The sequence below is a fragment of the Actinokineospora sp. NBRC 105648 genome, from assembly GCF_030269645.1.
In the GTDB taxonomy this organism is placed as follows: Bacteria; Actinomycetota; Actinomycetes; order Mycobacteriales; family Pseudonocardiaceae; genus Actinokineospora.
Genome location: NZ_BSTR01000007.1, coordinates 23061 through 135516, shown reverse-complemented (window position 1 = coordinate 135516; position 112456 = coordinate 23061). Strand labels below are relative to the sequence as shown.

Annotated in this window: 118 protein-coding genes (1 of these 118 running past the window's edge); 77 read left to right on the top strand and 41 right to left on the bottom strand. The window is 71.6% G+C overall.

Going from position 1 to position 112456, the window contains the following annotated elements:
* Positions 1–516, top strand: partial view of an Ig-like domain repeat protein gene (locus QSK30_RS09440; RefSeq protein WP_285501428.1) — the end only. The gene continues 1050 nt to the left of window position 1, outside the view; 516 of the gene's 1566 nt are visible here — the last part of the coding sequence; the start codon falls outside the window, past its left edge; its stop codon occupies positions 514–516.
* A gap of 38 nt (positions 517–554) precedes the next feature.
* On the opposite strand, the gene QSK30_RS09435 is transcribed toward QSK30_RS09440, so the two are convergent.
* The 5 genes from QSK30_RS09435 to QSK30_RS09415 form a co-directional block, all read right to left on the bottom strand.
* Positions 555–1376, bottom strand: coding sequence for a glycosyltransferase family 2 protein (locus QSK30_RS09435; RefSeq protein WP_285501427.1), 822 nt, complete (start codon positions 1374–1376; stop codon positions 555–557).
* Positions 1373–2839, bottom strand: coding sequence for a lipopolysaccharide biosynthesis protein (locus QSK30_RS09430; RefSeq protein WP_285501425.1), 1467 nt, complete (start codon positions 2837–2839; stop codon positions 1373–1375). Before QSK30_RS09430 ends, QSK30_RS09435 begins: the two co-directional genes overlap by 4 nt.
* The gene (locus QSK30_RS09425; RefSeq protein ID WP_285501423.1) at positions 2836–4263 is read right to left on the bottom strand and encodes an O-antigen ligase family protein; all 1428 of its coding nucleotides are present in this window, start codon (positions 4261–4263) and stop codon (positions 2836–2838) included. Before QSK30_RS09425 ends, QSK30_RS09430 begins: the two co-directional genes overlap by 4 nt.
* Before the next feature lie 4 nt (positions 4264–4267).
* Entirely contained in the window at positions 4268–5515 is a 1248-nt protein-coding gene (locus QSK30_RS09420) for a YveK family protein (protein ID WP_285501421.1), read from the bottom strand.
* Positions 5516–5653: 138 nt separating this feature from the next.
* Positions 5654–7285: a hypothetical protein gene (locus QSK30_RS09415; RefSeq protein WP_285501419.1), complete on the bottom strand. Its 1632-nt coding sequence runs from the start codon at positions 7283–7285 to the stop codon at positions 5654–5656.
* Positions 7286–7552: 267 nt separating this feature from the next.
* On the opposite strand from QSK30_RS09415, the gene QSK30_RS09410 reads away from it, so the two are divergent.
* On the top strand, positions 7553–8740 hold the full coding sequence (locus QSK30_RS09410; protein WP_285501418.1) for a right-handed parallel beta-helix repeat-containing protein: 1188 nt from the start codon (positions 7553–7555) through the stop codon (positions 8738–8740).
* 801 nt (positions 8741–9541) lie between these two features.
* On the opposite strand, the gene QSK30_RS09405 is transcribed toward QSK30_RS09410, so the two are convergent.
* Both QSK30_RS09405 and QSK30_RS09400 read right to left on the bottom strand, forming a co-directional pair.
* Positions 9542–10510, bottom strand: a complete 969-nt coding sequence (locus QSK30_RS09405) for a TolB family protein (protein WP_285501417.1) — start codon at positions 10508–10510, stop codon at positions 9542–9544.
* Entirely contained in the window at positions 10507–11745 is a 1239-nt protein-coding gene (locus QSK30_RS09400; protein WP_285501416.1) for an MFS transporter, read from the bottom strand. Before QSK30_RS09400 ends, QSK30_RS09405 begins: the two co-directional genes overlap by 4 nt.
* Before the next feature lie 215 nt (positions 11746–11960).
* Between QSK30_RS09400 and QSK30_RS09395 the strand changes: the two genes are divergently transcribed.
* Entirely contained in the window at positions 11961–13364 is a 1404-nt protein-coding gene (locus QSK30_RS09395) for a glycosyltransferase family 4 protein (protein WP_285501414.1), read from the top strand.
* A gap of 25 nt (positions 13365–13389) precedes the next feature.
* Complete coding sequence (locus tag QSK30_RS09390) at positions 13390–14706, top strand: UDP-glucose dehydrogenase family protein (RefSeq protein WP_285501411.1); 1317 nt, start codon at positions 13390–13392, stop codon at positions 14704–14706.
* Positions 14707–15180: 474 nt separating this feature from the next.
* Here the strand turns inward: QSK30_RS09390 and QSK30_RS09385 are convergent, their stop codons facing one another.
* Entirely contained in the window at positions 15181–15990 is an 810-nt protein-coding gene (locus tag QSK30_RS09385) for a hypothetical protein (protein ID WP_285501409.1), read from the bottom strand.
* A gap of 64 nt (positions 15991–16054) precedes the next feature.
* Here QSK30_RS09385 and QSK30_RS09380 point away from each other — a divergent pair, with 64 nt between their 5' ends.
* Together QSK30_RS09380 and QSK30_RS09375 are read left to right on the top strand one after the other, a co-directional pair.
* Complete coding sequence (locus QSK30_RS09380; RefSeq protein WP_285501407.1) at positions 16055–16264, top strand: sigma factor-like helix-turn-helix DNA-binding protein; 210 nt, start codon at positions 16055–16057, stop codon at positions 16262–16264.
* Positions 16265–16819 (top strand): Clp protease N-terminal domain-containing protein, encoded by a 555-nt coding sequence (locus tag QSK30_RS09375; protein ID WP_285501405.1) that lies wholly within the window; start codon positions 16265–16267, stop codon positions 16817–16819.
* On the opposite strand, the gene QSK30_RS09370 is transcribed toward QSK30_RS09375, so the two are convergent.
* Complete coding sequence (locus QSK30_RS09370) at positions 16806–17168, bottom strand: VOC family protein (RefSeq protein WP_285501402.1); 363 nt, start codon at positions 17166–17168, stop codon at positions 16806–16808. The two genes, QSK30_RS09375 and QSK30_RS09370, sit on opposite strands and share 14 nt — an antisense overlap.
* Before the next feature lie 112 nt (positions 17169–17280).
* Here QSK30_RS09370 and QSK30_RS09365 point away from each other — a divergent pair, with 112 nt between their 5' ends.
* Entirely contained in the window at positions 17281–17631 is a 351-nt protein-coding gene (locus QSK30_RS09365) for a YciI family protein (RefSeq protein ID WP_285501400.1), read from the top strand.
* Complete coding sequence (locus QSK30_RS09360) at positions 17631–18821, top strand: RNA polymerase sigma factor (RefSeq protein ID WP_285501398.1); 1191 nt, start codon at positions 17631–17633, stop codon at positions 18819–18821. The genes QSK30_RS09365 and QSK30_RS09360 overlap by 1 nt, the downstream gene beginning before the upstream one ends.
* Here QSK30_RS09360 and QSK30_RS09355 read toward each other — a convergent pair.
* The 3 genes from QSK30_RS09355 to yczE are packed head-to-tail and all read right to left on the bottom strand — an operon-like array spanning position 18806 to position 21040.
* A complete protein-coding gene (locus tag QSK30_RS09355; protein ID WP_285501396.1) occupies positions 18806–19318 on the bottom strand; it encodes a hypothetical protein in 513 nt (170 codons plus the stop codon). The genes QSK30_RS09360 and QSK30_RS09355 overlap by 16 nt on opposite strands.
* Positions 19315–20388, bottom strand: a complete 1074-nt coding sequence (locus QSK30_RS09350) for a calcium:cation antiporter (protein WP_285501394.1) — start codon at positions 20386–20388, stop codon at positions 19315–19317. Before QSK30_RS09350 ends, QSK30_RS09355 begins: the two co-directional genes overlap by 4 nt.
* Before the next feature lie 10 nt (positions 20389–20398).
* Positions 20399–21040 carry a membrane protein YczE gene (gene yczE, locus QSK30_RS09345; protein WP_285501392.1) on the bottom strand — a complete coding sequence of 214 codons (642 nt, stop codon included), beginning with the start codon at positions 21038–21040 and terminating at the stop codon, positions 20399–20401.
* A gap of 51 nt (positions 21041–21091) precedes the next feature.
* Here yczE and yczR point away from each other — a divergent pair, with 51 nt between their 5' ends.
* Complete coding sequence (yczR, locus tag QSK30_RS09340; RefSeq protein ID WP_502871816.1) at positions 21092–22543, top strand: MocR-like transcription factor YczR; 1452 nt, start codon at positions 21092–21094, stop codon at positions 22541–22543.
* A gap of 322 nt (positions 22544–22865) precedes the next feature.
* Here the strand turns inward: yczR and QSK30_RS09335 are convergent, their stop codons facing one another.
* Positions 22866–23636, bottom strand: coding sequence for a hypothetical protein (locus QSK30_RS09335; RefSeq protein WP_285501390.1), 771 nt, complete (start codon positions 23634–23636; stop codon positions 22866–22868).
* A gap of 242 nt (positions 23637–23878) precedes the next feature.
* Between QSK30_RS09335 and QSK30_RS09330 the strand changes: the two genes are divergently transcribed.
* Entirely contained in the window at positions 23879–24976 is a 1098-nt protein-coding gene (locus QSK30_RS09330) for a S8 family peptidase (RefSeq protein ID WP_285501388.1), read from the top strand.
* Here the strand turns inward: QSK30_RS09330 and QSK30_RS09325 are convergent.
* The 4 genes from QSK30_RS09325 to QSK30_RS09310 form a co-directional block, all read right to left on the bottom strand.
* On the bottom strand, positions 24890–27220 hold the full coding sequence (locus QSK30_RS09325) for a CHAT domain-containing protein (RefSeq protein WP_285501387.1): 2331 nt from the start codon (positions 27218–27220) through the stop codon (positions 24890–24892). The genes QSK30_RS09330 and QSK30_RS09325 overlap by 87 nt on opposite strands.
* A complete protein-coding gene (locus QSK30_RS09320; RefSeq protein WP_285501385.1) occupies positions 27217–27915 on the bottom strand; it encodes a hypothetical protein in 699 nt (232 codons plus the stop codon). The genes QSK30_RS09325 and QSK30_RS09320 overlap by 4 nt, the downstream gene beginning before the upstream one ends.
* Positions 27916–27988: 73 nt before the next feature.
* A complete protein-coding gene (locus tag QSK30_RS09315) occupies positions 27989–28549 on the bottom strand; it encodes an RNA polymerase sigma factor (RefSeq protein ID WP_285501384.1) in 561 nt (186 codons plus the stop codon).
* Positions 28550–28633: 84 nt separating this feature from the next.
* Entirely contained in the window at positions 28634–29800 is a 1167-nt protein-coding gene (locus QSK30_RS09310) for a pyridoxal phosphate-dependent aminotransferase (protein WP_285501383.1), read from the bottom strand.
* Between the two features lie 86 nt (positions 29801–29886).
* Here QSK30_RS09310 and QSK30_RS09305 point away from each other — a divergent pair, with 86 nt between their 5' ends.
* The gene (locus QSK30_RS09305) at positions 29887–31089 is read left to right on the top strand and encodes a DUF445 domain-containing protein (protein WP_285501612.1); all 1203 of its coding nucleotides are present in this window, start codon (positions 29887–29889) and stop codon (positions 31087–31089) included.
* A 369-nt stretch (positions 31090–31458) separates the two neighbouring features.
* On the opposite strand, the gene QSK30_RS09300 is transcribed toward QSK30_RS09305, so the two are convergent.
* The gene (locus QSK30_RS09300; protein ID WP_285501382.1) at positions 31459–31920 is read right to left on the bottom strand and encodes a CGNR zinc finger domain-containing protein; all 462 of its coding nucleotides are present in this window, start codon (positions 31918–31920) and stop codon (positions 31459–31461) included.
* 83 nt (positions 31921–32003) lie between these two features.
* Between QSK30_RS09300 and QSK30_RS09295 the strand changes: the two genes are divergently transcribed.
* The 4 genes from QSK30_RS09295 (at position 32004) to QSK30_RS09280 (ending at position 35922) form a co-directional block, all read left to right on the top strand.
* A complete protein-coding gene (locus QSK30_RS09295; RefSeq protein ID WP_285501380.1) occupies positions 32004–32366 on the top strand; it encodes a VOC family protein in 363 nt (120 codons plus the stop codon).
* Between the two features lie 63 nt (positions 32367–32429).
* Positions 32430–32954 (top strand): PadR family transcriptional regulator, encoded by a 525-nt coding sequence (locus QSK30_RS09290; RefSeq protein ID WP_285501377.1) that lies wholly within the window; start codon positions 32430–32432, stop codon positions 32952–32954.
* Entirely contained in the window at positions 32951–33631 is a 681-nt protein-coding gene (locus QSK30_RS09285; protein ID WP_285501376.1) for an ABC transporter ATP-binding protein, read from the top strand. Before QSK30_RS09290 ends, QSK30_RS09285 begins: the two co-directional genes overlap by 4 nt.
* Positions 33628–35922 (top strand): ABC transporter permease, encoded by a 2295-nt coding sequence (locus QSK30_RS09280; protein WP_285501374.1) that lies wholly within the window; start codon positions 33628–33630, stop codon positions 35920–35922. The genes QSK30_RS09285 and QSK30_RS09280 overlap by 4 nt, the downstream gene beginning before the upstream one ends.
* Before the next feature lie 177 nt (positions 35923–36099).
* Here QSK30_RS09280 and QSK30_RS09275 read toward each other — a convergent pair whose 3' ends face one another.
* The 4 genes from QSK30_RS09275 to QSK30_RS09260 are packed head-to-tail and all read right to left on the bottom strand — an operon-like array spanning position 36100 to position 39774.
* Positions 36100–36810: a phytanoyl-CoA dioxygenase family protein gene (locus QSK30_RS09275; RefSeq protein ID WP_285501372.1), complete on the bottom strand. Its 711-nt coding sequence runs from the start codon at positions 36808–36810 to the stop codon at positions 36100–36102.
* Positions 36811–36856: 46 nt separating this feature from the next.
* A complete protein-coding gene (locus QSK30_RS09270; protein WP_285501370.1) occupies positions 36857–38719 on the bottom strand; it encodes a helix-turn-helix domain-containing protein in 1863 nt (620 codons plus the stop codon).
* Positions 38720–38762: 43 nt separating this feature from the next.
* The gene (locus tag QSK30_RS09265; protein ID WP_285501610.1) at positions 38763–39368 is read right to left on the bottom strand and encodes a P-loop nucleotide/nucleoside kinase family protein; all 606 of its coding nucleotides are present in this window, start codon (positions 39366–39368) and stop codon (positions 38763–38765) included.
* Between the two features lie 13 nt (positions 39369–39381).
* The gene (locus QSK30_RS09260) at positions 39382–39774 is read right to left on the bottom strand and encodes a TFIIB-type zinc ribbon-containing protein (protein WP_285501366.1); all 393 of its coding nucleotides are present in this window, start codon (positions 39772–39774) and stop codon (positions 39382–39384) included.
* Between the two features lie 123 nt (positions 39775–39897).
* Here QSK30_RS09260 and QSK30_RS09255 point away from each other — a divergent pair, with 123 nt between their 5' ends.
* Positions 39898–40665 (top strand): 3-hydroxybutyrate dehydrogenase, encoded by a 768-nt coding sequence (locus QSK30_RS09255; protein WP_285501364.1) that lies wholly within the window; start codon positions 39898–39900, stop codon positions 40663–40665.
* Positions 40666–40693: 28 nt separating this feature from the next.
* On the top strand, positions 40694–42034 hold the full coding sequence (locus tag QSK30_RS09250) for an MFS transporter (RefSeq protein WP_502871815.1): 1341 nt from the start codon (positions 40694–40696) through the stop codon (positions 42032–42034).
* A 3-nt stretch (positions 42035–42037) separates the two neighbouring features.
* Here QSK30_RS09250 and QSK30_RS09245 read toward each other — a convergent pair whose 3' ends face one another.
* Positions 42038–42541: a DinB family protein gene (locus QSK30_RS09245; protein WP_285501360.1), complete on the bottom strand. Its 504-nt coding sequence runs from the start codon at positions 42539–42541 to the stop codon at positions 42038–42040.
* A gap of 212 nt (positions 42542–42753) precedes the next feature.
* Here QSK30_RS09245 and QSK30_RS09240 point away from each other — a divergent pair, with 212 nt between their 5' ends.
* From QSK30_RS09240 to QSK30_RS09215, 6 genes are all read left to right on the top strand, one after another.
* Complete coding sequence (locus QSK30_RS09240) at positions 42754–43203, top strand: helix-turn-helix domain-containing protein (protein WP_285501357.1); 450 nt, start codon at positions 42754–42756, stop codon at positions 43201–43203.
* Positions 43181–43825, top strand: coding sequence for a hypothetical protein (locus QSK30_RS09235; RefSeq protein ID WP_285501355.1), 645 nt, complete (start codon positions 43181–43183; stop codon positions 43823–43825). Before QSK30_RS09240 ends, QSK30_RS09235 begins: the two co-directional genes overlap by 23 nt.
* An 83-nt stretch (positions 43826–43908) precedes the next feature.
* Positions 43909–44202, top strand: coding sequence for a DUF2516 family protein (locus QSK30_RS09230; RefSeq protein ID WP_285501353.1), 294 nt, complete (start codon positions 43909–43911; stop codon positions 44200–44202).
* A 467-nt stretch (positions 44203–44669) separates the two neighbouring features.
* Complete coding sequence (locus QSK30_RS09225; protein WP_285501351.1) at positions 44670–44933, top strand: hypothetical protein; 264 nt, start codon at positions 44670–44672, stop codon at positions 44931–44933.
* A complete protein-coding gene (locus tag QSK30_RS09220) occupies positions 44930–45469 on the top strand; it encodes a YbaK/EbsC family protein (RefSeq protein WP_285501349.1) in 540 nt (179 codons plus the stop codon). The genes QSK30_RS09225 and QSK30_RS09220 overlap by 4 nt, the downstream gene beginning before the upstream one ends.
* Positions 45470–45581: 112 nt before the next feature.
* Positions 45582–46274, top strand: a complete 693-nt coding sequence (locus QSK30_RS09215) for a response regulator (RefSeq protein WP_285501348.1) — start codon at positions 45582–45584, stop codon at positions 46272–46274.
* Between the two features lie 73 nt (positions 46275–46347).
* On the opposite strand, the gene QSK30_RS09210 is transcribed toward QSK30_RS09215, so the two are convergent.
* Positions 46348–47454: an LOG family protein gene (locus QSK30_RS09210; RefSeq protein WP_285501608.1), complete on the bottom strand. Its 1107-nt coding sequence runs from the start codon at positions 47452–47454 to the stop codon at positions 46348–46350.
* A gap of 49 nt (positions 47455–47503) precedes the next feature.
* On the opposite strand from QSK30_RS09210, the gene QSK30_RS09205 reads away from it, so the two are divergent.
* A complete protein-coding gene (locus QSK30_RS09205) occupies positions 47504–47938 on the top strand; it encodes an SRPBCC family protein (protein WP_285501347.1) in 435 nt (144 codons plus the stop codon).
* A 4-nt stretch (positions 47939–47942) separates the two neighbouring features.
* Positions 47943–48944, top strand: a complete 1002-nt coding sequence (locus QSK30_RS09200; protein WP_285501346.1) for an NADP-dependent oxidoreductase — start codon at positions 47943–47945, stop codon at positions 48942–48944.
* A 37-nt stretch (positions 48945–48981) separates the two neighbouring features.
* On the opposite strand, the gene QSK30_RS09195 is transcribed toward QSK30_RS09200, so the two are convergent.
* The 3 genes from QSK30_RS09195 to QSK30_RS09185 form a co-directional block, all read right to left on the bottom strand.
* Complete coding sequence (locus tag QSK30_RS09195) at positions 48982–49830, bottom strand: GNAT family N-acetyltransferase (RefSeq protein WP_285501344.1); 849 nt, start codon at positions 49828–49830, stop codon at positions 48982–48984.
* Between the two features lie 203 nt (positions 49831–50033).
* On the bottom strand, positions 50034–50906 hold the full coding sequence (gene purU, locus QSK30_RS09190) for a formyltetrahydrofolate deformylase (protein ID WP_285501342.1): 873 nt from the start codon (positions 50904–50906) through the stop codon (positions 50034–50036).
* 1394 nt (positions 50907–52300) lie between these two features.
* Complete coding sequence (locus QSK30_RS09185) at positions 52301–52771, bottom strand: hypothetical protein (RefSeq protein ID WP_285501340.1); 471 nt, start codon at positions 52769–52771, stop codon at positions 52301–52303.
* A gap of 101 nt (positions 52772–52872) precedes the next feature.
* Here QSK30_RS09185 and QSK30_RS09180 point away from each other — a divergent pair, with 101 nt between their 5' ends.
* A complete protein-coding gene (locus QSK30_RS09180; protein ID WP_285501339.1) occupies positions 52873–53472 on the top strand; it encodes an ArsR/SmtB family transcription factor in 600 nt (199 codons plus the stop codon).
* A 1179-nt stretch (positions 53473–54651) separates the two neighbouring features.
* Here the strand turns inward: QSK30_RS09180 and QSK30_RS09175 are convergent.
* The 3 genes from QSK30_RS09175 to QSK30_RS09165 all read right to left on the bottom strand — a co-directional run bounded on the left by QSK30_RS09175 (position 54652) and on the right by QSK30_RS09165 (position 56780).
* Complete coding sequence (locus QSK30_RS09175) at positions 54652–55416, bottom strand: MerR family transcriptional regulator (protein ID WP_285501338.1); 765 nt, start codon at positions 55414–55416, stop codon at positions 54652–54654.
* Between the two features lie 68 nt (positions 55417–55484).
* A complete protein-coding gene (locus tag QSK30_RS09170; RefSeq protein WP_285501336.1) occupies positions 55485–56288 on the bottom strand; it encodes a class I SAM-dependent methyltransferase in 804 nt (267 codons plus the stop codon).
* A 3-nt stretch (positions 56289–56291) separates the two neighbouring features.
* Positions 56292–56780, bottom strand: coding sequence for a DUF2505 domain-containing protein (locus QSK30_RS09165; RefSeq protein WP_285501334.1), 489 nt, complete (start codon positions 56778–56780; stop codon positions 56292–56294).
* 25 nt (positions 56781–56805) lie between these two features.
* Between QSK30_RS09165 and QSK30_RS09160 the strand changes: the two genes are divergently transcribed.
* Positions 56806–57894 carry a UDP-N-acetylmuramate dehydrogenase gene (locus tag QSK30_RS09160; RefSeq protein ID WP_285501330.1) on the top strand — a complete coding sequence of 363 codons (1089 nt, stop codon included), beginning with the start codon at positions 56806–56808 and terminating at the stop codon, positions 57892–57894.
* Here the strand turns inward: QSK30_RS09160 and QSK30_RS09155 are convergent.
* Positions 57887–58621, bottom strand: coding sequence for an SDR family NAD(P)-dependent oxidoreductase (locus QSK30_RS09155; protein WP_285501328.1), 735 nt, complete (start codon positions 58619–58621; stop codon positions 57887–57889). The genes QSK30_RS09160 and QSK30_RS09155 overlap by 8 nt on opposite strands.
* A 173-nt stretch (positions 58622–58794) precedes the next feature.
* Between QSK30_RS09155 and QSK30_RS09150 the strand changes: the two genes are divergently transcribed.
* The 19 genes from QSK30_RS09150 (at position 58795) to QSK30_RS09060 (ending at position 76613) form a co-directional block, all read left to right on the top strand.
* A complete protein-coding gene (locus QSK30_RS09150; RefSeq protein ID WP_502871814.1) occupies positions 58795–59964 on the top strand; it encodes a L,D-transpeptidase in 1170 nt (389 codons plus the stop codon).
* Positions 59937–60782: an alpha/beta fold hydrolase gene (locus QSK30_RS09145; RefSeq protein WP_502871809.1), complete on the top strand. Its 846-nt coding sequence runs from the start codon at positions 59937–59939 to the stop codon at positions 60780–60782. Before QSK30_RS09150 ends, QSK30_RS09145 begins: the two co-directional genes overlap by 28 nt.
* A 6-nt stretch (positions 60783–60788) precedes the next feature.
* On the top strand, positions 60789–62081 hold the full coding sequence (mshA, locus tag QSK30_RS09140) for a D-inositol-3-phosphate glycosyltransferase (protein ID WP_285501326.1): 1293 nt from the start codon (positions 60789–60791) through the stop codon (positions 62079–62081).
* The gene (locus QSK30_RS09135; protein ID WP_285501324.1) at positions 62078–62599 is read left to right on the top strand and encodes a type III secretion system chaperone family protein; all 522 of its coding nucleotides are present in this window, start codon (positions 62078–62080) and stop codon (positions 62597–62599) included. The genes mshA and QSK30_RS09135 overlap by 4 nt, the downstream gene beginning before the upstream one ends.
* Before the next feature lie 81 nt (positions 62600–62680).
* Entirely contained in the window at positions 62681–63601 is a 921-nt protein-coding gene (locus QSK30_RS09130) for a DUF4349 domain-containing protein (RefSeq protein WP_285501322.1), read from the top strand.
* A gap of 493 nt (positions 63602–64094) precedes the next feature.
* A complete protein-coding gene (locus tag QSK30_RS09125) occupies positions 64095–64841 on the top strand; it encodes a phosphoglyceromutase (RefSeq protein ID WP_285501320.1) in 747 nt (248 codons plus the stop codon).
* A gap of 757 nt (positions 64842–65598) precedes the next feature.
* A complete protein-coding gene (locus QSK30_RS09120) occupies positions 65599–66819 on the top strand; it encodes a sensor histidine kinase (protein ID WP_285501319.1) in 1221 nt (406 codons plus the stop codon).
* Complete coding sequence (locus QSK30_RS09115) at positions 66816–67505, top strand: response regulator (protein WP_285501317.1); 690 nt, start codon at positions 66816–66818, stop codon at positions 67503–67505. The genes QSK30_RS09120 and QSK30_RS09115 overlap by 4 nt, the downstream gene beginning before the upstream one ends.
* Positions 67506–67529: 24 nt before the next feature.
* Positions 67530–68483, top strand: a complete 954-nt coding sequence (locus QSK30_RS09110) for a Ppx/GppA phosphatase family protein (protein ID WP_285501315.1) — start codon at positions 67530–67532, stop codon at positions 68481–68483.
* Between the two features lie 87 nt (positions 68484–68570).
* Complete coding sequence (locus tag QSK30_RS09105; RefSeq protein ID WP_285501314.1) at positions 68571–70016, top strand: Rv0497 family membrane protein; 1446 nt, start codon at positions 68571–68573, stop codon at positions 70014–70016.
* Complete coding sequence (locus tag QSK30_RS09100; RefSeq protein WP_285501312.1) at positions 70013–70813, top strand: sugar phosphate isomerase/epimerase family protein; 801 nt, start codon at positions 70013–70015, stop codon at positions 70811–70813. Before QSK30_RS09105 ends, QSK30_RS09100 begins: the two co-directional genes overlap by 4 nt.
* Before the next feature lie 58 nt (positions 70814–70871).
* Entirely contained in the window at positions 70872–71798 is a 927-nt protein-coding gene (locus QSK30_RS09095; protein ID WP_285501310.1) for a proline dehydrogenase family protein, read from the top strand.
* A 61-nt stretch (positions 71799–71859) separates the two neighbouring features.
* The gene (locus tag QSK30_RS09090; protein WP_285501308.1) at positions 71860–72717 is read left to right on the top strand and encodes a thioesterase family protein; all 858 of its coding nucleotides are present in this window, start codon (positions 71860–71862) and stop codon (positions 72715–72717) included.
* A complete protein-coding gene (locus QSK30_RS09085) occupies positions 72714–72944 on the top strand; it encodes a hypothetical protein (RefSeq protein WP_285501306.1) in 231 nt (76 codons plus the stop codon). Before QSK30_RS09090 ends, QSK30_RS09085 begins: the two co-directional genes overlap by 4 nt.
* A gap of 48 nt (positions 72945–72992) precedes the next feature.
* Positions 72993–73823: a pyrroline-5-carboxylate reductase gene (gene proC / locus QSK30_RS09080; RefSeq protein ID WP_285501305.1), complete on the top strand. Its 831-nt coding sequence runs from the start codon at positions 72993–72995 to the stop codon at positions 73821–73823.
* Between the two features lie 120 nt (positions 73824–73943).
* A complete protein-coding gene (locus QSK30_RS09075) occupies positions 73944–74162 on the top strand; it encodes a helix-turn-helix domain-containing protein (RefSeq protein ID WP_285501303.1) in 219 nt (72 codons plus the stop codon).
* Positions 74163–74326: 164 nt separating this feature from the next.
* Entirely contained in the window at positions 74327–74428 is a 102-nt protein-coding gene (locus QSK30_RS09070) for a 30S ribosomal protein bS22 (RefSeq protein ID WP_018684825.1), read from the top strand.
* A 176-nt stretch (positions 74429–74604) separates the two neighbouring features.
* Positions 74605–75633, top strand: coding sequence for an NAD-dependent epimerase/dehydratase family protein (locus QSK30_RS09065; RefSeq protein WP_285501300.1), 1029 nt, complete (start codon positions 74605–74607; stop codon positions 75631–75633).
* A 32-nt stretch (positions 75634–75665) separates the two neighbouring features.
* Positions 75666–76613 carry a lysophospholipid acyltransferase family protein gene (locus QSK30_RS09060; RefSeq protein ID WP_352231559.1) on the top strand — a complete coding sequence of 316 codons (948 nt, stop codon included), beginning with the start codon at positions 75666–75668 and terminating at the stop codon, positions 76611–76613.
* A 762-nt stretch (positions 76614–77375) separates the two neighbouring features.
* Here the strand turns inward: QSK30_RS09060 and QSK30_RS09055 are convergent.
* The 3 genes from QSK30_RS09055 to QSK30_RS09045 all read right to left on the bottom strand — a co-directional run bounded on the left by QSK30_RS09055 (position 77376) and on the right by QSK30_RS09045 (position 80441).
* Complete coding sequence (locus QSK30_RS09055) at positions 77376–78185, bottom strand: HAD family hydrolase (protein ID WP_285501604.1); 810 nt, start codon at positions 78183–78185, stop codon at positions 77376–77378.
* Between the two features lie 174 nt (positions 78186–78359).
* Entirely contained in the window at positions 78360–79667 is a 1308-nt protein-coding gene (locus QSK30_RS09050) for a DUF5667 domain-containing protein (protein WP_285501296.1), read from the bottom strand.
* Positions 79668–79766: 99 nt separating this feature from the next.
* Positions 79767–80441, bottom strand: a complete 675-nt coding sequence (locus tag QSK30_RS09045) for a sigma-70 family RNA polymerase sigma factor (protein ID WP_285501293.1) — start codon at positions 80439–80441, stop codon at positions 79767–79769.
* A 194-nt stretch (positions 80442–80635) separates the two neighbouring features.
* Between QSK30_RS09045 and QSK30_RS09040 the strand changes: the two genes are divergently transcribed.
* From QSK30_RS09040 to QSK30_RS08960, 17 genes are all read left to right on the top strand, one after another.
* Positions 80636–82141, top strand: coding sequence for an AMP-binding protein (locus QSK30_RS09040; RefSeq protein ID WP_285501291.1), 1506 nt, complete (start codon positions 80636–80638; stop codon positions 82139–82141).
* A gap of 14 nt (positions 82142–82155) precedes the next feature.
* The gene (locus tag QSK30_RS09035; protein ID WP_285501602.1) at positions 82156–82380 is read left to right on the top strand and encodes a glutaredoxin family protein; all 225 of its coding nucleotides are present in this window, start codon (positions 82156–82158) and stop codon (positions 82378–82380) included.
* 33 nt (positions 82381–82413) lie between these two features.
* Entirely contained in the window at positions 82414–83979 is a 1566-nt protein-coding gene (locus QSK30_RS09030) for a molybdopterin-dependent oxidoreductase (protein ID WP_285501289.1), read from the top strand.
* Between the two features lie 130 nt (positions 83980–84109).
* Positions 84110–84790, top strand: a complete 681-nt coding sequence (locus QSK30_RS09025; RefSeq protein WP_285501288.1) for a fasciclin domain-containing protein — start codon at positions 84110–84112, stop codon at positions 84788–84790.
* Positions 84791–85045: 255 nt separating this feature from the next.
* Complete coding sequence (locus QSK30_RS09020) at positions 85046–85888, top strand: redox-sensing transcriptional repressor Rex (RefSeq protein WP_502871808.1); 843 nt, start codon at positions 85046–85048, stop codon at positions 85886–85888.
* Complete coding sequence (locus QSK30_RS09015) at positions 85885–87204, top strand: glutamyl-tRNA reductase (protein WP_285501286.1); 1320 nt, start codon at positions 85885–85887, stop codon at positions 87202–87204. The genes QSK30_RS09020 and QSK30_RS09015 overlap by 4 nt, the downstream gene beginning before the upstream one ends.
* Complete coding sequence (gene hemC, locus QSK30_RS09010; RefSeq protein WP_285501285.1) at positions 87204–88160, top strand: hydroxymethylbilane synthase; 957 nt, start codon at positions 87204–87206, stop codon at positions 88158–88160. Before QSK30_RS09015 ends, hemC begins: the two co-directional genes overlap by 1 nt.
* 21 nt (positions 88161–88181) lie before the next feature.
* Positions 88182–89714 carry a bifunctional uroporphyrinogen-III C-methyltransferase/uroporphyrinogen-III synthase gene (locus tag QSK30_RS09005; RefSeq protein ID WP_285501284.1) on the top strand — a complete coding sequence of 511 codons (1533 nt, stop codon included), beginning with the start codon at positions 88182–88184 and terminating at the stop codon, positions 89712–89714.
* 61 nt (positions 89715–89775) lie between these two features.
* A complete protein-coding gene (gene hemB / locus QSK30_RS09000; protein ID WP_285501283.1) occupies positions 89776–90753 on the top strand; it encodes a porphobilinogen synthase in 978 nt (325 codons plus the stop codon).
* A 16-nt stretch (positions 90754–90769) separates the two neighbouring features.
* Positions 90770–91252: a hypothetical protein gene (locus QSK30_RS08995; protein ID WP_285501282.1), complete on the top strand. Its 483-nt coding sequence runs from the start codon at positions 90770–90772 to the stop codon at positions 91250–91252.
* Positions 91249–91704, top strand: a complete 456-nt coding sequence (gene mce1N, locus QSK30_RS08990) for a transport-regulating membrane protein Mce1N (RefSeq protein ID WP_285501281.1) — start codon at positions 91249–91251, stop codon at positions 91702–91704. The genes QSK30_RS08995 and mce1N overlap by 4 nt, the downstream gene beginning before the upstream one ends.
* A 43-nt stretch (positions 91705–91747) precedes the next feature.
* Positions 91748–92296, top strand: a complete 549-nt coding sequence (locus QSK30_RS08985) for a hypothetical protein (protein WP_285501280.1) — start codon at positions 91748–91750, stop codon at positions 92294–92296.
* Positions 92297–92450: 154 nt separating this feature from the next.
* Positions 92451–92858, top strand: a complete 408-nt coding sequence (locus QSK30_RS08980; RefSeq protein WP_285501278.1) for a hypothetical protein — start codon at positions 92451–92453, stop codon at positions 92856–92858.
* Positions 92859–92870: 12 nt separating this feature from the next.
* Positions 92871–93197, top strand: coding sequence for a hypothetical protein (locus tag QSK30_RS08975; RefSeq protein ID WP_285501276.1), 327 nt, complete (start codon positions 92871–92873; stop codon positions 93195–93197).
* A 36-nt stretch (positions 93198–93233) separates the two neighbouring features.
* Positions 93234–94553: a glutamate-1-semialdehyde 2,1-aminomutase gene (gene hemL, locus QSK30_RS08970; RefSeq protein ID WP_285501274.1), complete on the top strand. Its 1320-nt coding sequence runs from the start codon at positions 93234–93236 to the stop codon at positions 94551–94553.
* Complete coding sequence (locus QSK30_RS08965; protein WP_285501272.1) at positions 94550–95179, top strand: histidine phosphatase family protein; 630 nt, start codon at positions 94550–94552, stop codon at positions 95177–95179. The genes hemL and QSK30_RS08965 overlap by 4 nt, the downstream gene beginning before the upstream one ends.
* Entirely contained in the window at positions 95180–95758 is a 579-nt protein-coding gene (locus tag QSK30_RS08960; RefSeq protein ID WP_285501270.1) for a TlpA family protein disulfide reductase, read from the top strand.
* Positions 95759–95959: 201 nt separating this feature from the next.
* On the opposite strand, the gene QSK30_RS08955 is transcribed toward QSK30_RS08960, so the two are convergent.
* Positions 95960–96481 carry an RNA polymerase sigma factor gene (locus QSK30_RS08955; RefSeq protein ID WP_285501269.1) on the bottom strand — a complete coding sequence of 174 codons (522 nt, stop codon included), beginning with the start codon at positions 96479–96481 and terminating at the stop codon, positions 95960–95962.
* A 515-nt stretch (positions 96482–96996) separates the two neighbouring features.
* Here QSK30_RS08955 and QSK30_RS08950 point away from each other — a divergent pair.
* The 6 genes from QSK30_RS08950 (at position 96997) to QSK30_RS08925 (ending at position 103663) form a co-directional block, all read left to right on the top strand.
* Positions 96997–97719 (top strand): GAF domain-containing protein, encoded by a 723-nt coding sequence (locus tag QSK30_RS08950; RefSeq protein ID WP_285501267.1) that lies wholly within the window; start codon positions 96997–96999, stop codon positions 97717–97719.
* Entirely contained in the window at positions 97716–98432 is a 717-nt protein-coding gene (locus QSK30_RS08945) for a GAF and ANTAR domain-containing protein (RefSeq protein WP_285501265.1), read from the top strand. Before QSK30_RS08950 ends, QSK30_RS08945 begins: the two co-directional genes overlap by 4 nt.
* Positions 98433–98533: 101 nt before the next feature.
* On the top strand, positions 98534–99304 hold the full coding sequence (locus QSK30_RS08940) for a cytochrome c biogenesis CcdA family protein (protein WP_285501263.1): 771 nt from the start codon (positions 98534–98536) through the stop codon (positions 99302–99304).
* Positions 99305–99351: 47 nt separating this feature from the next.
* Positions 99352–100845, top strand: a complete 1494-nt coding sequence (gene resB / locus QSK30_RS08935) for a cytochrome c biogenesis protein ResB (protein WP_285501600.1) — start codon at positions 99352–99354, stop codon at positions 100843–100845.
* On the top strand, positions 100845–101804 hold the full coding sequence (gene ccsB, locus QSK30_RS08930) for a c-type cytochrome biogenesis protein CcsB (protein WP_285501261.1): 960 nt from the start codon (positions 100845–100847) through the stop codon (positions 101802–101804). Before resB ends, ccsB begins: the two co-directional genes overlap by 1 nt.
* Positions 101805–102340: 536 nt before the next feature.
* Entirely contained in the window at positions 102341–103663 is a 1323-nt protein-coding gene (locus tag QSK30_RS08925) for an AAA family ATPase (protein ID WP_502871813.1), read from the top strand.
* 60 nt (positions 103664–103723) lie between these two features.
* On the opposite strand, the gene QSK30_RS08920 is transcribed toward QSK30_RS08925, so the two are convergent.
* Together QSK30_RS08920 and QSK30_RS08915 are read right to left on the bottom strand one after the other, a co-directional pair.
* Positions 103724–103915: a hypothetical protein gene (locus QSK30_RS08920; protein ID WP_285501257.1), complete on the bottom strand. Its 192-nt coding sequence runs from the start codon at positions 103913–103915 to the stop codon at positions 103724–103726.
* Between the two features lie 80 nt (positions 103916–103995).
* The gene (locus QSK30_RS08915) at positions 103996–104205 is read right to left on the bottom strand and encodes a BldC family transcriptional regulator (protein ID WP_285501598.1); all 210 of its coding nucleotides are present in this window, start codon (positions 104203–104205) and stop codon (positions 103996–103998) included.
* Positions 104206–104361: 156 nt separating this feature from the next.
* Here QSK30_RS08915 and QSK30_RS08910 point away from each other — a divergent pair, with 156 nt between their 5' ends.
* From QSK30_RS08910 to QSK30_RS08900, 3 genes are read left to right on the top strand one after another with little or no spacing between them, the layout of a single operon-like run.
* The gene (locus QSK30_RS08910; protein ID WP_285501254.1) at positions 104362–104823 is read left to right on the top strand and encodes an Lrp/AsnC family transcriptional regulator; all 462 of its coding nucleotides are present in this window, start codon (positions 104362–104364) and stop codon (positions 104821–104823) included.
* A 9-nt stretch (positions 104824–104832) separates the two neighbouring features.
* Positions 104833–105105 carry a DUF4229 domain-containing protein gene (locus tag QSK30_RS08905; RefSeq protein WP_285501252.1) on the top strand — a complete coding sequence of 91 codons (273 nt, stop codon included), beginning with the start codon at positions 104833–104835 and terminating at the stop codon, positions 105103–105105.
* Entirely contained in the window at positions 105102–105458 is a 357-nt protein-coding gene (locus tag QSK30_RS08900) for a DUF1304 domain-containing protein (protein WP_285501250.1), read from the top strand. Before QSK30_RS08905 ends, QSK30_RS08900 begins: the two co-directional genes overlap by 4 nt.
* Here QSK30_RS08900 and QSK30_RS08895 read toward each other — a convergent pair.
* Together QSK30_RS08895 and QSK30_RS08890 are read right to left on the bottom strand one after the other, a co-directional pair.
* A complete protein-coding gene (locus tag QSK30_RS08895; protein ID WP_285501248.1) occupies positions 105448–105855 on the bottom strand; it encodes a hypothetical protein in 408 nt (135 codons plus the stop codon). The genes QSK30_RS08900 and QSK30_RS08895 overlap by 11 nt on opposite strands.
* The gene (locus QSK30_RS08890) at positions 105852–106049 is read right to left on the bottom strand and encodes a hypothetical protein (protein ID WP_285501246.1); all 198 of its coding nucleotides are present in this window, start codon (positions 106047–106049) and stop codon (positions 105852–105854) included. The genes QSK30_RS08895 and QSK30_RS08890 overlap by 4 nt, the downstream gene beginning before the upstream one ends.
* Before the next feature lie 142 nt (positions 106050–106191).
* Between QSK30_RS08890 and QSK30_RS08885 the strand changes: the two genes are divergently transcribed.
* From QSK30_RS08885 to cds1, 5 genes are all read left to right on the top strand, one after another.
* Complete coding sequence (locus QSK30_RS08885; RefSeq protein ID WP_285501244.1) at positions 106192–107508, top strand: NsdA family TPR-like regulatory protein; 1317 nt, start codon at positions 106192–106194, stop codon at positions 107506–107508.
* Positions 107505–108524 carry an NsdA family TPR-like regulatory protein gene (locus QSK30_RS08880; RefSeq protein ID WP_285501243.1) on the top strand — a complete coding sequence of 340 codons (1020 nt, stop codon included), beginning with the start codon at positions 107505–107507 and terminating at the stop codon, positions 108522–108524. The genes QSK30_RS08885 and QSK30_RS08880 overlap by 4 nt, the downstream gene beginning before the upstream one ends.
* On the top strand, positions 108521–108853 hold the full coding sequence (locus QSK30_RS08875; protein ID WP_285501241.1) for a hypothetical protein: 333 nt from the start codon (positions 108521–108523) through the stop codon (positions 108851–108853). Before QSK30_RS08880 ends, QSK30_RS08875 begins: the two co-directional genes overlap by 4 nt.
* A 165-nt stretch (positions 108854–109018) precedes the next feature.
* Positions 109019–109147 carry a hypothetical protein gene (locus tag QSK30_RS08870; RefSeq protein WP_285501239.1) on the top strand — a complete coding sequence of 43 codons (129 nt, stop codon included), beginning with the start codon at positions 109019–109021 and terminating at the stop codon, positions 109145–109147.
* 252 nt (positions 109148–109399) lie between these two features.
* Positions 109400–110491 carry an L-cysteine desulfhydrase Cds1 gene (gene cds1 / locus QSK30_RS08865; protein WP_285501237.1) on the top strand — a complete coding sequence of 364 codons (1092 nt, stop codon included), beginning with the start codon at positions 109400–109402 and terminating at the stop codon, positions 110489–110491.
* A 35-nt stretch (positions 110492–110526) separates the two neighbouring features.
* Here the strand turns inward: cds1 and QSK30_RS08860 are convergent, their stop codons facing one another.
* Positions 110527–111399 carry a 1,4-dihydroxy-2-naphthoate polyprenyltransferase gene (locus QSK30_RS08860; protein WP_285501235.1) on the bottom strand — a complete coding sequence of 291 codons (873 nt, stop codon included), beginning with the start codon at positions 111397–111399 and terminating at the stop codon, positions 110527–110529.
* Between the two features lie 46 nt (positions 111400–111445).
* Positions 111446–112171 (bottom strand): N-acetyltransferase, encoded by a 726-nt coding sequence (locus QSK30_RS08855; protein ID WP_285501233.1) that lies wholly within the window; start codon positions 112169–112171, stop codon positions 111446–111448.
* Positions 112172–112456: the final 285 nt, after the last annotated feature.

The following is a 112456-nucleotide window of genomic DNA, read 5'->3' as shown; positions in this document are numbered from 1 at the left end:
ATCGTCGCGTCGAGCGGTCCGGCCACAGTGGACATCACCACCACCGTGGTCCCGGGTGCGCTGACCATCAGCGTCGCCGACCAGGACGTCGTGTTGCCACCGCCCGTCCTGGCCCCGGACGGATCCCTGCGCAGCACGGCCGGATCGCTGAACCCGATCACGGTCACCGACACCCGGGCGGGCAACCCCGGCTGGAACGCCTCCGGTCAGGTGACCGACTTCGCCGGCGGCGCGGACCTGATCAACGGCGCCAACCTGGGCTGGGCGCCGCGGATCGTCGAGCAGTCACCGGTCCAGGCGATCACGGCGGGCCCACGGGTCGACCCGGCCGACGCTATCGGCCTGACGGACGTCGCACCCGCGGGACGGGGACTGCGCGACAGCCGCACCATGGCGACCGCGCTCGCCCTGGCGGGCAACGGAACCGCGCGGTTGTCCGCGGACATCGCGCTCAAGGTGCCCACCAGCGCACCGGCGGGCACCTACACGGCGCGGCTGACCCTCACCGTGATCTGAGGGCTCAGGAGAACGGAGGGCTGCGGAGACCCGGGCGGCTACTGGGGCTGCTCCGGCTGCCACGTCGTGTAGTAGCTGGCCTCGTTGACCAGGTACCGCACGGTCGGCTCCGGCACGTGCGCGACCACCCGGGTCTTGGCCATCCGGTAGACGAACTCCCAGTCCTCCTTGGGAAGCGTCGCCTTCACCCGCGGCAGCCTGCTGAACAGCACGTCGTCGGACCGGCGCAGCACGATGGAGTTCGAGTCGACGTAGGGCGAGTCGTCGGCCATCGTCTTGCGGTCGAAGGGTTCGGACAGCACGTCGAGCACCGTCCCGTCCGCGCGGCGGCGTTCGACGGCCGAGTAGACCAGGTCGGCGCCGCGGCCCAGGGCGGTCAGCGCGTGCGCCAGGTGGTCCTCGCGCCAGGTGTTGTCGTCGTCGAGGAAGGCGATGTAGCGCGACCGGGTGAGCCGGATGCCGACGTTGCGCACCAGGCCGAGCACCGCGGAGTTGCGCGCCAGGCTCACCGCGACCAGGCGCGGGTCGTCCGGCAGCGCGGGCAGGCCGCCGCCGTCGTCGACGACGATCACCAGCTGGTCGGTGACCGTCTGCGCCAGCGCCGACTCGACCGCGTCCGGCAGCAGCTTGGGCCGCTTGAACGTCGGCATCACCGTCGTGACAAGGGTTTCCGGCCGGTCGCCGACCGCGGTGCGCAACCGGGCGACCTGCGCGTCCTCGAACGCGCGCAGCTCGGGCAGCCGCTTGCCCAGGGTGATCCGGTTCTTGGCCTCGTGCATCGGCCACAGGCCGAACGCGTCGCGCAGCGCGCGGCGGACGGTCGCGGAGACGCCGCCGCGGTCCTTGAGGGGGGCGGTCATGCCGTCGCTCCGGCACGGCCGGGGAGCATCGCACGCATCGGGTACACCACCGGGAGGTAGACGGCGACGGCCGCGAGACCGCCGATGAGGAGTTTGGCCCACGGGTTGTCGAACACGTTGTGCACCACGAGGGCCGAGGCCACCACGAGCAGCCCGCCGACGACCGGTCGGCGGCAGGCCAGCAGCGCGGGCTTGAGCCGCAGCCCACGGCGCTTGATCACGAGCAGGAACGCGGGCACCACGACCACCGCGGCCACCGCCACCTGCGCGATGGCCGCGCCGCGGATGCCGTCGAGGTGCGTGCCCAGGATCAGCGCGGGCAGCATCGTGCCCAACCAGAGCGCCTGCAGGCCGATCAGCACCCGGTTGCCGTCGAGGGCGACCAGCAGGTCGTAGCCGATGAACAGCAGGATGCGCAGCAAACCCAGGCCCGCCAAGAACTGCAGCGCCACCGCGGCCGGGATCCACTTCTCGCCGTAGACCACGTGCAGCATCGGGGTGGCGTAGCAGGCGAGCAGCGCGCACACCGGGATCGAGGCGGCCATCAGCAGCCCCACCCCGCGCGCGAGCGCCTGCTCCAGCGCCCGCTTGTCGTTGACCAGCCGGGAGAACCCGGCCAGCGACACCCGCCGCGCGGCCTCGGAGAACACCTGCAGCGGCAGGCTGGACTGGTTGAACGCCATCACGTAGAGGCCCAGCGCGGCCTCGTCGGCCAGCGAGCCGATCACGATCTTGTCCACGTTGGTCACCGACAGCACCAGCAGGCTCGCCGCGGCCAGCGGCAGACCGAACCGGATCAGGTCCCTGGCCACCTCCGGGTTCCAGCCGGGCCGCACCTTCACCGGGCACAGCCACAGGTAGCAGCTCACCGAGACCAGGTTGCCCGCGATCTGCCCGGCCGCGAAGCTCATCGGCCCGGCGCCGGAGGAGGCCAGCGAGATGGTCACGCTGGTGACCACCACGAACGCCGCCGCGTCGCAGAGGAACCTGGTGCGCTGCAGGAACTCCCGGTTCAGGATCGCCGCCGGGACCACCGCGATCCCGTCGAAGATCACCGCCAGGCAGAGCACCCGGACCACCGCCACCGCGTCCGGGCTGCCCATCAGGTCGCAGAACGCGGGCGCGCCGAGGAACACCAGCGCGTAGAGGGCGGTGGACGTGCCGACCGCGATGGTCATCGCCGTCGGCGCGAACTCGCGCACGTCGCGCTCCCAGCGCACCAGCGCCAGGCTCACGCCGAGCTCGTTGAACGCCTGCAGCAGCGTCACCGCGACCAGGGCCACGGCGAACACGCCGTAGTCGGACGGGCTGAGCAGCCGGGCCAGGACGATGCCCGAGACCAGCGTGCCCAACCGCAGCACGACGGTGTTGAGCAGGCTCCACAGCGCGCCGCGGCCGACCTTCCCGCCGACGGTGCTGGGACTGCTCGTGCTCTGCGGCGCCTCGGGGGCGTCTGCGGTCACGCGTGCACCTCGGATTTCTCGGGTTTCTCGGAGCTGTCAGACCCGGGGTCGGCGGACGCGCCCGACTCCCGGTGTTGGCGTCGCTGCAACCGCCTCGGCCGTTGCGCCTGCGCGCCGAGAAGTGGCGGAATCCCACCTGGCTGTTCTTGGACGGTGCGCCAGAGCGCGCCCGCGGCCCCGATCAGCAGGAAGGTGTAGCCGGTGGCCACGGCGAAGCCGATCAGGTCGAAGGTCGCCGAGGAGATTCCGGGCACCGCGATGCAGGCCGCGATGGTGATGCCCAGGTCGCGGATCCGCGGGTCCTTGCTGGCCAGCCGGGCCCGCACGGCGCAGTACATCCCGGCGAGGTAGATGAAGATCAGCAGCGTCAGGCCGATGACCCCGTTCTGCACCAGCGTGCCCAGGTACTGGTTGTCCAGCCAGCCGTACTTCTCCGGCAGGTAGGTCCCCATGCCGCGGCCGAGCCACAGGTGGTTCGGGATCTCCTTGCCCGCCCGCTCGACGGCCCGGCGGCGGCTCTCCGCGCTCGGGTCGACGCTGATGCTGGTGAACAGGCTGACCAGGGTGCCGACCAGACCGGGCACCATCACCCGCATCGCGCCCATGAACAGCACGATCGCGTAGATGGCGCGGACCCGGCGCTTGGGCGCCATCGCCGGGACGATGAAGATCGCCGCGATGGCCAGGCCGAGCACCGCCGAGCGCGACAGCGACTGCATGGAGGCCACCGCCAGGATGGCCAGGCACAGCCACCAGCGCTTCTGCTGGCCGCCGTGGTCCATCCCGCGCAGCGCGTAGTGCAGGGCCAGCGGCACGGTCATCGCGCAGACCACGCCGAACTCGATGGGGTGCCCGGAGGTGCCCGCGGGCCTGCGGAAGTTGGACCGCTCGAGCACGTGCGAGAGGGTGCCGTTGGAGCGCAGCCCGGGGAAGTTGAGGTACTGGGTCAGGTCCAGGCCCGCCATGAACTGCAGGATCCCGACGAAGGCCATGAAGGTCGCGCCGACGATCATGATCTTGAGCAGCCGGTCGATCCGGGCCAGCCCGCGCACCCCGTCGCACACCGCGATGCCGACCGCGGTCACCGCGACCACGGTGATCAGCGTCCGGTCGGCGGCGGCGAGCTCGTCACCGGGCAGGTAGCCGTAGGTGGCGTAGCCGTAGGTGGCCAGCTGCGAGCAGGCGAACAGGAACAGCGCGGTGCGCGCGGCGTTGCGGCCCTTGGCCACACCGAGCGTGGTCACCAGCTGCGCGCAGAACCAGAGCACGCCCATCACCAGGCCGATCGCCACGCCCGGGGCGAGCGACATGGGCAGGCCCTTGATCACCAGCGCCGCCGGGATCACGGTCATCGCCAGCGCGTAGACGCCCGCGATGGTGGCTCCGTCGGCGCGCGAGCGCTTGCCGACGTGGTCGGGGAGCACCGGTTCAGCCGCGGGGTTCGGGCGGCGTCTGCGCGGGCTTCACCCGCACCGTCGGCGGCTCGCGGTACTCCTCACCGGGCCAGTTGCCCGAGCGGCGCGCGGGCGGCTTGCCGTTGGCGGGCGGCGCCACCGGGGTGCCCGGGGTCTTGGCCGGTGCCTGACCGGTCTTGCCCAGGTTGCCCTGGACCTGGCCGGCCTTGACGGGGGTGCTCGGCTGGGAGGCCTGCCCCGGCTGCGCGCTCTTCGCGGGAGCGGCGACCGGCGGGACCTTGGTCGTGGCCGGACCGGCCACCGGGGCGGCGTTCTTGGTCGGCGCGCCGGTGGCGGGCTTGGCCGCGCCGTTGACCGGCTTGCCGTTCGCCTGGGCCGGGATCGGCCTGCCGTTGGGCGCGCTCTGGTTGCCCGGTTCGACCTTGGCCGGGCGCAGCACCTGGGTGCGCTCGGAGTTGGTGACCGGCTGGCGGGGCTCCTCGCGCAGCGGCTGCGGGGTGCGGGTGACCTTGGGCAGCGAGCCGGTCGCGGGGCGGGCCTCGGGCTCCGCGCGGCGGGTCGGCTCGACGCGCGGCTCGTCCTCGACCGGTTCGTCCGCGGTGTCCTCGGCCCCGTCGGCGTCGTCGAGGTCCTCGTCGCGCTTGCGGCGGCGGGCCTTGATCGTCTCCAGGCCGTAGACCGCGGCGAGGCTGGCGACCAGACCGAGCACCAGGGCGACCGCGGCACCGCGCAGCTTCCCGCCGCGCAGCGGCTCGGGCTTGGTCGGCGGCACGACGTCGTCGACCCCGATGAACGTGCTCACCGGGGCGTTGAGCGCCTGCTGCCGCTTGGCCAGCTCCGCCTTGACCCGGTCCAGCACCTGGATCGCCAGCTGGCGGGCGCCCTCTTCGGACGCGCTCTCGGTCTTGACCGTGATGAACGGGCCGCCGTCGGAGCCGCCGGTCAGCACGAAGGTGTGATCCGGCTTGTCCGCCCCGAGCGACTTCACCACCTCGGGGGTGTTGATGCTCTGGATCACGATCGAGGCCGAGATGGACAGGCTGGTCTCGAACGCGAGCAGCGGGTTCGTCTGGCCGTTGACCTTGTCGGTCACACTCGTCGGCCCGCTGGACGGCGAGGTCAGCACGATGACGCCACTGGACTCGTAGTGCAGTGGCATTGCGGCGTACACCGCTCCCGCTGCGCCGACCGTGACGGCGAAGACCGGGAGCGCGACGTACCACCGCTTGAGCATTACCAGCAGTGTCTTGAAGAAGTCCATCTGCGCCCCAACACACGACGTGACACCGAGCAACAGGTCCGGCTGCCTACTTGTTGAATCATCGCGATCGAACGAAAAGTCGTTACTCCATGTGATCCCATGCGCGACCTCGCTCGGCCAGATGGTCTAACGAGCCACCTAGGGGTTGAGGTTCGCGCGATATCGCCACACTCGGTAGGACGTACCGTCCCCCACAGGGGTTGTAACCAGTAGGTCCCGGTCACACACCACTATGCCCACCTTCGTACCGCCCCCCTGTTGCGGTTCGGTGAACCGCACACATCCGGGGTTGGCCGGGTCGGGCGCGCCCGGCTCGTTGTCGCCGCGCGCGTAGAGCGCCACGCCGCGCCGGGCCAGGAACTGGTGGACGGTGCCGTCCTTGAGCGCGGTGAGGTACTCGGCCGAGTTGACCAGGCCTTCCAGGTGCACGAGCGGTCGCCGCAGGTGGTAGCCCACGCTGCCGGCGCGGTCGCCCATCGCGATCGGCGCGCCCTGCGGGGTGAGCGCGTCGATCTGGGCGGCCACCGCCGGACCGGCCTCGATGAAGGCCGAGCGCGGCACCGTCCCAGTGGTCGAGCGCACACCGTTGGCCGCGGTCGTGGCGACCACGAGCAGCACCAGGGCCACCGCGGCGGGCCGGCGCAGCGGGACCGAGCCGGCCCACCTGGCCAGCAGCGCGGGCCCGGCGAGCGCGACCGCCAGCGGCGCGGACGAGAAGTACCAGGGCCACAGCTGCCACGAGGAGGTTAACGCGTAGTAACCCACAGTGAGAACACCGCCGGTCAGCACGACCGCGCCGAACCGCGCGGCCAGGCCGAGCCGCCCGGTCGCCCGGACGGCGAGCGCGCCGAGCACCACGACCAGCCCGATCGCGCCCAGCCAGGTGGACTGGCCGAAGAGCACCGGCGAGGTGAAGAACTGGCGGACGACGTCGAGGTTGAGCCCCGACCCGCCGAGCGCCTTCGCCTGCCCGGAGACCGGCAGCGGCGTGTGGAACAGGGCCTGGTTCACCGCCAGGTAGGCGGCGAGCGCGACCGCCGGGAACAGCGCCACCCACAGCGCGAGGCGCAGCCACGGCTTGCCCGAGCGCGCCCAGGTGAGCGCGGCGACCACGCCGAGCACCGCCATCGGGAAGACCGTGTCGAGCCGGGCGAGCACGGCCAGCGCCATCAGGGCGCCCACCGCCCGCGCGCCCGCCGGGCCGAAGTCCGGGGCCGCGAAGCCGTCGGTGCGCACGTAGGTCGCGGCGAGCCAGAGCAGGGCGAAGAGCAGCAGCCCGGTCTCCATGCCCGAGTACCAGAACGACGGGCCCGCCGCGCCGACCACCAGCAGCGGCGCCGCACACAGCGTCACCAGCACCGGACGGCCGGTGAACAGCCCGATCCGGTCGATCTGGCGGGCCGAGGCGATGGCCAGTGCGGATGAGACCAGCGTCACAGCAACCAATGCGACTTTACCGTGGGTGATCGAAAAGACCGGTACCAGTAGCAACAGCCACAGAGGGTGATATCCGTTGGTCGGGTCGAGCCCGTTGAACGTCGAACCGTCGCCCGCGGCGATATGTCCGGCTACGCCGAAGTAGTAGAAGGCGTCGTCGTCGAACAGCCCGGCCGCCGTGGCGTAGGGCGACAGCGCGACCATGGCGATCCGGATCGCGGCGAGTGCGCAGGCCAGCAGGGTGGCCGTGAGCCAGATCGGTCGACGCGCCGCCGCACCCTGGTCGGCTGGTGGCCGTCCGGGGGCGGGGGTGGGGCGCGCGCTCGTGCGCATTCCAGCTCCCGGTTGCCGTAGAGAAGTGCTCGCGACAGGGATCGTCAGCGCCCGGGAATTGTTACGCAGCGTCGTTTCACCCGACCGAGTCGTGGATCACACTCTTCGTAACCGCAATGGCGGGTGCATCGTGACCCCGTTGTGATCTGCCAAAGGATCTGCATAGAGTGCCGTCGGCCTCCCGGGACGTCGTGTCCCGGTACGGCTCGCAGGTTGAATCCCTTGTCCTGCAACGGGGGCGACTTACATGCCAACCGGAAGGATCTCATGTCCGCTCGACCTCAAACGTCTGCGGAGTTAGGCAAGAGCCACGACCGGCACAGACGGGTCCGCAAGATCGCCCTGACCGCCGGAGTGGCACTGGGTGCCCTGGTCCTCGCCGCGGGTTGCAAGCCCGTGGCAGGCAAGCCCGCGCCGCACCCGCCGCACCTGCCCACCACGACCACGATCGTCCCGGCGCCCACCTCGGCGCCGACGGACTCGACCGAGCCGACGACCACGACGACCAGCGCTCCACCGACCACCACGGTGTCGAGCGCCACGCCACCGGTCTCGACCACGGTCAAGCCCCGGCCGACCAGCACGGGAACGGCCCCGGTGCCGCCCCCGAGCGGCTCCCTGCCCGCGAACACCGTTCCGGCCGTCGGCCAGGTCGGCTACCGCGGCGACCGGGCGAAGCTCAAGGTCGTCGACGGCCCCGGCTCCGCGCCCCCCGGCACCACCTGGAACTCCGGCGCGCTGCGCTTCAGCGGCAACGTGACCCTCGACGGCTACTACATCAAGGGTGGCATCGAGTACAACGGCAAGGGCACGCTGACCATCCGGAACTCGGTCATCGAGGGCAACCACAACAGCTGGTCCCCCATCCTGGGCAACAGCGGCCACGTCGACGTCCGCGATTCGACGATCACCTACAAGGACGACCAGTGGCCCGGCGACAAGTGGGGCAACGGCGCCATCCACGGCGACGCCACGGTGACGGTCATCCGCTGCGACATCTCCGGCACCCCGGACGGCATCCAGAACGGTCCGGGCAACAGCCAGATCGAGCAGAGCTACATCCACGACCTGCTCCGCGCCGGGACGTACCCGAACAACACGCACAACGACGGCATCCAGTCCTACGGCGGACCGAACACCGTCATCAAGTACAACCGCATCGACATCAGCGCCGACGGCAAGGCCTACGACGGCACCCACCAGAACGGCGCAGTCTTCATCATGTCGAGCGATGACGGCCCCACCAGCGGCCTCCAGGTAGTGGGCAACTACCTCGCGGGCGGCGGCTACATCCTGCGCATCGGCGCCTCCGCCAAGGGAGCGGTGGTCACCGACAACCGCTTCGGCACCACCGCAGGCGGCTTCGGCGAGGTCTTCGTCGACGCGGGCGCCCAGATCGCTTCGTGGGTGAACAACCTGAGCTCGTCGAACAAGATGATCAACCAGCCCAGGTAGCAACAACCAGGGCAACAGCACAAGGCAACAGCACAAGGCCGCCGTCACTTCCCCCGGTGACGGCGGCCTTGTCGTACCACCACCAACCTCAGTCAAAAGCCAGGACCAGACCAGGCAAGGCCAAGCCGAGCATGCCCAATCCGCCCAACAGCAGCTAACGACCGCCGCCGCTGGCAAGCAAGAGAACCCAGCCCCGCTGGTATGCGACAGGATCCCGCCCCCGCTGGTACCGCAACAAAGATCCCGACCCCGCTGGCACCCAAGCGAGTCCCGTCCCCCAGCAGACCGCAGCGGTGAGGCCGACCCCGCTGGAAAGCAATGCCCGCTACGGATGCTCGATCTAGTGGACTCGCTTCGTGTGGGGGGAGAGCACCGCTAAACTTGCCGTGGGTGGGGATGCCCTTACCTGCCCTTTTCTCTCCACCGCGGTGCTCTAGGGGCCCCACACGAAGCGAGTTCACTAGATCGAGCCCCCATCTTTTCCTCGGGCAGCCCATGTCTACGAGCCACCCGTGAGGTCGACCCCCGGGCGGCACACCTTATGACCTGCCCAAGTAAAGCGGAGGCTCGATTGGCTGGACTGCCTTCGCGCGGGGCCCCTAGGCGACCGCGTGGGGAAAAAGCGTGGGGAGAAGGGCATCCCCACCACAGGTCAAGTTTAGCGGTCGCCTTCCCCCACACGAAGGCAGTCCACCCAATCGAGCACAAACGTAACGGGTCTTGCGTACCAGCGGGCTCGGCATTTAGAGAGGAAAAGATGAAGGGCATTTAGAGAGGAAAGAAAAAAGCAGAATGCTGTGCCTAGGTCACAGGGGAAGGTGACGATGCCCCTGCAACCAACTGCCTAGGCTGTCCGGTTCCGTCCGCCGCTGATTCGAAGATCGTCGGTGCTCCGCCCGTCTGCACCTTCGCGTACGCCAGGTTCTTCGCGTCCAGCCAGGCTGCCTGGTCGTCCACCCCGTCCGACCCCGGCAGTTCGGTCTCCTTACCGGATGCCAGGTCCAGCACGTACAGCTGCCAAGTCCCCAGCCGTCCCCCGCGCTTCTTGTAGGCGACCCGTGTCTGGTCCGGTGAAAGGGATGGGCATTCGGCCGACTGGCGGACCGTCGCCATCGTCTTCGCGGTCAGGTCTCCCTTGACCAACCAGGTCGTGTTCCCAGACCCGAGCGTCGCGTAGAAGGTGTTGTCGTCGGCGGCCACGGTCACGCCCCAGTAGTTCTCGTTTGGCCGCTTGTCCGGCACGCCCTCGATGGAAGTCGCGAAGGTCTCCAGCGACTCCGTCAGAGCGCCCGTTCGCAGGTCCAATACCCCAGTGCGGGTGGAAAATCCGCCCGGCGAAAGGTATGAATCGCCGGTCACGAACACCGTCCAGGACACGATTTTCCCGGAGGCCGAGACCCTGGCCCGCGAAGGCGTTCCCGGCAGGGGGACCGTGCGCAGTTCCTTGCCCGTGGAATCGGACACCGCTGCCTCGTACGCCCCGGGCACGCCCATTCGCAGGCAGACCGTGGTCCCGCCTGCCGTGTACACCCGCAGGCACTTCATCGAGCCTGCCGTGCGGGCGCCGGTAGCGTCTAGTTTGGACACCAGGTTCTGGCCGCTGCCGTTGTCCACGAAGGTCAGTCCGCTCTGCACCGGCGCGCCCGGCTTGGTGGCGTCGGCGTTCTGGTCGCGGACGGTGGCCACCACGTAGACCACGCCCGCCGCGATCACGAGCACCATGGCGACCACGCCGATGACGACCCTGTTGCGCACGAGCCAGGTGTTCACCGCGAGACCTCCGGGCGGATGAGCAGGAACACACCGACCAGGGCGGTGGCCATCGTGGCGATGGCCACCAGCACGGCGGTGCTGAAGGCGAAGCTCTGCAGCAGCAGCCCGAAGCCGATGGACGAGGCGAACCGGGCGAGCGCCTGTCCAGTTTGCACGATCGACAGACCGCCCGCGCGCAGGTGCTCGGGGACCAGGGTGGCGCCGTGTGCCATCAGGACACCGTCGGTGGCCGCGTAGAACAGGCCGTGCAGGGTGACCGTGACGATCACCAGCGCGAGGCCGCTGAACGGGCCGAGCAGCAGCAGGTACACCACGAACAGCACGACGTGCCCGGCGAAGAACATCGGCCAGCGGCCGACGCGGTCGGCGAGCCTGCCCAGCGGGGTGGCCGCCAGCAGGAACGTCAGCGCGGTGCCGACCGGCATCAGCGCCAGCAGGGTCGGCGACACCCCCGACACCCGCTGCAGGACGACGAAGACGAAGACGTCGGAGATCGTGGCCAGGCCGAGCAGGCCCGCGGCGATGGTGGTGCGGCGCATGCCGCGGTTGCGCAGCAGGTCCAGGGTGGCACGCAGCGTCACCACCTTGCCCGGGACGCGTTCGAGCCGGGGCTGGCGGACGAAGAACACCAGCACGATGACGCCGAGCGCGGCGAAGCAGAAGCTGATCATGAAGATCGGGCCGGGCCGGGTGCTCAGCCAGTTCAGCACCGCGTAGGTGGCCAGCGGACCGATCAGCGCGCCGATGGTGTCCATCGTCCGGTGCACGCCGAACGCCTTGCCCAGCTGGTCGACGGGGGTGACCAGCGAGATCAGCGCGTCCCGCGGGGCCGTGCGCAGGCCCTTGCCCGCGCGGTCGACCGCCAGCACCCCGCCGAGGCCCGCCGAGGACGCGCCGACCGACGGGAAGACCAGCTTGGTGACCGCGGAGAGCCCGTACCCGGCGACCGCGACCGCCTTGTGCCGCGACACCTTGTCGGAGATGTGCCCCCCGACCAGCCGCAACACCGCGGTGGCGCCGGTGTAGATCCCGTCGAGCACGCCCAGCTGCAGGTAGCTCATCTGCAGGTTGAAGATCACGTAGACCGGCAGGAACGCGGTCACCATCTCCGAGGAGATGTCTGTGAGCAGGCTCACCGTGCCCAAGAGCACCACGGTGGTCGAAACGCGGCCCGCGCGGGGGCCGTCGACCGGCGGCGCGGTCTTGGTTCGCCTGGTCGATGCGACGTACACCCGAACACCTCCGCAGCTAGCCCGCATGCTGCGGCGCCTCGTCTGACGTATCGGATAACGACCACGGTGTGTAACAAGATGCCGAACTTGACCGAATCTTTGGTGGGTAGTTGCGCAGCCATGTCGGCTTGGTCATACGGCCGGTAACCGAACTGCCCGATCGAGCGAATACACAGCGTCGGCCGACGTCAAGTCTTAGCCAGGAAGAGGTCCCCGTGAGCCGTCAGAGGGCCCCGCATGTCCTGATCATCGTGCAGAACCTCCCCGTCCCGCTGGACCGGCGGGTGTGGTTGGAGTGCAGGGCGCTCAGAGCCGCGGGCTACGAGGTGTCGGTCATCTGCCCGAAGGGCCCCGGTGACCCCGCCTACGCCGTTCTCGACGGTGTCCACCTGTACAAGTACGCCCCGCCCAAGCAGGCCGACGGCCTGCTCGGCTACGCGTGGGAGTTCGTCTACTGCTGGCTGCGCACCGCCGCGCTGAGCCTCAAGGTGCGCCGCCGCGCCCACTTCCACGTCATGCAGGCGTGCAACCCGCCGGACACCTACTGGGCGCTGGCGCTGCCGTGGAAGCTCGACGCGGTCAAGTTCGTCTTCGACCACCACGACCTCAACCCGGAGGTCTTCCGCTCCCGCTTCGGTGAGCCGAAGAAGCTCGCGGGCAAGGTCCAGCTCGCCATCCTCAAGTGGCTCGAGCGCCGCACCTTCCGCACCGCGGACCGGGTGATCTCCACCAACACGTCCTACCAGGACATCGCGATCCGCCGCGGTGGCGTCGAGCGCGAGCACACCACCGTGGTGCGCTCGGGTCCGGACACCTCCGTCATGCGCCCCATCTACGCCGACGAGTCGATCCGCCGCGGCGGCAAGCACCTGGTGGCCTACCTGGGCATCATGGGCCCGCAGGACGGCGTCGACGGGGTCCTGCACGCCGCCGACCGGATCGTCCACCTGCACGGCCGGACCGACTTCCGGTTCGTCCTGCTCGGCTTCGGCGACTGCCTCGACGACCTCAAGCGCCAGGCCACCGACCTGGGCCTGGACGACTACGTCGAGTTCACCGGCCGGGTCGGCCCCGAGCAGATCGCGCGCTACCTGTCCGCGGCCACCATCGGCCTCTCGCCGGACCCGCGCAGCCCGCTCAACGACGTGTCCACCATGAACAAGACCATGGAGTACATGGCCTACGCGCTGCCCGTCGTGGCCTACCGGCTCACCGAGACCGTGGTCTCCGGCGGCGACTGCGCGGTCTACGTCGAGCCCGGCGACAGCGACGGCCTGGCCGACGCGGTCATCGCGCTGGCCGACGACCAGGACAAGCGCGCCGAGCTCGGTGCCGCGGGCAGGCGCCGCGCCGAGCAGGTGCTCGACTGGCGCCCGCAGGCCCAGGCCTACATCAGCGTCTACGACGAACTCCTCGGCTTCCCCTCGGCGGGCCCGTTCCCGGACGGCTGGCCCGCCGCGGAGCGCCGCTCGGGCGAGCGCGAGGAGAAGCTGGTCGACCAGTGGGGCAACCAGCTCGTCGACCTCCGCGACGACCGGGCGTTGCGCGAGTTCGCCGCGACTCGCATCATGGCGCCCGAGGGCGAGTCCGAGCAGATCAGCGGCCCACAGGCGAGCTGAGTCAGTACGCAGGGGAGAGGTACCGATGTTCGTACGACGGATCGCCGTGATCGGCACCGGGTACGTCGGGTTGACCACGGGGGCCTGCCTGGCCTCGCTGGGCCACGACGTGGTGTGCGCCGACGTGGACGCCGACAAGCTGGAGCGGCTCAGGCGCGGTGAGGTCGACATCCTCGAGCCGGGTCTGGCCGACCTGGTGGCCGAGGGCATCGCGGCCGGGCGGCTGAGCTTCGTGCTGGGCGCCTCGGCGGCCATCCGCGCGCTGGCCGAGGGCCCCGAGGTCATGTTCCTGTGCGTGCCGACCCCGATGGGCGTGGGCGGCGTGGCCGACCTGAGCATCGTGGAGTCGGTGATCGAGGAGGTCCGCGACCTGCTGCCCGCCGACTGCGTGGTGGTCAACAAGTCGACGGTGCCGGTGGGCACCGCCGAGCGCACCCAGGAGCTGCTGGTCCGCTCCGACGTCGCGGTGGTCTCCAACCCGGAGTTCCTGCGCGAGGGCAGCGCGGTCTACGACTTCCTCAACCCCGACCGCATCGTCGTCGGCGCGAGCCAGCAGGACGCGGCCGAGCGGGTCGCCGCGCTGTACGCGAAGCTGGGCGCGCCGACCGTGCTGACCGACGCGCCGAGCGCCGAGCTCGTCAAGTACGCGGCCAACTGCTTCCTGGCGATGAAGCTGTCCTACGTCAACGCCGTCGCCGAGCTGTGCGACCGGCTCGGCGCGAACATCAGCGACGTCACCGAGGGCATGGGCTACGACAAGCGCATCGGCCAGGCGTTCCTGCAGCCCGGCCCGGGCTGGGGCGGCTCCTGCCTGCCCAAGGACACCTCGGCGATGCTGCAGCTCGCCGACGCCGCCGACTTCGAGTTCCGGCTGATCCGGGCGACGATCGACACCAACACCCGGCAGCGGCAGCGGATGGTGGAGAAGGTCCGCCTCGCGGTCACCGGCAAGCGCAACGGCTCGCTCTCGCACCGGCGGCTGGCTCTGTTCGGGCTGACCTTCAAGGCGGGCACCGACGACCTGCGCGACTCGCCCGCGCTCGCGGTGGCCGCGCTGCTGCGGCAGGCGGGCGCCGACCTGGTCGGGTACGACCCGGCACTGCGGCCGGACAGCGGCCACCCGGCGCTCTCGTCGATCACGGTGACCGACGACCCGTACCACGCGGTGAAGGACGCCGAGGCCGTGGTCGTGCTGACCGAGTGGCCGGAGTTCCGGGCACTGGACTGGGCACGGCTGGCGGAGGCGGTGCGCAAGCCGATCGTGGTGGACACGCGGAACCTGCTGGACCCGGCGGTGGCTCGACGGGCTGGGTTCGAGTGGATCGGTGTCGGTATGCCGTAGGTTTCTTTCTTTGGGGGCCGCACGCTTCGGCGTGCGGCCCCTTTTTGTTGCCCGGGTTCTGGTGTGCCCGGGTTTTGGTGGGACTTGAGTTCTTCTGGCGTGCTCGATGGGGTGGAGTGGCTTTGTTTGGGGCCCCTAAGAAAAGAGGCGCAGTGGGTAGAGCGGGCGGGAAAGGGATACCCACCGCCTGGGTCAGGCTAGCGCCTCTTTTCTCCCCAAACAAAGCCACTCCACCCCATCGAGCAGTTGGGTGGGGACGGTGCGTTGGGTGGGGCTTGGGTCTGGTGGTCGTGCGGCGCCGCCAGTCCTGGTAGTGGTCGAATGTGGTCGCGGCTGAGGCTGGCGAGGACGCCGTGCCGGGTAGATTTGGGCAGCGTGGATTCGGGCAGCCTGGGGCCTGGGTGTCGGTGTGGAGTGGAGCGGGCTGGGGGACGGTGTGGGGTGGGTGAGTTGGGTGCCCGTGAAAGTAGTGTCTTAGAAGGTGATGAGCACCAGGGCCTGGTCGTCGTGTGCCTTGGGGCGTGGCCAGCGGGTGCCGTCGGGGTCCGACTCTTCTGCGGCGCGCACTGCGTCCAGCACGGCGTCCGGGCCTTCGTTCTTCGCTATTTCCAGGACCTTTTCCCAGGTGAAGAGTTTGTAGTCGTCTATGCCGCAGGAAACGCCGTCGCTGGCCATGAGGATTGATTTCACCGTGTCGATCGGCCAGGACTTCCGGATAGCGTGGTAAGCGGCGCCCGGCACGGCTTCTGCCACCCAGTAGCCGCCTTCCTGGTTGCGCAGTGCCGATGTCTTGCGTGCCGATGCCCGCACCGCGGCCACGTGTGATTCCGAGAAGCCGCCCCCGCCGCGCAGGCGGTCGCGGTAGCTGCCGCGTGGGACTGTTCGGAGGCGGTCGTCGGCGACGAGGTCGGGGTCCGGGGTGAAGGCGACCACCGGGCTGTCGGCCAGGACGAGGGCCTCGACCTGGGACTCGTCCCAGCGGACCACGGCGACGGTGCTGGCGGGGCTCTCGCCGGGGGTGAAGCCGTTTCCGCGCGCGACCGAGCGGATCGCGCCCGCCAGGAGGGCCGCCAGGTCGAGTTCGGGGGCGGCGGTGAGTCTGCCCGCCAGCTGGGTGGCCAGTTCGGTGGCGTAGGCGCCGCCGCTGGGGAGGTCTGGGCGGGTGGACGTGGCGCCGTCGAGCAGGATCACCGCCTCGGGGAGGGCGATCACCACGTCCTCGCTCGGGCGGGGGCGTCCGTCTAGGCCGACCCCGGGCTGTTCGGCCATCGCGATCTCTGGCATGTCCCGATACTGCTCCCGTCAACCCTGGTTGACAAGGGCGCCACCGTCAACCTATGTTGACGGCATGGCGGAAGCAACCCACTTGGCCAGCGCGGCTGGCGACCGTGACCCGCGTGTCGGGCTTCGCGCGGTCGTCGCCCTTCGGAAGCTCCTCGAGCAGTTGGAGGCGGTGCAGGTGCGCAGCGCACGGGTCGACGGATGGTCCTGGCAGGAGATCGCGGCCGAGCTCGGTGTGAGCAAGCAGGCCGTGCACAAGAAGTACGGGAGGCTCTAGATGTTCGAGCAGTTCACCAAAGCCGCGCGCGTCGTGGTGCGTGACGGTGTGCACATCGCCGAGCAGGACGAGGCCGCGCTGATCGAGCCGGAGCACCTCTTGCTCGGGATGCTCAAGCAGGACGGCACGCCCGCTACCGCTGCCCTGGCCCACCACGCGGTGACCACGTCAGCGGCGCGGGACGCGATCGCGGCGACCCGGCGGCGCGGCGGCCTTACCGACGCCGATAGCGCTGCCTTGTCCGAGTTCGGCATTGATGTCGACGCGATCGTGGCCGCTGTCGAGCAGACGCACGGTGAGGGCGCGTTGGCCGGAACGGTCAAGCGCAGGCGCACGGTCGGTCCGCGTTGGCGGGTGGCGTTCTCCTCCGATTCCAAGCGCGTGCTGCAGTACAGCCTGCGTGAGGCCGTCGAGCGGGGCGATCGGTCCATCGGCGACGAGCACGTCCTGCTGGCCATCTTGCGCGTCGGTGGCGTCACGGCCAACGCGCTTGAGTCGCTCGGTGTCACCCACCAGAGCGTGCGCGCCTACCTGGGGTCCGCTAGCCCTCGATGACCGACAGGATGTTGCCCGCCGGGTCCTTGAACCAGGCGATCGGCGGGCCGTACTGGCGCATGATCCCCTTCGCGTCGACCGTCTCGTACCTCTCGAAGGCCACGCCCCGCTCGGTCAGGCCGTCCACGGCGGCCTCGATGTCGGGCACCGGGAAGTTCAGGATGGTGAACTCCGCCGGGACGTGGTTCGGCTTGGGGTAGACCAGCGTGTCGTGGCCGCCCCCGAGGTGCAGGTGCAGCATCCCGTTCGCCTCGGAGACGCGCAGGCCCAGCGTGTCGGCGTAGAACGCCCTGGCCGCCGGGATGTCGTCCACCGAGAAACCGCTGAACGCCTTCGACTCACCCAACATCGGGTACTCCTGTCCTCGGTTACCGTCGATTCCACCGGGGACGTCGAGGCGGGCGGACCCGTCTCGACGTCCCCGGTGTGGGAATCATCGCCGAGTCTGGCCGGAGGTGCCGATGCGCTACGTGGTCCTGATCTACGCCAACCCCGCCTCGCGGGACGTGTGGGCGACGCTGTCGGCGGAGCGGAAACAGGCGGGGCTGGCGGCCTACGCGGAGCTGAACGCCGAGCTGGCGGCCTCCGGGGAGCTGGTGGCGTCCGAGGCGCTGGCCGAGGGCGGCACCCGGCTGCCGGGCCAGTTCGCCACCGACGGTCCGTTCGCCGAGGCGAAGGAGCACCTGGCGGGCTTCTACCTGCTGGAGTGTGCCGACTTCGACCGTGCGGTGGCGATCGCCGGGCGGATCCCGGAGGCGTCGTTGGGCCTGGTGGAGGTGCGATCGGTGCGTGGCCTGCAGGACTTCTTGTAATGCCGGGGGTAAGGGCCGAGGACCTGCTGCGCGAGCTCGCGCCGCAGGTCCTCGGCGCCCTCGTGCGCCGCTACGGCGGCTTCGACCTGTGCGAGGACGCCGTCCAAGAGGCCCTGTTGGCGGCGGCGACGCAGTGGCCGATGGAGGGGATGCCCGCGAACCCGAAAGGGTGGCTGATCACGACTGCCTCGCGCAGGCGCATCGAGCTGTGGCGCAACGAGTCGGCTCGGAAGCGGCGCGAGGAGACCGTGGCCGCGTTGGAGGTCTCGGACCAAGAGGTGTCGGATGTGGACGACACGCTCACCCTGCTGTTCTTGTGCTGTCACCCGTCTCTTACGCAGGTGTCCCAGGTAGCGCTGACCTTGCGGGCGGTAGGTGGGTTGAGCACCGCGGAGATCGCGCGAGCGTTCCTCGTCCCCGAGACCACCATCGGTCAACGGATCAGCCGTGCCAAGCAGAAAATCAAGGACAGCGGTTTCCGCCTACCGCCACCGGAGGAGCGCTCAGAACGGTTGGCGGCCGTGCTGCATGTGCTCTACCTGGTGTTCAACGAGGGCTATACCGCCAGCTCCGGGGCCAGTCTGCACCGCGCAGACCTCACCGCGGAGGCCATCCGCCTTACCCGGCAGCTGCATACGAGCCTCCCCGACGAGGGAGAGGTGGCCGGCCTCTTGGCGCTGATGTTGCTCACCGACGCACGTACCCCCGCCCGCGCGGACGCGCACGGTGCTCTTATCCCGCTTGCCGAGCAAGACCGCGCGCACTGGGATGCCACCGCCATCGCCGAAGGAACCGCCCTAATCACCCATGCGTTGGCGCATACGCCGGTCGGCCCCTATCAGGTGCAAGCCGCGATCGCCGCGGTGCACGACGAGGCGACCCACGCCCAGGACACCGACTGGCCGCAGATCCTCACGCTCTACGACCTGCTCGACGCCATCGCCCCCAGCCCGGTCGTCAGCCTGAACCGCGCGGTCGCCGTGGCCATGGTGCACGGCCCGCGAGCCGGACTGGCCGAACTGTCCACTCTGGACGATCAGCCCCGGGTCGACGCCGTCCGCGCGCACCTGTTCGAGCTGGCGGGCGACCCCGACGCAGCCAGGCAGCACTACCGGGTCGCCGCGCGCCGCACGCTGAGCGTGCCCGAGCGCGACTACCTGGAGGCGCGTGCCGCTCAGCTGGGCGGCTGATACTCCACGTCGTCGAGCTCCGCGCGGAACGAGTACTTGAACTCCTCGTCACCGATGTAGGCCAGCGCGATCTTCCCGGTCCACACGATGTCCCACCGCCCGGCCGCCGTCGGCTGGAACTCGAACTCGTGGTGCGCCACCGCGTCGTGGCCGAGCAGGTAGGTGTGGAAAGCGGGGTCCTCGCGGTTCGGCACGGTGTCCGCGGTCAGCCGCTGCGGCCGGTCGAACTGGAAGTCCCCGGCGGGGAAGCCGATCGCGTTGCCCCAGTTGGTCGAGGAGATCATGCAGGAGTGGTAGTTCGTCCACACGATCGGCGACGCCCAGTCCCCCGTGTCCTCCGTGTCCGGTGGATTCCTGGTCTCGTCGTAGTCCGCGGTCGCCAGCTCCAAGTCGAACCAGAGCCCGCCGTCCGCGCCCTGCCTGCCGCTCCAGGAGAAGTCGTCGACCCGGTGCCCTTCCGGCCAGGGGTTCCCGGGGAACCAGATGTGGCCCTTCACGGGTTGACCGCGAGGAACATGAACGCGCCGAACAAGGTCAAGTGCACGGTTCCTTGTAGCAGGGTCGCCCGCCCGGAGACCAGGGTGAGGGTGCTGACCACCACCGTCAGGACCAGCATCACCAGTTCCTTGGGCCCCAGGCCCAGGGTCAGCGGCCCGGTCAGCCACAGCGAGGCGATCGCGATGGCCGGGATGGTCAGGCCGATGCTCGCCAGCGCCGAGCCCAGCGCCAGGTTCAGGCTGACCTGCAGGCGGTCGCGCAGCGCCGCGCGCACCGCGGCCACCGTCTCCGGCAGCAGGACCAGCAGCGCGATCAGCACCCCGACGAACGACAGCGGCGCGCCGATCGACTCGACCGCGGACTCCAGCGTGGGCGAGACGGTCTTGGCCAGCCCGACCACCGCGACCAGGCAGACCAGCAGCAGACCCAGGCTGATCAGGGTGGTCCGGTTGCTCGGCGCGTCGGCGTGGTCGTCGACCCCGTTGTCGGACTTGGGCAGGAAGTAGTCGCGGTGCCGCACGGTCTGCACGAACACGAACACCCCGTAGAGCACCAGCGACGCCACCCCGGCGAAGGCCAGCTGCGAACCGGAGAACGTCGGGCCGGGGGTGCTCGTGGTGAAGGTCGGCAGCACCAGGCTCAGCGTCACCAGCGCGGTGATCACCGCAAGCGCGCCGCCCGAGGCGTGCGCGCGGAAGTCCTGCACCTTGTGCCGCAGCGAGCCGACCAGCAGCGAGAGCCCGACGATCCCGTTGGTGGTGATCATGATCGCGGCGAACACCGTGTCCCTGGCCAGCGAGGCCGCCTTCTCCCCGCCGGAGGCCATCAGCGTGACGATCAGCGCGACCTCGATCACGGTCACCGCGATCGCCAGGATGAGCGTGCCGAACGGCTCGCCGACCCGGTGCGCCACGACCTCGGCGTGGTGCACCGCGGCGGTGACCGCCCCGGCCAGGCCGAGGCAGACCAGCACCAGCAGCACCGTGCCGAGCGACTGTCCATAGGAGACGGCCAACACCACCAGGGCGACGGGCGGGACGGCCAGGCTCCAGCGGGGCAGTGTCGTCATGGCACCGACCCTAGTGTCCGATTTCGGCCTCGGCCCGAGGACGCCAGGACACCAGCGGCAGGAACGCCTGCGCCAGCGGGCCGATCGCCAGCGCGTAGAGCGCGGTGCCCAGGCCCACCGTCCCGCCCAGCAGCCAGCCCGCGGCGAGCACCACGACCTCGATCGCGGTGCGCACCCAGCGGATCGCGAACCCCGTGCGGCCGGCGATCCCGGTCATCAGCCCGTCGCGCGGGCCGGGGCCCAGCCGGGCGCCGATGTAGGCCGCGGTCGCCAGGCCGTTGAGCACCACGCCCGCCACCAGGAACAGCCCGCGCGTGACCAGGTTGTCCGGGGTGGGCAGGGCCGCGAGGGTGAGGTCGATCGACGCGGACACGATCAGCACGTTGGCGACCGTGCCGAAGCCGGGGCGCTGCTTGATCGGGATCCAGCACAGCAGCACGAGCAGGCTGGTCAGCGCGGTGACCGTGCCGAAGCTGAGCCCGCTCAGCTTGTGCAGCGCCTCGTGCAGCACGTCCCAGGGGGAGAGCCCGAGGGCGGCCTCGATCTGCAGGCCGGTGCTGAAGCCGTAGAGCGCGAGACCCAGGAACAGCTGCGGCAGCCTGCGCCCGGGACTGACCCGCAGCGGCACGGGCGTGAGGTTGGTGGGGGCCATAGGTCCATCTTGCGCGATGATTGGCTGCGATTCGATGGCCAATCAGTGATAATTGGCCACATGATTCCCCCGGGTGGCCGTGTCTCCAGTACTCGATTGGTCCGCATGCTGGGCGAGTGGCGCGAGCACGGCAGCCGACAGGGCTCGGCGGGCCTGGCCGCGGGCATCCGGCTGCTGGTGCTCGACGGCCAGCTCCCACCCGGCACCACGCTGCCCGCCGAGCGCGAGCTCGCCGCCGCCCTCGGGGTGAGCCGCACCCTGGTCGCCACCGCCTGGGACCTGCTGCGCGCCGACGGCATGGTCGTCAGCCGGCGCGGCTCCGGCTCGCGCACCGCGCTGCCCACCGCGGTCGCCCGGCCCGCCGCCCCGATCGGCGACCAGCCGCTCGACCTGGCCCGGGCCGCCCCCGCCGCGCCCGCCGGGTTCGCCGCGGCGATCGACGCCGTGCGCGGGTCCTTCGCCGCCGAGCTGTCCGGCCACGGCTACCACGAGCTGGGCATCGACCCGCTGCGCGAGCGGCTGGCCGAACGGTTCGCGGCCCGCGGCCTGCCCACCACCCCCGAGCAGATCCTGGTCACCAACGGCGCCCACCACGGCCTCGCCCTGGTGCTGCGGGCCATGGCCGGGCCCGGCGACCGCGTGCTCGTCGAGCAGCCGACCTACCCGAACGCCCTGGAGGCGCTGCGTGCCGCCCACGTCGTCCCGGTCCCGGTCCCGATGCCCGAGGCGGATTGGGACCTCGACGGCATCGAGGCCGCCCTGCGCCAGGCCGCGCCCCGGCTGGCCTACCTGATCGTGGACTTCCACAACCCGACCGGCCGCAGGCTCGACGCCCCGGGCCGCGAACGGCTCGCCGCGATCCTGCGCCGGGCCCGCACCCCGGTCGTGGTCGACGAGACGCTGGTCGAGCTCGACCTCGACGGCGACCCGCTGGACGGCCCGCCGCCGATGGCGACCTTCGCCCCCAACCTGGTGATCACCGTCGGGTCGGCGAGCAAGTCGCACTGGGGTGGGCTGCGGCTGGGGTGGGTGCGCGCGCCGGAGGAGGTGATCGGCAGGCTCGCCGCCGCCCGGCACGCCTTCGACCTCGGCTCCCCGGTGTTCGAGCAACTGCTGCTGGCCCAGCTCTACACCGACCCCGAGCCGATGCTGCGGGCCCGCCGGGCAGAGGTGGCGGTGCTGCGCGGGGTGCTTGCCGACGCGGTGCGCGCGCACTGCCCGCAGTGGCGGTTCGAGCTGCCCGCGGGCGGTCTGAGCCTGTGGTGCGAGCTGCCCGGACCGGTCGGCACCCGGATCGCGGTCGCGGCGCAGAACGTGGGGGTGCGGGTGGCGCCAGGTGCCCGGTTCGGGGTGCACGGCGGGCTGGAGCGGTGGCTGCGGCTGCCCTACACGCTGCCCGCGCCCCAACTGGTGGATGCCGTGCGCAGGCTGGCACGGGTCGGCTCGCTCGTCACCGGATCGCCTGGAACGATCGGTTCCGACGGTCTAATCCCGGTCGCGTAGCTGGCTTTGCCGGGGCCGAGGCGGTAGAAAGCCAGTGCGCTGGATGGCGTAGTTGTTTGGACCTTTCGCCATCCAGCGCACCTCGACCTCGGCGCCCACCCAGGCCAGTCGGCACAGCCCCTCGTTGTGCCGATCGGGCGGGTCGCCGGAGGGAGGGCCCCGGCGCCGCGGGGGCATCGCGGCGCCGGGGCCAGGTCCCGATCTGACCGGGCGCGGTCGGCAGATCGGGTCATCGGAAGTGGCTTTCGGGAGCGAGACCGCACCGGGTGAACGTCGAGCACGGACCGGTTGTGGATAGACCGGTCCCGCGATCTCGAGCCGGTCAGTCGGGGGTGTGGGTGAGCAACCCGGTCAGCTCGCCGGGCGGCTGGAGCGCGTCCGCCGCCGCACCGCCGGTGGCGGTGGGGGGTACGAGCTGGTGGCGTGCCGAGAGCACGCCGATCTGGGCGCGGGCCTGGCCGCCGCCGTCGTGCGAGGGGGACGCGGTGGGACTCGGCGCCGCCGGGCAGGCGGGCGACGAGGGCGCCGCGGGGGGCGTGGGCAGGCTGTCGCGCTGAGCACGCGGACCGTTGGACTGCTGCACGGGCAGCGCCGCGCGGTGCTCTTGCACTACCTGCGGGGGCTTGCGCACCACCGGGCTGGTGGCCCGGGGGGCCTTCGGGGACGGCTTGTGCGCCCGCGCGGGCGTCGCGGCGGGCTTGCGGACCGGCGCTGCCGGGGCGGCCCGCTCGACGGGCGGGCTCGCGACGGCGGCGGGCACGGGCGGTACCGGGACCGGCGGTGGTTCGACCACCGGCGCGGGTGGCTTGGGGACCGCGTTCTGCACGACACCCACCACGTCGTCGGCGATGCCGGTGACGGTGTCCACCACGTTGGTGACCACCGGCGCGCTCGCGACGGCGTCGAGGTCGGAGAGCGTGTTGGTCACGAAGCCGAGCAGGCTGCCGTCCTCGGGCGGCGGCCGGTGGTCGACGCCGGTCTCGGCCGAGGCGGCGCCCGCGAGCAGCGCGCCCAGCACCCAGGCGGCCATCAGCAGACCCCCGGTGACCACGAGCCGGAGCAGCAGGCGCGACGCGTTCGCTGACCGTGTCACGTGCTCACCGCCATCCCGGTTACCTAGTCGAGCCGCCACCGACCGGTGTGACCAGGTCACTATCCAGCACCGGGTCACCCCCATGCACCCTAACCGCGTGTGTTCCACCCGGAAAGACGGCGCACGGCACCGCGTGAGTGCGGCCGAGGCGGGCGTGATCACCGACAGTGGAAATCACTGGACCGGGTGATACAGCGACTTCTTCCGAGCGAGTGCGCGATCGGGGCAGCACGGTGTCCGTTGTGCACACAGACCGCAGCCGGAACCCGTTGTCGCGCCTCGCCGAACGCAGGCCCGACCTCTTGCTGCACGACCCGGGTGGCCCCGCGGAGTGCCTCGTCCGCCGCGGTCAGCTGATCGTCCCGCGCGACCGCCTCCCGGACGCGGTGCGCGCGCTGGACCGCTGGATCGAGGCGGTGGACCCGTCCGAGCACGCTCGGCTGCGCCTGCGCCCCGGCCTCGACTGCGTCCGCGTCGCCGCGGACCTGGCCGACCGGGTCCCGGTCGCGGCCAACCACGTGCACTCCGTGCTGGTCGGCGCGCCGATCCTGCACGGCACCGGCGCGCGGCCGGTGCCCGCGCCGCTGCCGCCGGAACCCGCGCGGGTGGACTGGGCGCCGCCGGTCACGGTTCTCCTGCTGGACACCGGGGTGGACCCGCACCCGTGGTTCGTGGGGCGGCCGTGGTTCGGCGACTGGGGCCTGGAGGCGCTCGACGCCGACGGCGACGGGGTCGAGGACCGCCAAGCGGGGCACGGCACCTTCGTCGCGGGTGTCCTCCTGCGACACGCGCCCGGGGTGCGGATCCGTCAGCACCCCGTGTTGTCCTCGCAGGGTCTTACCGACGACCGCACAGTGGCCACGACGTTGCGCCGCGCGCGCCATTTGGCCCACGCGCGCGGGGAGACCGTGGACATCCTCTTGCTCACGGCGGGTTGCCACACATCAGACGACCGTTGCCCGCCGGTGCTGGCCCGCGAGCTGTCCCACTGGCCCACCGTCGTCGCGGCGGCGGGGAATTCCGGCTCCGCGCGGCCGTTCTGGCCCGCTGCCCTGCCGACGGTCACCGCCGTCGGCGCCGCGGCCGCCGACGGGAGCCCGGCGCCGTTCTCCAACCACGGCCCGTGGGTCGACCGCCTCGCGCCCGGGGTCGACATCGTCAGCGCGCACGTCCACCTGGTCGCGGGCACCCGGACCTACGGCGCGGCGCGGTGGAGCGGCACGTCGTTCGCGGCCCCGTTCGTGGCCGCCGAGCTAGCCGCCGAACGCCACGAAGCCCAGGTCGCCGTGCCGGACCTGGGCCCTGGCCAGGGCGTCGGGAGCGTCCACACCGGCCACTAGGTGCTCGTGCAGCGCCTCGACCAGACCCAGGCTGCGCGCGTCGGGCACCGGCACCGTGCCCGCGACGACCGCCCGGGCGCCGCGGTCGAGCAGGACCCGAGGCAGCCCGACCGCCGACTCGCACCCGGACAGCACCACCACCCGCGGTGGCCGGTCGAGCCGGTCGAGGTCGTGGCCGAACAGGCTCCGGTCCGCCAGGTGCACCGCGGCGAACAACGGCGCCTCCGCCCGCCGGACGCAGTGCGCCGCGATGTGCACGGTGTCCTGGCCCTCCATCGCGCGCAGCACCCCGTCGGCGGTGGCCGCGGCCCCGGTGAGCAGCGTGCCCCCGTGCCTGCGGTGCAGCGCGGCGACCTCGGCCTCCGCGTGCTCCAGGCCCGGCCCGGCCACCCACAGCCGCGACGTCGTGGCGGCTCGGACCTGGCGCGCCCGCAGCCAATGCGCCGCCGAGGGGGCCACCGCCACCGCCCGCCCGTGGTTGCCGGGCAGCGCCGCCCACGGGACCCGCAGCAGGCTGTCGGTGGGGAGCACAACCAGCGGCCGGACCGCGCTGCCGATCCGCCGCAGCAGCAAGGAGTCCAGCACCTCCGCCGCCTGCGCCACCGCGGCTTGGCCGTGATCGCTCACCGCGCCCAGCGCCGCACTGCGCCACAGCGCGCCCGCCGCGCCCTCGACGAGGTCCGCCTCGCCGAGGTCGTGCAGCCGGAAGTGGCCCTCGACGACCGTCACGGCGTGCATCCGTCCACAGTGGAGGAAGAGGTTGAGCACCATCGTGCCCGCCGCCTGCGCCTCGTCGGCGACCGCGGACACCTCCAGCGCACCGGCCCGGCCGACGACCACGTCGACGTCGTCCGGCCCGGCGCCGGAGGCGATCCGCATGCCGTGGAACTCCTTGAACCGCAGGCCAGGGGCGTGCTGGGTCGGTACGCCGGTGTCGAACACCGGCCGGTCCGGCCCGTCGGTGGGCCGCACCTCGGGCTCCCTCTTGGGCGCCGGGCCGTTCTCGTCCCGGTGGGTCTGCCCGTCCGCGTCGAGGTCCTGGCCTGCGAACCGCCAGGTGTTCGCCGAGCGGTCCCAGGTGGCGCGCGGCCGGACCTGGGCCGAGCGCTCCCGCTCCACCCACTCGAAGACGAGCCGGGGGCAACCTGACCGCATCGCCGCCGCCAGGCCCGCGGCGGCCAACTCGGCGGACCCGCCATCCGCGCCGAGTCCGGCCCGGCAGGCCGCGAGCACCTCGTCGGGCGTCTTTGCCAACCGTGCTTGCGCGAGCCACCCCAGGGCTCTTAGCTCCGGGGTGTCGGAAAACCGTTCTGGAGCAACCAGTTCCGGTAGTCCTGCCGCCAGACGCAGCTCGACTGCGACGCTCCGTTGGCCTGCTTGTTCGCACTCATCGGCCAAGGTGGGGTCGACCGGCGTCTCCGGGTCGGCGAGTGCCGCGAGGCTCTGCGCCTCCGGGAGTCGAGCGGCGGGCAGGAGTTCGGTCGCCTGACGGGCCGCGGTTCGGGCGGTGGGCAGGTCACCCGCGCGCAGCGCGTGCCAGCCGTGGGCCAGGGTCGCCTCGCCGAACGCCGGACCCCGACCGGTGGCGCCGAGGAGCTTGCCCGCCCGGGCCAGTTCGGTGCCGGCCTCGCTGACCAGACCGGCGGCGAGCAGGGCCGCCGCGCGGTCGAGCAGCACCTCGGGCCTGCGCGCCACATCGATCCCGGCCGCCGCGTAGTGCGCCAGCGCCGTCGGGATGTCCCCGGCCTGGGCCGCGACGAACCCCCGGTTGTGCGTGCAGGTGGCCGCCCGCTCGACCATCCCCAGTCCACTGTAGATAGTGGAGGCGGTGCGCAGCGCGCGGTCGGCGAACGCGAACCGCCGCAGGCACGCCGCGCTGACCCCCAGCCCGACCAGGGCGTTCGCTCGCCACAGCGGGTCATCGGCCAACGCGTCGGCCGCGGCAGTCAGCACCGGGTAGGCCTCCGCGTGCGCGCTGTCGCCGCACAGGACCAGCCCGGCCAGGCAGTCCGCCCGCGCCACCAGCGCCGCGGGGAGCGCTGGCCGGGCGAGGGTGATCAGCCCGGCGCACTCGTCGCGTTCCCCGAGCACGTGGCACACCCAGGCCAACACCAACCGCGACTCGGCCTGCTTGCCCGCAGACGTCGCCGCTCGCACCGCGGCCGCGGCGGCGGCCCGGGCCCGCAACGGCAACCCGCGCTCCTGCAGCTCGACGGCCGCCGCGTGCCACTTCGCCCAGCTCACCGCAACCACGCCGAGACCAGCGGCGGACCGCAGAACCGGTGCAGCACAAGCCGAACCCGCCCCGGCTCGAGCGGCCCGGAGAAACACCCGAGCGAGTCCACCGGCAGCAGCGCGGCGCCAACCCGGGAGTGCACCTCCACCCGAGCGGTGCCGACGGCGAGGCCGGTCACCCGATCGCCGAGCTCGACCAGGATGCCGTCCTCACCGCGGAACAACTGGCGGGGCCCACGCATCAAGGGGCAGGGCTCCAACACCAACTCCAGCGGAGTGCTCTCCACACCGAGCAACGCCCCCGCGAACACAGCCGCCTCAACCACGCGCCGCGGGACCGGGTCGATCCGATCGAGCAGGCCCGCCAACTCACCCAAGAGCTCGCCGTCAGTCACACCGCCACCCCCTCGGAAAGCACCCGGCGGTGCTGGGTTGGTTGTGTTGGAGAGGTGCCCAACGAGCACAGGACGCGCGACCAGCTCCCGAGGGACCCGTTCACTGAGGCTCGGCAGGCGCCACGCGCCGCCGAGCCTGCCGCCGAGCCTGCCGCCGAGCCTGCCGCCGAGCCTGCCGCCGAGCCTGCCGCCGAGCCTGCCGCCGAGCCTGCCGCCGAGCCTGCCGCCGAGCCTGCCGCCGAGCCTGCCGCCGAGCCTGCGTTCGGCCGGTGGGGCGAAGTCCGGTGCTGGGTGGCGAGTTCGGACCACTGGCTTCCCGCCACCTTGGTGGTGGGTGGTTCGGACTTTCCTCGATGCTGGGTGCGTCCCAGTGCGTCCGGGCTCATCCGGCGGCCTCGTCGGGCATGCCGAGCACGGCGAGTTGCTTGCGCAGGGCGTGTAGGCAGCGGCCGCGGGCGGTGCCCACGCTGCTCGTTCCGAGGCCGATCGCGCGACCGAGTTGGGCGTAGCTCAGTTCGGGGGCGTAGGCCATCAGGCCCAGCAACCTGCGGCAGCGTTCGTTGAGCGTGTTGTACGCCCGCCACAGGAGGTCGTCGCGGAAGCCGCGCAGGGCGATGGCCTCCGGCCACTCGTCGGCCCACGGTGCGTCGACCCAGCCGGGCTCGACCGGCACCTCCCGCCGGTTGAGGACCCGTAGGCACTCGCGGCGGGCGGTGGTGGTGAGCCAGGCCGCCAACCGCTGCGGGGAATGCAGCGTGGCCGCGTGCTCGGCCAGTGCCACCCAGGTGTTCTGGCTGACGTCGGCGGCGTCGGCCTCGCTCAGCCGGTGCGCCCGCGCGACTCGCCACACCACTCCCGCGTACCGCTCGACCAGCGCCCGCCAAGCCCGTTGGTCGCCGTCGACGGCCCGCGCCAGCAGGTCCGTCGTGGGTTCGTCCACCATGCCGTCCTCCCTCCGAGATCCCCTTCCGGCGGTTCGGACGGGGGTCGTCGCAGGTAGGCTCCGCAGGCCCCTCGAAGGAGTGAACTATCCGAGTCGGTGCAGGCGCGCGATGGCCTCGTCGAGCACCTCGTCGCGCTTGCAGAAGGCGAATCGCACGATGTGGGCCCAGCGCCCCGGGTTGTCGGTGAACACCTGCACCGGCACCGCGGCCACGCCGATCCGCTCGGGCAGCGCCCGGCAGAACTCCAGGCCGTCGGTGTAGCCGAGCGGGCGGACGTCGGCGCACACGAAGTACGTGCCCTCCGCCGCGCGCACCCCGAAGCCCGCCTCGGCCAGGCCCTTGGACAGCCGGGTTCGCTTGTCCGCCAACGAGTCCCGCAGGTCGTCGACCCAGGCGGACTCCGCGCGCAGCGCGTAGGCGACCGCGGGCTGGAACGGCGCGCCCCCGACGAAGGTCAGGAACTGCTTCGCCGCGCGCACCGCGGCCACCAGCTCGGCGGGCCCGCACACCCAGCCGATCTTCCAGCCGGTGCAGTTGAAGCTCTTGCCCGCGCTGGAGATCGTCAGGGTCCGCTCGGCCATCCCCGGCAGCGAGCCCAGCGGGATGTGCGCGCGACCGTCGAAGAGCAGGTCCTCGTAGACCTCGTCGGTGATCGCGATCAGGTCGTGCTCGACGCAGACGGCGGCGATCGCCTCCAGTTCGGCCCGGGTGAGCACGCTGCCGGTCGGGTTGTGCGGGGTGTTGACCAGGATCGCCCGGGTCCGCGGGGTGACCGCGGCCCGCAGCGCGTCCACGTCCAGGCCGAACCGGCCGGACGGGTCCTCGGTCAGCGAGACGACGGTCCGGGTGGCCCCCGCCATGGCGACCGCGGCGGCGTAGGAGTCGTAGTAGGGCTCGAACAGGATCACCTCGTCGCCCGCCTCCACCAGCGCCACCAGCGAGGCGGCGATGGCCTCCGTGGCGCCCACCGTGACCAGGATCTCGGTGTCGGGGTCGAAGGCCGTCCCGTACCGCGCACGCCGCTCGGCGATCGCCGCCCGCAGCTCCGGGCGGCCGGGGCCGGGCGGGTACTGGTTGACGCCCGCGGCGATGGCGTCCTGGGCGGCGGTGAGCATCCCGGCCGGGCCGTCGGTGTCCGGGAATCCCTGGCCGAGGTTGACCGCGCCGGTGCGCACGGCGAGCGCGGTCATCTCCGCGAAGATCGTCGAGGTGAACGGGCGCAGGCGCGGCACGAGGCTGGTTCGGGGCACGGGACAGCATCCTCACGGAGAATGGACCCGTGGAGCAACTGACAGCCGTCCCCGGCGATGAGCAGAAGCGGGTAGCGCTGCGGAGGATGAAGCTGGTCGCGCTGGCCTTCCTGGGCGTGGCGACCGTCATCTTCCTGGCCGCCACCCTGTGGCCGGACCCGCCCGCGTGGGTCGGCTACGTCAAGGCGGCGGCCGAGGCGGGCATGGTGGGCGCGCTGGCCGACTGGTTCGCCGTGACCGCGCTGTTCCGCCGCCCGCTCGGCCTGCCGATCCCGCACACCGCGATCATCCCGACCAAGAAGGACGTGCTGGGCGAGAGCCTGGGGGAGTTCGTCGGCTCCAACTTCCTGTCCGAGTCGGTGGTGCGCGAGCGGCTGCGCCGGGTCGGAGTGGCGGCCCGGCTGGGCGGTTGGCTCGCCGAGCCGGACAACGCCGAGCGGGTCACCTCCGAGCTGGCCACGGTCGTGCGCGGGGCGGTCACGGTGCTGCGCGACGAGGACGTGCAGGCGGTGATGGAGCAGGCCGTGGTCTCGCGGATCGTGGCCGTGCCGTGGGGCCCGCCGCTGGGCAAGCTGCTGGAGCGGGTCTTCGCCGACGGTTCGCACCACAAGCTGGTGGACCTGATGTGCGACCGCGCGTACGAGTGGGTCAAGGGCAACTACGACCAGGTCATGGGCGTGGTCTCGAACCGGGCGCCGTCCTGGTCGCCGAAGTTCTTCGACTCCCTGGTCGCCGACAAGGTCTACGGCGAGGTCCTCTCGTTCGCCTGGGCGGTCAAGACCGACGTGAACCACCCGATGCGCCTCGCCCTGGACAAGTTCCTCGGCGAGTTCGCCGGTGACCTGCAGCGCGACCCGAAGGTGATGGAGCGCGCCGAGCAGGTCAAGCAGCAGGTCCTCGAGCACTCCGAGGTGCAGAACCTGATCGGCTCGGCTTGGTCGACGGCGAAGAAGATGCTCTTGGACGCCGCCGAGGACCCCTCGAGCGAACTGCGCACCCGCGTCCGCGCGGGCCTGATGACCCTCGGCGCGCGCCTGGTCTCCGACGAGTCCCTGCGCGCCAAGGCCGACAGCTGGGTGGAGGGCGCCGCCGCCTACGTCGTCCTCAACTACCGCGACGAGATCACCACCCTGATCACCGACACGGTCCAGCGCTGGGACGCCGAGGAGACCTCGCGGAAGATCGAACTCCAGGTGGGCCGCGACCTCCAGTTCATCCGGATCAACGGCACGGTGGTCGGTGCCCTGGCAGGCCTGGTGATCTACACGGTGGCCCAGCTGATCACCTGACCCCACCGGCACGGAGCCAGGCCGGTGGGGCAGGCGCGAACCCGATGCCCCTTCGGGGACCGACTGGGCTGGGTCGAGCGGTGTTCGTGCTGTCTGCAGGATCAGGTGGGGTCGGTGCCGACCATGGTGATGGTCGCCTGCGGTGATGGTGGCCCGCACGGCCGGTGGCTGAGGGCGGCCGTGCGGTGCTTGGCTGGGGGCGCGGTGGCCTCGTTCTGCTGAGGCGCGGTTTTGGGTGAGTAGGCGCGGCGGCAGCCACTGGGCGCGGTGAGCACTGGGTCGAGGGCTTTGGAGACTTGAACGCGCCACTGCTCCCAGCGCGGTCCAGGGCTCGGTGGGCGTGGGCGACTGACACTCCCTCGCGGGGTGTCAGCTCAGTTTGGAGCGTTCGCGCCAGGCTCGGGCCTTCTCCCGGTTACCGCACACGCGCATGGAGCACCAGGTTCGGGAGCGGTTGCGGGAGCGGTCGAAGAAGGCCCACTCGCAGTCGTCGGCGGGGCAGATCTTCATCCGGGACCACTCGCCCAGCACCGCGAGGCGGGTGGCGGCCGCCAGCACGGCGCCGGTCACCTCGGCGGCGACCAGTTCCGGGGTCTCGCCCAGTTCCACGGTGACGGATACCGGCGGTGGCTTGGGTGCCTCGGTCCCGCCGACGGACGCGCGGAGGCCGTCGCGGACCGGGCGGGCGCGGGTCGGGTCGTCGGCCAGGTCGCGCTCGGCCAGCCAGGCGTGCCAGCGCACCGGGTCGTCCAGGACGTCCGTGTGCTGTTCGACGTCGACCGTGTTGAGGAAGTCGAGGACCAGCTCCACGTCGTGGGCCGTACTGCTCACGACACCACTGTAGGCCGGATACCGGTTGTGGGTCCCCGACGTAACTCGCATACTGATTTCGCTAGTTACTACTAGGAGGCCCCATGTCGGTTCCCACGTTGTCCGCTGTCGTCCTCGACTGCCCGGACGCGCGTGCCCTGTCGAACTTCTACGCGAGCCTGCTCGGGTGGGCGCCCGCTCCGGAGCCCGCCGAGGGCGTCACCTGGTACTCGATCAAGGGCGGCAGCGGGCGCATCGACTTCCAGCAGATCTACGGCTACCGGTCGCCCACCTGGCCCGAGGGTGGTCACCCGCAGCAACTCCACTTGGACCTGGCCGTCGATGACCTCGCCGCCGCCCACGAGCGGGCGGTCGCCCTGGGCGCGACGCCGCTCGACCGGTCCGACGAGTCGTTCTGGGTCTACGCCGACCCGGCCGGGCACCCGTTCTGCCTCTGCGCGTGCTGATCGAGTTCGACCAGCTCACCCTCCTATTCTCTGTGTGTATACACGTGTAGTACAGTGCCGCTCATGTCAATCGGACACGCCCTGCTGGGGTTACTGGAGACCGGGCCCCGGCACGGGTACGACCTCAAGCGCGTCTACGACGAGCGCTTCGGTCAGGACCGGCCGCTGGCCTACGGGCAGGTCTACTCAACGCTGTCTCGGCTCCTGCGCAACGGACTGGTGGTGGAGAGTGGCATCGAGGCTGGGGGCGGCCCGGAACGCAAGCGCTACGCGATCACGGACGCGGGTGTCACGGATGTCGGGGCGTGGCTGGTGACCCCGGAGAACCCGCAGATCTACCTGAACAGCGCGCTCTACACCAAGGTGGTGCTCGCGCTGATGTCCGGGCGCGACGCGGAGGTGGTGCTCGACACGCAGCGCGCGGCGCACCTGAAGGCGATGCGGGAGCTGACCGCGCGCAAGCGCGACGGTGACCTCGCCGACCAGCTGATCTGCGACCACGCGCTGTTCCACCTCGAGGCCGACCTGCGCTGGCTGGAGTTGACGGCGGCGCGGCTGAACGAGCTGCGTGAGCAGGTGGCCGGATGAGCGAGGTCCTGCTGAGCGGCACCAACCTGGGCAAGGCGTTCGGCAGCACGCCCGCCCTCGACAGCGCGGACCTGTCGGTGCGCCGCGGTGAGATCGTGGCCGTCATGGGCCCGTCCGGCTCCGGCAAGTCGACGCTGCTGCACTGCCTGGCGGGCATCGTCACGCCGGACACCGGGGTGGTCCTGTTCGAGGGCCGGGAACTGTCGTCGATGTCGGACAAGGCGCGCAGCGCACTGCGCCGGGGCGAGTTCGGGTTCGTCTTCCAGTTCGGCCAGCTCGTCCCGGAACTGTCCTGTGTGGAGAACGTCGCGCTGCCGCTGCGCCTGGGTGGTGCCAAGCGCAAGGCGGCCGAGGCCACGGCCCGGGAGTGGCTGGCGCGCCTGCAGGTCGAGGACATCGCGGCCAAGCGGCCGAGTGAGGTCTCCGGCGGCCAGGGGCAGCGCGTGGCGGTCGCCCGGGCCCTGGTCACCGGCCCGAAGGTGATCTTCGCCGACGAGCCGACCGGCGCGCTGGACTCGCTCAGCGGCGAGCAGGTGATGCGCCTGCTGGTCGGCACCGCGAAGGAGACCGGCGCGGCGGTCGTGCTGGTCACCCACGAGGCCCGGGTGGCCGCGTACTCCGACCGCGAGGTCGTGGTCCGCGACGGTCGTACCCGGCACGTGGAGCTGGTCCCGTGAGGGCCTGGCTCAACGACCTGGCCATCGGGGTCCGGCTGGCCGTCGGGGGCGGCCGGACCCCGATGGCCAGGTTCCTGCTGAGCACGCTCGGGATCGCCATCGCGGTCGCGGTGCTGCTGCTGGCTTCCTCGGTGAGCACGGTGGTGCACGCCCGCGACAGCCGCGCGGCGGCCGGGATGGCCGACAGCAGGCAGATCGAGGGGGTGGCGCCGACCACCTACATGCCCGCCTCGACGCAGTGGCACGAGATCGAGGTCCTGGAGCTGTTCGTCGCCGGTACCGGGCCGAACTCCCCGGTGCCCCGGGGCATCCCCCGGCTGCCCGCCGCGGACGAGATCTACGTGTCCCCCGCGCTCGCCGCCACCCTCGCCGACCCCGACAACGGACTGCTGCGCGAGCGGTTCCCGCAGCGGATCGCGGGCGTCATCGACGCCGACACCATCGTCGACCCGCGCCAGCACCTGCTCTACGGCGGGATCGGCGCGCTGCAGCCGGAATCCCCGATGCTGGTGTACGCCTTCGGCAACGCGCCGGTGTTCGAGCACGACATGGATCCCGGACTGCTCCTGCTGTTGCTGCTCGGCACCGTGGCGCTGCTGGTGCCGGTGTTCATCTTCCTGGCCGCCAGCACCCGGATCGCCGGGGCCGAGCGCGACCGCAGGCTGTCCGCGCTGCGGCTCGTCGGCGCCGACGGCAGGCAGGTGCGCCGCATCGCCGCCGCTGAGACGCTGGTCAGCGCCTGCGCCGGGCTGGTGCTCGGGTGGGCGCTGTTCCTCGGTGGCCGGGAGCTGGCGACCGGGGTGACCCTGATGGGGATCAGTGTTCCCCCGCAGGACATCAGGCCGATCTGGTGGCTGGCCGTGCTGGTCGTGCTGGCCATCCCGGCGCTGGCCCTCTCGACCGCGCAGTTCGCCTTGCGCGGCACCATCATCGAGCCGCTGGGCGTCGTCCGGCGGGCCAAGCCGGTGCGCAGGCGGATCAGCTGGCGGCTGGCGGTCGTGGCCCTCGGGGTCGTGCTGCTGCTGTGGCGCGGCGGGGTGGGGGCCGGCTACCAGCTGTGGGCCTACGCTATCGCCGCGGGCGCCACCCTGCTGCTGCTCGGCGTGCCGATCCTGCTGCCGTGGGTGGTCGAGCGGGCGGTCGGTCGGCTGCGCGGCGGCCCCACGTCCTGGCAGCTGGCCATCCGCAGGCTGCAGCTCGACAGCGGCACCTCGGCCCGGGTCGTCGGCGGGGTCGCGGTCGTGCTGGCGGGTGCGATCGCCCTGCAGTCCCTGCTCCTCTCGGAGGCGACCCACTACCAGGTCCCCACCCAGATCGAGACCCTCGACCGGTCGCTGATGTCGGTCTACGTCGAGCAGGGCGGCACCCCACGTGCCAGGGAGGCACTGGCGCCGGTCCCCGGTGTGACCGTCGCGTCCGACCCGCGTCGGCTGACCACCTGGTCCGCCGACGGCGTCGAGCTGGGCATGCTCGTGGTGGCCGACTGCGACTACCTGGTCTTGGCGTTCGACCTGCGCGACTGCGCGGACGGGCAGGTGTTCCGCGACCGCGATGCCCGGGTGCAGGAGTTCCCCGCCGCGGGCAGCCGGGTGCGGGTGGACACCGGCGCGGACCACACCTTCGCCCAGGCGAGCGAGTTCGCGGTGCCCACCACGGCCCGCCCGTTGCCCGCGACCCAGTTCGACTACCAGGTCCGGCCCGGCGACCTGATCGTGACGGCGGGCGCGCTGCCCGGGGGCCGGGCGCTGCCCGCCGCCCCGGACAACCTGAAGGTGCGCTTCGACCCGGCCGACCGGGACGCCCCCGAACGCGTCCGCAACGCGCTGCAACCGTTGCGGTGGCTGACCTCGACCTGGACCTCGACCCACTCCGCGCCGCTCACCAGGAACCAGGACTCGTACCTGACCATCCGCCGCGGGCTGCTGATCGGCTCGGTCTTCACCCTGCTGCTGGCCGGGGTGAGCCTGCTGGTGCTGGCGCTGGAGCACATCCGCGAGCGCAGGCGCCCGCTGGCGGTCCTGGCGGCGGGCGGTGTGCCCGGGGGCGTGCTGGCGCGGTCGCTGCTCTGGCAGATCGCCGTGCCGATCGGTTTGGGCGCGGTGGTCGCCGTGGTGACCGGCGTCGGACTGGCGAGCCTGGTCATCGGCGAGACGCTGGGCCCCATGGTCGTCGACTGGTCGGGCGTGGTCGTGATGACCGGCGCGGCCGCCGGGCTCGGGGTGCTGGTCTCGGTGCTGACCCTGCCGTTCCTGCGCAGCGCGACCCGGCTCAACTCCCTGCGCACGGAGTGAGCCGCCGGTGCCGGGGACCGTTTGGGGGTCGGCCCCCGGCACCGAAAATCCACTGTGGACACACTGCAGGACCCAGCACAGGACCAGTGCCACGACCATCGTTCCCTCCCCGGCTCTTCGGACCGGCACACGATGGCAGTGCTGCGCAAGAGGCGTCGGAAGTTGTCCACAGGCCGCCTACATCAGCAGGTAGGCAGCACTTCCCAGGCGTTCGACCGTGGTGTCCGACGGCTGGGTGTCCAGCAGCGTGGTCCCCGCGTTGCGCCGGTGGAACGCGGTCAGGACCGCGTGCCGGGTGGTCGTCGAGCGGTTCGCTGTGCCGGAGTGCCACAGGTGCGAGTTGAACAGCCAGGCCGTGCCCGCCGACCCCAGCAGCAGCACCTGGTCGGGGTGGTCCTCCTGACCGCGCGGCGGGACGAACCCGTAGTCCAGGTGTGAGCCGGGCACGACCCGGGTCGCGCCGTTGTCGGTGGTGAAGTCCACCAGCGCGACGATCGCGTTGCACACCTGCCAACGACCCGGTCCGGCCCGGTCGACGGTGTCCATGTGCAGCGCTTGGCCGCCGTGGTCCGGCTTGCCCGCGCGGTAGTGCATCTCGCTGATCCGGAACTCGGGCCCGAGCAGGTGGCGCACCGCGGCCAGCAGGTTGGGCCGCAGCCACAGCGGGTCGAACACCTTCCCCGCCTCCAGCAGCCCCTTCAGGTGCAGCGTGCCGCCCTGCCTGCCGCTCGAGGGCAGCAGTTCGGCGACCTCGTCCAGGGCGGCCGACACCTGGTCGCCGGTGAGGAACCCGTCGAACCGGCAGTAGCCCAGCTCGTCGAGTTCGCTGAGCTGCTGGGGCGCGAGCAGGTCCGCGCGGACGCCCAGCTCGTCGAGGACCTCGTGCACGTCTCCACATGTAGACCAGCGCGGGCCGCCGCGCCACCGAATTCGCTCAACTGGCGAGACTGGCCAGCCGGAAGAGCCGCAGCGCCAGCTGGATCTCCAGGGCCCGCTCCGGGTCCTGCCAGTCCGCGCCCAGCAGTGAGCCGATCCGCTCCAGCCGCTGCACCACCGTGTTCACGTGCACGTGCAGGACTTCTTTGGCGCGGGTCAGGTTCGCCCCGCTGGTGAAGTAGGCCTCCAGGGTGCGCAGCAGCTCCGTCCCGCGCCGGTCGTCGTACTCCAGCACCGGGCCGATCGTGGTGTGCACGTAGCCCTCCAGGTCGCCGTCGCCGAGCAGCAGCCCGACGAAGCCGAGGTCCGCGGTGGCCGCGCCCTGCCCGGCGCGGCCCAGCGCGAGCAGCGACCGGGTGCACCGCGCCGCCTCGGCGTGCGCGCTCACCAGACCGTCCACTCCGGACACCGGCCCGGCCGCGCCGACCGTCACCGGGGAGTCCACAGTGGATGAAAGGGTCGCCGCGAGCCGGGCCGCCAGCGCGCCCGGCTCCTGCGTCCGGGCGAGCAAGACCACCTGGTCGGCGTGCACGCCGACGAGTGCCGCATAGCGGGCGGCCGCCATCGCCAGCCGTCGTCGGGGTACCTCGGTCGTGGCCACCAGAACCGCGTGCGGCTCGGTCAGGTCGACGCCCAGCCGGTGTCCGCGTGCGATCAACGCGCCCGGGTTGCGGTCGGGCGCGGTGAGCAGGTCGCTCAGCAACTCCCCGCGTACCTCGTCCTCGGCTTGCGCTACCGATCGACGCAGCATGAGAAGAAGCGCGGTAACCACGCCTGCCCGCTCGAACAATCGCCGGTCTGCGTCTACCAGATCACTCTTACCGGTCAACAGGAGCGAACCTAAGAGCTCTTGTCCTGCCTGCACCGCACACACCCATGCGTCTGGTGTGGACACTGCGCGCCCGGACGCCCGCGACGCGACCACCGCGTCCTCCGGAGGGTCCAGCAGTGCACCGCCCACCCGGGCCAGCTCCGTGCCGGACGCGTCGTGCACGGCGATCCCGCCGCCGAGCGTCTCGGCGACGGCGGCGGCCACCTCGGGCAGGTCACCGCCGCGCAGCACCAGGTCCATGAGCAGGTCATGGGTGTCCTCGGCCCGGCGCATGGCCGCGTTGTGCGCGCTGATGGTCGTGTTGGCGGTGTTCAGCTCGGCCAGCGCGAGCCGGGTCTCGTCGAGCAGCCGGGCGTTGTCGATGGCGATCGCGGCGTGGTCGGCCAGCGAGGACAGCAGCGCCACCTCGTCGGGTGAGAAGTCGCGCGCCGCGCGGTCCGCGGCGAACAACACGCCGATCACCTTGCCGCCCAACGCCAGTGGTACGCCCAGGATCGCGGTCAGGCCCTCTTCGTGCACCGAGGAATCGATGGGCGTGGTGTGCCGGAACCGTGTGTCGGCGAAGTAGTCCCTGGTGGCGTACGGCCGCGCCGTTTGCGCCACCAGACCGCCCAAGCCCTCGCCCATGCCGAGGGTGACCTGCTGGAACAGCGCTGACGCCGACCCCTCGGTGACCCGCATGTACGTCTTGCCCGCGTGCTCGTCGTTGAGGGTCAGGTAGGAGACGTCGACGCCGAGCAGCATCCGGGCGCGGCGGACGATGGAGCGCAGGACCGCGTCGGTGTCGCGCAGCCGGGCCAGGTCGCCCGCGGTGTCGAACAGCGCCACCAGCTCGGCCTCGCGGCGGCGGTGCGCGGCCACGGTGGCCCGGATCCGCAACGCGTCCTCAGTGGCACCGGCGAGCGCCGCCAACCCCGCCGGATCGAGTCCCGCGGCCCGCGCGGATGCCGTGACCTGCGCCAACCGGTCAGCGCCTGCCCCGCGCGCGAGTAGACCAAGCAGCTCGCGCACGGCGTCTTGGGCCTTCACGGGGCCATGGTCGCACCAATTCCGCGCGCTCGCGCCAGTGGGCCTACAACCGGGCGAGCACCCACTCGGCCACGGCGCGGGTGGTCTCCTCGACCGGTGCGGAGGTGGTGTCGAGCAGGGTCATCGGCGGGTTGGTGGCCGTGGTCCGCACCCAGGTGTTGAAGGCCAGCATGTCGGCGATGCGCTGCTCGTCGTCCCACCCGCGCCAGGCGGGTCGGGCACGCAGGCGGGCGGCGAGCACGTCGTCCTCGGCCACCAGCGCCAGGTAGTGGATCTCGGCGAAGAGGGCGCGTTCAGGCCGGTGCTCGAACTGGGGCGGCGCCACCGTTCCGCACAGGACCGTGGGGCGGCCGTTCTGGTTGACCATCGCGGCCATCCGCAACCAGGTCTGGCGGAACGCGCCGAAGTCGTCCTCGGGGTCGCGCAGGGCGCCGATCCACAGCACGTCCTGCTCCAAGACCACGGCGCGGTCGCCCAAGTGCGCGGTCAAACCGCGGCAGACCGTGGACTTCCCGGTGCCGCTGGGGCCGGTCAGGGCGAACATCGGGAGCCGGTGGAAGGGCTCCCGATGTCCGCACGCGTCGCAGACCAGGACCGCGCCGTCTACCCGAGGTGCGTCTGCCCAATCTCCGCAGGCGACGCAGATCATCGGGTTCAACGGATCAGTCGAAGAGGTCTTCGAGGAAGCTCTTGCGCTTCTTCTTGTGCCCGTAGTGACCGCCGTGACCACCGTGGTGGCCGTACCCGGGGGGCGAGTCGCGGTATCCGGGTGGGGAGTCGCGGTACCCGTGCTGTGGCTGCGCGTAACCCTGGGGCGGGTACTGCGCTGGCGGCGGGTACGCGGCGGGGGCCGGGTACGCGGCAGGCGGTGGCACGGGCGCGCCCTGGTACGGCGGCGGCGGGGCCGCTGCCGCGTAGTGGCGCTGCTCGGCGGAGGCGATCTGCTCGAGCTCACCACGGTCGAGGAAGATCCCCCGACACCCTTCGCACTGGTCGATGTGCACGCCGAGGCGGTCGACGGTGCGCATGACGTTCTGGCACTTCGGACAAATCACTCCATCAGCCTACGCAGATCTTCGTGCGCATGCCGGCATGGTTGCATCTGACACTCCAAGCGGCCGAGGTGTAGGCGTCGAGCACATGGTCGGCGCGGGCTGCGGTACCTAGCGTCAACCAGCATGACGAGTGGTCCGGATCACAACAGCGGCCTCGCCGGGCGCACCGCCCTGGTGACCGGCGGCGCGAGCGGCATCGGCCGGGCGTGCGTGCTGGCCTTGGCCGGGGCTGGGGCCAAGGTGCACGTCGTCGACCGGGCGGGCCCCGCCGCCGAGGCGGTGGCCGAGGAGGTCGGCGGGTGGGCGCACGTGCTCGACCTGGCCGACCCGGCCGCCGTCCACAGCCTGCCCGGCAAGGTCGACGTCCTGGTCAACAACGCGGGCCTGCAGCACGTCGCGCCGCTGCACGAGTTCCCGCCGGAGCGGTTCGAACTGATCCAGCGGGTGATGGTCACCGCGCCGTTCCTGCTCATCCGCCACTGCCTGCCGCACATGTACGCCCGGCAGTGGGGGCGGATCGTCAACATCTCCAGCGTGCACGGCCTGCGGGCCAGCGCGTTCAAAGCGGCCTACGTGGCGGCCAAGCACGCGCTGGAGGGCCTGTCCAAGGTCGCCGCGATCGAGGGCGCCCCGCACGGGGTGACCAGCAACTGCGTCAGCCCGGGGTACGTGCGCACCCCGCTGGTGCAGGCGCAGATCGCCGAGCAGTCCCGCGCGCACGGCGTCGACGCGGACGAGGTCGTCGAACGGGTGCTGCTCGACCGGGCGCCGATCAAGCGGCTCATCGACCCGGCCGACGTCGCCGACCTCGTGCTGTGGCTGTGCGGCGGGCGCGCGGCCCACGTGACCGGCACGTCCATGCCCATCGACGGCGGCTGGACAGCGAACTGACCCCTGCTAGCGGAATGCGGTGACTGCCTTGTCAGCGATCGAACCAGCCAGGCCGAAGTCGTTCGCGCGCATCGTCGGCGCGAGCCTGATCGGCACGACCATCGAGTGGTACGACTTCTTCCTCTACACCTCCGCCGCCGCGCTGGTGTTCAACAAGCTCTTCTTCCCCAACGCCGATCCGCTCACCGGCACCCTGTTGGCCTTCTTGACCTACGCGATCGGGTTCCTCGCCCGCCCCGTCGGCGGACTGGTGTTCGGCCACTTCGGCGACAAGATCGGCCGCAAGCGCTTGCTGGTGCTGAGTCTCGTGCTCATGGGCGGCTCGACGTTCGCGATGGGCCTGCTCCCCACCTACGCCGTGCTCGGCGTGGGCGCCCCGATCCTGCTCACCGTGCTCCGGCTGGTCCAGGGGTTCGCCCTCGGTGGCGAATGGGGTGGGGCCGTTCTCATCGTCTCCGAGCACGGCGCGCCGGAACGCAGGGGGTTCTGGGCGTCGTGGCCGCAGTGCGGCGCGCCTGGCGGGAACCTCTTGGCCACCGGTGTGCTCGCCCTGCTCGCCGCCGTCCAGTCCGACGCGGCGTTCCTGTCCTGGGGCTGGCGGGTGCCGTTCCTGCTCTCCGGGGTACTGGTCGTCGTCGGGCTGTGGATCAGGCTGACGGTCACCGAGTCGCCGGTGTTCCTGGCCGCGCAGGCGAAGGCGCACGAGCGCGACGAGCCGCACGTACCGGTGGTCGAGGTCTTCCGGAGCGGTTGGCGCGAGGTGCTGGTGACGATCGGCGCGCGGATGGCGGAGAACGTGTCCTACTACGTGATCACCGCGTTCATCCTCGTCTACATCACGACCGGTCTCGGCATGGCCAAGACCGTCGGCCTCAACGCGGTGCTGATCGGCTCGGCCGTCCACTTCGTGAGCATCCCCCTGTGGGGAGCGCTTTCCGACCGCGTCGGGCGCAGGCCGGTCTACCTGTTCGGCGCGGTGTCCATGGCGTTGTGGGCGTTCGCGTTCTTCGCGCTGCTGGACACCCGGTCGCCGGGCGTGATCATCCTGGCGACCACCGTGGGGCTGGTGCTGCACGGCGCGATGTACGGCCCGCAGGCGGCGTTCTTCTCCGAGCAGTTCCCGACGCGCGTGCGTTACACAGGACTATCCGTCGGAGGTCAACTCTCCTCGATCGCCGCGGGTGCGGTAGCGCCTCTTATCGCGACAGCCCTCTTCCAGCGCTACCACAGCACTATCCCGGTCTCCCTCTATTTGGCGGCCATGTGCGCGATCACAGCCATCGCGGTGCTCGCCGCCAGGGAGACCCGCGGACGATCTCTTACGGACAACGAGCCATCCGCGCAGGTACCGGTGCCGTCCGCGGGGTGATGTCTACGGCCCGACGGTCCCGTCGATCGCTTCTCGCAGGAGGTCGGCGTGACCGTTGTGCCGGGCGTACTCGTGGATCAGGTGAAGCATGATCACCCGCAGCGACAGGGTCGTGTCCGACCTGGCGTTGTACCCGACCACCTCCAGCGACTCGGCCGCCGCCTCGATCCGCCGGGCGTGCTCGACCTCTTCCTGCCACGCCGCGAAGGCCGACTCGCGCGAGGCGCCAGAGGTATCGAACGCCGCCTGGTAGTCGCCGGAGTCCGACCACACCAACGGGATGTCCTCGCGGTTGATCACCCGGCGGAACCAGGTCCGCTCCACCTCGGCCATGTGCCGCACCAGGCCGAGCAGCGACAGCGTGGACGGCGGCGACGAGCGGCGGCGCAACTCGTCGTCGTCGAGGGCTTCACACTTCAGGGCCAAAGTCGCCCGGTGGAAGTCGAGGAAGGCACGCAGCGTCTCGCGTTCGTCACCCTGCAGGGGCGGAGAGATCCGTTCGACCATGGGTTCAGTTCTACTCGGCGACCGGGTACCTCGCCTCGAAGGCCAGTCGGGCGTCGGCGCCCGCGGCGATCCGGTCGAGCTCGTCGTCCAGCGCCATGAACTGGATCACGGACCGGCTCGGCTGTGACTCACCCCACCGGACCTGCGCAAGCACTGTGCTTGCAACTGCTAGCACTCGGGCGTAGCGTCGGCGGTGGCACCAGGAGGAACGGATGGACGAGCACGGCGAGGGCCGCGCGATCGACAAGGTCGCCGACCTCGGGCGCGACATCGGCGAGTACATCAAGCAGCAGCGCAACACCGCGAAGATCTCGTTGCGGCAGCTGGCCCGGCTCGCGGGTGTGTCCAACCCCTACCTCAGCCAGATCGAACGCGGCCTGCGCAAGCCGAGCGCGGAGATCCTGCAGCAGATCGCCAAGGGGCTGCGGATCTCGGCGGAGGCGCTCTACGTGCAGGCGGGGATCCTCGACCTCCCGGCCGGGGGTCCGGTCACCGACGCAGTGCGCGCCGACCACGACCTGACCGAGCGGCAGAAGCAGGTGCTGTTGGACATCTACGAGTCCTTCCGCCGCGAGAACTCAGCCACCAGACCCGCAGCGGCGCCGTCCACTGTGGAAGCCGAACCGAGGAGTGAACACGATGACGCTGCCGACCAACGATGACGTCCGCAAGGCAGGTGGGCAGGCCGCGGCCGTGGTGAACACCGCCATCGAGCAGGCCCGCACCCCGCTGCTCGCCGCGCTCGGCGCGGGCGACCTGGCCGCCAAGGCCGTGCTCGACGCGGTCACCAAGGCCAAGACGCGCGCCGAGGCGACCCGGGGCGAGCTGCCGACCGACATCTCCAGCCTGCGCGAGAAGCTCGACCCCGCCGAGCTGCGCAAGCTCGTCGACGAGTACACCGCCGCGGCGGTCAAGCTCTACCAGAAGCTCGCCGAGCAGGGTGAGGACGCGCTGGGCAAGCTGCGCGCCCAGCCGCAGGTCAAGAAGCTCGAAGAGGCCATCGAGGCCGCACAGGAGCGCGTCGGCGACGTGGCGGGCGACGCCCGCACGCTGGCCGAGGACGTCCTTTCCAGGGTGAGCCGCAAGACCCGTTCGGTGGGCGAGAAGACCGCGCACACCGCCGAGGACGTCGCGGCCGAGGTCGCGGAGGTCGTCCTGGACGCGGGCGACGAGGTCGCGCACGAGGCCCGCAGTGCCTCCCGCCGGGTGGCCGCGAAGACCACGCCGGCCCGCAAGCCCGCCGTGCGCACCACGACGAACTCGCGCAAGCCGACCGACAACTGACGACCGACACCCACCAAGGTCCCGGAGCAGCCGCTGCGGGGCCTTGGTGGTGTCCGGGCCCGGGTCGCACGTACGCTGGTGGCGTGCCTGCGACAGCGACGTGGATCCTGAGTGTCATCGATTGGGCAGCCGTGCCCGTCGGCGTCTTCGCGCTCATCCACGCCCTGCTCCAGCGCCCCGACGCCTACTCGGCGGCCGACCGGCTCACCAAGCCCGCCTGGGTCGGCATCACCGCGGGCGCCACCGCCGTGCTGCTGCTGTTCAGCTTCGCCGGTACCGGGTGGATCTTCTGGATGGCCGGTCTGGTGGCCGCACTGGTCTACATCGTCGACGTCCGGCCGAAGTTGATCGAGGTGCAGCGCGGCCAGCGGTGGTGACCTCCCGGGCCTACGGCTCGGGTGACCCGCGCACGGTTGTCGTACCCGGGTTGGGCGCCACGGCCGGTGAGGCTCGCATACCGGCGTCCGGTCTTCCGGGCACGCGGGTAGTGCTGACGCTTCCCTCTCACGCGGACGAGCCGGATGCCCCGCCGGACTACTGGACTTACCCCGCTATCGCTGCGGACCTCGCCCCCGCGCTAGCCGGAGCTCGGCAGGCCATCGGCGTGTCCCTTGGTGCCGGGGCGTTGTGCACGCTCTTGGCGAACGCACCGGACACACTCGACCGGGTCGTGCTGATACTTCCTGCTGCAATCTCGCGGCCTCGTCCAGCCGAATCCGCTAAGCGTGTGCTGGAGATGGCTACCGCGGCAGAGACTGGCGACCGAGCCCTCTTACGCGCGCTTGTCGCCCAAGACACCCCTTCGGGCCTCGACACCTATGTGGATGAGCGCACCAGCGCGTTGATGAGGCTCGGTTCCGCCTTGCGCGCCGTCGCCGAACAGGTGCCGGTGCCTGATCTCGCCGCGCTCGCCGAAGTCAGCGCGGACGTCTTGGTGGTGGCCGCGACCGGCGATCGCCTGCACCCACCGGAGCCCGCAGAAGAGGCCGCCGCGGCATTCCCCCGCGCGAAGCTCGTGCGTTTCGACTCACCTGCCCCGTTGGTCACCCACCGGCGCGAGGTGCGGGCCCTGCTCGCCGAGTTCCTGGCGCTACCCTCGAAGCCGTGACCTGGACCATCGCCGGAAGCCTGACCGTTCTGCCCGCCGCCGACCACCCGGAGCTGCTGGCCGAGCCCGTGGTCAAGGCGCTCGCCGCGCTCGACGTGAGCCGGGTCGGCGTTGCCGAGATCGACCCGGAGCTGGCCGACACGGCCGAGTTCTGCGCGCACTACGGTTCGCCGCTGAGCGCGTCGGCCAACTGCGTCGTGGTGCTGGGCAAGCGCGGGGGCGACGAGCGGCTGGCCGCGTGCCTGGTGCTGGCGACCACCCGCGCGGACGTCAACGGGGTCCTGCGCAGGCGGCTGGACGTCCGCAAGGCGTCGTTCGCGCCGATGGAGCGCGCGGTGGAGCAGAGCGGCATGGCCTACGGCGGCATCACCCCGATCGGCCTGCCCGCCGACTGGCCGCTCTACATCGACGCCGCCGTGGCCGCCGCGCCGGAGCTGGTGATCGGCAGCGGGATCCGCGGCAGCAAGCTGCTGGTGCCCGGCGACCTGCTCGCCGCGCTCCCCGGCGCCGAGGTGGTCGACGGGCTCGCCCGATAGCCCGAACGAGCGGCGTTGCACCCGACTATCGTCGGGTTGAGGCCACAATCCCTGTCGCGGGCCGGGTTCCTGTGCTTGCATACGCGCGGTAACCGGGCGAAAGGGGAGAGCGGTGACGACGCAGGTCGAGGCAAGCGGGACGGCGCTCGAGCGGGCGACGATCCGGGTCGGCATCGTCGACGACGAGCCGATGGCGCGCTCGTTCGTGGCCAAGATCCTCGCCGGGGCGGCCGACCTCGCGGTCGTGGCCGAGGGTGCCGACGGCGCCGAGGCGCTGGAGCTGGTGCGCACCCAGGACCTCGACGTGCTGCTGCTGGACCTGCGGATGCCGCGGATGGACGGCCTGGACACGCTGCGCGAGCTGCGCCGCTACCCGCGGGTCCCGGCGGTCGTCGTGCTCACCACGTTCCACGCCGACCAAGCCGTGGCCACCGCGCTGCGCCTGGGCGCCAAGGGGTTCCTGCTCAAGCACGTCGACCCCGCCGAGCTCGTGCGCGCGGTGCGCGTGGCGGCCACCGGGGGCGCGGTGCTCGACCCGACCCTGACCAACGACCTGATGGGCCACCTGGCCACCCACCACCTCGACCGGATCGGTGCCGCCGCCGAGGTGGCCCGGCTCTCCGCCCGGCTGCGCGACGTCCTGCGCCTGGTGGGCATGGGCCGCAGCAACGGCGAGATCGCCGACGAGCTGCGGCTGTCGGACTCCACCGTCCGCGGCTACGTCTCGGAGATCCTCGCCGCGACCGGCTGCTCGAACCGAGTCACCGCGGCCGTCCTGGCCCAGCGCGCGGGCCTGCTCGACTAGGCGCTGCCCTCGCAAGTCGGCGCCTGGCCGTAGCGGGTGCAAACCCTTGCCCGCTACGGCTTGCCCCGCCTGGCTACTGCTGCTGGGCGGCGTAGGACTCCAGGAAGGCGACGGCCTCGGCCGCGTCGTCGGTCACCGTGATCCACCGCTCCGCCTCGCGACCCCTGGCGAGCTTGCGGACCAGTTCGACCGCGGGTACCTCCTCCAGCCAGAACTGGCTGCCCAGGAAGACCATCGGCGCGGGTGGCCCCACGGAGCCGTAGTGGTTTTGCGTGTAGTCCTGCATAACCTCTTGCACGGTCCCGGCGCTCCCGGGCGTGTAGACGACACCGCCCGTGGCGACGGTGAGAAGGCCGTCTTCGCGTACCGAGTTGGCGAAGTACTTGGCGTGCAGCTCGCAGAACGGGTTCGGCGGCTCGTGACCGTAGAACCAGGTAGGAATACCGATCGTCCGTGCTTTACCGCCGCTCGGTAGGTCTACCGACAGCCCTGCGGCCAGCCATCGACCAATCTCGGTGGGATCCGCGCCGAAACCTGGCACTACGGCCAAACGCGCCAGTACGTCGTCCACAGTGGACATGTCGCCTAGGCGGACGCCGAGCGGCACTGCCTCCATGGCGCCTGGGCCGCCACCTGTCAGCACAGTGAAGCCTGCCTTGCCGAGCAGTACGCCCAGCTCTACCGCGTTGCGGTAGCCCGCGGTGCCGCGCGCGAGCGCGTGACCACCCATCACGGCGATCGGTGCACCGACAAGAGCCTCGTTCAACGCCTCGGTGATCCCGTGGTCATGCAACCGCTCGGCCAAGGCGTGCAACGGGTCGGGCAGCCGTCCTTGGTCCTTGGTGTGCCGGTAAATCCGCGCGTCCGGTGTGTCCGCGTAGGACTCTGGGCGCGAGGGGTCGAACCCGGCGAAGAGTTCTGCGCACGTATAGAGGTGCGAGCGGTAGACCTCGTACGGCAGCCCGGGGACGATCGGGAACAAGAGCGCCCCGGCCGCCTGCGCCCGCCGTTGGGTCTCCGGGCGCAACGTGCAACCCAGGAGCACCGCGCCGTCGAGCGCGGTGCGCAAGAGCTGGTCGTCGGCCGGGTCTGTCAGGTCCAGCCGGGTCAGCGTTACCTTCCGCAGGTCGCGTCCCTCGGCACGGTGACGGCGCAGGCCGTCCACATCGACGATTTCCATCCGCACGCCGGTAGCCTACGGATGCCCGGTCGCCGACGTACGGAGAATGATGAACCAGGTGCAGGCACTCGCTGAGCGGACCATCGCCGCCCCCGTCGACCGGGTCCGCGCCGCCGTCGCCGACTACCAGGGGGTGCGCTCCCGGATCCTGACCCCGCACTTCAGCGAGTACGAGGTCCGCGCGGGCGGCACCGGCGCGGGCACCGAGGTGCACTGGAAGCTCCAGGCGACCAGCAAGCGCGTCCGCGACTGCCTGGTAGCGGTAACCGCTCCCCAGCCGGGCACCCTGGTCGAGGCCGACCGCAACTCCACTCTTATCACCACCTGGACCGTTGACGGTTCTGGTGACACCTCGACCGTGCGCATCGCCACCACCTGGGAAGGCGCCAACGGCATCGGGGGCTTCTTCGAGCGCCTCTTCGCACCTGCCGGTCTTAAGCGCATCCATGACGAGCTCTTGGCCAACCTGGCGAAGGAGGTCTAAGAGGATGCAGGGGTTGGAGATCCACCTCGCTGCCCGCCCGGTTGGCAAGCCTCAGCCGGGGGACTTCGACATCGTGTCCGTCGCGGTAGCCGAGCCCGGTCCTGGACAGGTTCTCGTGCGCAACCACGTGATGAGCGTCGACCCGTACATGCGCGGGCGGATGAACGACGCCAAGTCTTACGCGCCACCGTACGAGATCGGCGAACCGCTGCACGGGGGCGCCGTCGGCGAGGTGGTTTCCACCACAGTGGACTCTCTGCGCCCCGGTGACTTCGTGCTGCACGAGCTCGGCTGGCGGGAGTACGCGATCGTCGACGCGAGCCAGGCGGTTCCGGTGGACCCCTCCCTGGCTCCGCTGTCCGCGTACCTCGGCGTGCTGGGTATGCCAGGTCTTACCGCTTACGTCGGTCTCTTGGACATCGGGTCGTTCCGACCCAACGACACCGTCTTCGTCTCAGCTGCGGCGGGTGCGGTCGGCAGCGTGGTGGGGCAGGTCGCGCGGCTGCGCGGCGCTAAGAGGGTCATCGGTAGCGCCGGTAGTGACGACAAGGTGCGTTACCTGCTCGATGAACTGCGCTTCGACGCCGCATTCAACTACCGGACCGCCCCAGTGGTGGAGCAACTGGCCGCCGCGGCGCCGGACGGCATCGACCTGTACTTCGACAACGTCGGTGGTCACCACCTGGAAGCCGCGATCGAGTCGCTGACGCTGCACGGGCGGGTCACGGTCTGCGGGATGATCTCCCAGTACAACGCCGCCGAACCCCCTGCCGCGCCCCGCAACCTGATGAAGGTGGTCGGCAAGCGGCTCACCATCCGCGGGATGCTGGTGCGCGACCACTACGACCGCCGCGCGGAGTTCTTGCGGGAGGTCGGCGCGTGGGTGCGGTCCGGGGAGCTGCGGTACGCCGAGACCGTCGTCGAGGGCTTGCGGAACGCGCCTACGGCGTTCACCGACATGTTGGGCGGGGCCAACACCGGCAAGATGCTGGTGTCGCTGGTCTAGTGGCGTTGGAACGAGTCTCTGACCCTCAGGAAGGCGCTTAGCCGAGCGCCTGCATGAACGGGGCGTGAACGCGACGACGGTCGCCCGGTAGCGGGCGACCGTCGACACTCATCAGGTTGACGTGGAAACTCGGGGCCAGCCCGTGCTCGGCGGCCCAGTCGACCAGGCCGGTGTTCGCGCGGTCGAGATCGATCCGGACCGGGCCGCCGGAGTCGGCGGCCAGGTCGGTGATCAGGGCGCGGGCTTCGGCCACGTCGTCGGCGACGACCGGTCCGATGATCGTGGTGGGCAGGGACTCGCCCGCGCGCCACGCCGCGGCGTAGCCGGTGATCCGGCCGCCGCGCTCCAGCACGCGCACGTGGTCGGCGAAGTCGAAGAGTCCGGAGAGGACGTTGGACCGGTCCGCGCCGAACGCCGGGCGGTCGAGGTCGAGGATGGCGGGCAGGTCCGCGGGCGTCGCCCGGCGGGTTCGGTCGGTGGCCGGGGCTCGCAGCGTCCCGGTGAACGCCGTGACGTCGGCGAGGACGCGGAAGTCCAACTTCTCGTAGAGGCGCCTGCCCGCGGGCGTCGCGTGCAGGTGGACGGTCGCCGAGCCGGACTCGGCGACCGCGTGCCGCATGATCCGCTCGCCCAGCCCGCGCCCGGCGAACCGGGCGGCCACCAGCACCATGCTGATGGCCGCCAGGTCGCCCGAGGTGGTGCGGATCGCGGAGGCGGCCAGGCCGTCCGGCCCGTCGATGCCGTAGCCCTGGCCAACCCGGAGCAGGTACTCCCACTTGCGGTCTTCGTAGGGCCACTCCCGGTCCTGCGCCAGCGCCAGGCAGGCATCGAGGTCGGTAGTGGACAGCGGTCTCACGGTCGCGGTGCGGACATCCCCAGTGCTCACACGAGGAATGTTCCTCCCCGCATGCGTTGTGCGGCAACCGAATTAGCGGCCCCGTAGCGCATAAACCAATCCCCGTCAAACGGCTATCCCCATGCTATCGGGGCAATGACAGCCACCGAACCCAACCGTACGGTGGACACAGATCCCGAGAGGAAACCCAGATGCCCCAATACTTCCCCGGCCCGGGCGGGCACATGTCCGTCTCAGAGCACCACGGTCTTGTTCCCGTGCACCAGAACCCGGCTCTCCAGGTGTGCGCGCAGCGCGCGCGCCAACACCACCTTCTCGATGTCGCGGCCCTTGCGCACCATGTCCGCGACCGAGTCGCCGTGGTCCACCCGGATCACGCCCTGCTCCACGATCGGCCCCTGGTCCAGCTCGGCGGTCACGTAGTGGCAGGTCGCGCCGATCAGCTTCACCCCGCGCTTGTGGGCCTGGTGGTAGGGGCGCGCCCCGATGAAGGAGGGCAGGAAGCTGTGGTGGATGTTGAGCGCCCGACCCGACCACTCCGCGCACAGCTCGGGCGGCACCACCTGCATGAACCGGGCCAGCACGATCGCGTCCGGGGACGCGGCGTTCACCAGCTGCCGCAACTGGGCGAACGCGGCCGCCTTCCCCTCCGGGTCGGCGGCCGGGAAGGGGACGTGGTGGAAGGGGATCCCGTGCGCCCGGGTGATGTTCGCCAGGTCCGCGTGGTTGCCCACCACGGCTCGGACGTCCACGTCGAGCTCGCTGCTCTGCACCCGGCCGAGCAGGTCGTAGAGGCAGTGGCCCTCCTTCGACACCAGGATCACCACCCGTGGCCGCACCCCGGTGTCGGTCACGCTCCAGTCCGACATCGGGCTGAGCGCCCTCGCCACGTCGCCGAAACGCGCCCGAAGCTCCTCGACCCCGAACGGAAGTGAGTCCGCCCGAACCTCCTGCCTGGTGAAGAACCAGTTCGTCTCCGGATCGGTGTGGTAGGCCGCCTCGACGATCCACCCGCCCGACTCCGCCACGAACGACGAAATCCTCGCCACGATGCCGGTCCGGTCCGGACACCCCAGCCTGATCACATACCGACGCTCATTCGCCACCCACCAATCCTCGCAGCTCCTGTCCACCCGACCCACCGCCAACACCCGTGTCCACACCCGACTCGCAGCCCCTGGCACCGCCCGCCGGACGGCCAAGATCAACGTCTCACCAGGAGGAACACCGATGACCCCTAGCTGAACAACCACGGCGGTGCGCCGTCGGCGTTCGACGCGTCCTCGGGCCGGGATGGCGTTATCGCGCCGAGCCAGCAAAGCGCTATCGGCTGGCAACATCTTCGGGGCGGGGCGGGGCGGGGCGGGGCGGGGCGGGGCGGGGCGGGGCGGGGCGGGGCGGGGCGAGGCGAGGCGAGGCGAGGCGAGGCGAGGCGAGGCGAGGCGAGGCGAGGCGAGGCGAGGCGAGGCGAGGCGAGGCGAGGCGAGGTCAGGTCGGGCGGGGGACGTGCTGGCCGGGGCCGGGCAAGGCAAGGTGAGGTCACAGGTCAGGTCGGACGGGCCGGACGGGCTGGTGGGGTCACGCTGGGCGAGGCGGGCGGGCCAAGGGGGCCAGACGGGCCGGGCTAGGCGCGATCAAGCGGGGCGGGTCAGAGGCGGCGGGGCTAGGGCGGGTGGGGCCAGGCCGGGCGAGGCGGGGCGCCAGACCGGCCGGGGCTAGGCGTGGCCGAGCGGGCGGGCGAGGTCAGGTCGGGCGAGGTCAGGTCGGGCTAGACGGGGCTGGGTCGTGCGAGACCGGGCCGGGTGAGGCGGGCGGTGAGGTCGGGCCGGGCGGGCAATGTCGGGCTGGGTTAGGCGCTACCGGGCGGGGCGGGCGAGGTCGGGCCGGCCAGACGGTCCGGGGGCACGAGACGAGGTCGGGCGAGGCGGGTGGTGAGGATCAGGCTGGGCGGGCAATGTCGGGCCGGGCTAGGTGTGACCGGACGGCCGGGTGGCCGAGGTCAGGTCGAGTTAGACGGGGCTGGGTCGTACGACACCAGGTCGGGCGAGGCAGCGGGTGGTGAGGTCAGGTCCGACGAGGCGAAGCGGGCGGGTGAGGTCAGGTCGGCTAGACGGGTTCCGGCGCGCGCGAGACTGGGCCGGGCGAGGTGGCGATGAGGTCAGGCGAGGCGGGGGCGGGCTACGCGAGGCGAGGCGAGGCGGGCTCACGCCGGGTGAGGTCAGGCCAGGTGAGGTCAGCCGGGTGAAGCGGGCGGGCCATGTGGGTCAGGCGGGCCCGGGCTCGATGGGGCCAGGGGCGGCGAGGTGGGTGACGTTGGGTCAGGCGGGGCTAGGCGACGGGGACGGCCGGGCGAGCTTGGGGGACGGCCAGGCGAGCTTGGGCTGGGCCAGGTCAAAGGTGGGGGGCCGGGGCGAGGTCTGGTGTCGTCGGCAGGTGAGTCGCGGCAGCGTTGTGGCTTGGTCGCTGGGGGTTGCCCTGGTGGTGTGTTCTAGACGTGCGATCAGGTTGCGGCTGGCTGCTGCGCGTCGTAGGGGGTCATGTACTGCTCGCCGTTGTTCGGTGCTTGTACCTCTTGGCCTGCAAGGCTTCTGGTGGGTGCGGGCTGGAAGGGTGGGGTCGGTTCGGCCAGGGCTTGGAGCGCGGCGAGTACGCACACCGCGGTCAGTGGTAGTTCCAGGGCCACGGCCAAGGCGAGTGAGGTGGCGAACCCGCTGGCCGCCGTGGTGACGTCGAACCAGGCGTCGGCGAATAGCAGGGTTGCGGTGGCGATTGTGGCGAATGCCGCTCGTGGGCCGCCCCGGCGCAGGAGGTGGGCCGAGACGAGCAGGCCCGTGGCCTCCAGGGTGTCGAAGCCGACCCAGGCCAGCCGCCACTCGGGCGCGTCCGAGGCGGTGAACCAGAGCACCACGATCCACGGCACCAGGGCGCACCCGGCGACCAGCAACACGCGGCTGAGGTGGGCGTTTCGCATCCGGACCCCCAAGTCCTAGGCAGCCACCACCAACGTCAGCCGCTCGCAGAGAGGTTCTGCAAACTTTCTTTGCAGTCGTTCTCTGCGATAGGCTCGCGGTCATGGTCGAGCGGCCCGAGAAGCGCGTGCTCACCGGTGCGGACCTCAAGGCCTTCTACAAGGCCCTGTCCAACCCGGTACGCCGCGCGATCCTGTCCTACCTGGGCGAACACGGTCAGGCGAACTCGACCAGCGTCGCCAAGGCGCTCGGCGAGAGCACCGGGACCACCAGTTACCACCTGCGCAAGCTCGCCGACCTCGACCTCATCGCCGAGGTCGAGGAGCGCTCCACCGGGCGGGAGCGCTGGTGGAAGTCCGTGATGACCGACCTCCACACCCCACCCGGTCTCCCGATGACCCCGGACGAACGTGAGGCCGCCACCAAGCTCGGCGCCCTCAAGATGAGCCACGACGTCAACCTCGTCGTCAGCGCCTACTCCGGCTACGACGCCGCCGACGGCTGGAACCAGATCATGCGGGCGGGCCTGCACCTGACCCGCCCGCAAATCGACGCCTTCATCGACGAGTACCAAACCCTGGTCTGGAAGTACGCCACCGAGCCCGGCACGCGCGATCCCGCCGCCCGCCGGATGGCTGTCCGCCTCATCGTCGTGCCTGACAACGGGCCGGGACTGGTGCCGGTGGACGAGTCCGAGGACTGAACGGTCATCGCTCGGCGCCTGCCATCCGGCGCCGCCGCGCGCGAGATCAAGCGCTTGTGCACGCGACCGCTCGGCTGCACGTGACCGCTCGGCGCTTGCCCGCCGGCGCCTCGCAAGGGTGCGCCCTTGGCGGTTTCTCGGGGGTCCTGCTTCCCAACCCACAAGTGTGACAACGGACTGGTCGGGCGTGTCAAGGCGGGAAAGATGCCTTGACACGCCCGACCAGTCCGTGTTTTGGGCTGCGTATGGGATGCAGGGGCGGGAGTAGTCGGCAAGGGGAGTTTGTGGCGCGCGGCTGCGGATTGGGCTGGTGGCAGCGCTCGGGGTGTGGCTGCCAGGGGCGACGTGGTAAGGGAGTGGCCTGAGGTGGTGCCGGAGTGGGCTGGTTGGCGGCCGAGGCGGGGCTGGCCGGCGACGATCTCGGGGGCCAGGCCAGTGAAGATCTCAGGAGGCGGTTGAGCCAGCGAGGATCTCAAGGAGCGGCCGGGTTGGCGAGGTTCGCAGGTGGCGGCCAGGCTGGCGGGGATCCTAGGTGGGTTGCCAGGCTGGCGGGAGATCTCAGGGGCGGTTAGGCCAGCGGGTTTCTCAGGGCGGCCGGGCTGGCGAGGTTTCGCAGGTGGCGGCCAAGCCGGCGGGAATCTCAAGGGGCGGTTGAGCCAGCGAGCATCTCGGGGGCGGCCAGGCTGGCGAGGTTCCCAGGTGCCGGCCAGGCTGGCGGGATCCCAGGTTGGCGGCCAAGCTGGCGGAAATCTGAAGGGGCGGTTAGGCCAGCGGTTATCTCGGAGGGCGGCTAGACCGGCGAGGCTTCCAGGTGTCGGCCAGGCTGGCGAGCATCCCAGGGGGCGTCAGGCTGGTGGGGATCTCCAGGGGGTTGGGCTGGCGAGGATCTCAGGGGGCGGTTGGGCCAGCGAGATCTTCGGGGTGCCGGGCCGCTGAGGTCTTGGTGGTGGCTGGGTCGCCGGGGGCCTGGTGGTGGCCAACAAAGGTCCACGCCGCGTTGGTTGGGCGTGGGTGCCAGGGCTGCACTGCGGATGGCGCTGTTCCGGTGGTCTGCTTGGTTGGTCGACAGTCATGTGCGAGAGCGCGACGTGGTCAGGATTGTCGAGATTGTTGTCCGGTGTGGACAATCGCGAGTCGTTTGGCTGGACAGGGTTGGGGATCTGCAGCTCCCCAACCCCACTAGTTCAGTCGCGTCTGGGCGTACTCGGCCATCGCCATGCGGAAGTAGTCCGCCAGGCGGGGGTCTGTCTTGTCGAAGTTCGCCCGGAAGCGTGGGTCGTCGGCGTAGAGGTCGCCCAGGCCCGTGTAGGACTCGCGGTTGGGTGTCCAGTGTCCACCCTTGATCCAGTGGTAGTGCCGGTCCACCGTCTCCTGCACCGCCGGGTCGGTCGGTGCTCGGCCAGCGTCGAGGTGGCCCACCAGTGCGTCCAGGATGTTCACCCACTCCTGGCCGTGTTCGGCCCACCAGTCCGCGCCCTTGGCCGTGATCTCGGCGTTGGCCGCGTCCACCTGTTCGGCGCCCCAGCGTTCGCGGGCCTCCTCCCGCAGCTTCTCCTGCTGCCCGGCGTCGAACCCGTCGAACCAGTGCTCGGCTGACTTCTTGGTCATCTCCTTGCCTGCCTCCACATCCGTGATCGTTCGGGAGACTGTGCGCGCCAACCGGTCGAAGCGGTCGCGTTCGGCGAGCAGCCAGCGGTGGTGCAGGCGCAGCACCGCCGCCTGGTCGCGGCCCTCGCGGACGATCTCGGCGATGGTGTCCAAGCCGAGGCCCAGCGAGCGCAGCACCAGGATCTGCTGCAACCGCAGCAGTTGTTCCTGCTCGTAGAACCGGTAGCCGTTGTCGCCCACCCACGCGGGTGGCAGCAGGCCGATCTCGTCGTAGTGCCGCAGCGTCCGCGACGTCACCTTCGACATCCGGGCCACCTGCGCGATCGACCAGGCCATCGGTCCGTCTCCCTCACGGCCGGTCCGTCCGGCCTGGGACCACCGTAGAAGTTGACGTAACGGCAGAGTCAAGCCACGGCTGACCACGGCAGGGTGACCTCGCCCAGGCGCCACCGGCGGCGGTCGTCGAGGACCGGCCAGCCCTCCGCCGAGAGCAGCCTGATCGTCTCCACCCACCGCGCCCGGGGGCCGAAGGGGGCGTACGGGGCGGCGGTCGCCCAGCAGGCGTCCAGGGCGCGCAGGAGGTCCCAGACCCGCTCGCCTGCCACGTTCCGGTGAATCAGGACCTTCGGCAGTCGCTCCGCGAGGTCTGACGGCCGGTCGATCCCGGCGGGCAGACACGCCAGGGTGAAGGTGAGCGGGCCGTCCGCCGTGAGGGTCACCCACGTGCACCGGCGGCCGATCTCGTCACACGTGCCCTCGACGAGCAGGCCGCCCGGCGCCAGTCGCGCCCGCATCGTCTCCCACGACGACCACGCCTCGGCCTCGGTGTACTGGCGCAGCACGTTGAACGCCCGCAGCAGCACCGGCCGCGCCCCCGCGAGCTCGAACCCGCCGCGGCGGAAGTCCACGAACGGGGGGTCCGCCGACGGTCGGGCCGCCGCCACCCGCTCCGGGTCGATCTCCAGGCCCAGCACCCGCACGCCCGGGCACACCGCCCGCAGCCTGCGGGCCATCTCCACGGTGGTCACCGGGTTCGCGCCGTACCCGAGGTCGACCACCAGCGGCTCGCCGTCGAGCACCGCGCGCACCAGCGGCGACCCGACCAGCCACCGGTCGACCCGGCGCAGCCGGTTGGGGTTGGTGGTGCCGCGGGTGGGCGCGCCCAGCGCCCGGGCCCGGCCCGCGGCGAGCCGGGGAACGCGTGCCACGGGTCAGACCCGGGTGGCGGCGAACTCGGCCTCACTGGCCAGCAGCCTGCGCACCTGCTCGGCGATGACCGACTCGATCTTGCCGCCGATCAGCGGCACCCGGACCTTCACCTCGGCGTCGGTGCGCAGCGCGCTCCCGCCCGCCGCGTCGGCCAGCCGGTAGGTGCCCTTGATCTCACCCGGCACCCCGGCCACGGACGCGGCCGTCGTGCCCGCGAAGGCGTCGCCGTCCGGCCGCCAGGTCTCGGTCCGCTCGACCACCAGGTCGCCCTTGACCAGGCTGCGCACGATCGAGGGCAGGCGGGCCGCGTCGATGCCCTGGCGCAGCCGGTACTCCACCGCGCCGCCGGTCTCGGTGTAGGAGACCAGGGCCGCGTCCTTCCCGCCGAGCACCCGCAGCCGCTCCTCCAGGAACGCCCGGTCGACCAGTCGGGCGTGCACGGTGGCGGCGGGCGCGGTGAACTCCGCGCGGTGCTCGATACGGCTGGCCATGCGCAGGAGGTTACCGTTGGTGCCCGTGACCAGCCTCCCCCTCGGTGCCGACGTCCGCACCGGCGTCCCGCTCAGCGGCTACACGACCCTGCGCCTGGGCGGACCGGCCGCCAGATTCGTCTCCGCCGCCACCGCGGCCGAGGTGGTCGACGCGGTGCGCGCGGCCGACCTGGCGGGCACCCCGCTGCTCGTCGTCGGCGGCGGCTCCAACCTGGTGGTCGGCGACCTCGGCTTCGACGGCACCGTGGTGCACGTGGCCAACCACGGCAGCAAGATCGACTGCACCGAGGCGGGCCGGGTCCAGCTCACCGTCGAGGCGGGTGAGGACTGGGACACCGTCGTCGCGGGCACCGTGGAGGCCGGTCTGGGCGGGCTGGAGTGCCTGTCCGGCATCCCCGGCCTGGTCGGCGCGACGCCGGTGCAGAACGTCGGCGCCTACGGGGTCGAGGTGGCCCAGGTGCTCCTCTCGGTCGACCTGTTCGACCGGGCGACCGGCGAGGTCCGCACCCTGCGCGCCGACGAGCTGGGCATGGACTACCGCACCAGCATCCTCAAGGGCACCGACCGCGCCGTCGTGCTGCGCGCCCGGTTCGAGCTGGCCGACGACGGCCTGTCCGCGCCGATCCGCTACACCGAGCTGGCCCGGGCGCTGGGCGTGCGCCAGGAGGAGCGCGTCCCGGTGGCCGCCGCCCGCGAGGCCGTGCTGGCGCTGCGCCGGGGCAAGGGCATGGTGCTCGACCCGGCCGACCACGACACCTGGAGCGCGGGCTCGTTCTTCACCAACCCGATCGTCCCGGACGCCGCCATCGACGACGTGCTGGCCCGGATCGTGGCCACCGTCGGCCCGGACGTCCCGGTCCCGCGCTACCCGGCGGGCCCGGGGACCTCGAAGCTGTCCGCGGCCTGGCTGATCGAGCGGGCGGGCTTCGCCAAGGGCTACACCCGGGGCCGGGCCGCGCTGTCCAGCAAGCACACCCTGGCGCTCACCAACCGCGGCGAGGCCACCACCGCGGACCTGCTCGGGCTGGCCCTGCAGGTCCGCGACGGCGTGCGGGCGGCCTTCGGCGTCGACCTGCACCCCGAGCCGGTGCTGGTCAACTGCGCGCTCAGCTGACCCGGTGCGCCCGGGTCGCCGAGGCCTGGGCGCGCGGCTTGAGCACGATCTGGTCCAGGTTCACGTGCGCGGGCCGGGTGACCGCGAAGGCGATCACCTCGGCGACGTCGTCGGCGGTGAGCGGGTCGATGCCGTCGTAGACCTTCGCGGCCTTCTCGGCGTCGCCGTCGAAGCGGGTCACCGAGAAGTCGGTCTCGACCATGCCCGGGAGGACCTCGGTGAACCGCACCGGCTCGCCCAGCAGCTCCCCGCGCAGGGTGCGGTGCAGCGCCGACTGCGCGTGCTTGGCCGCGGTGTAGCCGGATCCGCCGTCGTAGACCTCCTGCGCGGCGATCGAGGTGACGGTCACCACGTGCCCGTTCCCGGACGCGATGAGCTTGGGCAGCAGGGCCTTGGTGACCCGCAGCGTGCCCAGCACGTTGGCCTCGAACATCCAGCGGAAGCGCTCCTCGTCGGCCTCGACCACCCGGTCGAGGCCCTTGGCGCCCCCGGCGTTGTTGACGAGCACGTGGCACCCTGGGACCTGGTCGGTGAACGCCTCGACCGACGCGGGGTCGGTCACGTCCAGCTCGATCGCGACGCCGCCGACCGCCCGCGCGACCTCGGCCAGCCGGTCGAGCCGCCGGGCGCCGAGCACGACGTCGAACCCGGCCGCCGCGAGGTGGTGGGCGGTCGCCGCCCCGATGCCCGCGCTGGCTCCGGTCACTACTGCAATGGGGTTGTTCACGGCCCTGATCCTCTCCTGCGGGTATCCCCGTGGGGCGCGAAGGGGTTATGAGCACAGTCACACCTGAGGTGGCTACACCCCACCGCCGCTCAGGCGTCCTCATCGGTGGGGACAGCACTACACATTGGAGGTCCACGGTGAGACGAACGGCTTCGACGACCCGGACGCGCGGCCTGATCGGGCTCCTCTTCCTGGTTCTCGCGCTGCTCGCCGCCTGCACCTCCGAGCAACCGGGCACCGCGGGCGGGCAGGGCGCGCCGGGCGGGTCCGGCGGGGGCACCCAGGCCGAGGAGCCCGCGAAGGCCAAGCTGGTCGCCAGCCCGGCCGTGGACGCCGTCGACGTGCCGCCCGGTGAGCCGGTCAAGATCACCGTCACCGAGGGCGCCATCGACTCGGTCGAGCTGCTCTCCCCGGAGGGCAAGGCGGTCCCCGGCAAGGTCGCGGCCGACAAGCTCAGCTGGACCTCCGCCGAGGTGCTCGGCTACGCGAAGAAGTACTCCTACGCCGCCGCGGCCACCGGCTCCGACGGCAAGAAGGTGGAGCTCAAGGGCGCGTTCACCACCCTCAAGCCCGCCAAGACCCCGCGCGCGACGATCAACCCGGCCGACAACGCCACGGTGGGCGTCGGGATGCCGATCAGCGTCAAGTTCCCCGAGGGCAAGGTCACCGACAAGGCCGCGGTCGAGAAGGCGCTCAAGGTCGACACCTCCAGCCCGGTCGAGGGCTCGTGGGCGTGGCTCAACGACCAGCAGGTCGACTGGCGGCCGCAGGAGTACTGGCCCGCGGGCACCAAGGTCACCGTCACCGCGAAGCTCTACGGCCTGGCCTACGGCGGTGGCGCCTACGGCAAGGCCGACCTGAGCACGAAGTTCACCATCGGGCGCAACCAGGTGGTCAAGGTCAACACCCCGGACCACAAGATGAACGTCTACCGCGACGGCGCCGTGGTCGCGACCTACCCCTCGAGCAACGGCAAGGACGCCGACCCGGACCTGAACACGCCCAACGGCACGTTGATCGTCATGCAGAAGGACCCGGTCGGCGACTTCTCGAACCCGAAGTACGGCTACACCAACGTGATGAAGAAGTGGGCCGTGCGGATCTCCAACCACGGCGAGTTCATCCACGAGAACAACGACAACCGGGCCAACATCGGCAAGGCCAACACCTCGCACGGCTGCGTCAACCTGCTCGAGGCCGACGCCAAGGCGTACTTCGACAGCGCGCTGATCGGCGACCCGGTGGAGATCACCGGCTCGAAGGCGTCCATGCCGACCACCTCGGACGTCTACGACTGGCTGATCCCGTGGGGCCAGTGGCAGAAGATGTCGGCGCTGCGTTGATCCACGCGGTCACCGGTGCCCGGGGCGCGCGCCTGGCACTGCGCACCGCGGGCGACCCGGAGCGGCCGCCGATCGTCCTGGTGCACGGCTGGGCGCAGTCCCGCCGGTGCTGGGAGCGGCAGCTCGGCGACGCCGACGTGGCCCGTGACCACCACCTGATCGCCCTCGACCTGCGCGGTCACGGCGAGTCCGACGTCCCGCCGGACGGCTACGACGACCCGGCCGTCTGGGCTGAGGACCTCGCCGCCGTGCTCGACTTCGCCGGGGCACCCGCCGTGGTCGTCGGCTGGTCCTACGGCGGTCTGGTCGTCACCGACTACGTCCGCGAGCGCGGCTGCGCCAGCCTGGCGGGCATCGTCCTGGTGGGCGCGCTCACCGAGATCGGTCGAGGTCACCCGGGCGGCACGATCGGTGCGGCGATGCGCGCGGCAATCCCCGGTGTGCTCTCCGCCGACCCGGCTGTGGCGGTGCCCGCTGTCACCTCGCTCACACTCGCGATGACCGCCGAGCCCGCCGACGGTGCCCAGGTCCAGGCCTGGATCGGGGCCACCCTGCGGGTGCCCCCGGCGGTCCGCGGCGCCCTGTTCAGGCGAGACGTCGGCAGCGCCGAGGTGCTCGCGGGTATTACCGTGCCCACCCTGGTCGCGCACGGGACCGACGACGCGGTGGTCGCCCCGGCCGCCGCCGACTACGCCCTCGGGAAGATTCCGGGTGCGGCGGCGCGTTGGTTCCAGGGCGGGGGGCACGCGCCCTTCGCCGAGCGCGCCGACGGGTTCAACCGGGCCCTGCGCGAGTTCGCGGTGGGTCGGAAGGGGTGAACCGGGGTGGGTCCCAGGCAGCTGCGCAGTCCGCGCAGGGTCGCGGTGCTGTCGGTCCACACGTCCCCGCTGGAGCAACCCGGCACCGGTGACGCGGGCGGCATGAACGTCTACATCACCGAGACCACCACCCGGATGGCCCGGCGCGGCATCGCCGTCGAGGTGTTCACCCGGGCCACCTCCTCGGACCTGCCCCCGGTCGCCGAGCTGGCCCCCGGCGTGCTGGTCCGGCACGTGTCCGCGGGCCCGTTCGAGGGGCTGCAGCGCGCCGAGCTGCCCGGTCAGCTGTGCGCGTTCACCGCGGGCGTGCTGCGCGCCGAGGCCCGCCACGAGCCCGGCTACTACGACCTGGTGCACTCGCACTACTGGCTCTCCGGGCAGGTCGGCTGGCTGGCCCGCGAGCGCTGGGGGGTGCCGCTGGTGCACACCGCGCACACCCTGGCCAAGGTCAAGAACGCCGCGCTGGCCGCGGGTGACACCCCGGAGCCGCGGGTGCGGGTGATCGGCGAGCAGCAGGTGGTCGACGAGGCCGACCAGCTCATCGCCAACACCGCCGTCGAGGCCGCGCAGCTCGTCGACCTCTACGACGCCGCGCCGGAGAAGGTGCGGACCATCGCCCCCGGTGTCGACCTCGACCGCTTCCGCCCCGGCGACCGGCGCGCCGCCCGGGCCGGGCTGGGGCTGCCGCCGGACGCGCTGGTGATCGCCTTCGTCGGCCGGATCCAGCCGCTCAAGGCCCCCGACGTGCTGCTGCGCGCCGCGGCCGAGCTGCTGGCCCGGGGCACCGTCGCCCGGTCGCGGCTGGTCGTGCTGGTCGCGGGCGGACCTTCGGGCACGGGTCTGGACCAGCCCGCCGCGCTCCAGGACCTCGCCGCCGCGCTGGGCATCAGCGACGTGGTCCGGTTCATCCCGCCGCAGGCGGGCGCCGCGCTGGCGGCGGTCTACCGCGCGGCGGACATCGTGGCCGTGCCCAGCCACAACGAGAGCTTCGGCCTGGTCGCCCTGGAGGCCCAGGCCTGCGGTACCCCGGTCGTTGCGGCCGCTGTCGGCGGGCTGCCGGTGGCGGTGGCCGACCGCAGCTCCGGCCTGCTGGTCGACGGGCACGCGACCGCCGACTGGGCGGACGCGCTCGGCAGGCTCGCCGCCGCCCCAGGGCTGCGCGCCGAGCTGGGCGCGGGCGCACTGCGGCACGCGCACGAGTTCTCCTGGGACCGGACCACCGACGCGCTCGTCGCGGGTTACGTCGAGGCCGGGCACGCACTGCGGTACTCGCTGCTGCGTGCTGAGGTTGCGGTGTGACGGATTCACTCGACCAGGTCATCTCCGCCGCGCTCGACGAGCGCGAGGTCCCCTACGAGCACCCGCAGCCGGGCCACTTCACCCTGACGCTGCCGGGGACCAAGAAGCAGCAGACCAACTGCAGGCTGGTCGTGGGCAACCACGCCCTGCTGGTCGAGGCGTTCGTCTGCCGAGCCCCGGACGAGGCGCACGAGGCGGTCTACCGCTTCCTGCTGCGCCGCAACGCCCGCCTCTACGGCGTGCACTACACCGTCGACCGGTTGGGCGACATCTACCTGACCGGCCGGATGAGCCACGCGGCGGTGACCGCCGACGAGCTCGACCGCGTCCTCGGCCAGGTCCTGGAGACCGCCGACGGCGACTTCAACACGCTGCTGGAGATCGGCTTCGCCACCGCGATCCGGCGGGAGTGGGACTGGCGCACCTCGCGCGGGGAGTCGCTGGCCAACCTCAAGGCGTTCGAGCACCTCCTCCTGCCGACGAGTCCGGGTGGTGGCACAGCCGAGGCCGACTCGTAACCGGCATCTGGCAACGCCCCTTCGCACTGACCACGTCTGGGAGACAGACGCTTGGGACTGTGTCGGACTCGGAGGGGACCAATGACCGCGAGACGAGCCCGCTTAGCCGGGTTGCTGATAGCCATGACGGCCGTGGGGATGGCCGGGTGCTCGTCGCAGGACAGCAGCTCGTCGGGAGGCGCGCCCGCGCGCGCGGTGGCGCCAGCACTGCCCGGTGACGCCGCCGCCGAGAGCGACAACAGCGCTACCAGCGGCTCGGGGGCGAAGGCGGCCGCACCAACGGCCAGCGGCGCTGACCAGCCCAAGACCGACCCGGTAAGCCAGCCTGGAGTTGACCGCAAGCTGGTCCGCACGGCGACGGTAGAGCTATCGGCGGACTCGGTGTTCGAGGCTGTCGGCAAGGCCAAGAACGCCGTGGTGGTCGTCGGCGGCTACACCGGGCAGGAACAGGTCTCCGAGCGGTACGCGACGCTGACCCTGTTCGTGCCCTCCGACCGGCTCGACTCCGTGCTCACCCAGGTGGGCGGTGCGGGCAAGGTCCGGTCGCAGTCGCAGACCGCGCAGGACGTCACCGAGCAGGTCGTCGACGTGGACAGCCGGATCCAGACCCAGCGGGCCAGCCTCAACCGGGTCCGGCTGCTGCTCGACCGGGCGACCGGGATCTCCGAGATCGTCCAGCTGGAGTCCGAGGTGACCCGCCGCGAGGCCGACCTGGAGTCGCTTCTCAAGCGGCAGCAGGCGCTCGCGGGAAGTGTGGCGATGTCGACGGTGACTGTGCGGATCAGCCAGGACGGAGCGCCCGCGCCGGTGCGGGAGGAGGACGACGACTCGTTCCTCGGCGCACTGGCAGTGGGGTGGAACGCGTTCCTGGACGCGGGTGGGTTCGTCCTGCGTGTGGTCGGGACGGTGCTGCCGTTCGCGGTGGTCCTCGCGGTGCCCGCTTACCTGTGGTGGCGGTCTAGGCGGCGCGCGCGGCCCAAGCCTGCGGAGATCCCGGCTTAAGAGTCGCGGGGCGGTTCGAGCGAGGGGGGAGTCGTAGATCCCGAACCGCCCCGCGCCAGCCCGCTGCGTCCCGTGGCGGGGGGAGCCCGGGACAGCGCGGGCCCGGCGGCTCGGCAGGGGAGTCGAGCCGCGCGGGACGCCGCCCGGACCAGGGAGTGCGTGGGAGCTGGTCCAGTGCGGCTTAGGTCAACTTGTCAGATGCCGGACAACTGCACAAGGCCGACTGTTACACCATTCGTGGATGTTGCTGCCAGTGAGTAACTATTCGGTTACGGAATTGTGTGATCTAACAACTATCGGTGCGAAGACGCGCAGATGGCGGCGGCAAGTTAGCCCGAACGGGCTATCGAGTGTGGTGTGCATGACACCTGCTGCGCCGGGCGGTCCAGCCACTGCCGCCCTTTAGTCCAGAACAACTGTTTGGCGGTCGTGTCAAGCCCGCCCGGTGTGCGGCTCCGCCGGGGGTCGGCGGCCCGTCTGGCAGGCTTCCGCCATGGCCATCGCAACCCTGGTGCTGCTCCGCCACGGCGAGAGCGTGTGGAACGCACAGAACCTGTTCACCGGCTGGGTTGACGTCCAGCTATCCGACAAGGGCGTCACCGAGGCGACCCGGGGCGGCGAACTGCTGCGCGCCGCGAACGTCCTCCCCGACGTCGTGCACACCTCCCTGCAGCGGCGCGCGATCACCACGGCGAACCTGGCCCTCGACGCCGCCGACCGGCACTGGATCCCGGTCAAGCGCGACTGGCGGCTCAACGAGCGGCACTACGGGGCGCTGCAGGGCAAGGACAAGAAGCAGACCCTCGCGGAGTTCGGCGAGCAGCAGTTCATGCTCTGGCGCCGCTCCTACGACGTCCCGCCGCCCCCGATCGAGAAGGGCAGCGAGTTCAGCCAGGACGCCGACCCCCGCTACGCCCACCTCGGCGACCGCGCACCGCTGTCCGAGTGCCTCAAGGACGTCTTCGCCCGGCTGATCCCGTACTGGGAGGACGAGATCGTCCCCGACCTCCGCGCGGGCAAGACGGTGCTGGTCGCCGCACACGGCAACTCGCTGCGCGCCCTGGTCAAGCACCTCGACGGCATCTCCGACGAGGCCATCGCCGGCCTGAACATCCCCACCGGCATCCCGCTGCGCTACGACCTGGACGACACCCTCAAACCCACCACCCCCGGCGGCGAATACCTCGACCCCGAGGCCGCCGCCGCCGCGATCAACAAGGTCGCCAATCAGGGCCGCTAGCAGCCACGACCACGAGCCGCACCTCCCCGCCCGCGCTGGCCACCGCCACGCAGGCGGGGAGGGCCCTGGTCATCCACTTCGACCAACCCGACTAACCCAACCGGTTGGCGCGACACCCCGGCTGCACCGACACCCCCGCCGCACGACAGCACGGGTGAACGCACCCCGCCGCTTTTGCCTCCGCGAGCCGAGTGCCCCTTCTGCCTCGCCCGCCCGAGCTTGCTCAAGCCCCACGCCAAGCCCCATCGCGGACGCCCAAAAACTCCAGCAACCCTTGTCTCCCAACACAACCGCACCTCACAACCCACCTGCTGGATTGGGTGGAGTGGCTTTGTCTGGGGGGAGGGGCGATCGTAAACTTGCTGTGGTCGTGGGATGCCCTTCCCCACCCGCTTTTCCCACGACGATCGCCCCTAGGGGCCCCGGGCAAAGCCACTCCACCCAATCCAGCACCCCGCCCGAGCAAACCCCGAGGCGCACCCCACCCCCAGGCAAGCCGCACGCAAGCAAGCCCCGAGGCGCGTCCACCAAGAGCCCGACACGACCAAGACCCATACGCCCGGGTGTGATCCCCCGAACAGGGAATGGACGGCAGCAACGCCCGCAGCACCCCCGAAAGCTACTGATCAGTAGGACACGATCGAGTGAACGAGGCTTGGCCGGTCGGGGAACAAGCAGGCGCAACGGTGTCGGCACGGTCACCAATGCGCCGTCCGGGCTGGTCAAAGGGCCGGTCCGACTGCTTACGATCCATGGCGTGGCCGCCCCGGTCTATTTCGCGCTGTCGCTCGGCATCCTGCTGATCGGCCTGTTCGTCGGTTTCCTGATCGGCCGCTCCCGGCCGCGGAACACCGGCCGCACGCCGACCGGCCCCACCGTCGCCGACCTGGTCCAACGGATCATCCACTCCACCCACACCGGCGTGGTGGTGCTCAACCACTTCGGTGACGTGGTGATCCACAACCCGCGCGCCGAGGAGCTCGGCCTGGTGCGCAACAACCGGGTCGACGACCGCGCCCGCAAGGCCGCCGAGGTGGTGGTCGAGACCAACGAGCCGATCGAGATCGATCTCTCGCCGTTGGAGTCGCGCGGCGGCCGCACGCCGGAGGCGGTGCTCGGCGAGGTCCGGCCGCTCGGCGACGGGTTCACCGCCGTCGACGCCGACGACCAGTCCGAGGCGGTCCGGCTGGAGGCCACCCGGCGCGACTTCGTGGCCAACGTCAGCCACGAGCTCAAGACCCCGGTCGGCGCGATGGCCCTGCTGGCCGAGGCCGTCCTCGACGCCGCGGACGACCCGGTCGAGGTGCGCCGGTTCACCGCCAAGATCCTGCGCGAGGGCAACCGGCTCGGGCTGCTGGTCACCGAGCTGATCGCGCTGTCGCGGCTGCAGGGCGCCGAGCGGCTGCCGGAGATGAACACCGTCGACGTCGACGCCGTGGTGCGCGAGGCCATGGGCCGCGCCCAGCTGGTCATGGAGTCCACCGGCATCGAGGTCACCACCGACGAGGACAGCGGCCTGCTGGTCGAGGGCGACCGCACGCTGCTGGTGACGGCCCTGTCGAACCTGCTGGAGAACGCGCTGGCCTACTCGCCACCGGGCAGTCCGGTGTCGGTGAGCCGCACCCGCGCGGGCGGGTTCATCGAGATCGCGGTGACCGACCGCGGCATCGGCATCGCCGAGGAGGAGCAGCAGCGGGTGTTCGAGCGGTTCTACCGCGTCGACAAGGCCCGCTCGCGCGCCACCGGCGGCACCGGCCTCGGGCTGGCGATCGTCAAGCACGTCGCGGCCAACCACGGCGGCGAGGTGCGGCTGTGGAGCAAGCCCGGTCTCGGGTCGACCTTCACCCTGCGCATACCCGCGCACATCGACACCCCGGCGGAGACCACCAACGGCGTGGAGCTCATCAAGGTGGGCGGCCGGGGGAGCGCACCGTCGAAAGCCGACGGCGCGGTTACCGATCACGGAGGAATGGCATGACGAGAGTGCTGATCGTCGAGGACGAGGAGTCCTTCGCCGACCCGCTTGCCTTCCTGCTGCGCAAGGAGGGCTTCACCGCCGCGGTGGCCGCGACCGGCCAGCAGGCGCTGGAGGAGTTCGACCGCAACGGCGCCGACATCGTGCTGCTGGACCTGATGCTGCCCGGGATGAGCGGCACCGACGTCTGCAAGGCGCTGCGCCAGCGCTCGGCCGTGCCGGTGATCATGGTGACCGCCCGGGACAGCGAGATCGACAAGGTGGTCGGGCTCGAGCTCGGCGCCGACGACTACGTCACCAAGCCGTACTCCGCGCGCGAGCTGATCGCCCGGGTCCGCGCGGTGCTGCGCCGCGGCGGCGAGGCCGGTGGCGACGGCGAGCTGCTGCCCCAGGTGCTCGCGGCCGGACCGGTCCGAATGGACGTCGAGCGGCACGTGGTCACTGTGGACGGCACCGACATCCCGTTGCCGCTCAAGGAGTTCGACCTGCTGGAGTACCTGCTGCGCAACGTCGGCCGGGTGCTCACCCGCGGCCAGCTCATCGACCGGGTGTGGGGCGCGGACTACGTCGGGGACACCAAGACCCTGGACGTGCACGTCAAGCGGCTGCGGTCCAAGATCGAGCCCGACCCGGCCTCGCCGCGGCACCTGGTCACGGTGCGCGGCCTGGGTTACAAGTTCGAGTCCTGATCACCCGACCTGTACGGTTCTGCCGTGCGCCTAGGTGTGCTTGACGTCGGCTCCAACACCGTCCACCTGCTCGTGGTGGACGCTCGTCGGGGTGCCCACCCGACGCCCGCCCGGTCGGAGAAGACCGTGCTGCGGCTGGCCGAGCGGATCACCGCCTCCGGCCAGCTGTCCCGGGTGGGCGCCGACGAGCTGGTCCGGACGGTGGCCGCGGCCAAGGAGTCCTCGGTCCGGTTGGGCTGCGAGGACCTGATGGCCTTCGCCACCTCGGCGGTGCGCGAGGCGGGCAACTCCGCCGCGGTGCTGCGCCGGGTGGCCAAGGAGACCGGGGTCGAGCTCAAGGTCCTCTCCGGGGAGGACGAGGCCCGCTACACCTTCCTCGCCGCCCGCCGCTGGTACGGCTGGTCGGCGGGCAACCTGCTGGTCCTCGACATCGGCGGCGGCTCGCTGGAGATCGCCGCCGGGATCGACGAGGACCCCGACTTCGCCTGGTCGCTGCCGCTGGGCGCGGGCAGGCTCACCCGGACCCGGTTCACCAGCGACCCGCCGACCCGCGAGCAGGTGGGGCGCACCGCGGAGTGGCTGGCCGACCAGCTCGCCCCGGTCGCCCGGCGCGCGGCCAAGTTCGGCGTGCCCGACCGCGCGGTGGCCACCTCCAAGACCTTCCGCACCCTGGCCCGGCTCACCGGTGCCGCGCCGTCCTCGGCCGGGCCCCGGGTGCGCCGGGTGCTCACCGAGACCGGGCTGAGCCAGCTGATCGCCTTCGTCACCCGGATGTCGGCCGCGGACCTGGCCCAGCTGGAGGGCGTGAGCCCCAGCCGGGCGCACCAACTGGTGGCCGGGGCGCTGGTGGCGCAGGCCACTATGCGAGCGTTGTCACTGCCCGAGGTGGAGATCGGGCCGTGGGCGCTGCGCGAGGGCGTCATCCTCCGACGGCTGGACCAGACGAATGGTGAGGACCACACTGTCCTCTCGGACTGACATGATCGGGGTGGCCGCGCCAGCGCGGTCACCCGCGGAGCGTGCCGGCACTGGACGGATCGGCCAGCACGGGGCACGGTGGAGTGGATGAGTCAAGAAGGCGGTTCGGAACAGCGCACTGTCGCCGAGTTGCTGGCCAAGTACGGCGGCAGCTCGGGTGAGAGCGCCCCCAGGCGTCGTCGGCGCAAGCCAGACGACGCCTCGGAGACCGCTCCGCAGGCGATCATCGAGCGGGTCATGTCCGACAGCGGCAAGCTGCTGCCGATCCGCGAGGACCAGGGCCCGCACGAGCGCACCTCGCACCGGCAGGGCCGCCCGCAGCCGTCCCAGCAGCTGCCCGTCCCCCCGCAGGCCCAGCCGCGGCCGCCGGTCGAGCTGCCCCCCACCGAGCGCCGGGGCCCGGTCAACGGCCGGGTCGAGCAGCCGCCCACCGAGCAGCACCGCCCGGTCGTCCCGCCCCGCCCGGGGCAGCGGCCGCCGCGGGTCGACCCGGTCCAGCCGCCGACCGAGCAGCACCGCCCGGTCGCGCCGCCGCCGCACGCCCCGCAGCGGGTCATGCCGCCGGTCGACCAGCGCCCGCCCGCCGCCCGGCTCGACCAGGCCGAACCGCACACCGAGCAGCTGCCCCGGGTGCCCGCCGAACCCGGCGGGCCGCCGCGCCCGCTCGGTGAGCCCGGCCCGGCCGTCGACCGGACGCGCCCACCCGAACCCGACCGACCCGTCGGCCCGCCGCCGGGGCGGCTGCCGCCGGTGCCCGTCGACGACCGCGGTCCGGACCCGGCCGAGCCCCCCGCCGGGCTGGCCAAGGCGCCCAACCGCGCCCCGCTGCTGCCCCGCCGGGCGCCCGGCACAGCTCGCGGGCCCCAGCCGTCCCAGCAGCAACCCGCCCAGCAGCAACAGCCCTCGCAGCAGTTGCCCGCCCCGCCGCCGGACGCGCCCGGCCCCGGCAGGCCCGGGTTCGGGCCGCAGCGCGGCAGGCCGGAGTTCGCAGGTGACTCGGCCGAGACCGCGGTCGACGCGAGCGGCCCGCCGCCGGAGTTCCACGAGGAGTTCGAGGGCTTCGACGACAAGGCTGCGGGCCGGTTCACCGACTACGAGGCGCACGACGAGTTCCCCGCCGGGCGGCCGCCGCGCGGCCGGGCCGCGGGCGCCGACCTCGATGACGAGTTCGACGACTTCGACGACCGGGACGAGCGCACCGACCTCGACGACCGGGACGACGAGGACGACCGGGAGCGGGCCGAGGAGGCCGAGCCCGCGGCCGAGGGCTCGCCCGGGCGCGAGTGGCTGATCATGGCCGGGCAGCTGGCCCTGGGCGTGGTCGGCGGCGCGGCCGTCTGGCTGGGCTTCAACTGGCTCTGGCGGGTGCTGCCCGCCGCCGCCCTGATCGGCGCGCTGGTCGTGATCGTCGGACTGGTGCTGATCGTGCGCAAGGTCCGCAAGGCCGAGGACCTGCAGACCACCGTGCTGGCCGTGCTGGTCGGCCTGCTCGCGACGGTCTCCCCGGCCGCCCTGCTGCTGCTGGGGCGTTGACCCGGGTCCCGATCGGCCTGTCCACGGCGTCGGTGTGGCCGCGGACGGCCTCGGCGGCCTTCGAGCTGGCGGGCGAGCTGGGCTACGACGGCGTCGAGGTGATGGTCTGGGCCGACCCGCTCAGCCAGGACGTGCCCGCGCTGGCCCGCCGCGCCCGGCGCACCGGGGTCCCGGTCATGGCGGTGCACGCGCCGTGCTTGTTGATCACCCAGCGGATCTGGTCGCCGGACCCCGAGGTGCGGTTGCGCCGAGCGGTGGAGGCCGCGCAGGACCTGGGCGCGCCGACCGTCGTGGTGCACCCGCCGTTCCGCTGGCAGCGCCGCTACGCCGACGGGTTCGCCGACCTGGTCACCGGGCTGGAGGACACCAGCGGGGTCGCCGTCGCGGTGGAGAACATGTTCCCGGTGCGGCGCGAGCTGGGTGTGCGGTCGGTGGAGATGACCGCGTTCCGGCCCTCGATCGACCCGACCGACGTCGGGCACCGCAACTACACCATCGACCTGTCGCACACCTCGGCCGCGCGGATGGACGCGATGGCGCTGGCCGGCCGGATGGGCGACAACCTGCGGCACGTCCACCTGGCCGACGGCACCGGCCTGCGCAAGGACGAGCACCTGGTGCCCGGCCGCGGCGACCAGCCGTGCGCGCGGCTGTGCGAGTGGCTGGTCGAGCGGGGCTTCACCGGCCAGGTGGTGGTCGAGATCAGCACCCGGCGGGCCCGCGACCCGGCCGACCGGGTGCGCGACCTGGCCGAGGCGCTGCTGTTCGCCCGCCTGCACCTAGGCGAAACGGCCTAAACGTAGGACGACCGGACGGATGGTTGCGCGCGGGCGATCGGGCCGTACAGTTCCGCTCGTGAACCCGTTGCGCTCGTTGATCCTGGCTGCCGCCCGAAACGGCACCATCCGCCGTCTGGTGGCGACCGCTCCCGTCAGCCGGGACGTGGTCCGCCGCTTCGTGGCGGGCGAGACCACCGCCGAGGCGGTCGCCGTCACCCGGCGGCTCGTCCAGTCCGGTCTCACCGTCACCCTCGACTACCTCGGTGAGGACACCACCGACGCGTCCCTGGCCGAGCACACCGTGCAGGCCTACCTGGACCTGCTGGGCCAGTTGCACGCCGAGGGCCTGTCCGACCGGGCTGAGGTCAGTGTCAAGCTCTCGGCCGTCGGACAGCTCCTGGACGAGGACCTGGCGCTGGAGAACGCCTCGCGCATCTGCCGGGCGGCCGAGGCGGCGGGCACGACGGTCACCCTCGACATGGAGGACCACACCACCACCGACTCGACCCTGCGCATCCTGGCCCAGCTGCGGACCAGTTGGCCGTGGGTCGGCGCGGTGATCCAGTCCTACCTGCACCGCACCCTCGACGACGCCACCGCGCTGGCGACCGAGGGGTCGCGGGTGCGGCTGTGCAAGGGCGCCTACAAGGAGCCCGAGAGCGTCGCCTTCCAGGAGATGGAAGAGGTCGACAAGAGCTACGTGCGCTGCATGAACGCGCTGCTGGCGGGCGAGGGCTACCCGAAGTTCGCCACCCACGACCCGCGCCTGGTGCGGATCATCGGCGAGCGCGCGGAGGCGCACGGCCGCAAGCCCGGGACCTTCGAGCACCAGATGCTCTTCGGCATCCGACCCGAGGAGCAGCTCCGGTTGGCCCAGCTCGGCCACACCGTGCGGGTGTACGTCCCCTACGGCGGCGAGTGGTACGGGTACCTCATGCGCAGGATGGCCGAGCGCCCGGCCAACACGGTCTTCTTCCTGCGCGCGCTGGTGTCCAAGAGCTGAGTCGCGCTTGATCCGTGGCACAGCGCAAAATCGCGAGCGCGGGCGTGGCAGGCTATCGCCCATGAGTAGTGCTGCTGGGCACGGCGACGTCCGGGCGGGCGGTCCGGCCCCCGCAGGCGGGGCGTTCGCCGCGGCCGTTCGGGTGCGACCGCTGGGAGACGGCACATTCACCGCCGATCTCCCGGCGCCCTGGACGGTCGGTGGGCGCCCGCACGGGGGTTTCCTGATGGCCTTGCTGGCCAAGGCCGCGGTCGCGACGCATAGCGGCGCGGGCGCACCGCTGGTCGACCCGCTGTCGGTGAGCGCGCAGTTCCTGCGCCCGCCGGGGGTCGGCCCGGTGCTGCTGCGCACCGACGTGCGCAAATCGGGCAGGCGCACCACGGTGGTGGCCGTGCACCTGGAGCAGAGCGGGCACAGCTGCGTCGAGGGCGTGGTCACCACCGGTCGGCTGCCTCGGGAGCGGGCGGCCTGGGCCGACCTGCCCAACCAGCCCGCCGAGCCGCCCGGCAACGCCATCGACCTGGCCGCGGTCCCGTCGGCCTCGGCGTTCAAGCTCAGCGAGGTCTGCGACGTGCGCCTGGACCCCAACGGCGCCGGGTTCCTGCACGGCCACATCGGCGACCCGCTGCGGCTGCGGCTGTGGGCGCGGCCGCGCGGTGAGCACGCCGACCCGCTGTTCGCGCTGGTGGCGGGCGACATCTCGATGCCGGTGACGTTCAACCTGGGCAGGCTGGGCTGGTCGCCCACGGTGCAGCTGACCGCGCACCTGCGGTCCCGCCCGGCGCCGGGCTGGCTGCGCATCCAGGTGGAGTCCAAGGCGGTGCACGGGATGTGGTTCGACTCCGACGCCACCGTCGTCGACGCCACCGGCAGGCTGGTCTGCCAGGCCCGCCAGCTGGCCCTCTCGGCGATCGGATGACCGAACCCCCCGACTGGCTGGTGCCCGCGCCGGGGCCGCCGCCGGACCGGCGCCGGGCCCGCCGCCTGCTGGTGCTGACCGGTGCCGCCCTGCTGGTCGCCGCCGGTGCGACCTGGGCGGTCGCGCTGGCGGGCGACGACCCCGGGGTGGTCGTCTGCTCGACCGCGCCGGACCTCGACCCGGCGTACGAGACGCTGATCCGGCTGGTCTCGGGTTCGGACTGCTAGCGCCGGTTGTCGGCGACTGTCCGGCGCAGGGTCGTTAGCCTGATCGGCATGACTGAGGCGAACCCCCGGCCCGTGATCGCCGTGCTCGGCGCGGGCAAGATCGGCGAGGCGCTGCTGTCCGGGCTGCTGCACGGCGGCAGGCAGGCCGAGCAGCTGCTGTTCACTGAGCGCTCGGCCGAGCGCGCCGCGCAGCTGACCGCCACCTACGGCATCCGCGGCGTCGACGTGCCGACCGCGGCCAAGAGCGCCGACGTGCTGGTCGTGGCCGTCAAGCCGCAGGACATCGAGCCGCTGCTGGACGACCTGGCCCCCGCTGTGACCGCGGACACCCTCGTCGTCTCGCTGTGCGCGGGGCTGCCCACGGCGCTGTTCGAGCGGCGGCTGCCGCCCGGGGTGCCGGTCGTCCGGGTCATGCCGAACACCCCGATGCTGGTCGGCGAGGCGATGAGCGCGATCTCCCCCGGCGCGCACGCCGGGGCCGAGCACCTGGCCGTGGTCGAGGAGATCCTCTCCGTGGTCGGCAAGGTCGTGCGGGTGCCCGAGTCGCAGCAGGACGCGGTGACCGCGCTCTCGGGTTCCGGTCCGGCGTACTTCTTCTTCCTGGTCGAGGCCATGATCGACGCGGGCATCCTGCTCGGCCTGCCGCGCGCGGTGGCCGAGAAGCTGATCGTGCAGTCGGCGGTGGGCGCCGCGGCGATGCTGGTCGAGACCGGCGAGCACCCGGTGACCCTGCGCGAGGCCGTGACCTCGCCCGCGGGCACCACGATCATGGCCATCCGGGAGCTGGAGCGGCACGGCGTGCGGGCCGCGCTGCTGGCCGCCATCGAGGCCGCCCGCGACCGCTCCCGCGAGCTCGGCGCGGCGCACGACGCAGATTGAGCCGAAAGTGACGTCGCACCAGTCACACGTGTCCCGCTACTCTCGATCGGTACACGTGCGTGTCGAAACCGTCGGTGGGGAAGCCGGCGGCGCGACGCGTGGTTAAGGACGCGGTGGATCATGCCTGCGAGCAAGCGCGACCAAGATCCCCACGGACTACCGCAGGTGCAATTCCTGACGGTGGCCGAGGTGGCGACCCTGATGCGGGTCTCGAAGATGACGGTTTACCGGCTCGTGCACAGCGGCGAACTGCCCGCCGTGCGGGTCGGCAAGTCCTTCCGCGTGCCGGAGAAGGCCGTGCACGACTACCTGCAGAACGCCTACTTCGACGCGGGCTGAGCCGCCCGGCGACGAAGGGGTGAACACGAGCGGGTACTCTGGTCAGCCGTTGTGCCTGGTGTCCTGGCGTGCGTCCGTGACGTCGCCACACCGGAGCGCCGGACATCGGAACGACCACGGCGGTAACGCGCGAGCGGGACCGCTCTAGATCACGAAGGACACACATGGGCTCGGTCATCAAGAAGCGTCGCAAGCGCATGTCGAAGAAGAAGCACCGCAAGCTGCTGCGCAAGACTCGCGTCCAGCGTCGCAAGCTCAAGAAGTAGCTGCTCCCGGCAAGCGCGGCGCCCGCCCGGTCCTTCCGGAGCGGGCGCTGCCGCGTGTTGGGGCGGTCGCGAACAACCCGTGTGACCTGCGTTAAGAGTGTGTTGCCCGGGCCGGTGGCCCGCTGCGCCGCGCGTAGAGTCGGTGGCTCCAGCGCCCACTGCCCCCAGGGGAGCCCATGACGCCCAAAGTCGTCCTGGTCACCGGGGTCGGCGGCTACCTCGGCGGTCACCTGGCCGCCCGGCTGGCGGCCAACCCCGAGATCCACCGCGTGCTCGGCGTGGACACCACCGCCCCGAACCGCGACGTGGCGCGCACCCTGGGGCGCGCCGAGTTCGTCCGCGCCGACATCCGCAACCCGCTGATCGCGAAGGTGATCACCTCGGCCGAGGTCGACACCGTCGTGCACGCCTCGCTCGCGGCCCACCCGCCCGGGCCGTCCCGGCGCAGCGCGGTCAAGGAGATGAACGTCATCGGCGCCATGCAGCTGCTGGCGGCCTGCCAGCGGGCACCGTCGGTGCGCAGGCTGGTGGTCAAGTCGACCGCCGCGGTCTACGGTGCGGGTGCCCGTTCCCCCGCGGTGTTCACCGAGGACGACGCCCCCCGCGACATCTCCTCGAGCGGCTACGCCAAGGACGCCGTCGAGGTCGAGGGCTACGTGCGCGGCTTCGCCCGCAGGCGCCCGGACATCGACGTCACGGTGATCCGGCTGACCAACCTGATCGGCCCCCGGGTGGACACGGTGCTCACCCGGTACTTCTCGCTGCCGGTGGTGCCCACGGTGCTGGGCTACGACGCCCGCATCCAGCTGCTGCACTCCGAGGACGCCCTGGCCGTGCTGGAGCGGGCGGCGACGCACCCGGTGCCCGGCGTCTTCAACGCGGGCGGCGACGGCGTGCTGATGCTGTCCCAGGCCATCCGCCGCGCGGGCAGGCTCCAGCTGCCGGTCCCCCGCTCGGCGATGCCCTCAGCGGGCCGCCTGCTGCGCGGCGCACGACTGGTCGACTTCTCCCCGGACCACGTGCGCTACCTCAACCACGGCCGCGTCCTGGACACGACCAGGCTGCGCGCGGTCTTCGGCTTCACCCCGCGCTGGACCACCCGGCAGGCCTTCGACGACTTCGTGCACGGCAGCGGCCTGCGCCCGATCGTCGACCCGGCCCTGCTCGCCGGACTGGAACGCGGGCTCACGGGGACCCGTACCTGATGGAGGCGGCGAGAGGTATGCAGGAAGCACGCGTGATCCCCCTCCAGCGGGCCGACCACCACCGGCGCCCACAGCCGGTGGAGGGCCCACCGGTGCAGCCGACCCCGTTGCGCCCCGCCCCGGCCCGCACGGAGCCCGTGGGCCTGCGCAAGGGCGCAGTCGACCTCCTCGCCTTCGCCCGGCGCAGGCTCAGCGGCGACTACACCGTCGACGAGTTCGGCTTCGACCAGGAGCTCACGGACACCCTGCTGCTGCCACCACTGCGCGCGCTGTACCAGAAGTGGTTCCGAGTCGAGGTCAGCGGAATCGAGAACCTCCCCGCCGAGGGCGGCGCACTGATCGTGTCCAACCACTCCGGCACCCTGCCCATCGACGCCCTGATGACCGCCGTGGCCGTGCACGACAACCACCCGCAGCAGCGCTACCTGCGGATGCTCGGCGCGGACCTGGTCTTCCAGGTACCGATGCTGGGAGCGCTGGCCCGCAAGTCCGGCCAAACCCTGGCCTGCAACCCCGACGCCGAACAACTACTGCGCTCCGGCGAACTGGTCGGCGTGTGGCCAGAGGGCTTCAAGGGCGTCGGAAAACCATTCACAGACCGCTACAAACTCCAACGCTTCGGCCGTGGCGGATTTGTGTCAGCGGCACTGCGTACGGGAGTCCCCATCATCCCGTGCTCGATCGTGGGCGCGGAAGAGATCTACCCGAAGATCGGGGATGTGAAGGCACTGGCCAGGCTCTTCGGCCTCCCATACTTCCCGATCACCCCGTTCTTCCCACTACTGGGCCCACTCGGCGCAATCCCGCTCCCGTCGAAGTGGCACATCCGCTTCGGCGAACCAGTCAAGACAGACGGCTACGCGGAAGACGCGCAGGACGACCCGATGCTGGTCTTCACACTGACCGACCAGGTCCGCGAGACAATCCAGCAGACCCTGTACCGAATGCTGGACCAGCGCGGAAACCCCTTCTTCGGATAACATCCACATTGGACAAATGAGCCCGCTGGTGGTACCCGACAGGATCCCGCCACCCCTTCTCTCCTTCCGCTGGTACCGCAGCGGAGAGGACGACCTCGCTGGCATCCAAGTGAATCCCGCCCCTCGGCAAGCCGCAGCGGACAGGCCAGCCCCGTTGGCGCCCAAGTGGTTCCCCGCCCCCCGGCAAACCGCAGCGGTGAGGCCAACCCCGCTGGAACACAAGGCCCGCTACGGATGCTCGATCTAGTGGACTCGCTTCGTGTGGGGGGAGAGCACCGCTAAACTCGCCGGTGGTGGGGAATGCCCTTCACCCGCCCTTTTTTCACCACCGCGGTGCTCTAGGGGCCCCGCACGAAGTGAGTTCACTAGATCGAGCCCCCATCTTTTCCTCGGGCAGCCCCAGCGATGGGCCGCCGAAGACAGTCGACCGTAGGTCGGCGTGCGGCACACGGTCCGAGTTGCCCAAGTAAGAGCGGGGCTCGATTGGTTGGACTGCCTTCGCGTGGGGCCCCTAGGCGACCGCGTGGGGAAAAAGCGTGGGGAGAAGGGCATCCCCACCACCGAGGCAAGTTTAGCGGTCGCCTCCCCCCACACGAAGGCAGTCCAACCAATCGAGCACAAACGTAACGGGTGTTGCGTACCAGCGGGCTCGGCATTTAGAGATTTAGGGATAGGGATTAAGGGAGGGAATTGAGGGTCGTTGCGGCTGAAGAACTGAAGGATTGGATTGGGTGGCGGGTCTGATCAGGCCGGTGGGCCTGGTTAGATCGCGCGTTTGCGGTAGGCCAATCCTGCCGCTACCGCTCCAGCCAGTGCCCCTGCACCGAGCACCGACGGCACGCCGATCTTCGCCGCGCGCCTGCCGGTGCGGAAGTCGCGGATTTCCCAGCCTCGTTTGCGGGCCAGTTCCCTCAGGGTGCTGTCCGGGTTGACCGCGACCGCCGTGCCTGCCACGGACAGCATCGGTACGTCGTTGGACGAGTCCGAGTATGCCGTGCAGCGGCGCAGGTCCAGGCCTTCCCGGGCCGCCAGTGAGCGGACGGCGTGGGCTTTGGCTGGGCCGTGCAGCATTTCGCCGACCAGTTTGCCGGTGAAGACGCCGTCGTTGCTCTCGGCGACTGTGCCCAGGGCGCCGGTGAGGCCGAGTCGGCGGGCGATGATGGTGGCCAGTTCGACCGGGGTGGCGGTGACGAGCCAGACCCGTTGGCCCGCGTCGAGGTGCATCTGGGCCAGGGCTCGGGTGCCGGGCCAGATCTTGTCGGCCATCAGCTCGTCGAAGATCTCCTCGCCGAGGGAGGTCAGTTCGGCGACCGTGTGGCCGGCCACAAAGGACAGCGCTTGTTCGCGGCTGCTGCGGATGCCGTCGGCGGTCTCCCGGCCGCCGACGCGGAACATCACCTGCTGCAGGGCGAACTTGACCAGGTCGGAGTTGGAGAAGAACTTGCGCGCGGCCAGGCCGCGGGCGAAGTGGAAGATGGACGCGCCCATCATGATCGTGTTGTCGACGTCGAAGAAGGCGGCGGCGGTGAGGTCGACCGGTGCCGGTGCGTGGCTGGGACTCGACGGTCCCATCGCGACAGCCGCCTCCGCGCTCGCCTCGCCCGCGAGCGCGGCAAGGCGTTCGAGTTCGGGGTTCTGGTTCTTCGCCCCACGCCGCAACGACACCGCACGCCTCCCCGGTGGTTCTGGCCTACCGGCCCGTACAAGGCACAGCGTAGCGATCCGGCAACCGCTTTCGCGCGGACCTCAACCGATCACGATCCCGGGTAGCCCCGGCAGCAGCGGGGGCAGCGCGATCGTGGGCAGTGGCAACGGAACCGGCACCTGGACCGGCGGCGGCGCGGTGGTGGTGCTGCCGGGCGGCCGGGTGGTCGTCGGCCCGCCGATGATCGGCGGGATCGGCACGACCGGGGGGCGCGTGCTCGTCGTCGGCGATGCCGTGGGCGCCGTGGTGGTGGCCTGGCCCGGCGGGTTGGCGCCGGTCGTCTGCGGCGGCGCGACGGTGCCCGCGGGGGTACCCGGGCTACCGGTGGCGGGGGCGTTGCCCGCCTGGGAGTCGGGCGCGGGCAGGACCTGCGGGGCGCCCGGGCGGATCTGGCAGGTGGCCGTGGCGGGCAGCACGCCGATCTCGTCGGAGTCGCCGGAGACGACCTGGTAGCACGGGAACCGGCTGATCAGCCCGGCCGACCGGGACTCGATCTTGTCCAGCAGCGCCAGCGACGCGGCCAGCCTGCTCTCCGCCGGGGCCGGGAACCGGGGCCGCAGCGCGGCCAGCCGGGCGCCCTGCTGGTCGGCCCAGGTGCGCAGGGTGGGCAGTTGGCGGCCGTCACCGGCGATGGCGACGGCGGTGAGCGCGCGGGTGCCCGCGGTGGCGTCGTTGTCGAAGTCGCTGAGCGCGGAGACGTAGCCGTCGGTGGGGGCGTCGGCCGGGTCGGCCGAGCGCAGCGCCAGGGTCTCGATCTCGGTGATCCGCGCGGTGGCGAACTCCAGGTGCTTGAACGCCTTCTCCTCGTCGCCGAAGGTGAGTCCGAGGGAGGCGGCCTCACCGGTGCGCTTGACGCCGTAGAGGGCGTCGCCGGGCAGCGCGTCGCGGGCCAGCAGCAGGCTCATGCCGGTCAGCGAGAACACGAGCGCGAGCACCGCGACCGCGGCCACGGCGAACCGGGCCCGGGCCCCGGAGCCCGCCCCGGGTCTGTTCGCCGGTCGGTCGGGTCTCCCGCGGACCGGTGCCGGGCGCGTCGCACTGCTGGTCCCGGGGTCGGGTCTGCCGCGCGGCGCGCGCCCGGCCCGGGGAGGACGGGCCGGGGGCGGCGGCGCGGCCTCGACCGGGTCGGCGGCCAGACTCGCCATGACTTTGGCCCGCATCCGGTCCCGCGAGCCCGCGTCCGGCGCGGAGAGCGGGCCGAGACCGGCGAGCAGCTCGACGATGGCGCGGTCGTCGTCGCTGAACTCAGGGCCCAGGTCGTCGACGAGCCCGGGATGCGACCGGCCCGCGTGCGGGCTGTCCGCACGCTCACCTCGGGGGCCAGAGGGCCCCGCTCCGCTGTCCACCATCCCGCTCCGACTCCTGTGGGTCTCGCTGTGGGTGAAACGAGTCGTCCGTCTCGGGGTTACGGCCCGGTCGCGGGCAGCACACCGATTGACCCCATCGGGTCAACGCAGCTCGGTCGGCAAGAGCTGCCCCAGTCTGCGCACGGCCCGGTGTTGCAGTGCCTTCACCGCGCCCTCGTTCCGGTTCATGATCTCCGCCGTCTCGGCGACGGACAAGCCTTGCAGGAAGCGCAGCACGATGCACTCGCGCTGGTCGTCGCCGAGCTGGTCGACGCAGGCCAGCAGCGCCTCCCGGGTGACCTTGGTCATCACCTGCTGCTCCGGCCCGGCCTCGAGCCGCTCGGAGTCGCGGATCTCCGGGGTGCTGACCTCGAGCCGGAACCGGCTGGACTTGACGTGGTCGAGCACCAGGTTGCGGGCGATGGTGACGAACCACGCGCCGACGTCGCGGCCCTGGTAGGTGACCGAGGTGATCCGCCGCAGTGCGCGCAGGAAGGTCTCGCTGGTGACGTCCTCGGCGAGCTCGCGGTCGCCGACCCGGAAGAGCACGTAGCGGAAGACCACGTCCACGTAGCGGTCGTAGAGGGCGCCGAAGGCGACCGTGTCGCCCTCCTGGGCGAGGTGCACCAGCTCCCAGGACTCGCTGTGCGCGGCGTCGAGCGGCTCGGCTCCGGGCGGTCCACCCTCAGGCGCGCGCCCGCCATCGGCCCGATCGGTGGCCGGTCGGGCTTCGGGCACGGCGGCGGCGGCCGTGTCGGATCGCGTCTGGCGGGTCATCGGGCAGCCGCACACTCCCTCGTTCCCAACGGTCGCGCCTGACGTTGGGCATTCGTTGGCAGCTTACGTGTAGTTACTTATCAGTAGGTAACAAGTCCTGGTCCAAGCATGAGACGGAGTAGGTAGTTAACCGTGACGCGGGTGACCCGTGCCACACTGCGCTTCCCAGTGCCCCCGAGCGGAAGGTCCACCCGATGGTCGAGTCGCCCCCCGGCAACGTCGCCGACCTGGTGGTCCGAGCGAGCGAGAAGGTACCCGCCCACCGCGGGCTGGTCGATGCCCCGGGTGCCTGTTCACTCTCCTGGCAGCAGGTCGACGCGGTGATCGACCGCTATGCGAACGCCCTGGTCCGGGCAGGTGTCGAGGCGGGGGACCGGGTCGCGCTGCGGATGACCAACACCGTGGCGGCGTGCGTTGCGCTGTTCGCCGTAGTGAAGGTGGGTGCGGTCGCCGTACCGGTTGGACTGGACGCCGCACCGCGCGAGGTCGAGCGTGTCCTCGACCACAGCGGCGCGCGGTTCGCGCTCGGCGTACCGGGGGTCGCCGAGTTGCCTTCTCCCGAACTCTCCGGCGAAGCGGGCGAACGGTTTCCGTCCGTCGGCGGCGGCGAGGACATCGCGTTGCTCAGCTACACCTCCGGCACCGGCGGTACCCCGCGCGGGGTGATGCTCTCCCACCGCGCGCTGCTGACCAATGTGGAGCAGTGCGCCGGGCTGCGGCCCGCCCCGGTGGGCGCGACCGACCGGGTGCTGCTCGCCGTCCCGCTCGCGCACGCCTACGGGCTCTCCGGTCTCTGGCAGGTCGCCGCCGCCGGGGCCACCGGGGTGCTGCTGGAGCGCTTCGGGGTCGACCGGGCGCTCGACGCCTGCCGCGACCACCGGGTGACCACGCTGATCGGCGTGCCCGCGATGTACCAGGCGCTGGCCACCGCGGGCGCGGACCGGCTCGGCGAGGCGCTGGCCACCGTCGGCCTGCTCACCTCCGGCGCCGCCCCGCTCGACCCGCGTGTGCTGGCGCTGTTCCGCCGGGAGACCGGGCTGTCGATCTTCGAGGGGTACGGGCTCACCGAGACCGGCCCGGTGCTCACCTCGACCCTGGTGGGCGGTGTGGCCAAGGCGGGCTCGGTCGGGCGGCCGATCCCGGGCGTCGAGATCCGGCTGGTCGACAGCGACGGCAGGCCGCTGGTGACGGCGAGCGACCCCGAGGAGATGCTCGCCGACGACTTCCTCGACGACGGCTCGGAGACCGGCCTGGTGGCCGCCCGGGGCGGCAACCTGTTCAGCGGCTACTGGCCCGACGGCGCGCACGGCCCGGACGCCGAGGGCTGGTTCCGCACCGGCGACGTCGGCTACCTCGACGCCGACGGCGACCTGCGGCTGGTCGACCGGGCGGGCGACCTGGTCATCGTCAACGGGTTCAACGTCTACCCGCACGAGGTGGAGCAGGTCGTCGGGGAGCTGCCCGAGGTCGCCGAGGTGGCCGCGGTCGGTGTCCCGGACGACCGGGCGGGCGAGCGGGTCGCGGTCGTGGTGGTGCTGCGCCCGGACGCCGAGCTGACCGAGGAGCGGTTGCTCGCGCACTGCGCCGAGCACCTGGCCCGGTTCAAGGTGCCCGCCGTGGTGCGGTTCACCGACTCGCTGCCGCACTCGGTCACCGGCAAGCTCCGGCGGGTGGCGCTGCGCGGTAGTTTCACCGCGTGACCCGGGTGACCGTGATGAGCAGGCAGGGCTGCCACGCGTGCGAGGTGGCCGAGGCCGATGTCGCGCGGATCTGCGCCGAGCTCGGGGTCGGGTGGGGCACCGAGGACGTGGACACCGATCCGGAGCTGCGCGCGGAGTACGGCGACCGGGTGCCGGTGATCCTGGTCGACGGTGCTGAGCACGGTTACTGGAAGGTCGAGGAGCCGCGGCTGCGCGCCGCGCTGGGCCAACCGGGCTGATGTTGGTCCGATCCGCCGCCGCCCTGGCTCCGAATGGGTGGTGTGGACACCCTCGAACGCACTGAACAGCGGGCCGCGCGGCTGCCTAAGCGGGTCGCGGCGCTGATCGGCGTGCTCGCGGTGGCCGCGGCGCTGGCCGCCGGGCACCTGGTGGCGGGTTTCATCGGACCGAACGCCTCGCCGTTCCTGGCTGTCGGCAACTCGGCGATCGACCTGACCCCGCCCGCGCTGAAGAACTTCGCCGTCGAGACCTTCGGCACCTACGACAAGCTGGTGCTGCTCAGCGGGATGGCGCTGACCATCCTGCTGTTCGCGGTCGTGGCGGGTCTGCTCTCCCGCCGCCGCCCGCTGCCCGGCATGGTGCTGGCCGGGGTGCTGGGCGTGCTCGGCGTCATCGCGGTGCTCAACCGGCCCGACCTGGGCCAGCTCGCCGTGCTCGCGCCGATCGCCAGCCTGGGTGCCGGGGTCGGGAGTTTCTGCTACCTGCACGGGTTGGCCATGGCCCGACTGTCTACTTCGGACGGTGACGGCACGTCCCGGCGCAAGTTCCTGGTGACCTCCGCGGGCGTCGCCGTCGGCGCTGGGGTCTTCGGCGGCCTCGGGCAGTTCCTCGCGGGACGGGTCGACGTCGAGGGTTCGCGGGCCGCGGTCGGCGTGCTCAAGCCCGCCGTCCCCGCGCCCGCCATCCCGACCGGTGCGGAGTTCTCCTCGCTGGGTACCACGAAGTTCATCACCAGCAACCGCGAGTTCTACCGGATCGACACCGCGCTGACCGTGCCACGGGTGCGGGCCGAGGACTGGCACCTCAAGATCCACGGCATGGTGGACAACGAGTTGTCCCTCGACTTCGGCGACATCCGGGGCCGCAAGCTGGTCGAGAAGACGATCACCATGACCTGTGTGTCCAATGAGGTCGGTGGTCCCTACATCGGCACCTCGAACTTCATCGGCGTGCCGATCCGCGAGCTGCTGATGGAGGCGGGCGTGCGCCCCGGCGCCGACCAGTTGTTCTCCACCAGCGTCGACGGCTGGAACACCGGCACCCCGCTCGACGCCCTGATGGACGAGAAGCGCGGTGCGCTGCTGGCCATCGGGATGAACGGCGAGGCACTGCCGGTCGAGCACGGTTTCCCGGCCCGGATGGTGGTCCCCGGTCTGTACGGCTACGTCTCGGCCACCAAGTGGGTGGTCGACATGGAGGTCACCCGCTTCGGCGCCAAGTCCTTCTACTGGCTCGACCGCGGCTGGGCCGAGCGCGCGCCGATCAAGACCCAGTCGCGCATCGACGTGCCGCAGGGGTTCGCGACCGTCCCGGCGGGCAAGGTCACCGTCGCCGGTATCGCCTGGGCGCAGAACACCGGGATCGACAAGGTCGAGGTCCGCATCGATGGCGGGCCGTGGCGCGCGGCCGAGTTGGCCGTCGAGGTCAACAACCAGACCTGGCGCCAGTGGAAGGTGGACTTCGACCTGCCCGCGGGTAGCCACCAGGCGCAGGTGCGCGCCACCGACCGGAGTGGGAGAACCCAAGGGGAGGAACGGGTTCCGCCCATCCCCGACGGCGCCACCGGGTGGCACTCGTCACTGTTCACCGTGAAGTAGTTTCAAAACCGCTTGGGAGGCAGGGACTTTCGCTTCGAAAGTCCCTGTTTTTATTCCCGGCCAACCAATCCACCGGCCAACCGGTCGCGAAGTACCCATGACTGTCCAAGTTCGGAACGGAGTGATCCTGGTGAGCAAGATCAAGCTGGCCGCAGGTGCCGCCCTCGCCGTCACGGCGCTGACCCTGACCGCGTGCAGCAGCAACGACACCGGTAGCGCGTCGGGCAGCTCGGCCGCCCCGGCCGCCACCACGACGACCACCGCCTCGATGGCGGCGCCGACCACCTCGGCCGCCTCGGGTGGCGACGGCGTCACCACCGCCGCCGACACCTTCGGCCCCAACTGCAAGGACCTGCCCGCGGCCGACGCCCCGGGTGGCCTGACCGCCATGGGCCCGCAGCCGGTCGCCACCGCGGCGAGCACCAACCCGCTGCTGACCAAGCTCGTCGCCGCCGTCGGTGCCGTCAACGGCCTGGGCGACACCCTCAACACCGCTCCCGCGATCACCGTCTTCGCCCCGGCCGACCCGGCCTTCGCGAAGCTGGGCGACGCCAAGTTCGCCGAGCTCGCGGGCCAGCCCGCCGTGCTCGGCCCGATCCTGCAGTTCCACGTCCTGGGCAAGCGCTACGACGCCAAGGGCCTGCAGGCCGCGGGCACCGTCCAGTCGCTGAACGCGGCGGGCGGCGACATCAAGATCGAGGGCACCGGCGACAACATGACGATCAACGGCGCCAAGATCCTCTGCGGCAACATCCCGACCAAGAACGCCACCGTGTTCGTGATCGACACCGTGCTGACCCCGAAGGCCTGATCTTCGCCGGTACGGTCCCCGCTCGCTCCGCCAGCCCCGCACCCCCGCCAGGGGTGACGGGGCCGGCGGCGTCCGCGGGGTCGCGCGGCGGCCGTGGCCGAGCCCGTGCGGGTCGGCCGGACGACCCGGGGCGACCACGTGGCGCGGGACACGGTGTGGGCTAGATCAAGCCCCTGGCCACCGACTTTGTGCACGCGTTCACAAGCGGTACCGTAGGTCTCGACCCGGAGACGATTTCTGTCGAGGAGCAGTAGCGTGGCGGCACAGCGAGGCCAGCGGAACGGGGTCGGCGTCACCCCGCCCGCCCCCACCGCCGCGGAGATCACCACCCCGATCCCCCGGGTGGCCGAGGTTCCCGCCGCGCGTGAGCGGGCGCGAGCCATCCCAGAGGCAGCCGTGGCACGGCTGGCCGTCTACCTGCGCGTCCTCTCCGGTATCCAGGAGCAGGGCGTGGGCACCGTCTCCAGCGAGGAGCTCGCCGTCGCCGCCGGGGTCAACTCGGCGAAGCTGCGCAAGGACCTGTCCTACATCGGCTCCTACGGCACCCGCGGCGTCGGCTACGAGGTCGTGGTGCTGATCGAGGAGATCGAGCGCATCCTCGGGCTGACCCGAAAGCACAGCGTCGCGGTCGTCGGGATCGGTAACCTGGGACACGCCCTGGCCAACTACGGGGGGTTCCCAGGACGAGGTTTTCCCGTGACCTGCTTGTTCGACGTCGACCCGGACCTGCTCGGCGTGCCCGTCGGCGGTCTGCCGGTGGAGCACATCGACGACATCCCGCGCATCTGCGCCGAGCGCGAGGTGTCGATCGGGGTCATCGCGACGCCGCCGCCCGCCGCGCAGATCGTCTGCGACCGTTTGGTCGAGGCCGGGGTTGCGTGCATCCTGAACTTCGCCCCCGTCGTGCTGCAGGTCCCCGACCACGTCGAGGTCCGCAAGGTCGACCTCGCGGTCGAGCTGCAGGTCCTGTCCTTCCACGTGGCGCGGCGGGCGGACAGCGCGCTCGAGGCCACCCGGTTGGCCGCGGCGCACCAGCACGTCAACGGGGTCAGCAGCACGGTCAGCGGGAACGGGGTCAACGGGATGGTGGTGTCGTGAGCGTCCTCGCCGTCGGGATGTCGCACCGCACCGCCGACATGCGGGTGCTGGAGCGGGTCACGGTCGCCGCCGTCGACGTGCCCAAGGTGCTCGCCGAGCTGCTGGCCTGCCCGAACGTGTCCGAGGCCGTGCTGGTCTCCACGTGCAACCGGGTCGAGGTCTACGCCGTGGTCGAGGCGTTCCACGCCGGCCTGGCCGACATCGCGGGCGTGCTGTCGCGGCACTCCGGTGAGGACGTCGCCGGGCTCTACGACCACCTCTACGTGCACTACGCCGCCGCCGCGGCGCAGCACCTGTTCACCGTCGCCGCGGGCCTGGACTCGATGGTCGTGGGCGAGTCGCAGATCCTCGGCCAGGTGCGGTTGGCCTACGGTGCCGCCCGCGAGGCGGGCACCGTCGGGCGCACGCTGCACGAGCTGGTCCAGCAGGCGCTGCGGATCGGCAAGCGGGTGCACACCGACACCGGTCTGGACCAGGTCGGCGGCTCGGTCGTCGCCGAGGCGCTGGCCGACGCCGACGCCGCGCTCGGTGGCCTCGCGGGCCGCTCGGCGCTGATCGTCGGCGCCGGATCGATGGGCGGGCTGTCCGCCGCCGCGCTGCGCCGGGCCGGGATCGGCCGCGTGGTGGTCGCCAACCGCACCGAGGGCAACGGCGCCAGGCTGGCCGCCGCGCTGCGCGAGCAGGGGGTGGCCGCGCTGTCCACCGGGCTCGACGGGCTGCGCGCGCGGATCGCCGAGGCCGACGTCGTGGTGTCCTGCACCGGCGCCGTCGGGGCGGTGATCGCCGAGGACGCGATCGCCCCGCGCCCCGCCGACCGGCCGCTCGTGCTTTGCGACCTGGGCCTGCCGCGCGATGTGGCCGACGGGGTCGCCGCGGTCGCGGGCGTGCGCGTGGTCGACTTGGAGAGCCTGCAGCGCAGGCTCGCCGAGGCGCCCAGCGGGCTCGACACCCGCCGCGCCGGTGAGATCGTCGCCGAGGAGGTGCGCGCCTACCTGGCCGCGCAGCGCTCGGCCGAGGTGACCCCGACCGTGACGGCGCTGCGCAAGCGCGCCGCCGAGGTCGTCGACGCCGAACTGCTGCGCCTGGACGCGCGGCTGCCCGAGCTGGACGCGCCGGTGCGCGACGAGCTCGCCCGCACCGTGCGCCGCGTGGTCGACAAGCTCTTGCACACCCCGACGGTCCGGGTGAAGGAACTCGCCTCCGGACCGCAGGGCACCGGGTACGCCGAGGCGCTGCGCGAGCTGTTCCAGCTCGACCCGCAGCTGCCCACGGCCGTGTCGGTGCCCGCGGAGTCTCCTGTGGACGGTGGTAGCTGATGGACCGCACGATTCGGATCGGCACCCGGGGCAGCGCGCTCGCCCTGGCGCAGACCGGCACGATCGCCGACGCGCTGGAGAAGGCGGGGGCCACCGTCGAGATCGTCACGGTGTCCACCCCGGGCGACCGCTCGTCCGCGCCGATCGCCGAGATCGGCGTCGGGGTGTTCACCTCGGCGCTGCGCGACGCGCTCGCCGACGGCGAGGTCGACGTGGCCGTGCACTCCTACAAGGACCTGCCCACCGCGCCCGACCCGCGCCTGTCGCTGGCCGCGGTCCCGCCGCGCGCGGACCCGCGCGACGCGCTGATCGCCCGCGACGGGCTCACCCTGGGCGAGCTGCCCCCGGGCGCGCGGATCGGCACCGGGTCGCCCCGGCGGGCCGCGCAGCTGCGCGCGCTGGGCTTCGGGCACGAGATCGTGCCGATCCGGGGCAACGTGGACACCCGGATCGCCATGGTCACCTCGGGCGCGCTGGACGCCGTCGTCCTCGCCCGCGCGGGCCTGGCCCGACTCGGCCGCACGGCCGAGATCACCGAGACCCTCGACCCGATCCAGATGCTGCCCGCGCCCGCGCAGGGGGCCCTGGCGGTCGAGTGCCGCGTCGACGACGTCGACGTCGAGCACCTTCTCCAGTCCACTGTGGACGATGAAGCCACCCGCGTCGCGGTGGCCGCCGAGCGGGCCATGCTGGCCGCGCTCGAGGCGGGCTGCAGCGCGCCGGTTGGCGCTCTGGCCGATGTAGTCGAGGACCTCGACCGCGACGACAAGGTGGTCTACCGCCTGTCGTTGCGCGGGGTCGCCGCCGCCTACGACGTCGCCGACCCCGCCGGGGCCGTCGACATCGTGCGCGCATCGGCCACCGGTGACCTGACCGCAGGAGAGCAGCTCGGTCGCGCGCTGGCCGCCGAGCTGCTGGAACTCGGGGCCGGGGTGCTCTCCGGTCCCGAGGCGTAAGTTGATGGGAAGTGGCCTGACATGACCACCCGTGCACGAAAGTCCCCCGGACGCGTCGCCTTCGTGGGCTCCGGCCCAGGCGACGCGGGACTGCTCACCGTCCGCGCGAAAGAGCTGCTCGAACGCGCGGAGCTCGTGGTGACCGACCCCGATGTGCCCCCCGGCGTACTGGCGTTCGCCCGCCCGGGCGCCGAGGTCCGCCCCGCGGTCGGCCAGCCCGCCGACGTCGCCAAGGACCTGGCCGCCGAGGCCAAGTCCGGCCGCGTCGTGGTGCGGCTGGTCGCGGGCGACCCGCTCACGCACTCCGCCGTCGTCGCCGAGGCCCAGGCCGTGGCGCGCACCAGTGCGGTGTTCGACGTGATCCCCGGCGTCTCGGCGGCCACCGCGGTCCCGGCGTACGCGGGGATCGCGCTGGGCTCCACGCACACCGAGGTCGACGTCCGCGGCGACATCGACTGGGCGGGCCTGGCCGCGGTGCCCGGCCCGATCGTGCTGCACGCCAGCGCGAGCCACCTGGCCGAGGCGGCGTCCTCGCTGGTCGAGCACGGCTTGGCCGCGCAGACCCCGGTGGCGGTCACCGCCGACGGCACCAACACCAGCCAGCGCACCATCGACACCACGCTGGCCGCGCTCGCGGCCGACGCGGGCGAGATGTCCGGGCACCTGGTGGTCACCGTCGGCCAGGCGGTGTCGCAGCGCTCGAAGCTGTCCTGGTGGGAGTCGCGCGCGCTCTACGGGTGGCGCGTGCTGGTGCCGCGCACCAAGGACCAGGCCGGGGAGATGAGCGAGCGCCTGCACCTGCACGGCGCCATCCCGAGCGAGGTGCCGACCATCTCGGTCGAGCCGCCGCGCAGCCCGGCGCAGATGGAGCGCTCGGTCAAGGGCCTGGTCGACGGCCGCTACCAGTGGGTCATCTTCACCTCGACCAACGCCGTGCGCGCGGTGTGGGAGAAGTTCGCCGAGTTCGGCCTCGACGCCCGCGCGTTCTCCGGTGTGAAGATCGCCTGCGTCGGCGAGGCGACCGCGGCGAAGGTGCGCTCGTTCGGCATCAACCCCGAGCTTGTGCCCTCCGGTGAGCAGTCCAGTGAGGGCCTGCTAGCGGACTTCCCGCCCTACGACGACATCCTCGACCCGGTCGAGCGGGTGCTGCTGCCGCGCGCGGACATCGCCACCGAGACCCTCGCCGCCGGTCTGCGCGACCGCGGCTGGGAGATCGACGACGTGACCGCGTACCGCACGGTGCGCGCCGCGCCGCCGCCCGCCGACACCCGCGAGATGATCAAGACCGGCGGTTTCGACGCGGTGTGCTTCACCTCCTCGTCGACCGTGCGGAACCTGGTCGGGATCGCGGGCAAGCCGCACGCGCGGACCCTGGTGGCCTGCATCGGCCCGAAGACGGCCGAGACCGCGCGCGAGTTCGGCCTGCGGGTCGACGTCCAGCCCGAGCACGCCACCGTGCCCGCCCTGGTCGACGCGCTCGCCGAGCACGCCGCACGACTACGCGCGGAGGGCGCGCTACCGCCCCCGCGCAAGACCAAGCGCGCAAGGCGCTAGAACTGCCCGCGGGCGGTGTGCACTCGCACGCCGCCCGCGCTCGTTTTGTGGAGAGGCACTGATGTTCCCGAACCACCGCCCGCGCAGGCTGCGCCGCACCCCCGCGTTGCGGCGCCTGGTCACCGAGACCACGTTGCGCCCGCACCAGTTGGTGCTGCCCATGTTCGTCAAGGAGGGCGCGGCCGAGCCGACGCCGATCTTGAGCATGCCGGGCGTCGTCCAGCACACCCGCGACACGCTGCGCAAGGCCGCCGTCGAGGCGGTCGCGGCCGGGGTCGGCGGGATCATGCTCTACGGGGTGCCCGAGGTCCGCGACGCGGTCGGCTCCGGCGGCGTCGACCCCGACGGCATCCTCAACGTGGCGCTGCGCGACCTGCGCGCCGAGCTCGGCGACGACACCGTGCTGATGTCGGACCTGTGCCTCGACGAGTTCACCGACCACGGCCACTGCGGCGTGCTCGACGCGCACGGCGACGTCGACAACGACGCCACGCTGGCCGTCTACGCCGACATGGCGCTGGCCCAGGCCGACGCCGGGGCCCACCTGCTCGGCCCCAGCGGGATGATGGACGGCCAGGTCGGCGTCGTCCGCGAGGCGCTCGACACCGCGGGCCACACCGACACCGGGCTGCTGGCGTACTCGGCGAAGTTCGCCTCGGCGTTCTACGGCCCGTTCCGGGAGGCGGTGGAGTCCCAGCTCACCGGCGACCGGATGACCTACCAGCAGGACCCGGGCAACGTCCGGGAGGCGCTGCGGGAGGTCACCCTCGACCTCACCGAGGGCGCCGACCTGGTGATGGTCAAGCCCGCGCTGGCCTACCTCGACGTGATCCGCGCGGTGCGCGAGATCTCCGACGTGCCGGTCGCGGCGTACCAGGTGTCCGGTGAGTACGCGATGGTCGAGGCGGCCGCCGCCAACGGCTGGCTCGACCGCAGGCGCACCGTGCTGGAGGCGCTCACCTCGATCCGCCGCGCGGGCGCCGACGTGGTGCTGACCTACTGGGCCGCCGAGGCCGCGGCCTGGTTGCGGGAGTCTTGACCGGTATGTTCGCCGGGTGACCGTCCCAGAAGAACCCCCGGTGATGCCGACGGCCGACGAGGCCGATGCCCGGACGGACGCCCCGCGCGTGGTGCGCGCCGCGTTCTGGATCTGGGTGCTCGCCGGGGTGCTCGGTGTCGTCGGCGCGGTGCTGTTCTTCGCCCTGCGCGAGGAGTGGGCGCGCAGGCAGGTCGAGCTCTACCCGCAGCTGCGCTCGGTCGACGTCGAGCAGACCGCCACCGGCCTGTCGTGGTGGCTGCTGGTCGGTTCGATCATGTTCTTCGGCTTCTTCCTGCTGCTGGCCCACCAGGCCCGGCGCGGGGTGCGCAAGGCACGCACGCTGCTGCTGGTGCTGGGCGTGTTCGCGACGCTGTTCGAGTACGCCGCCGGTCGGGTGACCGTCTACGGACTGGCCAGCGCGCTGTCCACGATCGTGGCGGTCGGCATGCTCTACAGCGGGTCGGCGCGGCGGTTCTACCGGCACGACGGCGAGCGGTGACCACCGGGGCCGAGGAGGGCCCGGTGCTCTACGCCGAGCCCGGCTCGTCCTGGTGGCCGGTGCTGTGGGGGCCGGTCTTCTGCGCGGTCGGCGCGGGCTTGGAGGCGCTCACCGGGCCGGTCCACGGCCTAGCCTGGATCTTGGTCGCGGTGGTGCTGGCCGGGATGACCGCCGCCTGGGTGAACGCCCGGCGGAAGGTCTGCGCGGTCTCGGTGACCCCGGTGTACCTGCACCAAGGGCAGGACCGGCTCGCCGTGGCCAAGATCGCCCGTGCCGCCGACGTGGACGCCCCGGTCTCGGCCAAGCCGCTGGGCGGCGGGTGGACGGTGCCCAGGAAGACCACCGAGGTCCCGCTCGAGCTCGACGACGGGACGGTCGTGCTGGCCTGGGCGCGCCACCCGGATGGCCTAATCGAGGTGCTCCAGGGTCTCGTTGCGGAGAAACCCAGGTGAACCGGCGTGCGATCGTTCTCAGGAACCAATAACTTCTCTACCCATGACGACCAGCGGACCCGGTCCCCAGTCCAACGAGCCCTACGAGCGCATGCCCGCCGCGCCCCAGGTGAACCACCCGCCCGCGCCCGCCCGGCCGAAGTCGGTCGACCTGGCGTTCAACCTCTGGCTCGCCTCCGCCATCCTCGGCGTGGTCGGCTTCGTGCTGGTCCTGGTGCTGGGCAAGGACGCCATGCGCGAGGCGGCCCGCAAGAGCCTGCAGCAGTCCAACACCGCGTTCACCCCGTCGCAGCTCGACACCGCGGTCAACGCCAGCCTGATCTTCGCCGGGGTCATCGCGGTGCTGTCCTTCGGCCTGTTCCTGCTGTTCGCGTTCAAGATGCGCGCGGGCCGCAACTGGGCCCGGCTGACGCTGGCGATCCTGGGGCTGCTCTACGTGCTGCTCAACGTCCTCGGCGTGGTGGGTGGCGACCAGGCCGTGCTCGACACCGTCGTGGGCATCGTCCAGATCCTGCTGGTGGTCGGCGCGATCTACTACATGTTCACCAAGGAAGCCAAGGCGTACTTCGAGGCGCCCCGCGCGCAGTACTGATCCATCCGGGGGACGCACTCCCACGCCCGCGACGGCCACCCGCCGTCGCGGGCGTTTTCGTTGCGCCAGAGGTGGTTCACACCCGGGCGGGACGCCGCGCGGCGCGTGGCGATCGCCTCGTAACGCCGGGGCGGGCTGGGACTACATATCCCCCGTGACCGTGCCGCCGCTGCCCGAACCGACCAGTCCCAGCCGCAGGCCCGTCGCGGTCACCGGCGCCGTCTGCGGGGCGGTGGGCGGTGCCGGGCTCTCGGGTCTGCTGCTGGTCTTCGCCGACCGCTCACTGGGCTACCTCGGCCTCGGTGCGGGCCTGTCGGCGCTGGTGGCGCTCGTGCTCGCGCTGCCGCTGCGCGCGGGCCGCAACTGGGCCCGGCTGGCGCTGATGGCCACCGCGCTGCTCGGCGCGCTGTGCGCGCCCGCCGCCGCCAACGCGCACACCGGGGCCATGGCGCCCTACCTGGGCGGGGTGCTGATCGTCCTCTGGATCGCGGTGGTGACCCTGTTGCTGCGGCTGGACTCGCGCGAGTACTTCGCCGCCGCGCTGCCCACCGGCGAGGCATGAGAGGCTGACCGGGTGACAGCGGCGGAGACGACCGGGCCCGAGGCCCCGCACCTGGGCTGGCCCGCGCCCGCGGGCGCGGTCAACCAGCCGCGCCGGGCCCTGCTGGCCGCCGGTGAGGTCGTGGTCGCCGCGCTGCTGGTGTGGCTCGCGGTGTGGCTCTACGGCCGCGGCATCCAGCCGCTGAGCCGGGTCGAGGCCCGCCCCGACCTGGACTTCGAGCACTACGCGGGCAACTGGGTCGGCGGCGCGGTGGCCGCCGCGACGGTGGCCGGTCTGCTCCTGCTCGACGCCCTGCGCCAGCTGGTGCTGGCCGTGCGGACGGGCTCGCGCAAGGCGTGAGCGCGGCCACTGCCCGGCGTTTGGGACACTGGGGTGGTGACAGCTGAGGTTCAGGCACACGTGCGTGGTTCGGCCGCCCTGTTCGACCGCGCGAAGGCGGTCACGCCCGGCGGGGTCAACTCCCCGGTGCGGGCCTTCTCCGCCGTCGGCGGGACGCCGCGGTTCATGGTCAGCGGGCTGGGCGCCTACCTGTGGGACGCCGACGACAACCGCTACGTCGACCTGGTGTCGTCGTGGGGGCCGATGATCCTGGGCCACGCGCACCCGGCCGTGGTCGAGGCGGTCCGGGCGGCGGCGGTCAACGGGCTCTCGTTCGGCACGCCGACCGCCGGTGAGATCGACCTGGCCGAGGAGATCATCCGCCGGGTCGCCCCGGTCCAGCAGGTGCGGCTGGTCAACTCCGGCACCGAGGCCACGATGAGCGCGATCCGGTTGGCCCGCGGGTTCACCGGCCGCAGCCGGATCGTGAAGTTCGCGGGTTGCTACCACGGCCACGTCGACGCGCTGCTGGCCGAGGCGGGCTCCGGGGTGGCCACGCTGGGCCTGCCGACCACGCCGGGGGTCACCGGCGCGCAGGCCGAGGACACCCTGGTGCTGCCCTACAACGACCTCGACGCGGTGCGCGCCACCTTCGCCGAGCACGGCCCGACCATCGCCGCGGTGATCACCGAGGCGGCGGCGGGCAACATGGGCGCGGTGGCCCCGGTCGAGGGGTTCAACGCGGGCCTGCGGGAGATCACCCGCGCGCACGGCGCGCTGCTGGTCATGGACGAGGTGATGACCGGCTTCCGGGTCTCGGCGGCCGGTTGGTACGGCCTCGAGGGGGTCGAGGGCGACCTGTACACCTTCGGCAAGGTCATGTCCGGCGGTCTGCCCGCGGCCGCGTTCGGCGGCCGCGCGGACGTGATGGCCCACCTCGCGCCGTCCGGCCCGGTCTACCAGGCGGGCACGCTCTCCGGTAACCCGGTGGCCGTCGCGGCGGGCCTGGCCACGCTGCGCGCCGCCGACGAGGACGTCTACCGCGCACTCGACGTCAACGCCGAGCGGCTCGGCGCGCTGATCACCGGCGCGCTCACCGAAGCCGGTGTGCCGCACCGGGTCCAGTTCGCGGGCAACCTGGTCAGCGTGTTCTTCACCGAGGACCCGGTCATCGATTACGCCGGGGCCAAGGCCGCGCAGACCTGGCGCTTCCCGCCGTTCTTCCACGCGCTGCTCGACCACGGCATCTACCCGCCGCCCAGTGCCTTCGAGGCGTGGTTCGTCAGCGCCGCCCTGGACGACTCGGCGTTCGAGCAGATCGCCGCCGCCCTGCCGCACGCCGCCCGCGCGGCCGCCGCCGCGGAGGAGAAGGCGTGACCCGCACGACGGTCCACCTGCTGCGCCACGGCGAGGTGCACAATCCCGACGGCATCCTCTACGGCCGCCTGCCCAACTTCCGCCTGTCGGACACCGGCAAGCGCCAGGCCCTGACGGTGGCGGAGTACCTGAGCGAGCGCGACATCACCCACGTGGTGGCCTCCCCGCTGCAACGGGCCCAGGAGACGGCCACGCCGATCGCCGCCTCGCACCGCCTGGAACTGGCCACCGATGACCGGCTGATCGAGTCGGCCAACGTCTTCGAGGGCCAGCGGGTCTCGGTCGGCGACGGCGCGCTGCGCTCCCCGCGCAACTGGCCGCACCTGCGCGACCCGTTCACCCCGTCGTGGGGCGAGGCGTACCTGAAGATCGCCCACCGGATGCTCGGCGCCGTGCACCGCGCCCGCGCCGCGGCCGCGGGCCACGAGGCGGTGTGCGTCTCGCACCAGCTCCCGGTGTGGACGGTGCGGCGCTACCTGGAGGGCAAGCGCCTGTGGCACAACCCCTCCCAGCGCGAGTGCTCGCTGGCGTCGCTGACCACGCTGGTGTTCGACGACGAGCAGCTCGTCGGGATCGGCTACAGCGAGCCCGCCGGGTCCAGCGACCCGAAGAACACGGGGGCGTAGGTGCGCCGCGCGGTGCTCGGCCTGCTCACCCTGGGGCTGCTCGTCTCGGGCTGCTCGGCGGAGAAGGACGCGGTGGCCAGTGGCACCGAGTTCGTCTTCGTCTCCCCGGGCGGCCAGACGACCATCACCTACGACGGTCCCGACCGCAAGGCGCTGCCGGAGATCTCGGGCAGCGACCTGATGGACGAGGGCAAGCGCATCGCGCTGAGCGACTACCGCGGCAAGGTCGTGGTGCTCAACGTCTGGGGCCAGTGGTGCGGGCCGTGCCGTACCGAGGCACCGGAGCTGCAGAAGGTCCAGGACGCCTACGGCGACCGGGGGGTGCAGGTGCTCGGCATCGACTTCCGGGACAACCAGCGCGACGTACCGCAGGACTTCATGCGCGACCGGAAGCTGACCTACCCGTCCATCTACGACCCGCCGGGCAAGACGCTGCTGGCGCTCAAGGGGTACCCGCGCTCGGTCGTGCCCGCCACCTTCGTGGTCGACCGCCAGGGCCGGGTGGCGGCGGCGTACATGCGCGACCTGCTGGCCCCGGACCTCACGGCCATCCTGGACAAGCTGACCGCCGAGCGGTGACCGCGCCCGGGCCCGGCCGGAATCGGGTCCCGTACCTCCGTTGTTGATTTCGGGGGGTTTCGGCTGTCACCGGAATTTTTACCGTTCTGGGGGCTCGGCAATGTCGGAAATGGTCGCGGGTGAGCGGTCTGCGCTTCCGCCCACCCGCGGCCAAAAATGGTGGGATGATTCCCGGGAACCGCCCCACTGCCTTTCCCAGGGTCAACCGGGCGAGTGCCCGGCCCGGGCGTATGCGCGGTCCCGGGTTCGCCTGCGTATCCCGCGGACCGCCCGGTCGATGTCGGTGACGGTCCGCCCGGACAGCGTGGCGATGTCCGTGCGGCGGTAGCCCAGGCTCATCATGTGCAGCATCCAGATGTCCGGCTCGCTCAGCGCGCCGATGTGGTTCAGCACCCAGCCCGCGTGCACCTGCTCGAGCACGGTGTCGGCGTGGTCGCCCGCGTCGCCCGGGTGCAGCACGGTCTTGCGGCGCAGCTTGTCCTGGAGGGCCTCGAAAGTGGCCACCATCCGGCACCGCCGCCACAGCACGGTGTCCAGCAGCGCGTCGAACCCGTCCGGGTAGAGCCGCGGCATGCCCATCACCGCGACGAAGACGTCGTGCACGATGTCGTCGGCCTGGTCGGAGAGGCCGTAGCGGGCGACCGTGCCGCGCAGCCGCGTCCGGCGCTGCAGGCATCTGGTCCAGGCCTGGGTGCTGGTCAGCAACCCCGCGTTCTCGCTCATTTCCGCACCTGTGGACTCCGCCGGGGCGGTGCGGGGACGCCGGGGGCGAAAGGAGACTGTCGGGCGCTCGCGTCGCCGTCGCCGGTGTCCCCGCACCGATCGGGGTATTCCCTGCAGATACCCCGGACACCGACCTCGTGTCGGTGATCATCATCGCCCGGCGGGCGGCGGTGGCACAAAGGTTGTTCTCGCCAGGTGTTGGTTGCCTGGTCTTTTCGGATGAATTGCCGCGGGCGCCGAATTCTCGGTGCGCGATACGCGGCAAAGGCGTGTGGCGCAAGAGGCCATGCGCACACAGCCGGTGTGATGTGGGCCATTTGTCGCTCCCGGAGCCGTACGGACTAGGCACCGGGGTCTCGAGCGCGCTTCCACTATTCCCACAGGTGGGTCCCTGGTTCCACTGAAGACACTCGAACGATGGAACGGGTGAACACCCCTGCACCGCTGGTAGGGCTACCATGACCGACACCGGCGCCCAAAGGCCGCGTCGACCAGTGCCAGGGAAGCGGCTAGGCGTGACATACGACGGCAGGGCACGCCACCGCGCGGAGCTCATGGCCTGGATCGCCGCCGCCGCGGCGGAGACCGGGGCGGAGCTGTCCCCGGACCTGCTGTGCGAGTTCGCCCGGCGCAGGCTGGCCGTCGACGGGGTGCTGCTGGTGGTCACCATCGACGCCGGCGCGGTGGCCACGCACGCGACCGGGCCGCCGGGACTGCTGCTCGCCGAGTTGGAGCTGACCTCCGGGGAGGGCCCGTTGACCACGGCCATCCAGACCAGCCTGCCGGTGCTGGTGCCCGACCTGGCCGCGCAGTCGGCGGTCAGCCGGTGGCCGCTGCTGGCCCACCCGCCCGACGTGCTCGGGATCGCGGCGGTGTTCGCGTTCCCGATGGCGCTCGGCGCGGTCCACCTGGGCGCGTTCGGCGCCTACTGCTCGGCTCCCCGGCCGCTGTCCGAACGGGCGCTGACCGAGGCCGCGGTCTTCGCCCGGATCGCCATGGAGCTGGTCACCGCGGACACCGCGCCGCTGACCAGCCCGCAGATCCACCAGGCCACCGGCATGATCGCCGTGCAGCTGGGCACCGACGTGTCCGCGGCCTTCGCCCGGCTGCGCGCGCGGGCCTTCGTCGAGGGCCGCGGCCTCGCCGAGCTGGCGAGCGAGGTGGTGGCGCGCCGGGTCCGGTTCACCCCGGACGACGACAATCGAGCACGACCTGGGCAAGGAGGCGCGTCCCTGTGAGGGAGCAACGTTTGGTGGAGACCTTCGTCGAGTTGGCCGACACCCTGGTCGACGACTTCGACGTGATCGAGTTCCTGCACGTCCTGGTCGACCGCAGCGTCGAGCTGCTCGGCATCGACGGGGCGGGCATCCTGCTCGCCACCGCCGACGGCGACCTGCACATGGTGGCCAGCTCGAACGAGGCGGTCCGCGACCTGGAGCTGTTCCAGCTGCGCGACGGGGACGGCCCGTGCCTGACCGCCTACCGGACCGGCGAGCCGGTGTTCCGACCCGACCTGTCCGACGGCCCCCCGTCGGAGGCGCGGTTCGCCCGGGCCGCCGCGACCGCCGGGTACCGCGCGGTGCACGCGCTGCCGATGCGGCTGCGGTCGGAGACCATCGGCGCGCTCAACCTGTTCCGGGCGCGGCCGGGCAAACTCGACGAGCTGTCCGCGCGCACCGCCAAGGCGCTGGTGGGGGTGGCCACCATCGGCCTGCTGCAGGCCCGCTCGATCCGCAGCCACGAGGTCGTCACCGAGCAGCTGCAGCACGCGCTGACCAGCCGGGTGGTGATCGAGCAGGCCAAGGGGGTGCTCGCCGAGCGGATGGGGGTGGACATGACCAGCGCGTTCAACATGCTGCGCGGGTCCGCCCGCAGCCAGAACCGCAGGCTCAGCGACCTGGCCCAGACCATCGTCGCCGACCCGACCTGGACCCCGGGCACGGGTCGCTGAGTCCGCTGTGCGGGGTGCCGGGCCGAGCCGGGGTGTGACCTGCGACCCGGCAAGCCACCACCCACCACGGGCTCTCAGCCGCCGGTCCTTACCCTGTTCGGGTGGATCCGACGGAGCTGGCGACATCCGGTCCGCTGCTGCTGGCGGCGGGGGTGTCGCTGCTGGCGGGGATGATCTCCTTCGCGTCGCCGTGCGTCGTCCCGCTGGTCCCCGGTTACCTGGCTTACCTGGCCGCCCTGGTCGGCGCCGAGGCGCCCGCGGTCGACGCCGCGGAGGACCGCAAACGGGGCCGCCACCGGGTGCTGGGCGCCGTCGCGCTGTTCGTCCTCGGGTTCACCGCGGTGTTCGCCGCCGCCGTCGGCAGCCTGGTGTGGCTGGCCGACAGCCTGCTGCTCAACGAGGACCTGTTCCAGCGCATCGGCGGTGTGGTCACCATCGCCATGGCCCTGGTGTTCATCGGCCTGGTTCCCGGTCTGCAGAAGGACATCCGCATCCACAAGACCCCGCGCATCGGCCTCGCCGGGGCACCGGTTCTCGGTGCGATCTTCGCCCTGGGCTGGACGCCGTGCCTGGGCCCGACGCTGTCCGGGGTGCTGCTGCTGGCCTCGTCCACCGGCGGCAACGCCGCCCGCGGCTACCTGCTGGTGGTCGTCTACTGCCTGGGCCTCGGGGTGCCGTTCCTGCTGATCGCGCTGGGCGCCCGCTGGGCGGTGCGGGCCACCACCTGGCTGCGCACGCACGGGCGCGGCATCCAGCTCTTCGGCGGCGCGCTGCTGCTGGTCGTCGGGATCCTGCTGGTCACCGGCCTGTGGGGCGACCTGGTGTCCTGGCTGCGCAACTCGGTGGCCAACGACCTGAAGATGCCGCTGTGAACCGGGCGCTCGCCTTCGCCCGCAACACCTGGCGCGGGCTGACGTCCATGCGCACCGCGCTGATCCTGCTGTTCCTGCTCGCGCTCGCGGCGATGCCCGGCGCGCTGCTGCCGCAGCGGTCGCTGAACCTGCCCAGGGTCAACGACTACATCGCCGCGCACGGCTGGTGGGGCAGGCTGCTCGACCGGTTCGAGTTCTTCGACGTCTACGCCAGTGTCTGGTTCTCCGCGATCTACCTGCTGCTGTTCATCTCGCTGGTCGGCTGCCTGCTGCCGCGCACCTTCGACTACGCCAAGGCCGCGCGGGCCAAGCCCGTGCTCACCCCGCGCAACTTGAGTCGCCTGCCGCACCACGGGACAGCCACCACCGACGACACCCCCGAGCAGGTGTTGGCCGCGGCCAAGACCCGGCTCAAGGGGTGGCGGCTGGTCGAGCGCGCGGAGGACGACGGCGGTCGCAGCGTCAGCGCCGAGCGCGGTTACCTGCGCGAGGCGGGCAACCTGGTGTTCCACTTCGCGATGCTCGGCCTGATCGTGGCGCTGGCGATCGGCAAGATGCTCAACTACGAGGGCCAGGTCATCGTGCTGGCCGACGGCTCGCAGTTCTGCAACTCCGGCACCGCGGGCTACGACTCGTTCCGCCCCGGGCTGCGCGTCGACGGCACCGACCTGGACCCGTTCTGCGTGCGGGTCAACAGCTTCGAGGCCAAGTACCTGCCCAACGGCCAGGCCGACCAGTTCACCGCCAAGATCGACTACCAGGCGGGCGCCGACCTGGACGCCGACACCTGGCGGCCCTACGAGCTGCGCGTCAACGACCCGCTGCGGGTCGTCGGCGACCGCGTATACCTGCTCGGCCAGGGCTACGCGCCGACGTTCACGGTGACCTTCCCGGACGGGCAGTCGCGCACCCAGACCATCCAGTGGCGCACGGTGGACCCGCTGACCCTGCTGTCCGAGGGCGCCACCAAGTTCGACCCGCCGGGGGTGACCGACCCCGCGGAGCGGCGCAAGCGCCAGATCGCGGTCACCGGGCTGTTCGCGCCCACCGCGCAGATCACCGACCGGCTGCTCACCTCGGTCTACCCGGACCTGCGCGACCCGGCCGTCGCGGTCGACGTCATGCGCGGCGACCTGGGCACCGAGTCCGGCCGCAGCCAGTCGATCTTCGAGATCGACCGGTCGCTGGTGGACGACGGCAGGCTCACCCGGGTCGCCAGGGAGAACCTCAAGCCCGGCGGCGTGATCACCCTCGACGACGGCACCAGGGTCAGCTTCGACGGCGTGCGGCGCTGGGTCTCGCTGCAGGTCTCGCACGACCCCACCCAGCTGTGGGTGCTGGTCTGCGCGCTCACGATGATCTTGGGGCTGGGCGTGTCGCTGACCGTCAAGCGGCGCAGGCTGTGGGTCCGCGCGACCCCGGACGGTGAGGGCCGTACGGTGGTGCGCGTCGGCGGCCTCGCTCGCACCGACCAGGCGGGTTACGGCGAGGAGTTCAACCGGATCGCAGCGCAGCTGCTCAGTCCCAGGAGGGTTCCCTGATGCCGGTCAACGACACGCTGGCCAACTACAGCGACTGGCTCTACCGCGCCGCCGCCCTGGTCTACCTGTTCGCGATGATCTTCTACACCGTCGAGCAGGCGTTCACCCGCAAGGCGAAGAGGTCCGAGCAGGCCCGCGAGCTCGTCGGCGCCGGTGCGCCGGTCGAATCCGCCGGGCCCGCGATCGGGCGGATCGAGGAGCAGCCGGGCCGCGACCGGCCGGAGCGGTTCGGCCGGATGGCCGTGGCGCTGACCGTGCTGGGCGCGCTGCTGCACCTGTCCTCGATCGTGCTGCGCGGGGTGGCCACCGGCCGCGCGCCCTGGGGCAACATGTACGAGTACGGCGCGGCGGCCATGTTCGTCGCGGTCGTCACCTGGCTGGTGCTGATGCGCAAGTTCGAGGTGCGCAGGCTCGGCGCGTTCGTGCTCACCCCGGTCGTCATCCTGATGTTCCTCGGCGGCACCGCGCTCTACACCGCCGCCGCCCCGGTGCAGCCCGCGCTCCAGTCGTACTGGCTGGTCGTCCACGTCTCGGCGGCCATCCTGTCCAGCGGCCTGTTCCTGGTCCCCGGCGTGGTCAGCCTGCTGTACCTGGTCAAGGTCCGGCACGACCGCGACCCGGCCAAGTTCGCCCGGCTCGGCCCGCGGCTGCCCGAGGCCGACGCCCTCGACCGGCTCGCCTACCGCACCACGATCTTCGCCTTCCCGATCTACACCTTCGGCATCATCTGCGGCGCCATCTGGGCCGAGGCCGCCTGGGGCCGGTTCTGGGGCTGGGACCCGAAGGAGACCGTGGCCTTCGTCGCCTGGGTCGTCTACGCCGGGTACCTGCACTCCCGGGCCACCGCGGGCTGGCGCGGCAGCCGGGCCGCGGTGATCAACTCGGTGGCCTTCGGGATGGTCGTGTTCAACCTCTTCTTCATCAACCTCGTGATCGCCGGGCTGCACTCCTACGCCTAGGCCGCGCACCAGCCGCGACCTGCGCTTGCTTGTGCACACCGCATCAACCCCCTTTCGGTGGGTGACGCGGTGAGCGACTAACGTCGCAACCGGCACGGATTGGGCAATCCCGCTCGAGGTTCGCAGGAGGGGTCGCAGGGGTGACTGGACGCCACGAAGAGTCCGAGGTGGCCTGGCGGCCGCCGAACGTCAGCGACACCACCCGCACCGAGCACGGGGCGGACGCCCAGGACTTCGGGCCCGCCCCGGAGCTCGCGGAGTCCCACCTGGCTGATTCCCATCTGGCTGATTCCCACTTGGCCGATTCCCACTTGGCCGAAGAGGCCACCACCGACACCACCGCCCACCCGGGCGCCGAGCAGTCGGTTCCCGCCGTGCAGACCGATCTCTACTCGCCGCTGCCGGTCCAGGAGGTCTCGGCGCCGGTCGACCCGGACCTGACCGGGGTGCTGCCCGCCTCGGTCGGCCTCGGCCAGCCCGCGCCCGGCCAGTCCGGTCCGCACCAGGTGAACCCGGCGCAGTCCGGCCCGCACTCCATCAACCTGGGCGCTGTCAACCCGGCCGCTGTCAACCCGGCGCAGTCGGGCCCGCACCCGGTGAACCCGACCCAGGCGGGTCCGCACCAGTCCGGGGCGGGCGCGCGCCAGGGCACTCCGCTCCAGCAGGGCAATCCCGGTGGCTCCGGTCCGCACCCGGTCAACCCCGCGCAGTCCGGCCCGCACCAGGTCGGCTCGGTCCCGCAGCAGGGTGGGCCGTACCGGGGCCCGCAGCAGGCCCAGCCGCTGAACCCGCACCAGCCCAATCCCGGGATCTACGGCGCGAACCCGTCGCAGACCGGGCCGCAGCAGGTGCACCCGTACGGCCCGGGTCCCGCACAGGGCCAGTACCAGCAGCGCCAGCCCTACCAGCCGCCGCAGCAGCGCGCGGGTGGCGACGAGCTGTCCTCGGCGCGGTTGCTCAAGCAGGCCAAGCGCACCCCGCAGTCGGGCTGGCGCAAGGCGGTCTACGTGGCCAGCGGCCACCTGATCAACGTCGGCGAGAGCCCGGCGGAGATCCGCAGGCGCGAGCTGATCGCCCGGGTGAACCAGCCGCTACGCGGCTGCTACAAGATCGCGATGCTGAGCCTCAAGGGCGGTGTGGGCAAGACCACGACCACCACCACGCTCGGCTCCACCTTCTCCTCGCTGCGCGGCGACCGGGTGATCGCGGTCGACGCGAACCCCGACCGCGGCACGCTGAGCCAGAAGATCCCGCTGGAGACCACCGCGACGGTGCGGCACCTGCTGCGCGACGCCACCAGGATCCGCCGCTACAGCGACATCCGCGCCTACACCTCGCAGGGCCCGAGCAGGCTCGAGGTGCTCGCCAGCGAGCAGGACCCGGCGGTGTCGGAGGCGTTCAGCGAGGACGACTACCGGCGCACCGTGTCGCTGCTGGAGCACTTCTACAACATCGTGCTCACCGACTGCGGCACCGGTCTGATGCACTCGGCGATGAAGGGCGTGCTCGACGTCGCCGACTCGCTGGTGATCGTCTCCTCCGGCTCGGTCGACGGCGCCCGCAGCGCCTCGGCGACGCTGGACTGGCTCGACGCGCACGGCTACCGCAACCTGGTGGCCCGGTCGGTCGCGGTGATCAACTCGGTGCGGCCCAAGTCCGGCTCGGTCGACCTGGACAAGCTGGCCCAGCACTTCGGGGCGCGCTGCCGGGCGGTGTGCCGGATCCCGTTCGACCCGCACCTGGAGGAGGGCGCGGAGATCGAGCTCGAGCGGCTGGCACCGGAGACCCGGTTGGCCCTGCTGGAGATGGCCGCCACGGTGGCCGACGACTTCCCCAACGAGCTCAACCGGGCTCACTGAACCCTGGCGCCCACCCGCGAGGCGGGCGCGCGCCGTGCGCGCCCAGACTCGCGGTGGTGCCTAGGCGGACGGCGGTTTCTCGTCGTCCCCGCGCTTGCGGTGCTCGTCGAGCCCGCGCAGGAACTCCGGGTCGTCGTCGGGCGCGATCGAGGTCGAGCGGCGTGGGGCGACCCCCGCCGTCTGCACCCCGAACGCCCGCCACAGCAGCACGGCGACGGTGATCGCACCGACCGCGGCGAGCAGGTACAACATCGTGTGGCCACCTCCGAACCGGCTGAGGCTTTCGAGGTTAGCCCGTTTGTCGGTTTTGTGGGCGTACGGTTCGCGGTCGCTCAGACGTGCTCGGCGGTAGCCTCGGTGGTGAGCTCGGCCAGCAGGGTCTTCACCTCGGACTCGCGGAAGCGCCGGTGCCCACCCGGGGTTCGGATCGAGCCGATCCGGCCCGCGGTGGCCCAGCGGGTCACGGTCTTGGGGTCGACGCGGAACAGGGCCGCCACCTCGCCCGGGGTCAGCAGCCGCTCTCCGACGTGCGCGACGGTCATCGCCGCCTCCTTGGCTCGGTCGATCAACGGGTAAACCAGGAGCATCGTGGCACTTCGACCATCGGGTACTCGAACGGTTGGGTGCTAGTAAAGAGGTAGTAAGGGACAAATCGGCCTGTTCGGACATCGGACGCGCACGCCGTACGCTTGCGCCCCGTGGACACAGTCGATCGCCGCATCATCGCGGCGCTGCGCACCAACGGGCGCGTCACCTACGCCGACCTGGGCCGACAGGTCGGGCTCTCGGCCTCCGCCGTGCACGAGCGGGTCGGCAAGCTGGAGTCGTCCGGGGTGATCACCGGCTACCACGCCCAGGTCGACCCGACCGCGGTCGGCCTCGGCGTGACGGCGCTGGTCGGCATCCACCCCACCGACACCGCCGACGACGAGGAGGTCGCCGACGCGCTGGCGGGCCTGCACGAGGTCGAGTCGTGCTACCGGGTGGCGGGCGACGAGGCGTTCATCGTCAAGATCAGGGTCGCCACGGTGGACGAGCTGGAGCGCTCCCTGGGCAGGCTGCGGCGCATCAAGGGCGTCGCCAGGACCCGCTCGACGGTGGTGCTGTCCACTCGGTTCGAGGGCAGGCCCAACACCGTCGACGACCCCGACGAGGGGTAATCTCGCGGCGTGGACACCGCCGACGCGACCCTGGGGCGCGACCTCGCGCTCTACACGGCGCTGCGCGTCCTGCTGGTGGGCGCGGTCGCGGGTGTGCTGGTGCTCTTCGACCTCCCGCTCCTGGTGGCGCTGGCCATCGGGCTGGTGGTCGGTTTCCCGTTGGGCCTGCTGCTGTTCCGCGGTTTGAACACCCGCGTCACGGCGGGCTTGGCGGCCCGCCACGCCGGTCGCAACGCGGAACGGGACCGGCTGCGCGCCGAGCTCAGGGGCGACCAGGAGTGACCGTGCTCGGGCAGGTCCTGGTGGGCGTCGTGGCCCTGATCCACTTGTACATCCTGGTCCTGGAGATGTTCCTGTGGAACACACCCCGGGGTCGGGCGGCGTTGGGGACGACGCCCGAGTTCGCCGAGGAGTCGGCGGTGCTGGCGGCCAACCAGGGCCTGTACAACGGTTTCCTCGCCGCGGGCCTGGTGTACGGCTTGGTGGCGGACTCGTTGCCGTTCAAGGTCTTCTTCCTGGCCTGCGTCGCGGTGGCGGGTGTCTACGGGGCGGCCACGGTGTCCCGGCGCATCTTGTTCGTGCAGACGGTGCCCGCGGTGTTGGCGCTGGCCGCTGTGCTCGTGGCTAACGCATAGCCTGGCTCAGCTCCTCCAACACCTCGACCAACCCGAGCAACGCGGCGCCCCGGTAGACGATCGCGAGGTCCTCGATCCCGAGTGTCGCTTGTGGACCCTCCGCGAACGCCAGCCGCACGGTGTCGACCACGTGCGCCCTTCCCGCCGCGCAGGCTCGGGCCAACGCGTCCACCGCGCTCCTGTTCAGCTCCACCGAATGCGTGCTCACCGCGCCGGGGTGCACCCGGACGGACCGCCGGTCCACGGCCAGGTCGAAGATCGTCGTGATCGGGTGCCCGCGAGCGTCGCGGCCCTTCAGGCACCACCGGCAGGCGAAGTGCGCCCGCACGCCTGCGTGCCGGGCCAAGACCAGCCTGTTCAGCCCGTCGGTGCGGATCCGCGCGGTGCAGTCGTTCATCGCCGGTCCGCGTTGTCGACAATGAACCAGCAGGCCAGTAGGGAGACCCGGCAGGCCTCGGCGAACTCCGCCACCAGCTCCGGGCTGAGCGTGTGGTCGGCGATCGCCCGCTCAGCCCGGCGAGCGAGGACGGCGGTGTCGGAGAGGTCGCCGTGCACGTTGTGCAGGCCTGGCGGAAGTGGGCGCTGGGGCATGTCTGCAGCCTGTCCAGGGGTGGCCTGACCAGCCACTACCGGGCGGCGGGGTGGTCGAAGGAGGAACCGGGGATGATTTCATTCTAATCTGACGGTAGTCGGATGACTACCAAGGGTGCGAGACTGTCAACGGAGGACTGCCGTGGCCGAACCCAACCGCCTGCTGCGCACCGCGCGCGAGTCCGTGCCCTCGCCGTACGGATCGGGTGAACCGCTGACCCGCCAGGAACTCGCCGAACTGGTCAACGCCTGGCTCCACGACCACACCGGCCGGTTGGTGGAGCTGGACGCGAACTACATCGGGAAGCTGGAACAGGGAATCATCCGCCGCCCGCAGGACCGCGACCGCCGGGCGGCGTTCCGGTCGGTTCTGGGAGTGCCCACCGACGTGGAACTGGGATTCCGCCGATCACCCCGAAGTGGCTCTACGCTGGGGGACATGGACCGGCAACAGTTCATCCGCACCACCCTCGGCGTGGCGGCGGGGACGGTGCTCGGACAGTCCGCTCTGGTCAACCTGATCGCTCCCACCCAGCCGCTCCCGGTACCCGCGACTGTCGGCCTGGCCGAGGTGGCCGAAGTCCGCGCCACCGCCGCCGCTTTCGCTGGCTGGGACGCGCTTTACGGCGGTGGCGTGATTCGCCAGGCGGTGCATGTGCAGCTTCAGCACTATGTGTCGTTGTTGGGTGCCCGTGCGGTTCCAGAGGTTCGATCGGAGCTGTTCTCGGCGGTGGGGTATTTCAGTCATGTCGCGGGTTTCATGGCCTTCGACGCCTATGCCCATGATGACGCTCGGCGGATGTTCCAACTGGCGTTGTCCTGCGCCGAAGAAGCCGGCGATTGGCATTGGCGAGCCAAGATCCTCTCCTCCCTGGCCCGCCAGGCCATCTGGTGCGGTGATCCCGACACCGGCCTGACTTACACCGAACTGGCGATGGTCCGTGCCGATCGGCTCACCGCCACCGAGCGGGCGATGCTGCACGTGGGTCGGGCTCGGGCGTTGGCGAAGCTCGGCCGCGTCGAGGAGACCGCCGCCGCGGTGGGGGTGGCTGACGAGGAGTTCGCCAACCGCAGGCCTGCCGAGGATCCGCCGTGGATGGCCTACTACGACCACGCCCAGCACCACGGCGACACCGGGCACGCGCTCTGGGACACGGCTCTGCGTGGCAGCTTCGTCGGTGCGGCCCGCCACCGGCTCGCCATCGCGACCGAGGGCCACGCCGACCGCCATGCCCGCTCGCGCGCCATGAGCCAGATCAAGCTCGCCTCGTTGGTCATGGCCACGGGTGATCCTGCTGAGGCTGCTGTTCTCGGTGGGCAGGCTCTTGACTGGTCGGGACCGATCCGCTCTCGCCGAGCCGCTGATGACCTCGGTCAGCTGCGCGGGCTCGCTCAGGCGCACGGGCATCGGGATGATGTTGCCGAGCTGAGTCACCGCATCGGCACAGTGATCGGGTGAGCAGCGAGGGCTTGAGTAGAAAGCGGTTCATCCGCGCCGCCTGCGGCGCGGCCGCAGGAGTTGCGGTCAGCCAACTGGCCGCTGCGAACTCGATCGCATCACCGCCCTCGACGATGGGAGTCGACGAGGTAGCTGCCATCCGCACCACCGCCGCCGCTTTTGCCAGCTGGGACGCGCTTTACGGCGGTGGTGTGATTCGCCAGGCGGTGCATGTGCAGCTTCAGCATTATGTGTCGTTGTTGGGTGCCCGTGCGGTTCCAGAGGTCCGATCCGAGCTGTTCTCGGCGGTGGGGTATTTCAGTCATGTCGCGGGTTTCATGGCCTTCGACGCCTATGCCCACGACGATGCCCGGCGGATGTTCCAACTGGCGCTGTCCTGCGCCGAAGAAGCCGATGACTGGCACTTGCGGGCGAAGGTGTTGTACTGCCTGGCTTTGCAGGCCACTTGGTGCGGCGATCCTGATGCCGGGTTGACCTTCACGGAGTTCTCGCTCGTCCGCGCGGATCGGGTGACGGCCACTGAGCGGGCGATGCTGCACACCGCCCGCTCCCGGGCGCTGGCGAAGTTGGGGCGGGTGCAGGAGGCGGCCGCCGCTGTGGGTGTCGCTGACGAGGAGTTCGCACGCCGGGTGCTGCGGGACGAGCGGCCGTGGACTGCCTATTACAACTCCGCTCACCACGACGGGCAGATCGGGTTGGCGCTGTGGGACTTGGCGGTTGCCGGGCGTTTCACTTCCCAGGCCCGCGATCGCCTCGTTGGCGCGCTTGATGCGATGCCCGCAGGGCATGCGCGCGCGAAGTCGATCGGGATGACCAAGCTCGCCTCGCTGGTGATGGCCACCGGTGATCCCGCCGAAGCCGCTGTCCTTGGTAGGCAGGCCCTTGATTGGTCGGGCCCGATCCGCTCTCGCCGAGCCGCTGATGACCTTGGTGATCTGCGCGGGTTCGCTCAGGCGCACGGCGATCGGAAGGACGTCGCCGAGCTGAGCCACCGCATCGGCACAGTGATCGGGTGAGCCACGAGGGCTTGGGTAGACAGCGGTTCATCCGCGCCGTTCTCGGCGCGGGTGCGGGACTTGCGGTCAGCCAACTGGCCGCTGCGAACTCGATCGCATCACCGCCCTCGACTATGGGACTCGATGAGGCAGCTGCTATCCGCACGACCGCCGCTGCCCTCGCGAGTCAGGACGCCTTGTATGGCGGGGGCGTGATTCGTCAGGCGGTGCGCGCGCAGCTTCAGCATTGTGTGTCGTTGTTGGGCGCGCGCGTGGTCCCGGAGGTCCGGTCCGACCTGTTCTCGGCGGATGTTCCAACTGGCGTTGTCCTGCGCCGAAGAAGCCGATGACTGGCACTTGCGGCGAAGGTGTTGTGCTGCTTGCTGCAAGCCATCACGAAGGGCAGATCGGGCTGGCGCTGTGGGACTTGGTGGTTGCCGGGTAGTTCGTTTCCGAATTCCGCGACCGTCTCGTTGTTGCGATGCCTGCAGGGCATGCGCGCGAGGTCCATCGGGATGACCAAGCTCGCCTCGCTGCGGATGCCACCGGTGATCCGGCCTGAGCCCCCGTCCTCGGTGGGCATCACGATGGCCGTGTGGCTGAGCGAATCTGTGCAGGTACCCGAGGTGACCTCGTCGAGCTGACCTACGCATCGCCGCTGTGGTCGTGTGAGGCTCGGGGCTTGACCGGTTCACCCCGGTCCTGGCGTGACTGTCGGGTTGGACTGCCCCGGTGGGGCGGGCATGCGCTGACCCACGCTGTCGATGACCTGCGGAGACTCGGTCAGGCCCACGGGGTGCGCGGTGGTGTCGCCGGGCCTGTCGTCCTGGACCGAACGAGTTGACTGTGGTGTTGGCCCTGTTCGGATCACGGTTACTCCGGGCTAATGTTGGTACATGACTGCGGTTGACCGGTGTAGCGACAAGACCAGGGCCTGGGTCTGCGAGGCCGTCCGGATCATCGAGGCCGACGCCAACCGCAGTGCGGATACGCACCTGTTGCCGTTCCCGCTGCCGGTGGACTGGAACGTGCAGCTCTACCTCAAGGACGAGTCGACCCACCCGACCGGCTCGTTGAAGCACCGGTTGGCGCGGTCGCTGTTCCTCTACGCGCTGTGCAACGGGTGGATCACCGAGGGGACACCGGTCATCGAGGCCTCCTCGGGGTCGACGGCGGTGTCGGAGGCGTACTTCGCGCGCATGCTGGGGCTGCCGTTCATCGCGGTCATGCCGCGCACCACCAGCCCGGAGAAGGTGCAGCTGATCGAGCACCAGGGCGGCCGCTGCCACTTCGTCGACGAGCCCGGGATGATCTACACCGAGTCCTACCGGCTGGCCGGTGAGCTGGGCGGTCACTTCATGGACCAGTTCACCCACGCCGAGCGGGCCACGGACTGGCGCGGCAACAACAACATCGCCGAGTCGATCTTCGGTCAGATGAGCCTGGAACCGAACCCCGAACCGCTCTGGGTGGTCGTCGGCGCGGGCACCGGCGGCACCAGCGCCACCATCGGCCGCTACGTCCGCTACCGCGCGTTCAGCAGCAGGCTGGCCGTGGTGGACCCGGAGAACTCGGTCTTCTTCGACGCCTGGCGCGACACCGAACCCGGGCTCACCGGCTGCCGCGGGTCGCGCATCGAGGGCATCGGCCGACCGCGGGTGGAGCCGTCGTTCCTGGGGCAGGTGATCGACCGGATGATCAAGGTCCCGGACGCCGCCTCGATCGCCACCATCCGCCGGGTCGCCCCGCTGCTCGGGCGTCGGGTGGGGGGATCGACCGGGACGAACCTGTGGGGCGCCTTCCAGATCGTCGCCGAACTCAAGGCGGCCGGTGTCGCGGGCAGCATCGTCACCCTGTTGTGCGACGGCGGCGAGCGCTACTCCCACACCTACTACGACGACGCGTGGCTGACCGCGCAGGGAATCGACCTGGCTCCACACGATCAGGTGTTGACCACGTTCCTTGAACGGGGTGAGTGGACGGCCTGACGCCGACGACAGGCGACCGCGCGTTCAGGCAGGCGTCAGCCCAGGCCGAGCGCGACGCCGGTGACGACGGCCCAAGCGAGCATCGCCAGGCCGGTCTCCTTGAGCACCGGGATCAGCCCCAGCCCGGTCTGCCCGCCCCCCACGCGCCGCACGGCCGGGACGACCAAGGCGGCCGAAGCCAGGCCCACCAGGGCCCAGGGCGTCACGAAGGCGGCGGCCGCGCTGACCACGAACGGCACCGCGACCAGGACCTCGTACAGCACGCGGGTGCGCTGTTCGCCTAGTCGGACCGCGATGGTGCGCTTGCCCGAGACGCGGTCGGTGGGGATGTCACGCAGGTTGTTGGCGACCAGCACGGCGGCGGAGAACGAACCCATCGCGACCGCTCCCGCCAAGCCGAGCCAGGTGGTCCGGCCCGCCTGCACGTACTGGGTGCCCAGGACGGCGACCAGGCCGAAGAACAGGAACACCGCCGCCTCGCCCCAGCCGGAGTAGCCGTAGGGCTTCGAGCCGCCGGTGTAGAACCACGCGCCAGCCACGCAGCCCACGCCGATGGCGATCATCCACCAGTGCCCAGACACCGCGACGAGCACGAGACCCGCGACCGCGCCCACCCCGAAGCAGGCGAACGCCGCCGCCTTCACCGAGTCGGGCGACGCGACACCGGATCCCACCAACCGGAGCGGACCGACCCGGTCGGCGTCGGTGCCCCGGATGCCGTCGGAGTAGTCGTTGGCGTAGTTCACCCCGACCTGGAAGGCCAACGCGACCAATAGCGCCAGCAGGGTGCGCGACCAGGAGAACGCGCCGATCTCGCCCGCCGCTCCCGCGCCTACCAGGACCGGCGCCACCGAGTTCGGCAGCGTGCGCACCCGGGCGCCCTGGACCCACTCCGCGACTGTCGCCATTGGCTCATCTTTCCCCGATCCAGCGCACCAGGCAGTGAGGGGCTTGTCACGTCCGGTGGCGGACCCACACGTTGGGCTCGATGTAGACGGCGTGGTCGTGGGTGAGGTCGCAGTGCACCGGCACCAGGGCGCCGGGCACGTGCACCGGCCCGGCCTGGTCGAACGGCAGCCCAGTCCACGCCCGCCACTCGGGCAACGTCCCGGCGATCGTCATCGACCGGACCGCGACGGCCTCGATCGTGCCGCCCGCCCGAACGTGCACCCGCAGCCACGGATCCACCGGCAACCCGTCCGCCCGCGTCCACGCCGCGTACTGACCCATCGGCACATCCGGGTGATCCGGCTTCCCATTGGGCCGAACCGGAGCGACGAGCGTGTCGAACCCGAGCCTGCGCACGTTCGCCCGCATGGCCTCCAGCATCACCGCGGCCAACCCGCTACCGCGGTGGTCGGTCTGGATGCTGATCTCCAACGCGGACACCAGGTTCGGCTCGTCACCCTGCCCCCGGTTGAGGGTCGCCCGCTGGATCACCCGGTCCCACCCACCCGGCGGCAGGACGTCCTCGTCCCAGTGGAACGGGACGGTGTAGGCCTTCGCCACCGCCCGGTCGGGATGGTCCCGGTCGTAGGCGATCAACACGTGCTCGGCGTAGTGCTTCCCGGCGAGGTTGTAGTACAGGGCGGCGATCGGGTCGTGCAGCATGAACTCCGGCCACCCACCGGGGAACACGTCCAGCCACGGGTCAAGGTCAGGCCGCTCCGCGAGCGTCACCACGGCAAGGTCCACAGTCGCCGGACGCTACCGGTTGGCGGGCGGGAGTGCGCGAGCATTTCCCTGCGGCCCTGCGGCCCTGCGGCCCTGCGGCCCTGCGGCCCTGCGGCCCTGCGGCCCTGCGGCCCTGCGGCCCTGCGGCCCTGCGGGCTTGGGGCCCTGCGGCCCTGCGGGCTTGGGGCCCTGCGGCCCTGCGGGCTTGGGGCCCTGCGGCCCTGCGGGCTTGGGGCCCTGCGGCCCTGCGGGCTTGGGGCCCTGCGGCCCTGCGGGCTTGGGGCCCTGCGG

Bases quoted from the DNA above. Each gene is read 5' to 3' on its own strand.
- QSK30_RS08985 (WP_285501280.1), top strand. From the start codon at position 91,748: ATGACGACCAGCGGACCCGGTCCCCAGTCCAACGAGCCCTACGAGCGC.
- QSK30_RS09420 (WP_285501421.1), bottom strand. From the start codon at position 5,515: ATGGACTTCTTCAAGACACTGCTGGTAATGCTCAAGCGGTGGTACGTC.
- QSK30_RS09085 (WP_285501306.1), top strand. From the start codon at position 72,714: ATGACCGAACCCCCCGACTGGCTGGTGCCCGCGCCGGGGCCGCCGCCG.
- QSK30_RS08860 (WP_285501235.1), bottom strand. From the start codon at position 111,399: ATGGCGACAGTCGCGGAGTGGGTCCAGGGCGCCCGGGTGCGCACGCTG.
- QSK30_RS09370 (WP_285501402.1), bottom strand. From the start codon at position 17,168: ATGTTGGGTGAGTCGAAGGCGTTCAGCGGTTTCTCGGTGGACGACATC.
- QSK30_RS09175 (WP_285501338.1), bottom strand. From the start codon at position 55,416: ATGGCCTGGTCGATCGCGCAGGTGGCCCGGATGTCGAAGGTGACGTCG.
- QSK30_RS09040 (WP_285501291.1), top strand. From the start codon at position 80,636: ATGGTCGAGTCGCCCCCCGGCAACGTCGCCGACCTGGTGGTCCGAGCG.
- QSK30_RS09165 (WP_285501334.1), bottom strand. From the start codon at position 56,780: ATGGCCAGCCGTATCGAGCACCGCGCGGAGTTCACCGCGCCCGCCGCC.
- QSK30_RS09410 (WP_285501418.1), top strand. From the start codon at position 7,553: ATGTCCGCTCGACCTCAAACGTCTGCGGAGTTAGGCAAGAGCCACGAC.
- QSK30_RS09415 (WP_285501419.1), bottom strand. From the start codon at position 7,285: ATGCGCACGAGCGCGCGCCCCACCCCCGCCCCCGGACGGCCACCAGCC.
- QSK30_RS09305 (WP_285501612.1), top strand. From the start codon at position 29,887: ATGAAGCTGGTCGCGCTGGCCTTCCTGGGCGTGGCGACCGTCATCTTC.
- QSK30_RS09255 (WP_285501364.1), top strand. From the start codon at position 39,898: ATGACGAGTGGTCCGGATCACAACAGCGGCCTCGCCGGGCGCACCGCC.
- QSK30_RS08890 (WP_285501246.1), bottom strand. From the start codon at position 106,049: ATGCCCCAGCGCCCACTTCCGCCAGGCCTGCACAACGTGCACGGCGAC.
- QSK30_RS09210 (WP_285501608.1), bottom strand. From the start codon at position 47,454: ATGGAAATCGTCGATGTGGACGGCCTGCGCCGTCACCGTGCCGAGGGA.
- QSK30_RS09435 (WP_285501427.1), bottom strand. From the start codon at position 1,376: ATGACCGCCCCCCTCAAGGACCGCGGCGGCGTCTCCGCGACCGTCCGC.
- QSK30_RS09245 (WP_285501360.1), bottom strand. From the start codon at position 42,541: ATGGTCGAACGGATCTCTCCGCCCCTGCAGGGTGACGAACGCGAGACG.
- QSK30_RS09125 (WP_285501320.1), top strand. From the start codon at position 64,095: ATGGCCATCGCAACCCTGGTGCTGCTCCGCCACGGCGAGAGCGTGTGG.
- QSK30_RS09390 (WP_285501411.1), top strand. From the start codon at position 13,390: ATGTTCGTACGACGGATCGCCGTGATCGGCACCGGGTACGTCGGGTTG.
- QSK30_RS09130 (WP_285501322.1), top strand. From the start codon at position 62,681: ATGACCGCGAGACGAGCCCGCTTAGCCGGGTTGCTGATAGCCATGACG.
- ccsB (WP_285501261.1), top strand. From the start codon at position 100,845: ATGCCGGTCAACGACACGCTGGCCAACTACAGCGACTGGCTCTACCGC.
- resB (WP_285501600.1), top strand. From the start codon at position 99,352: ATGCGCACCGCGCTGATCCTGCTGTTCCTGCTCGCGCTCGCGGCGATG.
- QSK30_RS09225 (WP_285501351.1), top strand. From the start codon at position 44,670: ATGAGGCTCGGTTCCGCCTTGCGCGCCGTCGCCGAACAGGTGCCGGTG.
- QSK30_RS09035 (WP_285501602.1), top strand. From the start codon at position 82,156: ATGAGCAGGCAGGGCTGCCACGCGTGCGAGGTGGCCGAGGCCGATGTC.
- QSK30_RS09050 (WP_285501296.1), bottom strand. From the start codon at position 79,667: ATGGTGGACAGCGGAGCGGGGCCCTCTGGCCCCCGAGGTGAGCGTGCG.
- QSK30_RS08895 (WP_285501248.1), bottom strand. From the start codon at position 105,855: ATGAACGACTGCACCGCGCGGATCCGCACCGACGGGCTGAACAGGCTG.
- QSK30_RS09380 (WP_285501407.1), top strand. From the start codon at position 16,055: ATGGCGGAAGCAACCCACTTGGCCAGCGCGGCTGGCGACCGTGACCCG.
- QSK30_RS08955 (WP_285501269.1), bottom strand. From the start codon at position 96,481: ATGAGCGAGAACGCGGGGTTGCTGACCAGCACCCAGGCCTGGACCAGA.
- QSK30_RS09045 (WP_285501293.1), bottom strand. From the start codon at position 80,441: ATGACCCGCCAGACGCGATCCGACACGGCCGCCGCCGCCGTGCCCGAA.
- QSK30_RS09070 (WP_018684825.1), top strand. From the start codon at position 74,327: ATGGGCTCGGTCATCAAGAAGCGTCGCAAGCGCATGTCGAAGAAGAAG.
- hemC (WP_285501285.1), top strand. From the start codon at position 87,204: ATGGACCGCACGATTCGGATCGGCACCCGGGGCAGCGCGCTCGCCCTG.
- proC (WP_285501305.1), top strand. From the start codon at position 72,993: ATGACTGAGGCGAACCCCCGGCCCGTGATCGCCGTGCTCGGCGCGGGC.
- QSK30_RS09365 (WP_285501400.1), top strand. From the start codon at position 17,281: ATGCGCTACGTGGTCCTGATCTACGCCAACCCCGCCTCGCGGGACGTG.
- QSK30_RS09290 (WP_285501377.1), top strand. From the start codon at position 32,430: ATGTCAATCGGACACGCCCTGCTGGGGTTACTGGAGACCGGGCCCCGG.
- cds1 (WP_285501237.1), top strand. From the start codon at position 109,400: ATGACTGCGGTTGACCGGTGTAGCGACAAGACCAGGGCCTGGGTCTGC.
- QSK30_RS09385 (WP_285501409.1), bottom strand. From the start codon at position 15,990: ATGCCAGAGATCGCGATGGCCGAACAGCCCGGGGTCGGCCTAGACGGA.
- QSK30_RS09030 (WP_285501289.1), top strand. From the start codon at position 82,414: ATGGGTGGTGTGGACACCCTCGAACGCACTGAACAGCGGGCCGCGCGG.
- QSK30_RS09115 (WP_285501317.1), top strand. From the start codon at position 66,816: ATGACGAGAGTGCTGATCGTCGAGGACGAGGAGTCCTTCGCCGACCCG.
- QSK30_RS09180 (WP_285501339.1), top strand. From the start codon at position 52,873: ATGGTCGAGCGGCCCGAGAAGCGCGTGCTCACCGGTGCGGACCTCAAG.
- QSK30_RS09090 (WP_285501308.1), top strand. From the start codon at position 71,860: ATGAGTAGTGCTGCTGGGCACGGCGACGTCCGGGCGGGCGGTCCGGCC.
- QSK30_RS08870 (WP_285501239.1), top strand. From the start codon at position 109,019: ATGACCAAGCTCGCCTCGCTGCGGATGCCACCGGTGATCCGGCCTGAG.
- QSK30_RS09200 (WP_285501346.1), top strand. From the start codon at position 47,943: ATGCAGGGGTTGGAGATCCACCTCGCTGCCCGCCCGGTTGGCAAGCCT.
- hemB (WP_285501283.1), top strand. From the start codon at position 89,776: ATGTTCCCGAACCACCGCCCGCGCAGGCTGCGCCGCACCCCCGCGTTG.
- QSK30_RS09235 (WP_285501355.1), top strand. From the start codon at position 43,181: ATGACGCTGCCGACCAACGATGACGTCCGCAAGGCAGGTGGGCAGGCC.
- yczE (WP_285501392.1), bottom strand. From the start codon at position 21,040: ATGGCCCCCACCAACCTCACGCCCGTGCCGCTGCGGGTCAGTCCCGGG.
- QSK30_RS09185 (WP_285501340.1), bottom strand. From the start codon at position 52,771: ATGCGAAACGCCCACCTCAGCCGCGTGTTGCTGGTCGCCGGGTGCGCC.
- QSK30_RS09315 (WP_285501384.1), bottom strand. From the start codon at position 28,549: ATGGTGGACGAACCCACGACGGACCTGCTGGCGCGGGCCGTCGACGGC.
- QSK30_RS09360 (WP_285501398.1), top strand. From the start codon at position 17,631: ATGCCGGGGGTAAGGGCCGAGGACCTGCTGCGCGAGCTCGCGCCGCAG.
- QSK30_RS08920 (WP_285501257.1), bottom strand. From the start codon at position 103,915: ATGTTGTACCTGCTCGCCGCGGTCGGTGCGATCACCGTCGCCGTGCTG.
- QSK30_RS09065 (WP_285501300.1), top strand. From the start codon at position 74,605: ATGACGCCCAAAGTCGTCCTGGTCACCGGGGTCGGCGGCTACCTCGGC.
- QSK30_RS09075 (WP_285501303.1), top strand. From the start codon at position 73,944: ATGCCTGCGAGCAAGCGCGACCAAGATCCCCACGGACTACCGCAGGTG.
- QSK30_RS09205 (WP_285501347.1), top strand. From the start codon at position 47,504: ATGAACCAGGTGCAGGCACTCGCTGAGCGGACCATCGCCGCCCCCGTC.
- QSK30_RS08915 (WP_285501598.1), bottom strand. From the start codon at position 104,205: ATGACCGTCGCGCACGTCGGAGAGCGGCTGCTGACCCCGGGCGAGGTG.
- QSK30_RS09265 (WP_285501610.1), bottom strand. From the start codon at position 39,368: ATGATCTGCGTCGCCTGCGGAGATTGGGCAGACGCACCTCGGGTAGAC.
- QSK30_RS09240 (WP_285501357.1), top strand. From the start codon at position 42,754: ATGGACGAGCACGGCGAGGGCCGCGCGATCGACAAGGTCGCCGACCTC.
- QSK30_RS09055 (WP_285501604.1), bottom strand. From the start codon at position 78,185: ATGGGACCGTCGAGTCCCAGCCACGCACCGGCACCGGTCGACCTCACC.
- QSK30_RS09350 (WP_285501394.1), bottom strand. From the start codon at position 20,388: ATGACGACACTGCCCCGCTGGAGCCTGGCCGTCCCGCCCGTCGCCCTG.
- QSK30_RS09375 (WP_285501405.1), top strand. From the start codon at position 16,265: ATGTTCGAGCAGTTCACCAAAGCCGCGCGCGTCGTGGTGCGTGACGGT.
- QSK30_RS09005 (WP_285501284.1), top strand. From the start codon at position 88,182: ATGACCACCCGTGCACGAAAGTCCCCCGGACGCGTCGCCTTCGTGGGC.
- QSK30_RS09285 (WP_285501376.1), top strand. From the start codon at position 32,951: ATGAGCGAGGTCCTGCTGAGCGGCACCAACCTGGGCAAGGCGTTCGGC.
- QSK30_RS09105 (WP_285501314.1), top strand. From the start codon at position 68,571: ATGAGTCAAGAAGGCGGTTCGGAACAGCGCACTGTCGCCGAGTTGCTG.
- QSK30_RS09295 (WP_285501380.1), top strand. From the start codon at position 32,004: ATGTCGGTTCCCACGTTGTCCGCTGTCGTCCTCGACTGCCCGGACGCG.